Source organism: Amycolatopsis sp. lyj-90 (assembly GCF_046549035.1).
In the GTDB taxonomy this organism is placed as follows: domain Bacteria; phylum Actinomycetota; class Actinomycetes; order Mycobacteriales; family Pseudonocardiaceae; genus Amycolatopsis.
Window position 1 is genome coordinate 1 of the sequence record NZ_JAJPWP010000007.1, and the last position, 110,373, is coordinate 110,373.

Annotated in this window: 111 protein-coding genes and 1 riboswitch; of the genes, 32 read left to right on the plus strand and 79 right to left on the minus strand. The window is 69.3% G+C overall.

Annotated features, from left to right (window positions below; all coding sequences use genetic code 11):
* The coding region (locus ACLJPX_RS26290; RefSeq protein ID WP_410602603.1) for an asparagine synthase-related protein at nucleotides 1-862 on the plus strand (862 nt) is incomplete at its 5' end.
* A gap of 20 nt (nucleotides 863-882) precedes the next feature.
* Here ACLJPX_RS26290 and ACLJPX_RS26295 read toward each other — a convergent pair.
* From ACLJPX_RS26295 to ACLJPX_RS26310, 4 genes are read right to left on the minus strand one after another with little or no spacing between them, the layout of a single operon-like run.
* Complete coding sequence (locus ACLJPX_RS26295) at nucleotides 883-1,803, minus strand: ABC transporter permease (RefSeq protein WP_410602605.1); 921 nt, start codon at nucleotides 1,801-1,803, stop codon at nucleotides 883-885.
* 13 nt (nucleotides 1,804-1,816) lie between these two features.
* On the minus strand, nucleotides 1,817-2,605 hold the full coding sequence (locus ACLJPX_RS26300; RefSeq protein ID WP_410602607.1) for an ABC transporter permease: 789 nt from the start codon (nucleotides 2,603-2,605) through the stop codon (nucleotides 1,817-1,819).
* 9 nt (nucleotides 2,606-2,614) lie between these two features.
* Nucleotides 2,615-3,478, minus strand: a complete 864-nt coding sequence (locus ACLJPX_RS26305; protein ID WP_410602609.1) for an ABC transporter ATP-binding protein — start codon at nucleotides 3,476-3,478, stop codon at nucleotides 2,615-2,617.
* The gene (locus tag ACLJPX_RS26310; RefSeq protein WP_184893873.1) at nucleotides 3,475-3,870 is read right to left on the minus strand and encodes a GntR family transcriptional regulator; all 396 of its coding nucleotides are present in this window, start codon (nucleotides 3,868-3,870) and stop codon (nucleotides 3,475-3,477) included. Before ACLJPX_RS26310 ends, ACLJPX_RS26305 begins: the two co-directional genes overlap by 4 nt.
* A gap of 94 nt (nucleotides 3,871-3,964) precedes the next feature.
* Here ACLJPX_RS26310 and ACLJPX_RS26315 point away from each other — a divergent pair, with 94 nt between their 5' ends.
* Nucleotides 3,965-4,429, plus strand: coding sequence for an NUDIX hydrolase (locus ACLJPX_RS26315; RefSeq protein ID WP_410602611.1), 465 nt, complete (start codon nucleotides 3,965-3,967; stop codon nucleotides 4,427-4,429).
* A 354-nt stretch (nucleotides 4,430-4,783) separates the two neighbouring features.
* Nucleotides 4,784-7,786 carry a BTAD domain-containing putative transcriptional regulator gene (locus ACLJPX_RS26320; RefSeq protein WP_410602613.1) on the plus strand — a complete coding sequence of 1,001 codons (3,003 nt, stop codon included), beginning with the start codon at nucleotides 4,784-4,786 and terminating at the stop codon, nucleotides 7,784-7,786.
* Here ACLJPX_RS26320 and ACLJPX_RS26325 read toward each other — a convergent pair.
* The 3 genes from ACLJPX_RS26325 to ACLJPX_RS26335 all read right to left on the minus strand — a co-directional run bounded on the left by ACLJPX_RS26325 (nucleotide 7,783) and on the right by ACLJPX_RS26335 (nucleotide 10,456).
* Complete coding sequence (locus ACLJPX_RS26325) at nucleotides 7,783-8,250, minus strand: hypothetical protein (RefSeq protein ID WP_101609709.1); 468 nt, start codon at nucleotides 8,248-8,250, stop codon at nucleotides 7,783-7,785. The two genes, ACLJPX_RS26320 and ACLJPX_RS26325, sit on opposite strands and share 4 nt — an antisense overlap.
* 192 nt (nucleotides 8,251-8,442) lie before the next feature.
* Entirely contained in the window at nucleotides 8,443-9,444 is a 1,002-nt protein-coding gene (locus tag ACLJPX_RS26330) for a Gfo/Idh/MocA family oxidoreductase (protein ID WP_410602615.1), read from the minus strand.
* A gap of 13 nt (nucleotides 9,445-9,457) precedes the next feature.
* Nucleotides 9,458-10,456, minus strand: coding sequence for a LacI family DNA-binding transcriptional regulator (locus ACLJPX_RS26335; RefSeq protein ID WP_410602617.1), 999 nt, complete (start codon nucleotides 10,454-10,456; stop codon nucleotides 9,458-9,460).
* 111 nt (nucleotides 10,457-10,567) lie between these two features.
* On the opposite strand from ACLJPX_RS26335, the gene ACLJPX_RS26340 reads away from it, so the two are divergent.
* The 7 genes from ACLJPX_RS26340 to iolD are packed head-to-tail and all read left to right on the plus strand — an operon-like array spanning nucleotide 10,568 to nucleotide 17,975.
* Nucleotides 10,568-11,458, plus strand: a complete 891-nt coding sequence (locus tag ACLJPX_RS26340; RefSeq protein WP_410602619.1) for a sugar phosphate isomerase/epimerase family protein — start codon at nucleotides 10,568-10,570, stop codon at nucleotides 11,456-11,458.
* Between the two features lie 24 nt (nucleotides 11,459-11,482).
* The gene (locus tag ACLJPX_RS26345; protein WP_410602621.1) at nucleotides 11,483-12,469 is read left to right on the plus strand and encodes a substrate-binding domain-containing protein; all 987 of its coding nucleotides are present in this window, start codon (nucleotides 11,483-11,485) and stop codon (nucleotides 12,467-12,469) included.
* On the plus strand, nucleotides 12,466-13,500 hold the full coding sequence (locus tag ACLJPX_RS26350; protein WP_410602623.1) for an ABC transporter permease: 1,035 nt from the start codon (nucleotides 12,466-12,468) through the stop codon (nucleotides 13,498-13,500). Before ACLJPX_RS26345 ends, ACLJPX_RS26350 begins: the two co-directional genes overlap by 4 nt.
* On the plus strand, nucleotides 13,497-14,282 hold the full coding sequence (locus ACLJPX_RS26355) for an ATP-binding cassette domain-containing protein (protein ID WP_410602625.1): 786 nt from the start codon (nucleotides 13,497-13,499) through the stop codon (nucleotides 14,280-14,282). The genes ACLJPX_RS26350 and ACLJPX_RS26355 overlap by 4 nt, the downstream gene beginning before the upstream one ends.
* Nucleotides 14,279-15,211: a 5-dehydro-2-deoxygluconokinase gene (iolC, locus tag ACLJPX_RS26360; protein WP_410602627.1), complete on the plus strand. Its 933-nt coding sequence runs from the start codon at nucleotides 14,279-14,281 to the stop codon at nucleotides 15,209-15,211. Before ACLJPX_RS26355 ends, iolC begins: the two co-directional genes overlap by 4 nt.
* A complete protein-coding gene (iolB, locus tag ACLJPX_RS26365) occupies nucleotides 15,208-16,098 on the plus strand; it encodes a 5-deoxy-glucuronate isomerase (RefSeq protein ID WP_410602629.1) in 891 nt (296 codons plus the stop codon). Before iolC ends, iolB begins: the two co-directional genes overlap by 4 nt.
* Nucleotides 16,095-17,975: a 3D-(3,5/4)-trihydroxycyclohexane-1,2-dione acylhydrolase (decyclizing) gene (iolD, locus tag ACLJPX_RS26370; RefSeq protein WP_410602631.1), complete on the plus strand. Its 1,881-nt coding sequence runs from the start codon at nucleotides 16,095-16,097 to the stop codon at nucleotides 17,973-17,975. Before iolB ends, iolD begins: the two co-directional genes overlap by 4 nt.
* A gap of 79 nt (nucleotides 17,976-18,054) precedes the next feature.
* On the opposite strand, the gene ACLJPX_RS26375 is transcribed toward iolD, so the two are convergent.
* The 4 genes from ACLJPX_RS26375 to ACLJPX_RS26390 all read right to left on the minus strand — a co-directional run bounded on the left by ACLJPX_RS26375 (nucleotide 18,055) and on the right by ACLJPX_RS26390 (nucleotide 24,206).
* Nucleotides 18,055-18,915: an NAD(P)-dependent oxidoreductase gene (locus ACLJPX_RS26375; protein ID WP_410602633.1), complete on the minus strand. Its 861-nt coding sequence runs from the start codon at nucleotides 18,913-18,915 to the stop codon at nucleotides 18,055-18,057.
* Nucleotides 18,916-19,018: 103 nt separating this feature from the next.
* Complete coding sequence (locus ACLJPX_RS26380) at nucleotides 19,019-19,597, minus strand: TetR/AcrR family transcriptional regulator (protein ID WP_410602635.1); 579 nt, start codon at nucleotides 19,595-19,597, stop codon at nucleotides 19,019-19,021.
* A 48-nt stretch (nucleotides 19,598-19,645) separates the two neighbouring features.
* Nucleotides 19,646-20,392 carry an arylmalonate decarboxylase gene (locus ACLJPX_RS26385; protein WP_410602637.1) on the minus strand — a complete coding sequence of 249 codons (747 nt, stop codon included), beginning with the start codon at nucleotides 20,390-20,392 and terminating at the stop codon, nucleotides 19,646-19,648.
* 22 nt (nucleotides 20,393-20,414) lie between these two features.
* Entirely contained in the window at nucleotides 20,415-24,206 is a 3,792-nt protein-coding gene (locus ACLJPX_RS26390) for an amino acid adenylation domain-containing protein (RefSeq protein ID WP_410602639.1), read from the minus strand.
* 176 nt (nucleotides 24,207-24,382) lie between these two features.
* Between ACLJPX_RS26390 and ACLJPX_RS26395 the strand changes: the two genes are divergently transcribed.
* A complete protein-coding gene (locus ACLJPX_RS26395) occupies nucleotides 24,383-25,249 on the plus strand; it encodes an alpha/beta fold hydrolase (RefSeq protein WP_410602641.1) in 867 nt (288 codons plus the stop codon).
* Here the strand turns inward: ACLJPX_RS26395 and ACLJPX_RS26400 are convergent.
* The 7 genes from ACLJPX_RS26400 to ACLJPX_RS26430 form a co-directional block, all read right to left on the minus strand.
* Nucleotides 25,218-26,276 (minus strand): NAD(P)-binding domain-containing protein, encoded by a 1,059-nt coding sequence (locus ACLJPX_RS26400; protein ID WP_101609723.1) that lies wholly within the window; start codon nucleotides 26,274-26,276, stop codon nucleotides 25,218-25,220. The genes ACLJPX_RS26395 and ACLJPX_RS26400 overlap by 32 nt on opposite strands.
* Before the next feature lie 50 nt (nucleotides 26,277-26,326).
* Nucleotides 26,327-26,965 (minus strand): SRPBCC family protein, encoded by a 639-nt coding sequence (locus ACLJPX_RS26405; protein WP_410602643.1) that lies wholly within the window; start codon nucleotides 26,963-26,965, stop codon nucleotides 26,327-26,329.
* A gap of 19 nt (nucleotides 26,966-26,984) precedes the next feature.
* On the minus strand, nucleotides 26,985-27,839 hold the full coding sequence (locus ACLJPX_RS26410) for an FAD binding domain-containing protein (RefSeq protein ID WP_410602645.1): 855 nt from the start codon (nucleotides 27,837-27,839) through the stop codon (nucleotides 26,985-26,987).
* Nucleotides 27,836-30,274, minus strand: a complete 2,439-nt coding sequence (locus ACLJPX_RS26415; RefSeq protein ID WP_410602647.1) for a xanthine dehydrogenase family protein molybdopterin-binding subunit — start codon at nucleotides 30,272-30,274, stop codon at nucleotides 27,836-27,838. Before ACLJPX_RS26415 ends, ACLJPX_RS26410 begins: the two co-directional genes overlap by 4 nt.
* Complete coding sequence (locus ACLJPX_RS26420) at nucleotides 30,274-30,804, minus strand: (2Fe-2S)-binding protein (RefSeq protein ID WP_101609727.1); 531 nt, start codon at nucleotides 30,802-30,804, stop codon at nucleotides 30,274-30,276. The genes ACLJPX_RS26415 and ACLJPX_RS26420 overlap by 1 nt, the downstream gene beginning before the upstream one ends.
* A gap of 226 nt (nucleotides 30,805-31,030) precedes the next feature.
* Nucleotides 31,031-31,699, minus strand: coding sequence for a TNT domain-containing protein (locus ACLJPX_RS26425; RefSeq protein WP_410602649.1), 669 nt, complete (start codon nucleotides 31,697-31,699; stop codon nucleotides 31,031-31,033).
* Between the two features lie 491 nt (nucleotides 31,700-32,190).
* Nucleotides 32,191-33,126 carry a threonine/serine dehydratase gene (locus ACLJPX_RS26430; RefSeq protein WP_410602651.1) on the minus strand — a complete coding sequence of 312 codons (936 nt, stop codon included), beginning with the start codon at nucleotides 33,124-33,126 and terminating at the stop codon, nucleotides 32,191-32,193.
* Nucleotides 33,127-33,196: 70 nt separating this feature from the next.
* Here ACLJPX_RS26430 and ACLJPX_RS26435 point away from each other — a divergent pair, with 70 nt between their 5' ends.
* Nucleotides 33,197-33,676 carry an Lrp/AsnC family transcriptional regulator gene (locus ACLJPX_RS26435; RefSeq protein WP_410602653.1) on the plus strand — a complete coding sequence of 160 codons (480 nt, stop codon included), beginning with the start codon at nucleotides 33,197-33,199 and terminating at the stop codon, nucleotides 33,674-33,676.
* Here the strand turns inward: ACLJPX_RS26435 and ACLJPX_RS26440 are convergent.
* The 3 genes from ACLJPX_RS26440 to ACLJPX_RS26450 form a co-directional block, all read right to left on the minus strand.
* Nucleotides 33,654-34,766: an XdhC family protein gene (locus tag ACLJPX_RS26440; protein ID WP_410602655.1), complete on the minus strand. Its 1,113-nt coding sequence runs from the start codon at nucleotides 34,764-34,766 to the stop codon at nucleotides 33,654-33,656. The genes ACLJPX_RS26435 and ACLJPX_RS26440 overlap by 23 nt on opposite strands.
* Entirely contained in the window at nucleotides 34,759-35,862 is a 1,104-nt protein-coding gene (locus ACLJPX_RS26445; protein ID WP_410602657.1) for a vWA domain-containing protein, read from the minus strand. Before ACLJPX_RS26445 ends, ACLJPX_RS26440 begins: the two co-directional genes overlap by 8 nt.
* Before the next feature lie 81 nt (nucleotides 35,863-35,943).
* On the minus strand, nucleotides 35,944-37,155 hold the full coding sequence (locus tag ACLJPX_RS26450) for an FAD-dependent oxidoreductase (RefSeq protein ID WP_410602659.1): 1,212 nt from the start codon (nucleotides 37,153-37,155) through the stop codon (nucleotides 35,944-35,946).
* Between the two features lie 93 nt (nucleotides 37,156-37,248).
* Here ACLJPX_RS26450 and ACLJPX_RS26455 point away from each other — a divergent pair, with 93 nt between their 5' ends.
* Entirely contained in the window at nucleotides 37,249-38,283 is a 1,035-nt protein-coding gene (locus ACLJPX_RS26455) for a nucleoside hydrolase (protein WP_410602661.1), read from the plus strand.
* On the opposite strand, the gene ACLJPX_RS26460 is transcribed toward ACLJPX_RS26455, so the two are convergent.
* Nucleotides 38,280-38,846 (minus strand): TetR/AcrR family transcriptional regulator, encoded by a 567-nt coding sequence (locus ACLJPX_RS26460; RefSeq protein ID WP_410602663.1) that lies wholly within the window; start codon nucleotides 38,844-38,846, stop codon nucleotides 38,280-38,282. The genes ACLJPX_RS26455 and ACLJPX_RS26460 overlap by 4 nt on opposite strands.
* A gap of 93 nt (nucleotides 38,847-38,939) precedes the next feature.
* Here ACLJPX_RS26460 and ACLJPX_RS26465 point away from each other — a divergent pair, with 93 nt between their 5' ends.
* Entirely contained in the window at nucleotides 38,940-39,959 is a 1,020-nt protein-coding gene (locus tag ACLJPX_RS26465; RefSeq protein WP_410603472.1) for an aldo/keto reductase, read from the plus strand.
* 6 nt (nucleotides 39,960-39,965) lie between these two features.
* On the opposite strand, the gene ACLJPX_RS26470 is transcribed toward ACLJPX_RS26465, so the two are convergent.
* The 11 genes from ACLJPX_RS26470 to ACLJPX_RS26520 form a co-directional block, all read right to left on the minus strand.
* Nucleotides 39,966-40,838 (minus strand): AAA family ATPase, encoded by an 873-nt coding sequence (locus tag ACLJPX_RS26470; protein ID WP_410602665.1) that lies wholly within the window; start codon nucleotides 40,836-40,838, stop codon nucleotides 39,966-39,968.
* Between the two features lie 31 nt (nucleotides 40,839-40,869).
* Complete coding sequence (locus tag ACLJPX_RS26475) at nucleotides 40,870-41,439, minus strand: NTP transferase domain-containing protein (protein WP_410602667.1); 570 nt, start codon at nucleotides 41,437-41,439, stop codon at nucleotides 40,870-40,872.
* Nucleotides 41,432-42,253 carry an IclR family transcriptional regulator C-terminal domain-containing protein gene (locus ACLJPX_RS26480; protein WP_410602669.1) on the minus strand — a complete coding sequence of 274 codons (822 nt, stop codon included), beginning with the start codon at nucleotides 42,251-42,253 and terminating at the stop codon, nucleotides 41,432-41,434. Before ACLJPX_RS26480 ends, ACLJPX_RS26475 begins: the two co-directional genes overlap by 8 nt.
* Nucleotides 42,254-42,262: 9 nt before the next feature.
* Nucleotides 42,263-42,667: a 4-carboxymuconolactone decarboxylase gene (gene pcaC / locus ACLJPX_RS26485; RefSeq protein ID WP_101609738.1), complete on the minus strand. Its 405-nt coding sequence runs from the start codon at nucleotides 42,665-42,667 to the stop codon at nucleotides 42,263-42,265.
* The gene (gene pcaD / locus ACLJPX_RS26490; protein ID WP_410603474.1) at nucleotides 42,664-43,443 is read right to left on the minus strand and encodes a 3-oxoadipate enol-lactonase; all 780 of its coding nucleotides are present in this window, start codon (nucleotides 43,441-43,443) and stop codon (nucleotides 42,664-42,666) included. Before pcaD ends, pcaC begins: the two co-directional genes overlap by 4 nt.
* 22 nt (nucleotides 43,444-43,465) lie before the next feature.
* Entirely contained in the window at nucleotides 43,466-44,014 is a 549-nt protein-coding gene (gene pcaG / locus ACLJPX_RS26495; protein WP_410602672.1) for a protocatechuate 3,4-dioxygenase subunit alpha, read from the minus strand.
* Nucleotides 44,014-44,748 carry a protocatechuate 3,4-dioxygenase subunit beta gene (gene pcaH / locus ACLJPX_RS26500; protein ID WP_410602674.1) on the minus strand — a complete coding sequence of 245 codons (735 nt, stop codon included), beginning with the start codon at nucleotides 44,746-44,748 and terminating at the stop codon, nucleotides 44,014-44,016. The genes pcaG and pcaH overlap by 1 nt, the downstream gene beginning before the upstream one ends.
* Nucleotides 44,749-44,785: 37 nt before the next feature.
* Nucleotides 44,786-45,964 (minus strand): thiolase family protein, encoded by a 1,179-nt coding sequence (locus tag ACLJPX_RS26505; protein WP_410602676.1) that lies wholly within the window; start codon nucleotides 45,962-45,964, stop codon nucleotides 44,786-44,788.
* Nucleotides 45,961-46,755, minus strand: a complete 795-nt coding sequence (locus tag ACLJPX_RS26510) for a CoA-transferase subunit beta (protein WP_410602678.1) — start codon at nucleotides 46,753-46,755, stop codon at nucleotides 45,961-45,963. The genes ACLJPX_RS26505 and ACLJPX_RS26510 overlap by 4 nt, the downstream gene beginning before the upstream one ends.
* Nucleotides 46,752-47,561, minus strand: coding sequence for a CoA transferase subunit A (locus ACLJPX_RS26515; RefSeq protein ID WP_410602680.1), 810 nt, complete (start codon nucleotides 47,559-47,561; stop codon nucleotides 46,752-46,754). The genes ACLJPX_RS26510 and ACLJPX_RS26515 overlap by 4 nt, the downstream gene beginning before the upstream one ends.
* A 255-nt stretch (nucleotides 47,562-47,816) precedes the next feature.
* Nucleotides 47,817-47,951: a hypothetical protein gene (locus tag ACLJPX_RS26520; RefSeq protein WP_410602682.1), complete on the minus strand. Its 135-nt coding sequence runs from the start codon at nucleotides 47,949-47,951 to the stop codon at nucleotides 47,817-47,819.
* 157 nt (nucleotides 47,952-48,108) lie between these two features.
* On the opposite strand from ACLJPX_RS26520, the gene ACLJPX_RS26525 reads away from it, so the two are divergent.
* Both ACLJPX_RS26525 and ACLJPX_RS26530 read left to right on the plus strand, forming a co-directional pair.
* On the plus strand, nucleotides 48,109-49,074 hold the full coding sequence (locus ACLJPX_RS26525; RefSeq protein ID WP_410602684.1) for a 2-hydroxyacid dehydrogenase: 966 nt from the start codon (nucleotides 48,109-48,111) through the stop codon (nucleotides 49,072-49,074).
* Nucleotides 49,071-50,195: a glycerate kinase gene (locus tag ACLJPX_RS26530; protein WP_410602686.1), complete on the plus strand. Its 1,125-nt coding sequence runs from the start codon at nucleotides 49,071-49,073 to the stop codon at nucleotides 50,193-50,195. The genes ACLJPX_RS26525 and ACLJPX_RS26530 overlap by 4 nt, the downstream gene beginning before the upstream one ends.
* An 18-nt stretch (nucleotides 50,196-50,213) precedes the next feature.
* Here ACLJPX_RS26530 and ACLJPX_RS26535 read toward each other — a convergent pair whose 3' ends face one another.
* Both ACLJPX_RS26535 and ACLJPX_RS26540 read right to left on the minus strand, forming a co-directional pair.
* Nucleotides 50,214-50,525: a hypothetical protein gene (locus ACLJPX_RS26535; protein WP_005153325.1), complete on the minus strand. Its 312-nt coding sequence runs from the start codon at nucleotides 50,523-50,525 to the stop codon at nucleotides 50,214-50,216.
* Between the two features lie 87 nt (nucleotides 50,526-50,612).
* On the minus strand, nucleotides 50,613-50,822 hold the full coding sequence (locus tag ACLJPX_RS26540) for a hypothetical protein (RefSeq protein ID WP_410602688.1): 210 nt from the start codon (nucleotides 50,820-50,822) through the stop codon (nucleotides 50,613-50,615).
* 175 nt (nucleotides 50,823-50,997) lie between these two features.
* On the opposite strand from ACLJPX_RS26540, the gene ACLJPX_RS26545 reads away from it, so the two are divergent.
* The 4 genes from ACLJPX_RS26545 to shbA all read left to right on the plus strand — a co-directional run bounded on the left by ACLJPX_RS26545 (nucleotide 50,998) and on the right by shbA (nucleotide 53,031).
* Nucleotides 50,998-51,453: a GtrA family protein gene (locus ACLJPX_RS26545; RefSeq protein ID WP_101609747.1), complete on the plus strand. Its 456-nt coding sequence runs from the start codon at nucleotides 50,998-51,000 to the stop codon at nucleotides 51,451-51,453.
* Between the two features lie 10 nt (nucleotides 51,454-51,463).
* Entirely contained in the window at nucleotides 51,464-51,814 is a 351-nt protein-coding gene (locus tag ACLJPX_RS26550) for a YidH family protein (RefSeq protein ID WP_410602690.1), read from the plus strand.
* Nucleotides 51,815-51,827: 13 nt separating this feature from the next.
* Entirely contained in the window at nucleotides 51,828-52,124 is a 297-nt protein-coding gene (locus ACLJPX_RS26555) for a DUF202 domain-containing protein (RefSeq protein WP_410602692.1), read from the plus strand.
* 250 nt (nucleotides 52,125-52,374) lie between these two features.
* Entirely contained in the window at nucleotides 52,375-53,031 is a 657-nt protein-coding gene (gene shbA / locus ACLJPX_RS26560; RefSeq protein ID WP_410602694.1) for an RNA polymerase sigma factor ShbA, read from the plus strand.
* A 108-nt stretch (nucleotides 53,032-53,139) separates the two neighbouring features.
* On the opposite strand, the gene ACLJPX_RS26565 is transcribed toward shbA, so the two are convergent.
* Genes ACLJPX_RS26565 through ACLJPX_RS26575 form a run of 3 tightly spaced genes read right to left on the minus strand, consistent with a single transcriptional unit; the run spans nucleotide 53,140 to nucleotide 55,231 of the window.
* Nucleotides 53,140-53,964: an amidohydrolase family protein gene (locus ACLJPX_RS26565; protein WP_410602696.1), complete on the minus strand. Its 825-nt coding sequence runs from the start codon at nucleotides 53,962-53,964 to the stop codon at nucleotides 53,140-53,142.
* Nucleotides 53,961-54,932 (minus strand): aldo/keto reductase, encoded by a 972-nt coding sequence (locus ACLJPX_RS26570; protein ID WP_410602698.1) that lies wholly within the window; start codon nucleotides 54,930-54,932, stop codon nucleotides 53,961-53,963. Before ACLJPX_RS26570 ends, ACLJPX_RS26565 begins: the two co-directional genes overlap by 4 nt.
* Entirely contained in the window at nucleotides 54,929-55,231 is a 303-nt protein-coding gene (locus tag ACLJPX_RS26575; RefSeq protein WP_101609752.1) for an L-rhamnose mutarotase, read from the minus strand. The genes ACLJPX_RS26570 and ACLJPX_RS26575 overlap by 4 nt, the downstream gene beginning before the upstream one ends.
* Before the next feature lie 106 nt (nucleotides 55,232-55,337).
* Between ACLJPX_RS26575 and ACLJPX_RS26580 the strand changes: the two genes are divergently transcribed.
* Nucleotides 55,338-56,033: a FadR/GntR family transcriptional regulator gene (locus ACLJPX_RS26580; RefSeq protein ID WP_410602700.1), complete on the plus strand. Its 696-nt coding sequence runs from the start codon at nucleotides 55,338-55,340 to the stop codon at nucleotides 56,031-56,033.
* A gap of 72 nt (nucleotides 56,034-56,105) precedes the next feature.
* Here the strand turns inward: ACLJPX_RS26580 and ACLJPX_RS26585 are convergent, their stop codons facing one another.
* From ACLJPX_RS26585 to ACLJPX_RS26610, 6 genes are read right to left on the minus strand one after another with little or no spacing between them, the layout of a single operon-like run.
* Nucleotides 56,106-57,122 carry an ABC transporter permease gene (locus ACLJPX_RS26585; protein ID WP_101609754.1) on the minus strand — a complete coding sequence of 339 codons (1,017 nt, stop codon included), beginning with the start codon at nucleotides 57,120-57,122 and terminating at the stop codon, nucleotides 56,106-56,108.
* Nucleotides 57,119-58,642, minus strand: coding sequence for a sugar ABC transporter ATP-binding protein (locus ACLJPX_RS26590; RefSeq protein WP_410602702.1), 1,524 nt, complete (start codon nucleotides 58,640-58,642; stop codon nucleotides 57,119-57,121). Before ACLJPX_RS26590 ends, ACLJPX_RS26585 begins: the two co-directional genes overlap by 4 nt.
* Entirely contained in the window at nucleotides 58,639-59,682 is a 1,044-nt protein-coding gene (locus ACLJPX_RS26595) for a sugar ABC transporter substrate-binding protein (RefSeq protein WP_410602704.1), read from the minus strand. Before ACLJPX_RS26595 ends, ACLJPX_RS26590 begins: the two co-directional genes overlap by 4 nt.
* A 30-nt stretch (nucleotides 59,683-59,712) precedes the next feature.
* The gene (locus tag ACLJPX_RS26600) at nucleotides 59,713-60,471 is read right to left on the minus strand and encodes an SDR family NAD(P)-dependent oxidoreductase (protein ID WP_410602706.1); all 759 of its coding nucleotides are present in this window, start codon (nucleotides 60,469-60,471) and stop codon (nucleotides 59,713-59,715) included.
* Nucleotides 60,464-61,768, minus strand: coding sequence for an enolase C-terminal domain-like protein (locus ACLJPX_RS26605; RefSeq protein WP_101609758.1), 1,305 nt, complete (start codon nucleotides 61,766-61,768; stop codon nucleotides 60,464-60,466). The genes ACLJPX_RS26600 and ACLJPX_RS26605 overlap by 8 nt, the downstream gene beginning before the upstream one ends.
* Nucleotides 61,768-62,628: a fumarylacetoacetate hydrolase family protein gene (locus ACLJPX_RS26610; RefSeq protein WP_410602709.1), complete on the minus strand. Its 861-nt coding sequence runs from the start codon at nucleotides 62,626-62,628 to the stop codon at nucleotides 61,768-61,770. The genes ACLJPX_RS26605 and ACLJPX_RS26610 overlap by 1 nt, the downstream gene beginning before the upstream one ends.
* Before the next feature lie 209 nt (nucleotides 62,629-62,837).
* Here ACLJPX_RS26610 and ACLJPX_RS26615 point away from each other — a divergent pair, with 209 nt between their 5' ends.
* Nucleotides 62,838-64,082, plus strand: a complete 1,245-nt coding sequence (locus ACLJPX_RS26615) for a Bcr/CflA family multidrug efflux MFS transporter (RefSeq protein WP_410602711.1) — start codon at nucleotides 62,838-62,840, stop codon at nucleotides 64,080-64,082.
* 78 nt (nucleotides 64,083-64,160) lie between these two features.
* Here the strand turns inward: ACLJPX_RS26615 and ACLJPX_RS26620 are convergent, their stop codons facing one another.
* On the minus strand, nucleotides 64,161-65,384 hold the full coding sequence (locus tag ACLJPX_RS26620) for an NAD(P)/FAD-dependent oxidoreductase (protein ID WP_410602713.1): 1,224 nt from the start codon (nucleotides 65,382-65,384) through the stop codon (nucleotides 64,161-64,163).
* 195 nt (nucleotides 65,385-65,579) lie between these two features.
* Between ACLJPX_RS26620 and ACLJPX_RS26625 the strand changes: the two genes are divergently transcribed.
* From ACLJPX_RS26625 to ACLJPX_RS26635, 3 genes are all read left to right on the plus strand, one after another.
* A complete protein-coding gene (locus ACLJPX_RS26625; RefSeq protein WP_039922712.1) occupies nucleotides 65,580-65,798 on the plus strand; it encodes a hypothetical protein in 219 nt (72 codons plus the stop codon).
* 58 nt (nucleotides 65,799-65,856) lie between these two features.
* Complete coding sequence (locus tag ACLJPX_RS26630) at nucleotides 65,857-67,830, plus strand: SDR family oxidoreductase (protein WP_410602715.1); 1,974 nt, start codon at nucleotides 65,857-65,859, stop codon at nucleotides 67,828-67,830.
* Between the two features lie 112 nt (nucleotides 67,831-67,942).
* On the plus strand, nucleotides 67,943-69,751 hold the full coding sequence (locus tag ACLJPX_RS26635; protein WP_410602717.1) for a hypothetical protein: 1,809 nt from the start codon (nucleotides 67,943-67,945) through the stop codon (nucleotides 69,749-69,751).
* Nucleotides 69,752-69,824: 73 nt separating this feature from the next.
* Here the strand turns inward: ACLJPX_RS26635 and ACLJPX_RS26640 are convergent, their stop codons facing one another.
* Nucleotides 69,825-71,153 (minus strand): PLP-dependent aminotransferase family protein, encoded by a 1,329-nt coding sequence (locus tag ACLJPX_RS26640; RefSeq protein WP_410602719.1) that lies wholly within the window; start codon nucleotides 71,151-71,153, stop codon nucleotides 69,825-69,827.
* Between the two features lie 141 nt (nucleotides 71,154-71,294).
* Here ACLJPX_RS26640 and ACLJPX_RS26645 point away from each other — a divergent pair, with 141 nt between their 5' ends.
* Complete coding sequence (locus ACLJPX_RS26645) at nucleotides 71,295-72,122, plus strand: ABC transporter ATP-binding protein (protein ID WP_410602721.1); 828 nt, start codon at nucleotides 71,295-71,297, stop codon at nucleotides 72,120-72,122.
* Between the two features lie 75 nt (nucleotides 72,123-72,197).
* A complete protein-coding gene (locus ACLJPX_RS26650) occupies nucleotides 72,198-72,854 on the plus strand; it encodes an O-methyltransferase (protein WP_410602723.1) in 657 nt (218 codons plus the stop codon).
* Between the two features lie 351 nt (nucleotides 72,855-73,205).
* On the opposite strand, the gene ACLJPX_RS26655 is transcribed toward ACLJPX_RS26650, so the two are convergent.
* The 13 genes from ACLJPX_RS26655 to ACLJPX_RS26715 all read right to left on the minus strand — a co-directional run bounded on the left by ACLJPX_RS26655 (nucleotide 73,206) and on the right by ACLJPX_RS26715 (nucleotide 89,199).
* The gene (locus tag ACLJPX_RS26655; protein ID WP_410602725.1) at nucleotides 73,206-75,134 is read right to left on the minus strand and encodes a transglycosylase domain-containing protein; all 1,929 of its coding nucleotides are present in this window, start codon (nucleotides 75,132-75,134) and stop codon (nucleotides 73,206-73,208) included.
* Between the two features lie 78 nt (nucleotides 75,135-75,212).
* Nucleotides 75,213-75,935 carry a FadR/GntR family transcriptional regulator gene (locus ACLJPX_RS26660; RefSeq protein WP_410602727.1) on the minus strand — a complete coding sequence of 241 codons (723 nt, stop codon included), beginning with the start codon at nucleotides 75,933-75,935 and terminating at the stop codon, nucleotides 75,213-75,215.
* An 89-nt stretch (nucleotides 75,936-76,024) separates the two neighbouring features.
* The gene (locus tag ACLJPX_RS26665; protein ID WP_410602729.1) at nucleotides 76,025-77,398 is read right to left on the minus strand and encodes an L-serine ammonia-lyase; all 1,374 of its coding nucleotides are present in this window, start codon (nucleotides 77,396-77,398) and stop codon (nucleotides 76,025-76,027) included.
* Nucleotides 77,399-77,414: 16 nt separating this feature from the next.
* The gene (lipA, locus tag ACLJPX_RS26670) at nucleotides 77,415-78,416 is read right to left on the minus strand and encodes a lipoyl synthase (RefSeq protein ID WP_101609770.1); all 1,002 of its coding nucleotides are present in this window, start codon (nucleotides 78,414-78,416) and stop codon (nucleotides 77,415-77,417) included.
* Nucleotides 78,413-79,696, minus strand: a complete 1,284-nt coding sequence (gene glyA / locus ACLJPX_RS26675) for a serine hydroxymethyltransferase (protein WP_101609771.1) — start codon at nucleotides 79,694-79,696, stop codon at nucleotides 78,413-78,415. The genes lipA and glyA overlap by 4 nt, the downstream gene beginning before the upstream one ends.
* Nucleotides 79,697-79,699: 3 nt before the next feature.
* Nucleotides 79,700-80,077 (minus strand): glycine cleavage system protein GcvH, encoded by a 378-nt coding sequence (gene gcvH / locus ACLJPX_RS26680; protein ID WP_101609772.1) that lies wholly within the window; start codon nucleotides 80,075-80,077, stop codon nucleotides 79,700-79,702.
* A 17-nt stretch (nucleotides 80,078-80,094) separates the two neighbouring features.
* A complete protein-coding gene (gene gcvT / locus ACLJPX_RS26685) occupies nucleotides 80,095-81,186 on the minus strand; it encodes a glycine cleavage system aminomethyltransferase GcvT (RefSeq protein ID WP_410602732.1) in 1,092 nt (363 codons plus the stop codon).
* A gap of 8 nt (nucleotides 81,187-81,194) precedes the next feature.
* Nucleotides 81,195-84,026, minus strand: a complete 2,832-nt coding sequence (gcvP, locus tag ACLJPX_RS26690; protein ID WP_410602734.1) for an aminomethyl-transferring glycine dehydrogenase — start codon at nucleotides 84,024-84,026, stop codon at nucleotides 81,195-81,197.
* 43 nt (nucleotides 84,027-84,069) lie between these two features.
* A riboswitch (glycine riboswitch) is annotated at nucleotides 84,070-84,174 on the minus strand.
* Between the two features lie 214 nt (nucleotides 84,175-84,388).
* The gene (locus tag ACLJPX_RS26695) at nucleotides 84,389-84,763 is read right to left on the minus strand and encodes a hypothetical protein (protein WP_410602736.1); all 375 of its coding nucleotides are present in this window, start codon (nucleotides 84,761-84,763) and stop codon (nucleotides 84,389-84,391) included.
* Nucleotides 84,764-85,012: 249 nt separating this feature from the next.
* The gene (locus ACLJPX_RS26700) at nucleotides 85,013-85,780 is read right to left on the minus strand and encodes a 3-oxoacyl-ACP reductase (RefSeq protein WP_410602738.1); all 768 of its coding nucleotides are present in this window, start codon (nucleotides 85,778-85,780) and stop codon (nucleotides 85,013-85,015) included.
* Complete coding sequence (locus ACLJPX_RS26705; protein ID WP_410602740.1) at nucleotides 85,780-87,144, minus strand: aldehyde dehydrogenase family protein; 1,365 nt, start codon at nucleotides 87,142-87,144, stop codon at nucleotides 85,780-85,782. The genes ACLJPX_RS26700 and ACLJPX_RS26705 overlap by 1 nt, the downstream gene beginning before the upstream one ends.
* On the minus strand, nucleotides 87,141-87,854 hold the full coding sequence (locus ACLJPX_RS26710; RefSeq protein WP_410602742.1) for a gamma-glutamyl-gamma-aminobutyrate hydrolase family protein: 714 nt from the start codon (nucleotides 87,852-87,854) through the stop codon (nucleotides 87,141-87,143). The genes ACLJPX_RS26705 and ACLJPX_RS26710 overlap by 4 nt, the downstream gene beginning before the upstream one ends.
* The gene (locus ACLJPX_RS26715) at nucleotides 87,835-89,199 is read right to left on the minus strand and encodes a glutamine synthetase family protein (RefSeq protein ID WP_410602744.1); all 1,365 of its coding nucleotides are present in this window, start codon (nucleotides 89,197-89,199) and stop codon (nucleotides 87,835-87,837) included. The genes ACLJPX_RS26710 and ACLJPX_RS26715 overlap by 20 nt, the downstream gene beginning before the upstream one ends.
* 227 nt (nucleotides 89,200-89,426) lie before the next feature.
* On the opposite strand from ACLJPX_RS26715, the gene ACLJPX_RS26720 reads away from it, so the two are divergent.
* Nucleotides 89,427-89,951: a general stress protein gene (locus tag ACLJPX_RS26720; RefSeq protein WP_101609779.1), complete on the plus strand. Its 525-nt coding sequence runs from the start codon at nucleotides 89,427-89,429 to the stop codon at nucleotides 89,949-89,951.
* 67 nt (nucleotides 89,952-90,018) lie between these two features.
* Here the strand turns inward: ACLJPX_RS26720 and aspS are convergent, their stop codons facing one another.
* The 7 genes from aspS to ACLJPX_RS26755 all read right to left on the minus strand — a co-directional run bounded on the left by aspS (nucleotide 90,019) and on the right by ACLJPX_RS26755 (nucleotide 98,835).
* The gene (gene aspS / locus ACLJPX_RS26725) at nucleotides 90,019-91,272 is read right to left on the minus strand and encodes an aspartate--tRNA(Asn) ligase (RefSeq protein WP_410602746.1); all 1,254 of its coding nucleotides are present in this window, start codon (nucleotides 91,270-91,272) and stop codon (nucleotides 90,019-90,021) included.
* A 316-nt stretch (nucleotides 91,273-91,588) separates the two neighbouring features.
* Nucleotides 91,589-92,509 (minus strand): hypothetical protein, encoded by a 921-nt coding sequence (locus ACLJPX_RS26730; protein ID WP_158255738.1) that lies wholly within the window; start codon nucleotides 92,507-92,509, stop codon nucleotides 91,589-91,591.
* A gap of 112 nt (nucleotides 92,510-92,621) precedes the next feature.
* A complete protein-coding gene (locus tag ACLJPX_RS26735) occupies nucleotides 92,622-95,429 on the minus strand; it encodes a helix-turn-helix transcriptional regulator (protein ID WP_410602749.1) in 2,808 nt (935 codons plus the stop codon).
* Nucleotides 95,426-96,055, minus strand: a complete 630-nt coding sequence (locus ACLJPX_RS26740) for an MBL fold metallo-hydrolase (protein WP_410602751.1) — start codon at nucleotides 96,053-96,055, stop codon at nucleotides 95,426-95,428. The genes ACLJPX_RS26735 and ACLJPX_RS26740 overlap by 4 nt, the downstream gene beginning before the upstream one ends.
* A 47-nt stretch (nucleotides 96,056-96,102) precedes the next feature.
* Nucleotides 96,103-96,999 carry an alpha/beta fold hydrolase gene (locus ACLJPX_RS26745; RefSeq protein WP_410603476.1) on the minus strand — a complete coding sequence of 299 codons (897 nt, stop codon included), beginning with the start codon at nucleotides 96,997-96,999 and terminating at the stop codon, nucleotides 96,103-96,105.
* 271 nt (nucleotides 97,000-97,270) lie between these two features.
* The gene (locus ACLJPX_RS26750; protein ID WP_410602753.1) at nucleotides 97,271-98,515 is read right to left on the minus strand and encodes a DUF1700 domain-containing protein; all 1,245 of its coding nucleotides are present in this window, start codon (nucleotides 98,513-98,515) and stop codon (nucleotides 97,271-97,273) included.
* Complete coding sequence (locus ACLJPX_RS26755) at nucleotides 98,512-98,835, minus strand: PadR family transcriptional regulator (RefSeq protein ID WP_101609787.1); 324 nt, start codon at nucleotides 98,833-98,835, stop codon at nucleotides 98,512-98,514. The genes ACLJPX_RS26750 and ACLJPX_RS26755 overlap by 4 nt, the downstream gene beginning before the upstream one ends.
* Nucleotides 98,836-98,975: 140 nt before the next feature.
* On the opposite strand from ACLJPX_RS26755, the gene ACLJPX_RS26760 reads away from it, so the two are divergent.
* The 4 genes from ACLJPX_RS26760 to ACLJPX_RS26775 are packed head-to-tail and all read left to right on the plus strand — an operon-like array spanning nucleotide 98,976 to nucleotide 101,338.
* Nucleotides 98,976-99,377: a GntR family transcriptional regulator gene (locus ACLJPX_RS26760; RefSeq protein WP_199192913.1), complete on the plus strand. Its 402-nt coding sequence runs from the start codon at nucleotides 98,976-98,978 to the stop codon at nucleotides 99,375-99,377.
* A complete protein-coding gene (locus ACLJPX_RS26765; protein WP_410602755.1) occupies nucleotides 99,374-100,264 on the plus strand; it encodes an ABC transporter ATP-binding protein in 891 nt (296 codons plus the stop codon). Before ACLJPX_RS26760 ends, ACLJPX_RS26765 begins: the two co-directional genes overlap by 4 nt.
* A complete protein-coding gene (locus tag ACLJPX_RS26770) occupies nucleotides 100,261-100,950 on the plus strand; it encodes an ABC transporter permease (RefSeq protein WP_410602757.1) in 690 nt (229 codons plus the stop codon). The genes ACLJPX_RS26765 and ACLJPX_RS26770 overlap by 4 nt, the downstream gene beginning before the upstream one ends.
* A gap of 34 nt (nucleotides 100,951-100,984) precedes the next feature.
* The gene (locus ACLJPX_RS26775; RefSeq protein ID WP_410602759.1) at nucleotides 100,985-101,338 is read left to right on the plus strand and encodes a DoxX family protein; all 354 of its coding nucleotides are present in this window, start codon (nucleotides 100,985-100,987) and stop codon (nucleotides 101,336-101,338) included.
* Here the strand turns inward: ACLJPX_RS26775 and ACLJPX_RS26780 are convergent.
* The 13 genes from ACLJPX_RS26780 to rsmD form a co-directional block, all read right to left on the minus strand.
* Entirely contained in the window at nucleotides 101,335-102,519 is a 1,185-nt protein-coding gene (locus tag ACLJPX_RS26780; RefSeq protein WP_410602761.1) for an MAB_1171c family putative transporter, read from the minus strand. The two genes, ACLJPX_RS26775 and ACLJPX_RS26780, sit on opposite strands and share 4 nt — an antisense overlap.
* Nucleotides 102,516-103,079, minus strand: a complete 564-nt coding sequence (locus ACLJPX_RS26785; RefSeq protein ID WP_410602763.1) for a hypothetical protein — start codon at nucleotides 103,077-103,079, stop codon at nucleotides 102,516-102,518. The genes ACLJPX_RS26780 and ACLJPX_RS26785 overlap by 4 nt, the downstream gene beginning before the upstream one ends.
* Before the next feature lies 1 nt (nucleotide 103,080).
* Nucleotides 103,081-103,521 (minus strand): helix-turn-helix domain-containing protein, encoded by a 441-nt coding sequence (locus ACLJPX_RS26790; protein WP_037311474.1) that lies wholly within the window; start codon nucleotides 103,519-103,521, stop codon nucleotides 103,081-103,083.
* 68 nt (nucleotides 103,522-103,589) lie between these two features.
* A complete protein-coding gene (gene mutM, locus ACLJPX_RS26795; RefSeq protein ID WP_410602765.1) occupies nucleotides 103,590-104,450 on the minus strand; it encodes a bifunctional DNA-formamidopyrimidine glycosylase/DNA-(apurinic or apyrimidinic site) lyase in 861 nt (286 codons plus the stop codon).
* A gap of 26 nt (nucleotides 104,451-104,476) precedes the next feature.
* Nucleotides 104,477-105,223 (minus strand): ribonuclease III, encoded by a 747-nt coding sequence (gene rnc / locus ACLJPX_RS26800; protein ID WP_020630746.1) that lies wholly within the window; start codon nucleotides 105,221-105,223, stop codon nucleotides 104,477-104,479.
* 16 nt (nucleotides 105,224-105,239) lie between these two features.
* The gene (rpmF, locus tag ACLJPX_RS26805) at nucleotides 105,240-105,422 is read right to left on the minus strand and encodes a 50S ribosomal protein L32 (protein ID WP_005160412.1); all 183 of its coding nucleotides are present in this window, start codon (nucleotides 105,420-105,422) and stop codon (nucleotides 105,240-105,242) included.
* A 72-nt stretch (nucleotides 105,423-105,494) separates the two neighbouring features.
* Nucleotides 105,495-106,112 (minus strand): YceD family protein, encoded by a 618-nt coding sequence (locus tag ACLJPX_RS26810; RefSeq protein ID WP_101609794.1) that lies wholly within the window; start codon nucleotides 106,110-106,112, stop codon nucleotides 105,495-105,497.
* Nucleotides 106,113-106,248: 136 nt separating this feature from the next.
* Nucleotides 106,249-106,974 (minus strand): DivIVA domain-containing protein, encoded by a 726-nt coding sequence (locus ACLJPX_RS26815; protein ID WP_410602768.1) that lies wholly within the window; start codon nucleotides 106,972-106,974, stop codon nucleotides 106,249-106,251.
* A gap of 118 nt (nucleotides 106,975-107,092) precedes the next feature.
* The gene (locus tag ACLJPX_RS26820; protein ID WP_410602770.1) at nucleotides 107,093-107,881 is read right to left on the minus strand and encodes a hypothetical protein; all 789 of its coding nucleotides are present in this window, start codon (nucleotides 107,879-107,881) and stop codon (nucleotides 107,093-107,095) included.
* Complete coding sequence (locus tag ACLJPX_RS26825; RefSeq protein WP_410602772.1) at nucleotides 107,881-108,396, minus strand: RNA polymerase sigma factor; 516 nt, start codon at nucleotides 108,394-108,396, stop codon at nucleotides 107,881-107,883. The genes ACLJPX_RS26820 and ACLJPX_RS26825 overlap by 1 nt, the downstream gene beginning before the upstream one ends.
* A gap of 67 nt (nucleotides 108,397-108,463) precedes the next feature.
* Entirely contained in the window at nucleotides 108,464-109,168 is a 705-nt protein-coding gene (locus ACLJPX_RS26830) for a ribonuclease domain-containing protein (RefSeq protein ID WP_410602774.1), read from the minus strand.
* 99 nt (nucleotides 109,169-109,267) lie between these two features.
* A complete protein-coding gene (gene coaD / locus ACLJPX_RS26835; RefSeq protein ID WP_101609798.1) occupies nucleotides 109,268-109,750 on the minus strand; it encodes a pantetheine-phosphate adenylyltransferase in 483 nt (160 codons plus the stop codon).
* 54 nt (nucleotides 109,751-109,804) lie between these two features.
* On the minus strand, nucleotides 109,805-110,359 hold the full coding sequence (rsmD, locus tag ACLJPX_RS26840; protein ID WP_410602776.1) for a 16S rRNA (guanine(966)-N(2))-methyltransferase RsmD: 555 nt from the start codon (nucleotides 110,357-110,359) through the stop codon (nucleotides 109,805-109,807).
* Nucleotides 110,360-110,373: the final 14 nt, after the last annotated feature.

Genomic DNA, 110,373 nt, shown 5'->3' on the forward strand with positions numbered 1-110,373 from the left:
CGTCGTGCTCAACCCGGCCGAGCTCAGCGACCCGGAGGTGCGCCGCAAGGTGCTGACCGCGCGGGACATCCCGGCCGGGCTCGGCGACTTCGACACCTCGCTGTACCTGCTGTTCAAGGCGATCCGCGCGGAGTCGACGGTGGCGCTGTCCGGCGAGTCCGCCGACGAGGTCTTCGGCGGCTACCGCTGGTTCCACGACGAGGCCGCGGTGAACTCGGGAACGTTCCCCTGGCTCGCCTTCCGGATGGGGCTCACCAGCGAGCGGGGTGCGTTGCTGCGCGAGGACGTCCGGACCAAGCTGGACCTGCCCGGTTACGTCGCCGACCAGTACAGCACCGCCGTCGCCCAGGTCGAACACCTCGACGGGGAGAGCGAGCAGGACCGGAAGATGCGGACGGTCTGCAACCTCCACCTCTCCCGGTTCGTGCGGATGCTGCTGGACCGCAAGGACCGGGCGTCGATGGCCGTCGGGCTCGAGGTGCGGGTGCCGTTCTGCGACCACCGCCTCGTCGAGTACGTCTACAACACGCCGTGGTCGCTGAAGACGTTCGACGGCAGGGAAAAGAGCCTGCTGCGGCACGCCACGAAGCACGTCCTGCCCGCTTCGGTGCGTGACCGGGTCAAGAGCCCGTATCCGTCCACTCAGGACCCGGGCTACGCGGCGGCGTTGCAGCAGCAGGCCAAAGAGGCCCTGACCGAACGGGACAACCCGGTGTTCTCCCTGGTGGACCGGGACTGGCTGCACCGGGTGTCCGAAGTGGACCCGGCGACGATGTCCTCGGCCCAGCGCTCCGGCATCGACCGGGCGCTGGACCTCTACCACTGGTTTGATCTGTACCAGCCCGAGCTTCAGCTCGACTGAGGTTTCGGTCCGCCGCCGTCTCAGCGGCGGCGGCGGACCGTTCCCCCTACCGCGACACCCCCGAGCACCGCGGTCGCGGCGAGCAGGATGCCCGCCTCGGTCCACTGGAACCGCCAGAACCGGCTGGTGGGCTGGTAGACGGTGAAGTCCTGATAGCCCGCCGCCAGAGCGCACTCGCTCTTGCCCAGCCCCAGCGGGCAGCCGGGCACGTCGTCCAGCGAACTCATCTCGCGGCCGTCCGGCGCGACCCTGCCCACCTCGATGATCAGAGCCCCCGTCGCGGCCGGATCCGGACCGAGCGTGCGCACCGGCTCGGCGTAATTCGGCCTCAGGACGAGCAGGGCGATCGCGGCCGCGAGGAACACCGCGACCGTGATCGCGATGGCGGGCAAGGTCTTGCGCACCAGCACCCCGGCCGCCGTACCGAGGGTGAAGGCGAACAGCCACCAGGCGGCGGGCGCGATCCCGACCGCACCGAAGTAGGACGTCTCGACGAAGGTCTGCGCCTTGCCGGGGAACAGTTCCAGCCACCGGCCGAACATCTGCCCCGACGCGAGCCCGGCCAGCGTCGCGCATCCGGCGAGGACGCCGAACTTGACGGCCAGCCAGTGCCCGCGGCCGATCGACTGCGTCCACGCGAGCTGATGGGTGTTGCGCTCGTACTCCCTGGCGAGCAGCGGCGCGCCCCAGAAGACACCCGCCAGCAACGGAACGAACGGCAGCATCGCGATCAGCGGGTAGATCTTCTGATAGAGATCCTCCAGCCCCGCGTCGTACTCACGGCAGGGGGTGCCGCCTCCGTGACAATACAAGGAGATCTCGCCGTTCGAGGCGTCCATGGCGATCTGCGCGGACATGAGCAGGACGCCACCGAGCACGGCGAGGAACCCCAAGGTGACGAGCAGCTGAGTGCGGTGCTGCCGCCAGGTGAGCCAGAGCAAGGAATATCCCTTTCTAGGAGCGGCGTCGGATGGCGAAGGTCGCGGCGACGACGAGCAGGAGCGAGACGCCCGTCAGGATCGCGGCCTCGGTCCATTGGAAACGCCAGTACCAGTCCTGCGGCAGGACCTTGAGCGCGGTGATCTCGCCGGCGGCGTCCCGGACCATCTCCACCACCCGGCCGGTGGGTTCCGAACTCAGGGGGACGAGCTCGGGTTCCGCGTAGGAGTCCCGGAAGTTGCTCACGCCGATCATCAGGCCGACGATCACCGCGATGGTGACGGCGATGGCGGGCAGGGTCTTGCGGAGGAGCGCGCCCGCGGCGGTGCCGAGCACGAAACCGAAGAGCCACCACGCGCCGGGAGCGACACCGGTCATCGCGAACAGGACGGGATTGTCGAAGCGACTGGTGAAGGCCGTGTCGCCGCGATCGGTCGGGAAGACCTCCACCCAGCGCTGCATCATCGTGCCGAACGCGAGACCGCCCAGGGTGGCGAGCACGGCGAGGAATCCCAGTTTGACGCCGAGCCAGCGGAACCGCGAGATCGACTGGGTCCAGGCGAGTTTCGTGGTGCCGCGTTCGAATTCGGCCGCGACCAGCGGCGCGCCCCAGAAGACGCCGATCGCCACCGGCACGACCTGCAGCCAGGAAAGGTAGGTGTACAGGTCTTTGAAGAGCTTCGCCGGATCAAGACTGTCCGCCGCGGCGTTCCCGTTGATCAGCAACAGGATCCCGACGACGACCAGCAGGCCCGCCGTGATCAGGAGTTGCATGCGGTGCTGGCGGTAGGTGAGCCAAAGCATCGTCGCCCCTTACGCCGAAGCCAGTGTCGGGCGAGGCAGGCTCGCGGATTCGGGTCGCCGGAGGTAGGCGAGGACGAGCTCCTCCAGGTTCGCGGGCCTTTCGGTCCACTGTGGACCGAGCGGGACCGGTTCGGTGCGGGCGAAGACGGTCGCCTGCCGTCCGGCTCGCGCCTCGTCCACGACCGCGACGCGGTTGGCCAGCGCGTCGGCCTCCTCCGCGGGCCCGGAAAGGATCCGGTGCCCGGCGACGAGTTCGTCGATGTCGCCGCTGACCTGGACGCGGCCGCCGTTGAGGACGATCAGCCAGTCGCAGGTGTTCTCCAGATCGGAGACGACGTGCGAGGAGAGCAGGACGGTCATGCCGGTTTCGGCGACCGCCTCCATCAGCCCGCGCATGACCTCGTGGCGGGCCAGCGGGTCGAGGTTCGCGAGCGGCTCGTCGAGTACCAGCAGGTCCGGGCGTTTCGCGAGCGCAAGGGTGAGCGCGACCTGCGCGCGCTGCCCGCCGGACAGCTTGCCGACCTTGTGTTTCAAGGGAAGCCGCAGCGAATCGATGCGTTTGAGCGCGAACTCGTCGTCCCAGCCGGGGTTGAGGCGCCTGCCGAACTTGAGCATCTCGGCGATGCTGAAGCCGGGGTACAACGGCTTGTCCTGGGCGAGGAACGCGGAGGTTCCTTGGATCGAGACCGAACCGAGGGTCGGGTCGAGCAGCCCGACGGCCAGATGCAGGAAGGTCGTCTTGCCGGCGCCGTTGGGCCCGACGAGGGCGACGACACGTCCTTTCGGGACGGATAGGGAGCAGTCGCGCAGCGCCCACTTGCGACGGTAACGCTTGCCGAGGCCGGTGGCCTCGATCACGGGTTTATCGGTCATGCGGTTCGCTCTCCTCGAAAGCCATCGACCATCACCGAGGTGAACAGCGCCTCGACGTCTTCCTGATCCAGCCCGGATTCCCTCGCGTCGCGGACCCAGACCCCCAGGCTCTTCCGCAACCGCGTGTGCTCCGCGAACGAAGCGCCTCCCAGCGTTTTCTGGACGAAGGTGCCGAGGCCCGGCTTCCCTTCGACGAGCCCTTCGCGCTCCAGTTCGCGATAGGCCTTGAGGACGGTGTTGGGGTTGATCGCCAGCTCGGCGACCACCTCCTTCGCCGTCGGCAGCCGGTCTCCCGGCTCCAGTAATCCCAGCCGGAGGGCGTTTTTGACCTGCTGGACGAGCTGGACGTACGTCGCGACGCCCGAGCCCTTGTCCAGGTGGAAGGTGACCACTGGCAACACCCTTTCACTAATTAAGTAGTGAAAGGGTGGAGGACGGCGGGCATGCTTGTCAAGCCGGAACCTGGCGAGAAGACAGGAGAATCCTGTGAGCACCTCCCCGCCGAGGATTCGCGTCGCGGCCTACGTCATCCGACCGCTACCACGGCCCGAGCTCCTGATCTTCGAGCACGTCGACGCTCCCGAAGCCGGGCGACAAGTCCCAGCCGGAGGAGTCAAGGCCGACGAAGGTCTTCCGAAGGCGGTGCTGCGAGAAGTCGCCGAGGAAACCGGACTGACCGGTGTCACGATCGTCCGGGCGTTGACGACCGAGGACAAACCCCACCCCGAGACCGGACGATCACGCCGTACCACCTACTTCCACCTGGTGGCGCCCACCGGCACGGCCGATGACTGGATACATCGTGTCGAGGGGACAGGCGGCGACACCGGTATGACGTTCGCCTGCCGGTTCCACGTGCTTCCGTTGCGGTATCCGCTGGCCGACGACCAGGACGCCTGGCTCGGCCTGATCGATCCCGCGTTGGCCACCGACCCCGCGCTGCGCGAGTAGTCCTCTACTCGCGGAAAGTCCTGGCATGGGCGGGCCGGTCGCGGCCCGCCCACCCATCCCCCAGGACGTCGCCGGAAGACGGCGACGAGAAAACCCCAGCCCCAGTCAAGAAGAAGCGCCAGTCCGACGACACGGGGGAAGACGTCGAGCTGGCACTACCCCCAACCCCCACCGCCGTCAGAAGGCGGTGCCTGTGCAAGTTGAAGGTGTCCACCGTCGTACCGGAACCGAATGGGGGGTCCTGCCCGTCTTGTTGGTTGGGCACGGTTCCGGCGACGGGTCCTCGGTGGACACCCGGCAACTATCGCGGCGGCCGGATGCAGGGCGCTTGCACTACGCTTGCAGGCTCTGACGATGGTGGGCGGAGGTGGCCGGGTGGAGTTCCGCGTCCTCGGCGCCGTCGAGGCGTGGGCCGGTGACGGTCAGGTCGATCTCGGCTCGCCCAAACAACGGCTCGTACTGGCGGTTCTGCTGCTGGAGGCGGGCAAACCGGTACCGCGTGACCGGATCATCGACCTGCTGTGGCCCGAAGAACCGCCGGCGAGCGCCCGGAACACCGTTCAAGCGCTGGTGTCCCGGCTGCGGGCGGTGTTCCGCGGCGCGGGCGGGCCGGAGATCGTCTCCGAGGGGACCCGTTACCTGCTCAGGGTCGAGCCGCGCCAGGTGGACCTGCACCGCTTCACCGAGCTGACGGCGCAAGCCCGCAAGGCCGACGACGAAACCGCCGTCGACCTCTTCGACGAGGCGCTCGGGCTATGGCGCGGCGAGGCGTTGTCCGACGTCGTGAGCGGCGAGGTCGCCCAGCGGCTCCGCGGCGGCATGAACGAAGCACGCTGGACGGCGCTGGAAGATCGCGCCGAAGCACAGTTGCGGCTCGGCCGCGGCCGTCAGGTCCTCGCGGAACTGATCGAACTGGTCGCCGCGCATCCGTTGCGGCAGCGGTTCGTCGGGCAGCTCATGCTCGCGCTGCACCGGGAAGGCCGCACCGACGACGCGCTCGAGGCTTTCCGCTCCCTGCGCGACAGGCTGGGCGCCGAACTCGGCCTCGATCCCTCGCCGGAGCTGCGGAAACTCGAAACCGCCATCCTCGCCGCCGATCCCGCTCTGGAACCGGCCGCGGCCTCGGTCAAACCCGAGCCGGTCCGCCCGGCGCAGCTGCCGCACGACGTCCGGGGGTTCGCCGGGCGCGCGGCCGAGCTGGAGCGGCTCGACGAGGCGACCCGTCACGCGGGCGAGGGCACCGACATCTGGGTGATCAGCGGGACCGCGGGCGTCGGCAAAACCGCGCTCGCGGTCCGCTGGGCCCATCGCGTCCGCGACGCGTTCCCCGACGGGCAGCTCTACCTCGACCTGCGCGGCTTCGACCCCGACCACGAACCGCTCACCCCGGCCGTCGCGCTCACCCAGCTCTTGCAAGCGCTCGGCACCGCGCCCAAGGCCATCCCGCCAGACACCGACACGCGGGCCGCGCTCCTGCGTTCCCTCCTCGCAGACAACAAGGTCCTGCTGGTCCTCGACAACGTGCGCGACACCGGTCAGGTGCTTCCGTTGCTGCCGCCGTCGGGCACCGTCCTGGTCACCAGCCGCCAGCGGCTCGGCGACCTCATCGCCCGCACCGGCGCCCGGGCGCTTCCGCTGTCCGTCCTGCCCGCCGAAGACGCGCGGCATCTGCTGGAAGCCGTGCTCGGCAGCGAAACCGTCGCCGCCGAGGCGGGCGCGGCGGCGGAGCTGGCCCGGCTGTGCGGGCATCTCCCGCTCGCCCTCCGGATCGCGGCGGCCAACCTCGGCGCGAGCGGTGAACCCGAGATCGCCGAATTCGCCCGCGAGCTGGCCGGTGGCGACCCGCTGGCGGAGCTGACCGTCGACGGTGCCGAGGAAAGCGCCGTGACCACGGCGTTCGGTGTCTCCTACCGGGCGCTTCCCGATGAGCACCGCCTGCTGTTCCGACGGCTCGCGCTGGTCCCGGGCCAGACATTCACCGCCTCCGCCGCTCAGGCACTCACCGGTGCGACGCGGGGCAACCAGCTGCTCAAGGCACTCGCCGCGGCTCATCTGATCGAGCGCTACACCCCGGGGCGCTACCGGTTCCACGACCTCCTCCGCAGTTTCGCGGCAGGCCGCACGCTGTCGGAGGACACGAAGTCCGATCGCGACGCCGCGGAGAGGCGGCTCTTCGAGAGCTACCTGACCACCGCCGACGCCGCGGGCCGCGTCCTCATCCCCCATTTCCTTCGCTTGCCGCGCGAAGAACCGGAGGCCAAACCCTTCGCCGACACCGAAGAGGCGCTGACCTGGCTCGACGCCGAGTGGCCGAACCTCGCCGCCGCCGTCGAGCACGGCGCCGAACACGGGCCGCCCGAGTTCTCCTGGCACCTCGCCGACGCGCTCCGCGCCTTCTTCCACCAGCGCGGCCATCACGCGGAATGGATCGACACGGCCTCGACGGCGCTCAAGGCCGCCCGCCGCAGCGACGCCGGACAAGCCCAAGCGGCGATGCATCTGAGCATCGCGCTCGCCTGCGTCAACAGCGGCCGCTACGACGAGGCACGAGAACACCTCACCAGCGCCTTGCGCGGCGACCTCCTCGAAGGCTGGGACGCCGGTCGCGCGGCCGTGCTCAACAACTTGAGCGCCGTGCACCAGCGCCTCGGCGACCCGCAGGAGGCGATCCGCTGCGGGCTGGAATCCCTGCGGCTGTGCGAAGAGCTGTCCATGCCGGGTATCTCGATGGCGCTGGCGAACCTCGGTTTCCCGTACTGGCAGACAGGTCAGCTCGACGAGGCGCTCGCCAACTTCACCCGCGCGCTCGCGGTCGCCGAACGGGACGGCGCCCGGTTCAGCGTCGCGGTGCTGCTGGTCGACCTCGGCACCGTGCACCGCGATCTCGGCCTGCCCGACGACGCCTACGACTTCTACACCCGCGCGCTCGCGGCCAACCGCGAACTCGGCTACACCTACGGCGAGGCGACTGCCCTGTCCGGCCGGGCCGTCCTCGAAAGCATGCGCGACCCGAGCGAGCAGAACCGCGCGGACGCGCTCGAAGCCGTCGAACTCACCCGCAAGATCGGCGACCGGGGCACCGAGGCGTGGACACTCGTCGGACTCGGCGAAGTCTGCCTGCGGCTCGGCCTGCCCGAGGAGGCCGCCGAGCATCAGCGGCTCGCGTTGTCGATCGCGCGGACGACCAGCTTCTTCTGGTGTGAGGCCGCCGCGCGGACCGGGCTCGCGGAAACGCTGCTGGAACTGGGAAAGCTCGAAGAAGCCAGGACGCACTGCGAGCTGGCACTGGAACTCGCCGCGCGCTCCGGCTACCGGCCTGTCGAGGAACGCGCGAAGCTGATCCTGGACAAGCTCTAGCCGCGCGGCTTCTCGTACGACCTGACGCTGCCGGCGATCGCCGCCATGCTCGCCGTCAGGATGCTGAAGATGACCGCCAGCGCGATGGCGACGCCGTTGCTCTTGTCGAAGCCGAAGATCCACTTGAGCTGAGCGTCGAGGGGCGTGCCCCACAGCAGCGGTGCCGCGATGAGCATCGCCACCGCGAAGAGCGCGCACAGTCCGAACAGTGTCCACGCGCCGGAAATCCTGCGGGCGAACGTGAATCCCGCCGTGACCACCAGCGCGCCGGTGCTGATGACGCCGAAGGCCACGTTCTGCATCTCCACGCCGGACCACTGACCGGTCGCCCCGTTGGCGTGGACGACGTTGTAGAGCACGAACCAGACGAGCATCCCGGCGGTGAGCAGCGCCAGGCTCCCGGCGATCATCGCCGCCGCGGCGTTCGCCCTCGGCTTGGACGGCGGCTGACCATACGGCTGCATCGCACTCCTCACGCTTCCGGCGACCCGAACCCGCCGCCCCTCGAGATCCGCGATCACTGTAGCCAAACGGTGTCGATGGTGGCCGGTCGTGGCAGCAAGCTGCCTTCCGGGCGACCACGGCGCCGAATCGTGATGGGTCTCGTGAGTGGTAAGGGCGGTTAGAACCGCCTTTACCACTCACGAGGCGGTGAGTCAGACGCGTACTTCGTCCACGCGTACAGGGCGGCGTTCCCGGCGGGAGACCTCGCACGCCTCGGCGATGTAGAACGCCTCCAGCGCGTCCGCCGCTCCGCACGGGCTCGGCGCGCGACCGGCCGCGACGTCGAGGAAAGCCTTCAGCTCACTGATGTACGCGGGCCGGAAGCGTTCCATGAAACCGGGGTAGGCCGGGCCGGGCAACGGCTGGACGCCGGGTTCCACCGAGGTCAGCGGCGCGCGATCGTCCAGGCCCACCACGGCGTTCCCCGCCGAGCCGAGTACTTCCAGCCGGACGTCGTAGCCCGCGCCGTTGTAGCGCGTCAACGAGACGACGGCCAGCGTTCCGTCGTCCAGGGTCAGGGTCGCGGCCGCGGTGTCGACGTCACCGGCGTCGACGAAGAACTGCTCGCCCTTGTTCGCCCCGACGGCGTAGACCTCGACGACCTCACGGCCGCTGACGTACCGGACGACGTCGAAGTCGTGCACTCCGCAGTCCCGGAACAGGCCACCGGAATGCGCGACGTACCCCGCGGGCGGCGGCGCCGGGTCCAGGGTGGTCGCGCGCAAGGTGTGCAGCCAGCCGAGCTCTCCCGACGCCACCGCCGCCTGGGCGGCCGCGTAGCCGGCGTCGAACCGGCGCTGGAAGCCGATCTGCACCGGTACGTCCGAACCGGAGATCTTGTCGATCACCGCGAGCGTGCCCGGGATGTCGGCGGCGACCGGCTTTTCGCAGAACACCGGGATCCCCGCGTCGACCGCCGTGAGGATCAGTTCCGGATGCGCGTCCGTCGCCGCGGCGATCACCAGTCCGTCCAAAGAGGACGCGAAAAGCGCGGGGATGTCCGCCGCCGCTTCGACACCGAGTTTCGCCGCGGCCGCCTGGGCGCGGCCCGCGTCGACGTCGGCGACGACCACGGAGGAAACCTCGTCGAAGCTCTTCAAGGTCTCTGCGTGCGAAGTGCCGATCCGGCCGGTGCCGGCGAGTCCCAACCTCATTCTCGCAACCTTCCTAGAGTGCGGTGGTGGTCGATCGGACCACCAGCGACGGGTGCAGCAGATGCCGGACCGGTTCGGTACGTTCGCCCCGGACCCGTTCGAGCAGTGCTTCGACGGCCAGCCGCCCCATTTCCGTTCGCGGCTGGTCCACAGTGGTCAGTGAGAGGTGGCGCAGGGCGGCCAGTGAGGTGTTGTCGTAGCCGACCACGGAGACGTCCTCGGGGACCCGCAGGCCCGCCTCTTCCAGCGCGGAGATCGCGCCGACGGCGTTGAAGTCGTTGCCCGCCAGCAAAGCCGTCGGCAGTTTCTCGCGCGGGTGGTCGCCGAGCAGCTCGTGCACGGCCTTCTCCCCGGCGGTGTCGGTGTGTTCGCTGCGCACGATGAGCGGATGCAGCCGATGGCGCCGCATGGCCTGCTGGTAACCCCGTCGCCGGGCGGCCGCGCCGGCGGCGACCCCACCGTCCAGATGGGCGATCCGGCGGTGCCCCAGCGAAACCAGATGCTCGACGGCGAGCGCGGCACCCGCCTCGCCGTCGTCGTTCACCGTGTCCACCCCCGGAACACGCGAGGTGCGCGACACCAGGACGACCGGGCACTGGGCGGCCGCTTCCTCGATCGCCATGGCCTGGAGCACCGGCGACAGCAGGATCACCCCGGCGGGCCGGAAGGACAGCAGGCTCTTCAACGCGGACCGCTCGCGCGCGGGACTACGGCCACCGGTGTTGAGGATCAAGTGGAATCCGGCTGCTTCGGCCGCCGCGTCGAGCCCCTCGACGACGTCGGCGAAGAACGCGTTGCGGAGATCGGAGACCATCACGCCGAGGACGGTCGAAGTCCGGCTGGCCAGCGACCTGGCCATCGCGTGCGGCTCGTAGCCCAGTTCGTGCGCCGCGCACAGCACCCTCGTCCGCCGTTCGTCGGAGACGTTCGGCGCGTTCCGCATCACCAGCGACACGAGCGCGCGGGACACCCCCGCTTTCGCGGCGACGTCCTCCATCGTCGGTCGTGCCATTTCCAGCCTCCCCCTGCCCTTGACTTTACTGTGACGGACGCTACAAGATTAGAGCGCTCTAATCAATAGAGCGCTCTAACCCGCTCCCGTTCCCCGCTCTGGAGGCCGCCGATGACATCCCGGATCCGAATCGCCGCCGCCCCGATCTCCTGGGGCGTATGCGAAGTCCCCGGCTGGGGCCGCGTACTCGACGCGGGGACCGTGCTGGGCGAAATGGCGGAGCTGGGGGTCCGCGCGACCGAACTCGGCCCTCCCGGTTACCTGCCGCGAGACCCGGCCGCGCTGCGTGAGCTGCTCGGCGGGTACGGGCTCGACCTGGTCGGCGGCTTCCTCGCCGTCGCCCTGCACGAGAACCCCGGCGCCGCGCTGGCGGCGGCCGAGGAGTCCGCCGCGCTGTTCGCCGCGTGCGGTGGCGACATGCTCGTCCTCGCCGCCGCGACCGGTCTCGACGGCTACGACGACCGGCCCGAGCTGAGCGACACCGAATGGGTGACGCTGATCGAAACCTCCGATGAGATCAAGGAAATCGCCGCGCGCCACGGGCTGCGCACCGTGCTGCACCCGCACGTCGGGACCCATGCGGAAACCGAGGAGGAGGTCGAGCGCTTCCTCGCCGACTCCGAGCTCCCGCTGTGCCTGGACACCGGGCATCTCCTGATCGGCGGGACCGATCCGGTCGCGCTGGCCAAGCGTTACCCCGAACGGATCGGTCACCTGCATCTCAAGGACGTGCGCGGCGAACTCGCCGAAGACGTCCGCGCCGGAAGGCTTCCCTACACCGAGGCGGTGGGCAAGGGTCTGTACGTCCCGCTCGGTGACGGGGACGTCGACATCGAAGCGATGGTCGGGTTCGTCCACGAGGCGGGCTATGACGGGTGGTACGTGCTCGAACAGGACACCGCGCTGAGCGAGGGGAGCCCGGAGGATCTGCCGAAGCGGGACGTGGCCAGGAGCCTGGCGCATCTCGACGGAATCGTCAGCCGGCTCCCGGCTGCCAGGTAACGGAAGAAGCGAGGAGAGACGACGATGTCCCATCGCTTTAAGGCGGCATTGGTGGTCGCGGCGGGGCTGATGCTCCTGTCCGCGTGCACCGGGCCGAAAGCCGAGGAGAAACCCGCGGCGGCCACGGGTCCGGTGACGAGCCGGCCCAGTGGGCCGCTGCGGGTCGCGGTCATCTCGCACGGTACGGCGGGCGACGCGTTCTGGAACGTGGTCAAGAACGGTGCCGAGGAGGCGGGCAGGCAGCTCGGCGTGCAGGTCGAGTACAACTCCGACGGGGATCCCGGCAACCAGGCCAAGCTGGTCGACAACGCGGTCGCGCAGCAGGTCGGCGGGCTGGTGGTGTCCATGGCGAATCCGGAGGCGCTCAAGACCTCGATCGAGAACGCCGTCCGCGCGGGGATCCCGGTCATCACCATCAACTCCGGTGAGGACAAGAGCGCGGGCTACGGCGCGCTCACCCACGTCGGGCAGAACGAGACCATCGCGGGCGAGGAAGCCGGGAAGAAGTTCAAGGAGCTCGGCAAGAAGAAGCTGCTCTGCGTGGTCCACGAGGCGGGCAACGTCGGGCAGGCACAGCGCTGTGACGGCGCCAAGGCCGGCTTCGCGGGCGACGTGCAGACCCTTCAGGTCGACATCAGCAACCCGGCCGACGCCGAATCCCGGATCCGGGGCGCGGTGCAGACGGACACCTCCCTCGACGCCGTCCTGACGCTGAACTCGCAGGTCGCCGCGCGGGCGGTGAGCGCAATCAAGGCGGTCGGCTCGCAGGCCCAGGTCGGCACCTTCGACCTGAACACCGACGTGGTCGGCGCGATCAAGGCGGGTGACGTGGTCTTCGCGGTCGACCAGCAACAGTACGAGCAGGGCTATCTCCCCGTGCAGTTCCTCAAGCTCTACCGGGACAACGCGAACGTCGTCGGCGGCGGGAAGCCGGTGCTCACCGGGCCCGACCTGGTCGATAAATCCACTGTGGACACCGTCGGCCAGTACGTGCAAAGGGGCACGCGATGACAACCACCACCCTCGACGAACGGATCGCGAAACCGCGCCTGCTCGACAGGCTGGTCGTCCGGCCCGAGATCGGCGCGCTCCTCGGCGCCGTCGTCGTCTTCCTGTTCTTCACCCTCGTCACCGACCAGTTCTTCAGCGGCAGCGGCGTGGCGACCTGGCTGGACGACGCCTCGACGCTCGGCATCATGGCGGTCGCCGTGTCCCTGCTGATGATCGGCGGCGAGTTCGACCTCTCGGCGGGCGTGATGACGGCGTCCACCGCGCTCGTCACCGCGACACTGGCGACGCAGGCGGGCTGGAACGTGTGGCTCGCGCTGGTCGCGTCCCTGGTCTTCGCCCTCGCGGTCGGCGCCTTCAACGGCTGGCTGGTGATGCGCACCGGGCTGCCCAGCTTCATCGTCACCCTGGGCACGTTCCTGGCGCTGCAAGGGCTCAACCTCGGCATCACGCGGCTGGTCACCGGCACCGTCCAGGTCTCCGGGATGCGGTCGACCGACGGCTACGAGTCCGCCGGTTTCGTCTTCGCGTCCACAGTGGACGTCGGCGGGACGGCGTTCCAGATCTCCATCGTCTGGTGGATCGGGTTCGCCGTGCTGGCGGCCTGGCTGCTGGTCCGGACCCGGTTCGGCAACTGGATCTTCGCCGTCGGCGGCAACGCGCAGAGCTCCCGCGCGGTCGGGGTCCCGGTGGTGCGCACGAAGATCATGCTGTTCATGACCACCGCGCTCGCCGCGTGGCTGGTCGGCTCGATCAACATCCTGCGGTTCGCCAGTGTCCAGGCGAACCAGGGCATCGGGCTGGAGTTCCAGTACATCATCGCGGCCGTGATCGGCGGCTGTCTGCTGACCGGTGGCTTCGGTTCGGCGATCGGCGCCGCGATCGGCGCGCTGATCTTCGGCATGGCGCGGCAAGGCATCGTGTTCGCCCGCTGGGACAGCGACTGGTTCATGCTGTTCCTCGGGGTGATGCTGCTGTCCGCGGTCCTGGTCAACAACGCCTTCCGGCGGCGCGCGGAAAGGGTCCGGCGATGAGTCATCTCCTCGAAGTACAGGACGTCGGCAAGACCTACGGCAGCGTGATCGCGCTGCGCGACGTGTCCACCGTCGTCAACGCGGGCGAGGTGACCTGCGTGCTCGGCGACAACGGCGCCGGCAAGTCCACCCTGATCAAGATCCTCGCCGGGGTCCACCAGCACGACAAGGGCGAGTTCCTGGTCGAGGGCGCACCGGTCAAGTTCGCCTCGCCGCGTGAGGCGCTCGATCGCGGTATCGCGACGGTGTACCAGGATCTCGCGGTCGTACCGCTGATGAGCGTCTGGCGGAACTTCTTCCTCGGCTCCGAGCCGACGGTCGGCTTCGGCCCGTTCCGGGCGCTGGACCGGAAGAAGGGCCGCGAGACGACCAAGAAGGCGTTGTCCGACATGGGCATCGACCTGCGTGACGTCGAGCAGCCGGTCGGCACGCTGTCCGGCGGCGAGCGGCAATGCGTCGCCATCGCGCGGGCGGTGCACTTCGGGGCGAAGGTGCTGATCCTCGACGAACCGACGGCCGCGCTGGGCGTGAAACAGGCCGGTGTCGTGCTCAAGTACGTCGCGCAGGCCCGTGACCGCGGGCTCGGCGTCGTGCTGATCACGCACAATCCGCATCACGCGTACCCGGTGGCCGATCGCTTCCTGCTGCTCAAACGGGGCGCGCCCCTCGGCACCTACGAGAAGTCCGAGATAGACCTGTCCGAACTGACCCGGCAGATGGCGGGCGGTGCGGAACTGGAAGCCCTCGAACACGAGTTGCGACAGGTGGAGTCCCCTTCATGACCGCTCTCGAAGCACTGACCGTCGGCCGGGTCGGGGTGGACCTCTACCCCGAGCAGAGCGGCGTGCCACTGGCCGGGGTCAGCACCTTCGCCAAATCGCTCGGCGGCACCGCGACCAACGTCGCGGTCGCCGCCGCGCGGCTCGGCCGCTCGACGTCGGTGCTGACGAAGGTCGGCCCGGACGGCTTCGGTGACTACGTACGGCAGGCGCTGCGGGAGTTCGGCGTGTCGCCCGATCACGTCGGGACGTCGGCGGGGCTGCAGACGCCGGTGGTGTTCTGCGCGCTGAACCCGCCCGCGGATCCCCCGCTGTTGTTCTACCGGTCCCCCATCGCCCCGGACCTGACCCTCACCGAAACCGACGTGCCCTGGGACGTCGTGGAAACGGTGCCGCTGCTGTGGGTCACCGGGACCGGGGTGTCCGTCGAACCGGCACGCGGCACCCAGCGCAAGATGCTGGAGCGGCGCGGACGCCGGTCGCATACCGTGCTGGACCTCGACTTCCGGCCGATGTTCTGGCCGGACACCGAGACCGCGCGGGAAGAGATCGGCTGGATGCTCGACCACGTCACGGTCGCCGTCGGCAACCGCACCGAGGCGGAGGTCGCGGTGGGGACGGCGGACCCCGACGAGGCCGCGGCGCGGATGCTGGCCAGAGGTGTCGAGCTGGCGATGATCAAGAAGGGCGCCGAGGGGGTGCTGGTGGCCACCGCCGAGGGCAGCTGGACCGTGCCTCCCCAGCGGGTCGAGGTCGTCTGCGGGCTCGGCGCCGGAGACGGGTTCGGCGGCGCGCTGATCCACGGGCTGCTGTCCGGCTGGGATCCGGTCCGCATCGCCGCCTACGCCAACGCGGCGGGCGCGCTCGTCGCGTCCCGGCTGGCCTGCGCCGACGCCATGCCCACCGCCGACGAGATCGAGGAGTTGCTGTGAGCAAGCTGCACCGTCCACTCGGGACGCTTTCCGACGAGCGGGACCCGGTCCGGCTGACCCCGGACTCGGCGGGCTGGACCTACAGCGGACTGCGGGTGCTTTCGCTGGCCGCCGGGGAGACCAGGGTCGTGCGCACCGGCGAGTACGAGGCCTTCGTACTGCCCCTGGCGGGGGCGTGCACGGTCAGGGTCGACGGACTGGTCTTCGAACTGGCGGGGCGGGACTCGGTGTTCACGCGGGTCACGGACTTCGCGTACGTACCGCGCGACGCCGAAGTCGAGTTGTCGACAGCAGGCGGGATCGAGGTCGCGCTGCCGATGGCGCGGTGCACCCGTCGTCTCGAACCACGTTACGGACCGGCCGAGAACGTGCCGGTCGAGGTCCGCGGAGCGGGGCAGGCGACGAGGCAGGTCACCAACTTCGGGGTGCCCGGCGTCTGGGACCACGCCGACAGGCTGAACGCCTGCGAGCTGATCACCCCCGGCGGCAACTGGTCGTCCTATCCGCCGCACAAGCACGACGAGGCGTCCGAATGCGAGGTCGTCAACGAGGAGATCTACTACTTCCGCGTCGCCGGGCGCGACGGTGTGACGCCCTCGCGCGAAGGTTTCGGTCTCCACCGGACGTACACCTCGGACGGCGAGCTGGACGAGGACGTCGCGGTCCGGGACGGTGACGTCTTCCTGATCCCGCGTGGTTATCACGGTCCTTGCGTCGCGGCGCCGGGCTACCCGATGTACTACTTGAACGTCCTGGCCGGACCCGCCGCGGAGCGGTCGATGGCCTTTTGCGACGACCCCGCGCACAGCTGGATCCGCGAGACCTGGGACGACCAGGAACTCGATCCGCGCTGCCCGGTCACGAGTCACGAAGGGCGAGTGTCATGAAGCTGACCACGGCACAGGCCTTGGTTCGCTGGTTGCTCGCACAGCGGTCGGAAACCCTGGACGGACGGGAAGTCCCGTTGTTCCCCGGCGTGTTCGCGATCTTCGGGCACGGCAACGTCCTCGGTCTCGGTACCGCGCTGGAGGAGCACCGCGACGCTCTGTGGAATGACCCCTCCACGGGAAAGAGTGTGTCGGCGTTGCCTTTGTGGCGCGGGCAGACCGAACAGGGCATGGCGCTCGCGGCGGTCGGCTACGCCAAGGCGACGCATCGGCGCCAGGTCGGCGTGGTGACGTCGTCGATCGGGCCCGGCGCGCTGAACATGGTCACCGCGGCCGGGGTCGCGCACGCCAACCGGCTGCCGGTGCTGCTGCTCCCCGGCGACACCTTCACCAGCCGCGCGCCGGATCCGGTGCTGCAGCAGGTGGAGCACTTCGGCGATCCGACGGCCACGGTCAACGACGCCTTCCGCCCGGTGAGCCGGTACTTCGACCGGATCACCCGGCCGGAACAACTGCTGTCGACGCTGCCGCAGGCCGCCAGGGTGCTGACCGATCCGGCGGACGCGGGCCCGGTGACGCTGGCGCTGCCCCAGGACGTCCAGGTCGAGACGTACGACTTTCCGGACGCACTGTTCGCGCCCGTGACGCATCGCCTGCTGCGCCCACGGCCCGACCGCCGGGCCCTCACCGAGGCAGCGGGCGCGCTGCGGGCGGCACGGAAACCGTTGCTGGTACTCGGAGGCGGCGTCCGGTACTCCGGCGCCGGCGCGCGTGCGCTGGCCTTCGCCGAACGGCACGGCATCCCGGTCACCGAAACCACGGCCGGGCGCACGCTGGTCCCCCACGGCCATCCGCTGCACGCCGGCCCGCTGGGGGTCACCGGCTCGGCCTCCGCGAACGTCCTGGCCGCCGAGGCCGACGTCGTGCTGGCGATCGGCACCCGCTTGCAGGACTTCACCACGGCGTCCTGGACGGTGTTCTCGTCCGATGTCCGGCTGATCACCCTGAACGCCGCCCGGTTCGACGCGGTCAAGCACGGCGCGCTGGCCGTGGTGGGCGACGCCGACGCGGGTCTCTCGGACCTCGCCGCCCAGCTGGAAAGCTGGCAGGTCGATCCTTTGTGGACGGACCGGGCGGCGGCGGAACGAGGCCGGTGGGACGCGCACATCGACTCGCTGCGCGGCGTTTCCGGCGAGGTGCCGACCTACGCCCAGGTCGTCGGTGCGGTCAACGAGCTCTCCGAGCCGGACGACTACGTGATGACCGCGTCCGGCGGGATGCCGGGAGAACTCATCGGCGGCTGGCGCGGATCGGGTTCGGTCAGCATGGACGTCGAGTACGGGTTCTCGTGCATGGGTTACGAACTCGCGGGGGCTTGGGGCGCCGCGATGGCGCACACCGGTGGTCTGGTCACCACGATGCTCGGCGACGGCTCGTACCTGATGCTGAATTCGGAGCTGTTCTCGGCCGCCTTCGCCGGGCATCCGTTCGTGGCGGTGGTCTGCGACAACGACGGCTACGCGGTCATCGCCCGCCTGCAGGAAGGCCAAGGCGGCAAGCCGTTCAACAACTTCCTCGCCGACTGCCGGAGCGCGCACGCGTCGCCGCCCCGGGTCGACTTCGCGCGACACGCGGAATCGCTGGGCTGCGCGGTCTTCACCGCGTCCTCCTCGGGCGAGGTGCGGGCTGCCTACGCGAAGGCGCGGGAGGCAGCGGTGGCGGAGAAGCGGCCGGCGGTGGTCGTGGTCCGGACCCAGCCGGACTCGTGGACCGAAGCCGGTGCCTGGTGGGAGGTCGGCGTCCCTGAACACCTTTCCGGGCGGGAAGGCATCGAAGACGGGAAGTCCGGGCAGGTGCGATACCTGAAAAGTCATTGAGGGGAAGGGCGACCAACCCGACCGTAGACGGGGCACGACCGCGTTCAGCGAACTGAACGCGGTCGCGCCCGACCCCCGCCTATTTGTCGAAGCTGGCGAAGTACCCGGCCGCCATGTCCTCGTCGCCGTGCCCTGCTTCGGAAGCGCGGGCGAAGCGGGCCCGCCCGGCCTCGACGACGTCCATCCGGACCCCCGCGCGACCCGCGGCTTCGAGTACCAGCCGGGCGTCCTTCGCGGCGTTGTCGACGGAGAACGCGGTGGTGTAGTCGTTGTTGAGGATCGCGGTGGACTTGCCCTGGAAGTAACCGTTGTCCATCGGGCCGCCGGTGACGACGTCGACGAAGTGCCGCGGGTCGACACCGAGCCCCTCGGCCAGCGCCAGCGCCTCGCCAACACCGTGGGTCAGCGCGATCACCCAGGTGTTCAGCACCAGCTTGAGCCTGCTCGCCGCGCCGGAACGGCCGTCTTCGCCGACCCACACCGTGCGCTTGCCGATCGCGTCGAACAGCGGCTGGACGGTCTCGCGCGCCTCTGTCGCGCCCGCCGCCAGCACGATCAGCTGGCCCTGTTCGGCGGGCTGACGGGTGCCCTGGACCGGCGAGTCGACGAAGACGAGGCCCTGCTCGTCGGCGTAGGCGATCAAGTCGTCGACGGCGTCGCCGACGGTGCTGAGCTGCACCCAGATCGTGCCGGCGGCGGGGGCGGCCGCGCGGATCGCCTCGAGCACCGCCGGGCCGTCGGTGAGGACCGTGATCACGACAGGCGCGCCTTCGACCGCTTCCGCGGCGCTCGCCGCGACCTGGACACCGTCCCCGGCCAGGGCTTCGGCCTTGGCCGCGGTGCGGTTCCAGGCCCGGACGGTGAATCCGGCCTTGCTCAGGTTGCGGGCCACCGGGGCGCCGATGATTCCGGTGCCGAGCACCGCGACGGTCTCCGTCATGACTTGCCTTCACTCCTAGCGCTCGATAGTGGAACCCTCGTTAAAGAACGAGGGCGAAGGAAATCCGCGCGGGCGCGGGGGTCTGGTTACGAAACCTGGAACATCAGAAGGCCTGGATGGTGGTTTCGATTACTTGGGTGAGCGCTTGCCGGTCCGCGGTCTTGCCCAGCACCCGCAGGCCGTACATCGCGGCGAGGGTGAACCGCGCCAGCGCCCGCGGATCCTGGTTCGCGCCGATCTCGCCCTCCTGCCGCGCGGCGGCGAACTCGACGTGGAACGCGTTCTCCACCCGCTCGAAGTTGTGGCGGACGCGGGCGGTGATCTCGTCGTCGATCCCGCCGAGTTCCAGGGCGGCGTTGACGGCGAAACAACCGCGGTGCCCGGCCGAGGAGTCCAGCTCGTCGTCGACGACGTCGGTCAGGACCCGCCTGACCCGTTCACGGATGGTGCCCGGCGCCGCGAGCATCTCCTCCACCCGTGTGGCGGAGGTTTCCTCGTAGCGGCGCAGCGACTCCTTGAAAAGCTGCTGCTTGCTCGAAAACGTGTGATACAGGCTGCCGCGTCCGAGACCGGTGCCGTCGACCAGGTCCTGGGCCGACGTGGCCGCGTAGCCCTTGCGCCAGAACGTGCCGACGGCCGCGTCGAGCACTTCGGTGGGATCGAATCCCTTCGGACGGGGCATGGCGCCCAGCATCGCACGTTCTGTAACGACCAGTCAAATACCTCAGGGTCAGTGCTCCGACAGCAGGGAGCCGAAGCCGCGCACCCGGTCGGCGATGCCGTTCTGGCGCAGGGCGTACCAGTACAGGACGGTGTTGTTCGAGATGACCGGTTTGCCGAGCCAGAACTCGGCGGCCGCGGCGAGGCGCGCCATGGCGACGTTGGTGCCGACCTGGACGATGGCTTCGACGTCGGCGCTGTCGATCGTCTTGACCGCGTCCCGGAGTTCGGCCTCGGAGACGTGGGAGATCCTGGCCGGGCTCGACCTGCCGAGGCCATGGAGCCTCAGCAGGTCGTAGCCGCTGCCGGAGAAGAACCGGCTCACCGGATCGTCGCCCACCGGCAGGTACGGCGTGATGACCGCGATCCGGCGGGCGTCGTACGCCGACAGCGCGGCGTTGATCGCGTCCGGGCTCATCGTCACCGGCCGCCCGCCCGCGGCCGCCCTCATCGTGTCGAGGACGCGGCCGTGCGAACCCGGTCCCTTCCAGTAACTTTCCGGCGAGACCCCGATGATCACGCAATCGGGGTCGCAGCCGGTGACACTCTCGATCGCCGGGTGGGTCGACGTGCGGATACCGCGCATCACCCGGTCGAAGCCGGGCGCGTCGACCATCGGATCGTCGGCGATGACCATCCGCCCGGTGTGGTTGGTGACGCCGTCGGGTCGCATCGCGTCCAGTTCCGGCTGGGCCGAGGTGTTGGTGGACGGGACGACGACGCCGACCTTGAGGCGGGGACCGAGAGAGTCAGTCACGGGCTGGTTTCTCCTTCGTCGGTCAGCGCCCCTTCCGGGCACGGATCGCCGACACCAGTTCGCCGACCCCGCTTTCCTTGAGGACGCTGTAATGGTCGCCTTCGAGCGTGACCACCTCCGGCGGCGTGGCCGAATACCCGGAACTGTTCTCGACGAACGAGTAGTCGTCGCCGTCGGCCTTGAAGAGGGTCACCGGAGCCATGATCCGCCGCCGCGCGAGTTCGCGGAAGCTGTAGTCGAACTCGTAGGTCTCCTCGACGATGCGAACGATCCGCCGGATCAGCTGTTCGCCGAGGCCGGGCAGCAGCTTTGCCACGAAGGTCACGAATCCGTCCTCGTCACGGACGGTTTCCCGGCAGGCCAGCGGTTCCGGTCCGGAGATCGACCCGATGAAGACCGACAGCAGGATCGTCAGGTAAGCCGGGTTCGTGTAGCTGGCCACCTTTTCCCCGCCGCCTTCGACCTCGGGGTTCCCCGGGCAGATCAACAGCAGTTCGGTCACCTGCTGTCCCTGCCGCTCCAGCTGCCACGCCGTTTCGAAGGCGACCCGCGCGCCGAACGAGTAGCCCCACAGCGTGTACGGCCCCTCCGGCTGGACGCGCCGGATCTCGGCGACGTCGGCCTTCGCCATCTCCTCGACGGTGGCGTAAGGCGTCTCGTCCGCGTTGACGCCGTGCGCTTGCACCCCGTAGAACGACCGCCCCAGGCTGATTTCCGTGGCCAGCGACCGGAGATTCATCGGATAGCCGCCGAGTCCCGGCCAGCAGAACACCGGGCTGCCACCACCGGTCGCCAAGGGGACCAGCCGCGACGACGGCCGGGCGGAGTCCTCACCGATGCGGGCGGCCAGGTCGGCCAGCTTCGGGCACTCGAAGACGACCTGCAGCGGCAGCCGCGTGCCGTATTCGCGATTGATCCGGTTCACCAGGGAGACGGCGGTCAGCGAGTTGCCGCCGGCGGCGAAGAAGTCGTCCCGGACCGAGACGTCGTCGTACTTGAGCGCCTTGCCCCACGCCTCGGCCAGCCACCGTTCGTGACTCGTCGAGGGGGCGACGTACGGCGTGTCACCACTCGAGGACCGGACGGCGTCGGTCTCCGCCAGCGCCCTGGCATCGACCTTTCCGTTGGCGGTCAACGGCAACTCGTCCAGCACCAGCACCCGGTTGGGGATCATGTAGTCGGGCAGGATGTTCGCGAGCTCGTCCCGGATCATCTCCGCCGGCCCCTTCATGTGCACGGCGTCTTCGCGCATCCCTTCGCTGCTCGTCTGCTCCGGGCTCACCTTGCCGCCGACGAAGAAGTACGACGGACCGGGGGCGATCCCCTGCCCGGCGAGGATGTCGTCGATCCGCCGGGCGGCCGGCAGCGGATTACCGCTCTTCGAGCTGTAGCCCGAGGACATGAGACCGAGCGCCGAACCGTTGCGCTGCAGGTGATGCAGCTTCGTGCCGAGGCCGAGGTACTCGAGCCAGCCGTCGGCGGTGCGGCTGACCGCGGTGATGCCGAAGCCCGCGCGTTCGTACACCTGCTGGTTGATCGCGATCACGTGCTTGGCTTCGATCAGTTTGCCGGAGATCCGCTCGAAGTCCCCGTCCCGCCAGCGATAGGTACCGGCGGGCAGGCCTTCGACCCGGTCCGGATGGGCTTGCACGAACAGTTCGGTGTCGTTCCGCCGCGGTTCTCCGTCGTTGGCGTGCAAGGAGAACGTGCCGAGGTAGTGGTCGTCGGCGGCGGCACCGAGGCGGAGGGCCACCTCGGGGTCGAACGCCGACGGGCTGATCGTGAGGCCGTACCCGGGCAGGATTTCCTCGAACACCCCGACCATGTGGCCTGCTTCGAATTCGAGGACCTCGCGGATGTTGTTCTTGTAGACCGGTTCGATCGCCCCGGTGCGGCCGAGGAAGTGCACCGAGTGCCCGGTTCCCGCGCCCTCGCCGATCCTGACCAGCGTGTGGTCGATCGGGTGGTAGTAGTAGATACCGGAGCCGAGCCCGTCGAGACCGCTGGTCTCCAGATACAACTGCGTCGCGTACAGCGCGCCCGGAGAGGCGTAGGAGTACTTCGGCAGCAGCCGTTCGTCGCTCTGGAACCGGCCGAACCACCGCAGCAGCTCACCCAGTTCGGCGAACGCGAGCTCACCGGGTTCGCGGGAAAGCGTGCTGACCTGGCCCGGCGTCAGGAGCGCGGCGAGATCGTCGCGAGTGACGGCGCCACCCTCGTAGTAGCGATAGGTCTTGCGGGCGAAGACTTCCCGCCGCTGTGAGGTGGTCTCCTGCTTGCCTGGCAGCGCGACGGCCGGAAGGCCCGCGACGTCACGGACGCCGGGATTCGACAGCTGCGCCTTGACCTGCAGCTTGCTGGTCTTGGACTGGTGGTGCCCGCCGTGGTTGCCCTGGTCCATCACCGCGGCTTCGCGCGGATTCAGTTCCACACACGCGACGAGCGCCTGGGAACCGGTCCGCGCGTCGTCGGTCACCACCGCCGCGGCCCGGCGCACCCACGTGTGCTCCTCGATCGCCACTGCGATCTCGTCCAGCTCGACGCGGTAGCCGCGCAGTTTGACCTGGTTGTCGGCGCGGCCGACGAACTGGATCGTGCCGTCGGGGTTCCAGTAGGCGAGGTCACCGGTGCGGTACAGCCGTTCGGTCGGCACGAACGGGTTCGGCACGAACCGCTCGCGCGTCTGTTCCGGCCGGTTCAGGTAACCGCGGGCCAGCTGGACACCGCCGATGTACAGCTCGCCCGTCTCCCCGATGTCGACCGGGGCGAGGTCGGTGTCGAGCACGTAGCACTGGGTGTTGTCGACGGGCACGCCGATCGAGATCATCCCGGCGCTCTCGTCGATCGTGTCCGGGTCGACGAGGTGGGCGGTCGCGTTGATCGTGCATTCGGTCGGCCCGTAGAGGTTGACCAGCCGTGCCGACGGCAGTTCACGGCTGAGTTCCTTGGCCAGCTGCCGCGAAAGCGCCTCACCGCCGGAGAACAGCTTCCGCAGCGTGGTGCAGGTCGCGAAGCGTTCCGTGTCGAGCAACGCCTGCAGCAGCGTCGGAACGCACTGCAGGGTGGTGACGTCGTGCTTCACCACCGTGTCGATCAGCGCTTCGGGATCGCGGAAACCGCCCGGCTCGCTCATCACCACCCTGGCTCCCGCGGCGGGCGCCAGGATCTCCCACTGCGCGGCGTCGAAGCTCATCGGCGTCTTCTGCAGCACCGTGACGTCCGTGCCCAGGTGGCCGCAAGCCTGCAGCCAGCGCATCTGTGACACGACGCTGTGGTGTTCGATCATCACGCCCTTCGGCCTGCCCGTGCTGCCGGAGGTGTAGATGACGTAGGCGAGCGAGTCCGGCCGGGGCCCTGGCGGGAGCTCGCCGGTCTCGCCGCGGACGTCGGCCACGGACACGATCCGCGTCCCGGCGGGCACCAGCCCGGCGAGCCGTCCGGCGAGGTGCGGCTGCGTGACGACGACGCCGGTCCGGCTGTCTTCGAGCATGTACCGCAGCCGGTCTTCCGGGTATTCCGGGGACAACGGCAGATAAGCGGCACCCGCCGCGAGGATGCCCCACGCGCCGGTCATCAGGTCCGCGGAAGGCTCGACGTAGAGGCCGACGGGATCGTTCGCGCCGATCCCCAGCCCCGTGAGGTGCCCGGCGAGTTCCCTGCTCGCTTCTTCGAGCCCGCGAAAGGTCAGTTCCCGATCTCCGTCGACGACGGCGATCGCGTCCGGCTGTGTCCTCGACCAGTGCCCGAGCAGATCAGGAAGGCAGGTACCGGAACGGACGCGATGAAGCGGCGTGACGTTGTCGGTCGACGGCATGGTCATCCCCCAGTGCGAATTTCGTGTTTTCTGGTACTCGGGTCAAAGGAGTGGTGCGGACATCCCGAGATACCGTCCGATAAACGACAATCCGAAAAGCGCCCGGCAGACCATTCTTTGCCTCCCTTTCGGGCGACGGTCCTCACCGGCCGCCGGAGTACGCCACAATCGGAGGCATGATTCCGACTTTCGTCTTCGTGCACGGTTCCGGAAGCGCGGCGCACGCCTGGTCGGCGACCCAGCGGGAAATGGCCTCGCACGGCCATCGGACCCTCGCGGTCGATCTCCCCGGCCGGGGAGCGGGGATCACCCAGGCCTACCACGAACAGGACCTCGAAGCCTTCGCGGCGGAACCGTCGGTGATGAGCGACCTGACCCTGGACGACTTCACCGGGGTGGTCGTCGACGCCGTCCAGCGGGTGCGCCATCACGGCCCGGTCGTCCTGGTGGCGCACAGCTTCGGCGGGCTCCCGGTCACCGCCGCCGCCAACGCGATCCCGGAACTGATCGACCGGATCGTCTACGTCGCCGCCCAGTGCCCGGTCGACCGCGCCCCCGGGGAGTACGCGGCGCTGCCCGAATGGGCGTCCGCCGGGTTCTTCACCGCCATCGCCCCACTGCTCCTCGGAAATCCGCAGGAGCAGGGCTTCGTCCGGGTCAACTGGCGGGGCGCCGACCGCGGGCGCCGCGCCGCACTTCGCGACGCCGTCGCCGCCGAACTCACCGAGGACGAATTCCTCCAGGTGATCGTCACGAGCCAGCCGGACGAGGTGTTCTGGCTGACCGGCCCCGAGTGGGACGTCCGCGCCGACAGGGATTCCTGGGGCCGGATCCCGCGTACGTTCGTCAAACTGACCAGGGACCATTCGTTACCGCTCGCCGTCCAGGACCTTTACATCGCCGAGGGCGACGCGCTCACCCCGGACAACCCGTTCGACGTCCGCGAACTCGCGAGCAGTCACGCCGGTTTCTTCCGGAAGCCCGCCGGGCTGGCCGGGATCCTCGACGACCTCAGCCTCCGAGCAGGCGCCGGATCTCGGTGACGGCCGTGCGGCCCGCCCGGTTCGCGCCGACGGTGCTGGCGGAGGGGCCGTAGCCGACCAGGTGCAGGCGCGGTTCGGCGACGACCCTGGTGCCGTCCATCCGGATCCCGCCGCCGGGCCCGCGCAGGCGCAGCGGCGCGAGATGGTCGATGGCGGCCCGGAAACCGGTGGCCCACAGGATGACGTCGGCGGGCTCGGCGGTGCCGTCCGCCCACACCACGCCGTCCGGGGTGATCCGCTCGAACATCGGGTGCGGGTCGAGGATCCCCGCTTCCCGTCCCGCCCGTACCTCGGGCGTCACCGCCAGATCGGTCACGCTGACGACGCTTTCCGGCGGCAGGCCTTCCCGGACCCGCCTGTCGACCTTGGCGACGGCCTCGCGGCCCCAGTCCTCGCTGAACGGCTCGTCGCGCCAGACCGGCGGACGCCGGGTCACCCAGCGCGTCGACCGCGCGAACGGCGCGATCTCCAGCAGCAGCTGGACGGCCGACGCTCCACCGCCGACCACGACGACGCGCTTGCCGCGGAAGTCGCCGACGCCGGTGTAGTCGGCGGTGTGCACCTGACGGCCGAGGAAGGTCTCCTGCCCCGGGTAGTACGGCCAGAACGGCCGGTCCCAGGTGCCGGTCGCACTGATCACCGCGCGGGCGGCCCAGGTTTCCGTCGCGCTCGCGACGACGAGCCGGTCTTCCTCACTGCTCACCGACAGGACATCGACAGGGCGATGGACCGGAAGGTCGTAGGTGCGCTCGAAGCGGCCGAAGTACTCGGAGACGACGTCGGCGGCGGGCAGTTTCGGGTCCGGGGTGCCGAAGGCCATCCCGGGGAGGTCGTAGATGCCGTGGACCTTCTCCACGAGCAGCGAAGGCCAGCGGTACTGCCACGCGCCGCCAGGCCGTTTGCCGTGGTCGAGCACGACGAAACCCGCCTCGTTGGCGAATCCCGCGCGGCGCAGGTGATACGCCGCCGACAGCCCGGCCTGGCCCGCCCCGATCACCGCCACGTCGACTTCGTGATCCGCCTTCATACCGGGTTCAACGGCTCACGACGGCCGCTATTTCGCGCCCTAGGTCACAGTCAGCGCTTCAAGGCGCGGACGATCGCGACGATCAGGAGCACCCCGGCGAGCGCGACCAGCACCGGCGCCACCCGTTTGACCACGGACTCGCCCGCGTACTCCATCAGGTCGATGGCCTCGCCCTCCGCCACCGGTTTCACCGCCTTCAACGGTGGACGCTCCGGGGTTTCGGGCTTTTCGGGCTCGGGTGCGGCCGTCGTACCGAGCTTGCCGGACAGGCAGTCCGCGAACGAGTCGAGGATCTTGCCGCCGACCTCGGAGATCATCCCGCGCCCGAACTGCGCCGGCTTGCCGGTGACCGCCAGCTCCGTGGAGACGGCGCCATGAGTGACGCCGTCCTTCTCGGACAGGGTGAGCGTCACCATCGCCGACGCCGTACCCGCCCCCCGGGCATCCTTGCCGGACGCCTTGATCACCACTTTCCTCGCGTCGGCGTCCTTCTCGACGAAATGGCCGGCTCCCTTGTAGAGCAGGGAGATCGGCCCGAGCTTGACCTTCACCGTGCCTTTGAAGGCGTCCCCGTCGACTTCGGTGACGGTGGCGCCGGGCATGCACGGCGCCACCCGTTCCGGGTCGACGACGGCCTTCCAGACCTCGTCGACCGGGGCGGGAACGGTGAATGCGTGGTCGAGCCGCACGGGCCGACCTCCCTTTCTCTCAAGAACCTGCCGCGGCGAGGATCGCCCGGCCGGTCAGCACCCTGGCGAGATGCTGTCGGTATTCGACGTCGGAATTGCCGTCCGCCGTCGGGTTCGTGCCTTCGGCCGCGTGTTCGGCCGCGCCGCGGATCGCCTCGGCGGTGGCCGCACAGCCGACCAGCGCCGCTTCGACCCCGGCCGCCCGCACCGGTGTCGAGCCCATGTTGGTGAGCGCGACCCGCGCCTCCTCGATGGTGCCCGCCTCGATGCGGACGCAGGCCGCGACCGCGACCATCGACCACGCCTGCGCGACCCGGTTGAACTTCTCGTAGTGGGCGTGCCAGCCGGTGTGCTTCGGCACGCGGACCTCGACCAGGATCTCGTCCGCGGCGAGCGCGGTGGTGAACATGTCCTGGAAGAAGTCCGCCGCGGCGATCGTCCGCCGCCCGCCCGGCCCGGCGACGACGAGTTCGCAGCCGAGCGCGAGGACGGGGGCCAGCAGGTCGCCCGCCGGATCGGCGTGCGCGATGGCGCCGCCGAACGTGCCGCGATGGCGGATCTGCGGATCGGCCACCGTGTCGGTGGCGGCCTTGAGCAACGCGGCGTGCTCGGCGATCAGCGTGTCCCGCTGGACGTCGTAGTGCGTGGTCATCGAACCGATGACCAGCGCGTCGCCGTCCTCGCGGACACCGCGCAGTTCGCCGATCTTCCCGAGGTCGATCAGCGTGGTCGGCGTGGCCAGCCGCATCCGCAGGACCGGCAGCAGGCTTTGCCCGCCTGCCAGCACTTTGGCGTCCTCGCCCGCTTCGGCGAGGGCGCTGATCGCTTCGTCCACTGTGGACGGAGAGACGTAGTCGAACGGAGCCGGGATCACTGGGCACCTCCGGAAGCGTCGATCGAACCGAGGCCGCCACCGGCTTCGGAACCCAAGCCGCCCTCGGCGGTCGTCTGGTGCTGGATGGCGTGCCAGACCCGCATCGGGGTCAACGGCATTTCGATGTCGTTCACCCCGAAGTGCCGGACGGCGTCGATCACGGCGTTGACCACCGCCGGGGTCGAGGCGATCGTGCCCGCCTCGCCGACTCCCTTGGCGCCCAACGGGTTCGTCGTCGACGGCGTCTCGGTGCGGTCGGTGGTGAAGTTGGGCAGATCCGCCGCCGACGGCAGGAGGTAGTCGGCGAACGTGCCCGTCGTCAGCGTCCCGCCTTCGTCGTGGACGGCCTCTTCGAACAACGCCTGCGCGATGCCCTGCGCGAGTCCGCCGTGCACCTGGCCCTCCACGATCAGCGGGTTGACCGCCACGCCGACGTCGTCGACACAGACATAGGAGCGCAGCTTCACGCGCCCTGTCTCGGTGTCGACCTCGGCCGCGCACAGATGCGTTCCGTGCGGGAAGGAGAAGTTCTCCGGATCGAACGTGTCCGACGAGTCCAGCGAGGGTTCGACCCCGTCCGGCAGGTCGTGCGCCGAGAACACGGCCCACGCGATGTCCTGGATGGACGTCGAGGAATCCGTGCCCTTGACGGAGAACTTGCCCGCTTCGAATTCGAGGTCGTCCTCGGCGCATTCCATCATGTGCGCCGCGATCGGCTTGGCCTTGGCGAGCACCTTGTCCGCCGCCTTGACCACCGCGACCCCGCCGACCACCAGCGACCGGGACCCGTAGGTGTCCATGCCCTTGTGCGAAGACTGGGTGTCACCGTGGATGACCTCGATGTCCTCGAACGGGACCCCGAGTTTGTCGGCGACGATCTGGCTCCAGGCCGTCTCGTGCCCCTGGCCGTGCGCGGAGGCGCCGGTGATGACCTCGATCTTGCCGGTCGGCAGCACCCGGATGTCCGCGTGTTCCCAGCCGCCCGCCGCGTAGTCGAGCGAACCGAGCACCCGCGACGGCGCGAGGCCGCACATTTCGGTGAACGTCGAGATGCCGATGCCGAGCTGGACCGAGTCGCCGGATTCCCGCCGCTCCTTCTGTTCCCGGCGGAGACCGTCGTAGTCGAAGAGTTCCTTGGCCTTTTCGGTGGCGGCCTCGTAGTTGCCCGAGTCGTAGGTCAGCCCGGCCACCGTGGTGAACGGGAACTCCTCGTGCTTGATCCAGTTCTTCTCGCGCAGCTCCATCGGGTCCATGCCGAGTTCGACGGCGAGTTCGTCCATGATCCGCTCGATCCCGAACGTGGCCTCCGGCCGCCCGGCGCCGCGGTACGCGTCGGTGAGCGTGGTGTTGGTGAACACGTTGGTACAGGCGAAGTGGTACGCCGGGAACTTGTAGATGGCGTTGAACATGAACGCGCCGAGGATCGGCACGCCGGGGCCGACGAGGCCGAGGTACGCGCCCATGTCGGCGAGCAGTTCGACCTTCAGGCCGGTCACCGTGCCGTCGCGGTTCGCGGTGATCGTGAGGTCCTGGATCTGGTCGCGGCCGTGGTGCGCGGCGACCATCGTCTCCGAACGGGTCTCGTTCCACTTGACCGGTTTTCCGAGCCGCCGCGCGATCAGCGTCGCCATCATCTCTTCGGGCAGCACGGCGATCTTGCCGCCGAATCCGCCGCCGACGTCCGGCGCGATCACCCGCACCTTGTGCTCGGGGAGGCCGAGCGTGGCCGCGGTCATCGTCTTGAGGATGTGCGGGACCTGGGTGGCCGACCACATGACCAGCTGGCTGCCGGTCGGGTCGACGACGCACGCGCGCGGTTCCATGAACGCAGGCACGAGGCGCTGCTGGCGGAACCGCCGCTTGAGGACGACTTCGGACTTCGCGATCGCGTCCTCGACGTCGGATCCCGTTCCCGCGGCGGCGGAATCGAAGACCCAGACGGCGTTCTGGTTGGTGCCGAGATCTTCGTGCACCAGCGGCGCGCCCTCGGCGAGCGCGTTCTCGAGCCCGAGGACGACCGGCAGTTCGTCGTAGTCGACGTCGATCGCTTCGAGCGCGTCATGCGCTTCGGCCGACGTGCGGGCGACGACCACCGCGATACCTTCACCGGCGAAGTTCACCGTGTCCGAGGCGAGGATGGGCCGCCTCGGCGATTTCATGTCCGGCGTGATCGGCCACGCGCACGGCATGCCGATGGCGCTTTCGGGGTCGAGGTCCATGCCGGTGAACACCGCGACGACCCCCGGCGCCGACTTCGCCTCGGAGACGTCGATCGAGACGATCTTGGCGTGCGCGAACGGGCTGCGGAGCACCGCGAGGTGCAGCATGCCGGGGAGGGTCAGGTTGTCGGTCCAGCGCGTCCGGCCGGTGATGAGGCGCTCGTCCTCCTTGCGGCGGCGCGACTTGCCGACCTCCGGTTCGATCGTGGAGGTCATCACTCACCACCCGCGCCGACGCGGGAGGCGGTGTCCGAGGCGAGCCGCTCGGCTTCGGGACCCGCACCGGGCCGCATCTGGTGGGCGGCGTCGCGCACCGCGCGGACGATGTTCTGGTAGCCCGTGCAGCGGCACAGGTTGCCTTCGAGTCCTTCTCGGACGGCCTTTTCGTCCGGATCGGGATTGTCGGCGAGCAGGTCGATCGACTGCATGATCATGCCGGGAGTGCAGAAACCGCACTGGAGCGCGTGATTCTCGTGGAAGGCCTTCTGCACCGGATGCAGTTCGCCGTCTCGGGCCAGTCCCTCGATCGTGGTGATCTCGCAGCCGTCGGCCTGGACCGCGAGTACCGAACAGGATTTCACGCTGTGCCCGTCGAGGTGGACGGTGCAGGCGCCGCAGTTGCTGGTGTCGCAACCGACCACGGTGCCTACCTTCCCGACCCGTTCGCGCAGATGGTGCACGAGCAGGGTGCGGGGCTCGACGTCGTCTGTGTAGCTGGTGCCGTCGACGGTGACGGTGATGCGCATCAGGCCTCCAAAAGCAAGAGAAACCCCGCGCTGGTCCGGGGTAGTTCGGGAGCGGCCGGTCATTCGGTTGTCACGGACCGACCCCGGGATGACCGTGATCGGACTCACAGTCGAGCGTGCTACTTCTGCCCGGCCGGGACAACCCCCACCAGGGGGTGGTTCCCGACCGGGCCCGCAAACGCGTTGCCACTCGGTGGTTTTCTCCGCAGATGCGGTTCTGTTAGGACTACTTCAAGCGCTCGAGAAAGCCGTTGGTGATCAACCACCCGACGTTGACCGGACCCGGTGCGCCGGGCAGCAACGCACCGTCCACTTGATACTGGAATCCCCCACCCGGCTGGGCGAACCAGGCCGCGATCGGACCGGAGTGCACGGCGAACGACTTCTTGACCTGATAGGCGTGATAGTTGCAGCTCGCGCCCGGCGTCGAATCGAGGCTTTGCGGCGGAATCGCCCTCGAAGCGTATGGGGAGCCCTTCGGCGCGAGGAAGCTGCCGTACTCGCTGCCGTACCGGTCGATTCGCTTGCCCGGCGTCAACGTGACGACGAACTGGATGGGCGTTCCGTCGGGCCGCAGGACATAACCGTTCTTGGGCGGGTAGCGCCAGGACGCGGCCGCCGAGTCGTAATAGGTGTCGAGGAAGCTCTTGTGCGGCAGGGTCCCGGTGCGGCGATAGCCGATGAGCTGGAACCCGACGTCACCCAGTATCGGCAGCTTCTCCGGGCCGAGCCGTTTGTCCCCGCGGTGATCGGCGTCCGAACATTCGGTGAGCCGACCGGCTTGTTGTGCGGCGGTTTGTTCGGTACCGACTTGTGCGGCGGCGGCCTGCGCGGTGACCGGGGCGAGGAGCAGTCCGATGGCGGCGAACACCGTCAAGGTGCGTCTCAGCAACATGTTCCGAGCACACCAGCCGCCGCCGGGGGCGGGCAGCGGCTGATCGACTGACGTCACTGAGCCGACCGGGTTGGTCGTGAGTGGCGTTCGGGTTCTAGCCAAGGGTGCCCTAGGTACCTACTGGATTTGCGTGCAGTGTTCGCAAGTTCGTGATGCCCAGGGGCCGTGTCGCGAAAGCCACTTTCGGGACACCAGGCGTCGCGAAAGTGGCTTTCGCGACACCCGGGCTGGCTGGCGCATCCCTCACGACAGCCCACCACGCCACTGCCGCTCTGGCTCGCCCCCGCAGTACATGAAGGCCCCCTTCCTTGCGCCTAGGTACAGGAAGGGGGCCTTCATGTACTCGGGTGAAGGGGTCCTTCACTACCTTCAGAGTAGGCAAGGAGGCATTCACGGACCTGCAACCAACTCCAGCCACAAACAGCAGGTACCTAAGACCCCTTCGGCTCCAACCCGAATCCCCACTCACGACCCCCTGGACCGAAGCCCGCTCAGCCCGTCATGCCCAGCACCGAGAGATCCGCGTTCGCCCCGGTGACCACGGTGGCGGCTAACTCGCCCGGCAGGTCGTGCACGGTCAGCGCCGCCAGACCGGCGGCACCGGCGGGTTCCGGGACGACGCCGAGGGTTTCCGCGCCCAGCCGCATGGCCGCGCGCAGATCGTCGTCGGTGACCAGGACGAAATCGTCGACCAGCGACCGCAGCCGCCGGACGGATTCCGGTTCCGGGGTCCGGATCGAGATCCCGCCGGCGAACCAGTTCGCCCGGTCGACGGTGACCGGCTCCCCCGCTTTCCAGCTCCTCGCCATGGCCGGCGCCGACATGGTGCCGACGCCGACGATCCGGACGTCCGGCGAGTGCGCCTTGAGCCAGAGCGCGACCCCGGCGATCAGCGCGCCGTCGCCGACCGGGAGCACGACCGTGTCGATCCCGCTTTCCCGCGCCAGCTCCAGGCCGATCGTGCCCGCCCCCTCGGAGATCGCGGGCTCACGGCCGTCGACCACGAAGACGCGATCCGGGGCTTCGGCGGCGAAGGCGGCGGCGACGGCTTTTGCCTCGCCATCGACACGGCGCACCCGGGCACCCAAGGCCTTCATCCGCCGGAGTTTGACCGGAGAAATGTCGATGGGGACGAAGACTTCGGCCCGCAGGCCGCGTTTCCGGGCGGCGAACGCGACGGCCTGCCCGAAGTTGCCGCTGGTCCCGCACACCATCGTGGTGCCCGGCTCCAGCCCGGCGGCGAAGTAGTCCGCACCGCGGCCTTTGAAACTGCGCAACGGATTCAGCGTCTCGATCTTCACCAGCACGCGACGGCCGAGGCGCTCGTTCAGCTGTTCGTCGCTGTACTGCGGGGAGTTCAGGAAAACGGGATCGATCACCTTCGCCGCCTCGGCGACGTGGTCCAGCTGCAGGTCGATGTCGGTCATGACGCCCAAGCTAGGCGGGAAGCCGATCATGCCGATTGTAAATTTTCGCGTCCGCGTGCAAAAATCTTGCGTGACTCTGGACGAGATCGACCACCTGCTGCTCGACCTCGTCCAGGTCGACGCGGCCCGCCCGCTGCACGAACTGGGGGATGCCGTCGGCCTTTCCCCGAGCGCGGTCCAGCGGCGGCTGACCAGGCTGCGCGCCGCGGGCGTGATCCGCGCGCAGGTCGCCGTGCTCGATCCGGAGGCGCTGAGCGCCGGGATGGCGTCGGTCATCCTGGTCGCGCTGACCGACGACGACGTGGAGCATCACGACGCGTTCCGTGCGCGCATGCTGGCCGAACCGCGCGTCCAGCACTGCTACAGCATCGTCGGGCAGTGGGACTACGTCGTCGTCCTGCTCACCCCGGATCTCAAGGCGAGCCGCCACCTGGCCAGGGACCTGTTCACCGAGCACGTCAACCGGTTCGAGACCCTGCCGGCCTTCGACGTGGTCAAGTCGAGTCAGGCGGTCCCGGTGCCCGGCGTCAGCCGTGGATCCGGCCGCTGAGTTCGGCGAGCCGCGAACCCGAACCGCTCCACCGCAGCGCGATGATCTCCGCCGCGATCGACACCGCGGTCTCCTCGGGCGTCCGCGCGCCGAGGTCGAGGCCGATCGGCGAAGACAGCCGTTCGAGTTCCGCTTCGGTGACCCCGGCCTCGCGCAGCCGCGAGAACCGGTCGTCGTGGGTCTTGCGCGAGCCCATCGCGCCGACGTAGCCGACGTCGAGGCGCAACGCGACCTCCAGCAGCGGCACGTCGAACTTCGGATCGTGGGTGAGCACGGCGATCGCGGTCCGGCCGTCGACCCGGCCCGCGTCGGCTTCGGCACGGAGATAGCGATGCGGCCAGTCGACGACGACCTCGTCCGCGTCGGGGAAGCGGCTCTTCGTCGCGAACACGGGCCGCGCGTCGCAGACGGTGACCTGGTAACCGAGGTACGCGCCCATCTTCGCCATCGCGGCGGCGAAGTCGATGGCGCCGAAGACCAGCAGGCGCGCGGGCGGCTCGAAGGAGTTGACGAAGACCGTCATCCCCTCGCCGCGTCGCTGCCCGTCCGGCCCGTAGTGCAGCGTGCCGGTGCGGCCCGCCACGAGCATTCCGCGCGCGTCGTCGACGACGGCGTCGTCCATCCGCGAGGAGCCGAGCGAACCGGCGACGCGGTCCGGCCAGACGATCAGATGCTCCCCGACCAGGCCTTCCCGTTCGTGCTCGATCACCGTCACGACGGCGACCGGCTGTCCACTGTGGACCGATTCGACGACGTCGCCGAGTTCCGGCATCGACTCGCGGTCGACCTGCTGGACGTAGATGTCGATGATCCCGCCGCAGGTCAGCCCGACCGCGAAGGCGTCGTCGTCGCTGACGCCGTAGCGCTGCAGTACGGGGGCGCGTTCGGCGACCACCTGCTGCGCGAGTTCGTAGACGGCGCCCTCGACGCAGCCGCCGGAGACACTGCCGGTGACCGTGCCGTCAGGCGCGACGAGCATCGCCGCACCCGGGCTCCGGGGCGCCGACGAGAACGTCGCCACCACCGTGCCGACCCCCACGGTTTCACCGGCCGACCAGCGGCGGTGCAGTTCGTCCAGTACGTCACGCATCGGCGATCTCCACCAGCAGTCGTTCCAAAGTGGCCAAGCTGTGCCCGGCGAGCAGCCGATCGAGGTACGGGAGCGCGGCCACGATGCCGGACTGCACGGGAGCGTAACCTGCCCGCCCCGCGTGCGGATTCACCCAGAATACGACGTGCGCGAGCCGCCGCAGCCTGGCGAGCTGCTCGCCGAGCAGGCCGGGGTCGCCCCGTTCCCAGCCGTCGGAGAACACGGTGACCACGGAACGCCTGGCCACGCCGCGTTGTCCCCAGCGATCGAGGAAGGCTCGCAGGGTCTCACCGAGCCTGGTCCCGCCCGCGAAATCGGGGACGGCGGCGGCCGCGGCGAGCATCGCGTACTCGGGATCGCGCAGGCGCAGCTGGCGAGAGACCCTGGTGAGCCGGGTGCCCAGCGTGAACACCTCGACCCGGCCGGGGGCACGCCTGGCCACCACGTGCGCGAACCGCAGCAGGGCGTCGGCGTAGGGCCCCATCGAGCCGGAGACGTCGATCAGGAAGACGAGACGGCGTGGTTTGGTCCCTCTCCGCCGGTACGCCAGGCGCACGGGCTCGCCGCCGCCGGCCAGCATCGCCCGGAGCGTGCGCGACGGGTCGAGGGTGCCCCGCCGGGCGGCGCGGCGTCGCGGCGATGACCGCGGCGGGAGGGCCGGGCGTAGTTTCGCGAGGAGTTCCCGCAGGTGGGCACGTTCGGCGACGGTCAGTTCGGCGAGGTCACGGTGTCGCAGGACCTCGTCCTCACTCGCGGCCACGCGGAGCTGATCGGGCTCCGCGCCGGACTCGCCCTGGCCCGGTGACTGCGCGAGCGTGGCGATCCTGGCGCGCTTCGGGGCCGCTTCCCGGCCGCGCCGCCGTGGTCCGGTTTCCGCCTCGGTGAACCAGCTGTCGAACGCGGCGTCGTAGCGGGGGAGGTCGTCGGGATCGGCGCACAGCGTCAGCCGCCCGGCCCAGTACAGCTGCTCGGGATCGGCCAGGTCGACCTCGCCCACGGCCGCGAGGTACGCCTGCACTCGGTGCGCGTCGCACGGCAAACCGGCTTCGCGCAAAGCCTCCGCGAAGCCGACGAAACCGGCGAGTGGATCGCTCACCCCTCCATTGTGCCCGCGTTTCGTCCTCTGGTTGCGGTAGTTGCACGCGCAAGGACCGCGACTAGAGGACGAAACGCGGCGTCAGCGGCGGGCGAAGGCCGGGGTTTTCTCGCGAAGGGGGCCGATACCACCCATGAACGCACTCAGGCCTGTGAGCAGCGGGAACCGGTCCGAGATCCGGAGAGGCAGGGGGATCGTCCGCTCGGTGAGCGTCCCGTCGAGGGCGGGCTCGACGAGCATCTTGTGCTCCCCCAGTTGCATCTTCTGGGTGAGAGTGACGACGAAGTTCCGGCGGCGCTGCACCCTGCCCAGGTCCCGCGCGGTCAGCGTGCCGCGCCGCAGCGGGGCGGCGAGGATCCTCGCGGCCGCCACGGCGTCCTGCACGGCGATGTTGACGCCCATCCCACCGGCAGGCGACATCGCGTGCGCGGCGTCGCCGATGCAGAGCACCCTCTCGGAATACCAGTGCGGGAGCTTGGACATCCGGACCTTCAGCAGTTTGACGTCGTCCCAATCGCGGATGGCGGCGAGTTCGCCCTCACCCCAGCCGAACAGGCCGCCGATCCGTTCTCGGAACTTCTCGATGCCCTCGGCACGCAACGCCTCGTCTTGCCCCTTCCGGATCAGGTACGACGTCTGGTAGTACTCGCCGCGGTCCATCGTCATCCCGGCGAGGCCGTTCGCGAAACAGCCGAACACCTGGGCTTCCTTGCCCGTGTCTTCGAGTTTGGGCACGCGGACCCACCACACGTCCATCGGCACGTCGTACTCGTGCGGCACGAGTCCCGCTTCCGCGCGCACCAGGGAATCCCGGCCGTCGCAGCCGACCACGAGCGACGCGGCCAGTTCCCGTTCCACGCCGTCGGAATCGCGGTAACGCACCCCGCCGCCCGCGCGCAGCCCGGTGACCTCGGCGCCCATCCGCAGGGTGAACGTCGGCTCCCCGGCCGCCGCTTCGGCGAGCAGGTTCAGGAAGTCCCACTGCGGGACCATCGAGATGTACTTGTACGGCCCGGGAATCCGGCTGAAATCGGCGGCGACGATCGTCGCGTCGCCGATCACCATCCGCAGCTTCTCCAGCCGTTTCGACGGGAGTTCCGCGAACCGTTCGCCGAGCCCGAGTTCGTCGAGCAGCATCAACGTCGGCGGATGGACCGTGTCACCGCGGAAATCGCGGAAGAAGTCCTTGTGCTTCTCGAGAACGGTGACCTCGACCCCGGCTCGCGCCAGCAGGAGCCCGAGCACCATCCCCGCCGGACCGCCCCCCACCACACAGCACTGTGTACGTTCCATAACCGAGTTGTAGCGCGCCCGCTGAGCCGTCGCCATGGATTCGGCGCGGAAGAGGACCTAGGTCCTGCCGGAAATCCTCGCTACGGTGACGCCATGTTCTCGTCCCGTGCCGCGCTCGCCGCCTTCCTCGCCTGCGCCCTCGGCGTGGCCGTCGCCCCGGCCGCCTCGGCGACCCCGCCGTCCTCGCCGGTCCCGGTCGTGTTCGACGGCGACTCCGACTTCGCGGACATCGCGACGCTCGCGTATCTGTGCCAAGCGCACAAACAGCGCCGCATCGACCTGCGCGCGGTCACCGTCACCAACAACGGCGCCGGGACCCCCGGGCGCGCGCTGACCCACGTGCGGACGGCGCTCGGGAAATGCGGTCTCTCCGGCATTCCGGTCGCCGACGGTTCCGACCACGGCGTGAACCCGATGCCCGCCGATGGCCGCGCCTGGACCGAAAGCATCCTCAACGGCGCGCTCGGTGACGCGGGGGTTCCGGACCGTCCGTCCAAGATCCGCGCGTCGGCACTGCTCGCCGCGACGGTGCTCAAGTCGGCCAAACCGGTCGTCGTGATCGCGACCGGGCCGCTCACGAACGTGGCGAAAGCCATGGACGTTCCCGGTGTGGCGCAGCGGATTTCGCGGCTTTCCGTGATGGGCGGCGCCTTCGACGTCCCCGGCAACGTGTTCGGCCCGGACGCGGAGAAGTTCGACGGCACCCAGGAAGTCAACATGTGGCTCGACCCCGCTTCGGCGGACAAGGTCTTCGCCGGGCTCCGCCGGGTCGACATCGTTCCGCTGGACGCCACGAACGACGTCCCCATCACACCGTCCTATGTGGAGCGTCTGGGCCGGGAAGGCCGGACAGCGGAAGCGAAACTGGTGCACGCGATCGTCACGCAGCCCGATCTCGCGCCGTACGTCCAGGACGGGTCGGCGTTCTGGTGGGACACCCTCGCCTCGTCCGAGGTGCTCGACGACGTGAGCCCGGTCAAGCTGCGGACGGCGAAGGTCGACGTGCGACAGGACGGCGCCGCGGCGGGCCGTACTTACGTGACACCGAAGGGAACTTCGCAGCATGTCGGCTACGACGCCGATCCCTTGCTCTACGAGAACGGCTTCCTGAAGATGCTGAACGGCTAAGCCCTCAACCCTGCGATGAGGACCCCGACCATCCGGCGCGCGTCGTAGCGAGGGTCGCTGTCGGCGCCGATGCAGAGGTTCCCGACGCCGCGCATGACCTCGATCGCCTGCAGATCGGCGCGGATCTCACCGGCCTTCGCCGAGGCGTCGAGCAACTGACCGCACACGGGCAGGAGACGGTCGAGGAAGTAGGCGTGCAACGTCTCGAACCCGGTGTTGTCCGCCTGGAACGCCCCGGCGAGGCCGTGTTTGGTGACCAGGAAGTCGACGAAGAGGTCGATCCAGCGGCGCAACGCCTCATACGGCGAAGCGCTCGACGCCAGCAGTTCCGGCCCGGCTTCGGCGCAGGCGTCGACCTGATGCCGGTAGACGGCGATGATGAGGTCGGCCCTGGTCGGGAAATGCCGGTAGATCGTGCCCATCCCGACGCCCGCCTTGGCCGCGATGTCGCGGACCGGCGCCTCGACGCCCGAAGAGACGAAGACCGCGGCGGCCGCGTCGAGCAGGGTCTTCTCGTTGCGCCGGGCGTCCGCGCGTTTGGTCTTGGTGCCCTCTTCACTCATCACGCCACTCCTTCGGTTGCCAAACGGAACAGTGCTCCGTATTGTTAGCGGAGCAACGTTCCGCTTGCTCATTTTGCCATGGAGGACACCGTCATGCAGTACCGCACCTTGGGCAGGACCGGTGTGCAGGTCAGCACCCTCGCGCTCGGCGCGATGAACTTCGGCGCGATCGGGCGCACGACCCAGGACGAGGCCACCGCCATCGTCGACGCCGCGCTGGCGGGCGGGGTCAACTTCGTCGACACCGCCGACATGTACAGCGCCGGGGAGTCGGAGAAGATGGTCGGCAAGGCCATCGCCGGCCGCCGCGAGGATCTCGTGCTGGCCACGAAGGCGACCATGCCGATGGGCGACGATCGCAACCATCAGGGCGCTTCACGCCGCTGGCTGGTCACCGCGCTGGACAACAGCCTGCGCCGCCTCGGCGTCGATCACGTCGACCTCTACCAGATCCACCGCTGGGACCCGAAGACCAGCGACGAGGAGACCCTTTCGGCGCTGACCGATCTGCAGCGCGCGGGGAAGATCCGCTACTTCGGTTCGTCGACCTTCCCCGCGTACCGCGTCGTGCAGGCGCAGTGGGCAGCACGCGAAGCCCGGCTGAGCCGGTACGTCACCGAGCAGCCCAGCTATTCGATCCTGCAGCGCGGCATCGAAACGCACGTTCTTCCGGTGACCGAGGAGTACGGGCTCGGCGTGCTGGCGTGGAGCCCGCTCGCTTCGGGCTGGCTTTCGGGCGCCGTCCGCGAGGGCCGGGAGATCACCACCAACCGCGCGAAGAGCCGGCCGCAACGCTTCGACCTCGCCATCCCGGCCAACCGGGCCCGGATGGAGGCCGTCGAACGCCTGGCCAAGGTCGCCGACGAGGCCGGGCTGACGCTGATCCAGCTCGCGCTCGGGTTCGTGACCGCCCATCCGGCCGTGACCAGCGCGATCATCGGACCGCGCACGCCGGTGCACCTCGAGTCGCAACTCGCCGCCGCGGACACGGTGCTGCCCGCCGACGTCCTCGACGCGATCGACGAGATCGTCGCTCCCGGCGCCGACCTCGCGCCGGACGAGAAGATGGACACCCCGCCGTCGCTGCTCGACGCGTCGCTGCGGCGGCGTTGAAGCGGCTCAGGCGAGGAGTTTGTCCAGTTTGGCGCGGACCCTGTCGAGGTCTTCGCTGTACTTGAGGACCGAACCCAGGGTCCTCGCGCCGTTCGCGGCGTCCAGTTCGGACATCCCGAGGGCGAGTAGCGCCTGGGCCCAGTCCAGCGATTCCGCCACTCCGGGCGGCTTCAGCAACTCCATCGCCCGGAGGCGCTGCACCGCCGTCGCGACCTGCGCCGCGAGCCCTTCGCCCAGACCCGGGATCTTGCGGCGCAGGATCTCGATCTCGCGGGCGAGGTCCGGGTGTTCGAGCCAGTGATAGAGACAGCGGCGTTTCAGCGCGTCGTGCACCTCCCGCGTCCGGTTGGAGGTGAGCACCACGAGCGGCGGATGCTCGGCACGCACCTCGCCGAATTCGGGGATCGTCACCGCGTTCTCGTCGAGGAGTTGCAGCAGGAAGGCTTCGAACTCGTCGTCGGCCCGGTCGATCTCGTCGACCAGCAGGACACACGGCGCGGTCTGCAACGCCTTCAGCAGCGGCCGGGAGAGCAGGAAACGTTCGGTGTAAAGGGACTGCTCGGCGGCCTCGACGTCGAGGCCGCCGTCACCCGCGGCTTCGAGCGCCCGCAAGTGCAGCAACTGGCGGGGGAAGTCCCATTCGTACAGTGCCTGCGCCGCGTCGATCCCCTCGTGACACTGGAGCCGGATGAGCGGCAGGCTCAGCGCTTCGGACAGCCCCAAGGCGAGCGAGGTCTTGCCGGTGCCCGGTTCGCCCTCACAGAACAGGGGGCGGCCGAGCCGCAGCGCGAGGAACCCGGCCGTGGCGATGCCGTCGTCGGCGAGGTAGCCGACCGATTCGAGGGCTTCGGCCAGTTTCTCCGGCGATTCGACGGTCACTTCCCGATCGTATGCCCCGGGGAGCGCGAGATCAGCCTGGAAGATCCTCGCGGCGGTCCACGTCGTGCCCGGTGCCGAGGTCACCGCATTCGACGAGCCGCAGGTCCGGACGGCTCTTCAGCCAGTCTCGCGCGCCCTTGTCCCCGGACGCGCCCGCCACGATCTCCGGCCACCAGCGGCGGCCGAGCACGACGGGATGACCGGAAACACCTCCGTAGGCCGCCCGCGCGACGGTTTCCTCGTCGGCCCCGTCCGTGACTCGGCGCACCACTTCGGCACCGACGCCGGGCAGATCCACGAGGTGCACGACGGCGGCTTCGGCGCCGGTCTTTTCCAGTGCGTTCAGGCCCGCGCGGAGTGACGCTCCCATGCCGGACTCCCAGTCTTCGGCCAGGACGGCGACCTCAGGACTCGGCAACAGCCTGCGGACTTCCTCGGCCGAGGCACCCAGGACCACCCGGACCGGTGCGCAACCGGCGTCGGCCAGCACCCGCAAGGCTCGGATGACGAACGGCTCACCGTCGAGGACGGCGAGCGCCTTCGGCCCGCCGAACCGGCGCCCGGCACCGGCCGCGAGCAGCAACCCGGCGACCTCAGCCATGCCCTGCCTTCGTGTGTCCTGCCTTGGCCGGCGGCGCCGACGCCAGATCGGCCTCGATGGCCTGTGCCGCCACGAGCAGCGACGGCAGCAGTTCGCGCTCGACCGACTCCGGCGTCGTGCGGCTGGCGTGGGTGGAGAGGTTGACCGCGGCCACGACCCGGCCCCGCCGGTCCCGGATCGGCGCGGCGATCGAGCGGAGACCTTCTTCGAGCTCCTGGTCGACCATCGCGTAACCCTGCCGGTAGACCCGCTTCAGCTCGGCGATCAGGTCCTGCTGCCTGGTCAGCGTGTGCGCGGTCAGCTTCTCGAGCTTGGCCGCGTCGAGGTAGCCGTGCAGGTCTTCGCCTTCGAGGCCGGCCAGCAGAACGTGCCCCATCGAGGTCGCGTGGGCCGGGAAGCGGGTGCCGACGTTGATGCTGACGGTCATGATCCGTGAAACGGCCACGCGCGCGACGTAGACGATGTCCAGGCCTTCGAGCACCGAGACCGAACTCGACTCGTGCACCTCGGCCGACAGCCGTTCCAGATGCGGCTGGGCGACCTCGGGCAGCGACAGACTCGACAAGTACGAGTAACCGAGTTCGAGGACCCGTGCGGTGAGCGAGAAGTACTTGCCGTCCGTGCGCACGTATCCCAGGTCGACGAGGGTCAGCAGGAACCGGCGGGCGGCCGCCCTGGTCAGCCCGGTGGAGCGGGCGACGTCGCTCAGCGTGAGTTCCGCCGCGTCCGCGTTGAACGCCTTGATCACCGCCAGCCCGCGTTCCAGCGACTGGACATGGTGCGCTCCGCGCTCGGTCACCTCGCCTTCGTCCATACCGGAACCCTAACCGCCACCCTCTTCCTGAGCCGCAGGCTCACCGAGTTCGGCCAGCACCCGCTGGGCGACGGCGAACGCCGCGTTGGCGGCCGGGGCACCCGCGTAGACGGCGGTGTGCAGCAGGACCTCGGAGATCTCCTGCGCGGTGAGTCCATTGTGGACGGCGGCCCGGACGTGCATGGCGAGTTCGTCGTGGGCGTGCAGCGCGGTGAGCGCGGCCAGGGTGACGCAGCTGCGGGTCTTGCGGTCGAGTCCGTCGCGCGACCAGACCGAACCCCAAGCGCCCCGGGTGATGTAGTCCTGGAACGGGCGGCTGAACTCGGTGGTGCGGGCGACCGCGCGGTCGACGTGCGCGTCGCCGAGGACTTCGCGGCGCACCCGCATGCCTGTCTCGTAGGGGTCTTCGCTCATCGGGCCGCTTCCAGTTGTTCGAGGATCAGCGCGGTGAACCGCTCCGGCTGTTCGAAGCTCCCCAGATGCGCGGCGCCTTCGACGACCTCGAGCCGCGCGTCCGGAATGCCGTCCGCGATCACCTCGGCGTGCTGGACCGGGGTCGCCGGATCCTCGGCCCCGGCGATGACCAGGGTCCGCGCCGCGATCTTGGGCAGGTCCCCGACGAGGTCCATCCGTTCGATGGCCTCGCAGGACGCCGCGTATCCCTCGGCGGGGACGTTCGCGATCATCTCGCGCAGGAACCCGACCTGCTCGGGATAGGCGGCGGCGTAACCGGCTGTCATCCAGCGGCCGGCCCCGGCTTCGGCGACCGAGCCGGTGCCGTTCTCCCGGACCGTCCGCGCCCTGTCCGCCCACATCCGCGGCGGCCCGAGTTTCGCGGACGTGCAGCACAGCGTGAGGCTCTCGAGCCGGTCCGGCGCGTTCACGCCCAGCCACATCCCGGTCATCCCGCCGAGCGAGAGCCCGACGAAGTGAGCGCGTCCGACGCCGTGCTCGTCGAGCAGTGCGAGCAGATCACCGCCGAGATCCTCCAGCGTGTATGGCCCGGGCGGCACCGGGGACGCGCCGTGCCCGCGGGTGTCGTACCGGATCACCCGGAATCCTTTGGCCACCAAGGGTTCGACCTGCGGCTCCCACATGCGGTGGTCACTGCCGAGCGACCCGCTGAACACCACGACCGGACCGTCCTCGGGCCCTTCCGCGACACTGTGCACCTTCACCGGCTCGGACATCGAGAACCCGGACATCGAAAAGCTAGACATCGAAGAACACCGTTTCCCCTTGGCCCTGGAGCCGGATGTCGAACCGGTAGCCGTCGCCGGTCGCGGTGGCGATCAGCGTGCCCCGGCGGGCCTCCGGGACCGAGGCCAGCACCGGGTCGTGGGCGGTGTCGTCGTCCTCGAAGTAGATCCGGGTGACGACGCGGTGCAGCAGCCCGCGGGCGAGCACCGAGACGTCGATGTGCGGCGCCTGGGAGCTGCCCGCCGGACCGGGCACCACGCCGGGCTTGATCGTCCGGATCTCGTAGTTGCCACCGGGATCGGTCGGGCAGCGCCCGAAGCCCCGGAACCCGCTCGCGACCGCTCCGCGCGGATCGTCGGGGTGGTCGAACCGGCCGTCGGCGTCGGCCTGCCAGGTCTCGATCATCGCGTCCGGGACCGGTTCGCCCGCGCCGTCGAGGACCCGGCCGTGGATGCGGATCGCGGCCGGTTCGCCCGCGGGAACGACGTCCGGCCCGTCCGGCCAGGGCAGGCCGATGGACAGGTACGGGCCGACGGTCTGGGAAGGCGTCGTCTCCGGCATCAGTGCTCGTCCTCCTCGTCTTCGAAGACCGACGCCTCGCGGCCGCGCACGACGATGTCGAACTGGAAGGCCAGCGCCCACTCGGCTTCGGTGCGGTCGAGGTCGAACCGCGCGATCATCCGCTGACGGGCCTTCTCGTCCGGAATGGAGTTGAAGATCGGGTCCTGCGAGAACAGCGGGTCTTCCGGGAAGTACATCTGGGTGACCAGCCGCTGGGTGAACGCGCTGCCGAAGACGGAGAAGTGGATGTGCGCCGGCCGCCAGGCGTTGTCGTGGTTCTTCCACGGGTACGCGCCCGGTTTGATGGTGGTGAAGGTGTAGCGGCCCTCGCCGTCGGTCAGCGTCCGGCCCGCGCCGTCGAAGTTGGGGTCGATCGGAGACGGCCAGCGGTCACCGGTGTGCCGGTACCGCCCGCCCGCGTTCGCCTGCCAGACCTCCACGAGCGAATCCCGGATCGGGTGCCCGTCGCCGTCGAGCAGCCGCCCGGTGACGATGATCCGCTGTCCCTGAGGCTCGCCCTCGTGCCCCTGGGTGAGGTCGTTGTCGAACTCGCCGATCCGCCCGGGCCCCAGCGCGGGCCCGGTGACCTCGGTCAGCAGATGCGGGAGCACGATCAGCGGCTCCTGGGGGTGCCGCAGCGCGGTCGACCGGTAACCGGCGTAGTCGAGCGGCGGATGCGTCCCCTCCGGATCGCGCCGGTAGCGCGGGAGCCTCAGTTCTGCGGGTGCGGACATGCTGCCTCCTCCAGGCGCGGGTCAGTGGCTCGGTGGCTCAGCGGGCTTCGAGGACGACGGCCAGCCCCTGGCCGACGCCGATGCAGATGGCCGCCAGCCCCCATCGGCCGCCGGTGCGGCGCAGGTGATGGGCCAGCGTGCCGAGGATCCGGCCGCCGGAGGCGCCCAGCGGGTGCCCGATCGCGATCGCTCCGCCGTTGACGTTGACGATCTCCGGGTCGAGCTTCGACCAGTCCCGCAGACAGGCCAGCGACTGCGCGGCGAACGCCTCGTTCAGTTCCACCGCCGCCAGGTCTTCCCAGCCGATCCCGGCCCGTTCCAAGGCGATCTCGGCCGCGCGGACCGGGCCGATGCCGAAGACGTCGGGGTCGACGCCCGCCGCGCCCCGTCCGGCGATCCTGGCCAGCGGCGCCTTGCCGAGCCGCTTGCCCGCGGCCTCGTCGCCGAGCAGCAGCGCGGAAGCGCCGTCGTTGAGCGGCGACGCGTTCGCGGCCGTGACCGTCCCTTGTGGACGGAAGACGGGCTTGAGCTTCGCGAGCTTCTCCGGGCTGGAGTCCGGCCGGATGCCTTCGTCACGAGTGAGCTCGACGCCCTCGACGGGGACGACGTGATCGTCGTAGAACCCCTCGTCCCAGGCGCGGGCGGCGTTGACGTGGCTGCGGACGGCGAACGCGTCCTGCTCGTCGCGGCCGATGCCGTACCGCTCGGCGAGCTGTTCGGTGGACTCGCCGAGCGAGACCGTCCACTGCTCCGGCATCTTCGGGTTGACCATGCGCCAGCCCAGCGCTGTCGAGTACAGCGTCTGGTTTCCGGCGGGGAAGGCCTTCTCCGGCTTCTGCATGACCAGCGGTGAGCGGCTCATCGACTCGACCCCGCCCGCGACGGCGAGCGAAGCGTCGCCGACCTGGACCGACCGGCTCGCCTGCATGACCGCGTCGAGACCGGAGCCGCACAGCCGGTTGACGGTCGCACCCGGGACCGTCGTCGGCCAGCCCGCCAGCAGCGCCGCCATCCGCGCGACGTTGCGGTTGTCCTCGCCCGCGCCGTTGGCGTCGCCGAGCACGACCTCGTCCACGGTGGCCGGGTCCAGGTCGTTGCGCTCGGCCAGCGCCCGCAGCACGGTGGCGGCGAGGTCGTCCGGGCGGACGCCGGACAGGGCGCCGCCGTACTTGCCGAACGGGGTACGGATGGCGTCGAACAGGAAGACGTCGGTCATGCGCTCGCCCTTTTGAGGTCTCGGAGGATGCGGAGTTCTGCCTCGGTCGGCGCCGGGGTGGTTCCCAGGTCGCCGGACACCTTCAGTTTCCACCCGGTCGCCTCGACGACCTGATCGACCTCGATCCCGGGATGCAGTTCGGTGAGCGTGAGCTCGGCGGTCTCCGGGTCGGGCCGCATCAGGCCGAGGTCGGTGACCACCAGCGTCGGCCCGGCGCCGGGGAGACCGAGGCGTTCGCGATCGCCCTTGCCGGTGCCGTGACCGAACGACGTCACGAAGTCGACCTTCTCGACGAACGTGCGGGTGCTCTGCCGGAGCACCACGAACACCTCGCGGCAGGAAGCGGCGATCTCCGGCGCCCCGCCCGCCCCGGGCAGGCGCACCTTGGGGTTGGCGTAGTTCGAGGTACTCGTTCCCGCCGAGAACTCATCAGCGGAGTCCGGGCCGATGACGGTGGTGTTGATGTTGCCGAACTTGTCCAGCTGGGCGGCGCCGAGGAAACCGACGTCGATCCGGCCGGGCTGGAGCCAGTAGTTGAAGACCTCGGGCACGCTGACCACGGCGTCGGCGGTGTCGGCGAGTTCGCCGTCGCCGATGGACAACGGGAGCCGGCTCGGTTTGGCGCCGAGGCAGCCGGATTCGTAGATCAGCGTGAGGTTCGGCGCGTGCCCGCGGCGGGCCAGGTTCGCGGCCGTGCTCGGCAGGCCGATGCCCACGAAACAGGACATCCCGTCGCCGAGCGCGCGAGCGGCGGCGACGCTCATCATCTCGTCGGAGGTGTACTCGGTCATGCCTTCACTCCCGTCAGCTCGTCGAGCCAGCGGGTGAAGCTCTCCCTGTCCCGGCCGATCGCGTCCCATGCCTGGTAGGCGTCGTTGTCCCGCTCGTAGTACCCCGCCGCGTACGACGGCTTCGCGCCGCCGGGAACCTCGGCGACGGCCGTGACCGCCCACGACGGCAGCACGATCGCGCCCGGGCGGGGTTCCAGCTCGTCCACGACCTCCTCGACGGTGACCAACGACCGCTTCGCCGCCAGCACCGCTTCCTTCTGCACGCCGGTGATGCCCCAGATCTGGACGTTGCCTGCCCGGTCTGCGCGCTGGGCGTGCACGATCGTCACGTCCGGGTTGAGCGCGGGGACGGCGGCGAGTTGCTCCCCGGTGAACGGGCAGGTGATGGGCTTGATCGTGTCGGTCTGCGCGGAAAGATCGGTGCCCGTGTAGCCGCGCAGCACGGCGAACGGCAGGCCCGACGCACCGGCGACGTAGCGATTCGCCATGCCCGCGTGACTGTGTTCCTCTATCTCCAGGGGTACCGGCCACGAGTGCTGGACCGCGTCGCGGAAGCGGTGCAGCGAGCCGACTCCGGGGTTGCCGCCCCACGAGAAGATCAGCTTGCTCGCGCAGCCCGCGCCGATGAGCTGGTCGTAGACGATGTCCGGGGTCATGCGGACCAGCGTCAGGCCGGTGCGGCGCTGACGGATGATCTCGTGGCCCGCGGCGACCGGAATGAGGTGCGTGAAGCCCTCGAGCGCGACGGTGTCACCATCGCGCACCAGCCGCGCCACGGCCTCCTTCAACGACTGCAGCTCCGCCATCCCCACTCCCGGGTTGTTCGTATCGCGCACACTTGTTCTGCATATGAACATAGCACAGCCGGGCAGGCCGGGGCACTCCTTCTTTGGTGGGCCGAAGGGGCCTTTCACCGCATGACACGTGGCGAAAGGGCCCTTCGCCGCGCGAGACGCGGGGAAGGGCCCCTTCAGCTCTCGGTGGACCTGGCGCAGGCGCGACCACACACGGGAGCGATCCGGCACCGTCCGAAAAGGACTACGCGAGTGCACCGATCCCGCTCAGTTGACCCCACTGCCCGGCGGAAACCATTCGACGGCCTTGACCTTCCGCCCCGACGCCGGACCGGCCGCGACGAGCGTCGCGGCGAGGACCATCGCGGCACCGACGGCCGCCAGTTCTCGTGATCGTTTCATCTTCCACCCCTCGAATCCCCTGCTCGCGGAGGTTTTCCGCCCTTACGACCATCCGGGGTCCCCGACGGTGACGACTCCCCCGCGCAGGGGAAGCGCCTCCCTCATAACGGGGATTCGAGCATTTGGGATACCAACTGCCGCGCACTAGGCTGAGGGAGTGACCTCGACGATCGCGGTGACCCGGTGGATTCCCGACGAAGCGCTGAAAGTGCTCGCCGAAGCCGGGGAGGTGAAACTGTCGCGCGCCGATCGGCCGTTGACGCCGGACGAACTGCGTGAGTTCGTCCGGGGCGCGTCCGCGATCGTCGGCATGCTGCACGACCGGATCGACGGAGCGGTCGCCGACGCGGCGGGCCCCGGCCTGAAGGTCGTGGCGAACGTGGCCGTCGGCTACGACAACATCGACGTCCCGGCACTGGCCGAACGCGGCGTCACCGTCACCAACACCCCCGGCGTGCTCACCGACGCGACCGCGGATCTGGCGTTCGGGCTGCTCCTCGCGGTCACGCGACGGCTCGGCGAGGGCGAACGGCTGATCCGGTCTCGCACCCCGTGGTCGTTCCACCTGGGTTTCCTGCTCGGCTCCGGCCTGCAGGACAAGACGCTCGGCATCGTCGGGCTCGGCCAGATCGGGCAGGCGGTCGCGCGGCGGGCGCTCGGTTTCGGCATGCGGATCGTCTACTCAGGACGATCGCGGGCCGCCGAGGACGTCGAGAAGACCTTGGGCGCGAAGTACGTGTCCGTCGGCGAACTGCTGGAAAGCTCCGACGTCGTGTCACTGCACTGCCCCCTGACACCGGAGACCCGCCACCTCGTCGACGCGGACGCGCTGAAGTCGATGAAACCGGGCGCGTACCTGATCAACACCACCCGCGGCCCCGTCGTCCACGAGGCGGCGCTGGCCGACGCGCTCGAAGCCGGGGAGATCGCCGGAGCGGGCCTCGACGTGTTCGAAGCCGAACCCGAGGTCGAGCCGCGCCTGCTGGATCGCGAAAACGTCGTCTTGACGCCGCACCTCGGATCGGCGACGGTCGAGACCCGTACTGCCATGGCCGTGCTCGCGGCCGAGAACGTCGCGTCGGTGCTCACCGGCGGAAACCCCCTGACGGAGGTTCGTCCATGACTCGTGTCGTCATCGCGCCCGACAAGTTCAAGGGAAGCCTGACCGCGGTCGAGGCCGCGGAGGCGATCGCCCACGGCGTCCGCGACGCGCTGCCCGAGGCCGAAGTCTCCTCTTGCCCGGTCGCCGACGGCGGCGAAGGAACGCTCGACGTCCTCGTCGCGGCGGGCGGCCGTCTCGTGGAGCTTCCGGTCCGCGGGCCGCTCGACGACACCGTCGACGCGCGCTACGTGATGCTCGACGGAACGGCCTACATCGAGTCCGCCCGCGCGTGCGGGATCGAGTTCGTGGAGCCGAGCCCGGAAGTATCGCTGGCCGCGCACACCTGGGGCGTCGGTGAACTCCTCGCGCACGCGCTCGACCACGGCGCGCGGCGGCTGGTGCTGACGGTCGGCGGAACCGCGAGCACCGACGGCGGCGCCGGGATGCTGGCGGCGCTGGGCGCCGGGGTGTTCGACGCGTTCGGCGCACCGGTCGGACTCGGCGGCGGCACACTGGGCCGCGTCGCGTCGGCCGAACTCGGCCCGGTGCGCCACCGGCTCGGCTCCGTCGAGGTCGCCGTGGCCACCGACGTGACGAACCCGTTGCTCGGACCGCGTGGGGCGGCCGCGATCTTCGGGCCGCAGAAGGGCGCGGGCCCGCGCGAGGTCGAGCAACTGGACGAATCGTTGGGCCGCTGGGCGCAGGCGTTGCGGAACGCCGGGACCACCGACGTCTCCGACCTTCCCGGAGCGGGCGCGGGAGGCGGGGTCGCGGCAGGCGCGATCGCGGGGCTCGGGGCGTCGGTCGAGTCCGGTTTCCAGCTCATCGCCGGGCTCACCGGGGTCGCCGGAGCCATCGAAAGCGCCGACCTCGTCATCACCGGCGAGGGCTCACTCGACGAGCAAAGTCTCGACGGCAAGGCCCCGGCGGGCATCGCGGCCCGCGCGCAGGAGCATTCGGTACCGCTGATGGTGCTGGCCGGGCGGATCCAGCTGGACGAGAGCCAGCTCGCCGGCCTCGGTGTCGTGGGCAGCGCCGCCCTGATCGACCACGCGCCTTCGCTCGACCACGCGCGTGCGCACGCGGCGGAACTCCTGCGCGAGCGGGCCGGCGAGCTGGTCCGTGCCTGGGCCCGGACTTAAAGCCTGAACCCGCCGGGCTCAGCTGCCAGGCTGGGGCTGAGCCTGCGGGAGTACAGCGAAGGCGACTTCGCCGGTCTCGTCCTGCTGGACGTCGAGCACCTTGTCGTCGAGCAACGCGGCCGCCTCGGGCTCCAAGAACACCTTCGGACCGCCGTCCGCGCCGAGCACCTTGTCGCCGCTTTCCGGTTCGGGGGCGACGGAAACCGCGAGCTGGGGACTGTCCCCCTGCTGGGAATGCATCGCGAAACGCAAGCCGCCTCCGTCTTGTCCGTTCTCCTGCCCGGTCAGTGCGGTGATCGCCTCGGCGGCGGCTTCGGTGACTGTAAGCATCTCTGCCCTTCCTTCGTCGCGGTCTTGCACTTGACGGACCACGCTAGGGGGTCTCGGCATGGCCTGCCGTCTGAGTGAAGATCATTTTCAGCCGATGTCCGGCTCCTCTTCGGCCAGCCGCATGGCGTGTGATTCGCCCTCGCGGATCTCCGCGGGCGTGGTCCCGAACCGGTCTGCGCCGCTCCAGTGTTCGGGCGGCTCGACACCTTCTTCGAGCGGATCGACGCGGAGTTCGTCTTCGTCGAGTGCCTCGCTGGGACTCAGCGTTTCCGGTTCCGCCGTATCGCGGTCGCTCATCGGCCGCTCCCTCCTCATCGGGCGTCGGCCGGGACGTGCTGTACTCGACCCGGCCCTTGTGGCCTACCCGATGGCGCCGACGACCAAACGGCGACAGTCGCTGTCGCGGGGATCACAGCCCTCAGCGGGTTTACTGGCTTCACAAGTTTGTGAAACAAGGAGTAGCGTCGTCGGTATGACCACCACCAGGTGGGCGCCAGGGCACCGGATCATCCGGCGCGCGCCGGAACGGCACCACGAGCTCGGCCACCATGCCGCGTGGTACGTCGTCGCCGGTGTCGTCGCCACCGGCCTGCAGGCGGTGCTGTTCCTTGTCCTGCAGCCGATCCTCGGCCCCCAGGTGGCCAATCTGGTCGCGCTCGCGGTCACGACCGTCGGGAACACCGAGTTCCACCGCCGGGTCACCTTCGCCACCCGGAAGAGTCACCCGGGCAAACGGCACTTCCAGGACCTGATGACGTTCGCTTTTTACGCCGTCTATGGCTCGATCGTGCTCGCGTCACTCGACGCGGTGATCACCGAGCCGACCGCGCTGGAGCAGACAGGCGCCCTGCTCGCGGCCAGCGTTGTGGGCGGCATCGCGCGCTTCGCGGTCCTTCGCTGGTGGGTTTTCGCGCGACGCAGCGCCTAGTGTTCGTCGGGTGACAGAGATCAACGGACCGCACGAAGGTGGTTCGGAACCCGATTACCGCTTCACCCTCGCCAACGAACGGACCTTCCTCGCCTGGCTCCGGACTGCGCTGGGCCTGCTGGCCGGCGGCGTCGCCGTCCACCAGCTGGTTCCCGACCCGAGCACGCTGAGCACCGTCCTCGCGGGACTGTGCGTCGTGCTGGCCGCCGTCCTCGCGGCGTCCGCGTATCCGCGCTGGCGGCAGGTCCAGAGCGCGATGCGCGCGGGGCGGCCGCTGCCGAAGAGCGGGCTGCTGATCTTGCTGACGGCCGGAATCCTCGTGATCACCCTGACCGCCGCGGCCCTGGTGCTCTTCTCGTGAACGTGAAGAGCACGTGAGCGATCACGGAGCGCAAGCGGAACGGACCGGGCTGGCCTGGCGCCGGACGGCGCTCGCGGCTACTGCCTGCACACTCCTGCTCTTGCACACGGCCGCCCGGCAAGGCTGGGGGACGGCGGTCATCCCGGTCGCCGTCGCGGGCGCCATGGTGGTCGTCCTGGTCGTGATCGGCTCGATTCGTGAACGGGCACTGCGCGGCCCGGACACCCCGAAACCTCTTAACCCAGCCTTCGCTGTCACCGCGTCGGCACTCGTCGTAGCGACCGCGGTCGCTTTGATCGCGGTGCGCTAAGGGCCGCGCACATCCTGCGATCGCGGCCGCCTTCTTCGCGACGCAGAGTCTCGGTTGTATTAAGCCGACTCCGTCGAATGGGCTATCTCTAGTTGAAATCTTTACTGCCGTCCGATCGGCGCCTACGATTACGCTGCGTCGCATCGGCGGCAGGTGAATCTGATCTTACGGAGCATCTGCCGCCTTGAATCGTTACGGAGTGTTGACCCCTCGACAGCGACGGTCGCAGGGTCGGCCGGGGAGGACGACCATGCAAACCATCTCCAGCGCGCCCAGATCCGTCACCCCCGATGCGGTTCCCGGATACACGACACCGGAGAACCTGCCTCGACCGGGCGGACGGCTGACCAAAGAGGACCTCGACCCCCTCGTCAAAGACGCGGGCGACGGGAATCCCGCCGCGATCCAGGCACTGCTGCGGATGATCGGCCCCGTCGTGGTCCGGTACTGCCGCGCCAGGATGGGCGGCCGCGATCTGTCCTACCTGTCGGCGGACGACGTCGCGCAGGAAGTGTGCATGGCCGTGCTGAAGGCACTGCCGGGCTACCAGGACCGCGGCGGTTCTTTCCTCTATCTCGTGCACGCGATCGCCGCCAACAAGGTCGCCGACGCCTACCGCGCGGTCTCCCGCGACCGGTCGGAGCCGGTACCGGAACTCCCGGAACGGCCCATCGGCGACAACGAGCCCGAAACCCACGCTCTGCACCTGGACCTGGGCGCCCGGCTCAGCCGTCTGCTCTCCACCCTTCCCCGGGTGCAGCAGGAGATCCTCGCCCTCCGCATCGCCGTCGGCCTTTCCGCCGCCGAAACCGCCGAGGCTCTCGGAATCTCCGCCGGCAACGTGCGCGTGACGCAGCACCGCGCACTGGCCCGCCTGCGGACGATGGTCAAGCAGGACGAGTTCTGATCTTTTCTCCCCCTGCCGCAGGTCGTCGATCGGCGGTTCGCAGGCGCCCGGACCCCGCGCCGTACTTACCTCGTGAGTGGTAAGGACGGTTAGAACCGTCCTTACCACTCACGAGAGGCGGTACGCCCGCCGCGCGGTGCCGTCGAAGAACTCCAACCGCTCCGCGTCGCTCAACGAGCCCGTCAGCGAAAAGGCCGTGTCCACAACGACTTCGTACGCGGCGGCGAGTTCGCAGACCGGCCAGTCGGAGCCGAACATCAGCCGCGAAGCCCCGAAGGACTCCAGCACGTGCTCGGCCCAGCGCGCCAGATGTCCGACCTTCCACTGTGCCCAGTCCGCCTCGGTCACCAGCCCCGAGAGCTTGCAGTACACATTGTCCAGCTCCCCCAACGCCGCGACGCCGTCCGCCCACGGCTGCCATTCCCCCGAAGAGATCGGCGGCTTCGCGGCATGGTCGAGCACGAAGACCTGGTCCGGTAGCGCGGAAGCCGCCGCGAGGGCCGCCGGGAGCTGGGGCGGCTTCACCAGCAGGTCGTACGCCAGCCCGGCCTCGCCGAGCGCGGCGAGACCCCGCGAAACATCGGGCCGCGTCAGCCAGGAAGGGTCCGGTTCGTCCTCCACCTGATGCCGGATTCCCACCAGGGGGCCGGAAAACGCGGCGACGCGCTCCGCGACGTCGGGGGCGGTGAGGTCGGTCCAGCCGACGACACCCGCGATCAGCGGTTCCGCACGAGCGGTGGCGAGGAACTCGTACGTCTCCTCCTCCGACGAGACCGTCTGCACCAGCACGGTCCCCTTCACCCCCGCCGCCTTGGTCACCGTCCGGAGATCGTCCACTGTGTACGGACGGCGGATCGGATCCAGCGCCGTACCCGTCATCCACGGGTAGTGCCGCCGCGAAGGATCCCAAAGGTGGTGGTGCGCGTCGATCACGACTGTCCTTCCGGCCGCAGCGGGGTGTCCTCTCGCAACAGTCCCGCACGGATCAGGTCCGTCCACAACTCGCGCGGCACCGGTCGCCGGAACCGTTCCGCGTTGAGCCGGACCTGACCGGGATCGTGCGCGCCGACGACGACGGACACCACCGCCGGATGCGCGGCGGGCAATCCCAGCGCGGCCTGAGGGAGTTCGACGCCGTGCCGCTCGCAGACTTCGGCGATCCGCTGGGCCCGCTCGACCAGTTCGGCCGGGGCCTCGGCGTAGTCGTACATCGTGCCCGGCGACGCGGTGGCGAGGATCCCGGCGTTGAAGGCTCCCCCGACCACCACGTCCACACCGCGTTCCACGCACAGCGGCAGGAGATCGTCCAGTGCGGGCTGGTCGAGCAGCGTGTACCGCCCGGCCAGCAGGATCACGTCGAGGTCGAACCGGCGGACGAACTCCGCGAGCATCGGCGCCTGGTTCATCCCTGCCCCGATGGCGTCGATGACGCCCTGCTCCCGCAGTTCGAGCAGCGCGGGGAACGCGCCGTTGACGGTGTCTTCGAAGTGTTGGTCCGGATCGTGCACGTAGACGACGTCCACGCGGTCGAGCCCGAGGCGCGTCAGACTGTCCTCAAGCGACCGGAGGATCCCGTCGCGGCTGAAGTCCCAGCGTCGTTTGTAGGCCGCGGGGACGACGAAACCCTGCGAGTCGGTGCGCGAAGCACCGGCGGGATTCGGCTCCAGCACCCGGCCGACCTTGGTCGACACCACGAAGTCCGCGCGGGAGTAGGCCGAAAGCGCCTCGCCCAGCCGCCGTTCCGACAGGCCGAGACCGTAGTGCGGAGCGGTGTCGAAGTACCGGATGCCTTCGTCCCACGCCTGCCGGACGGTCGCTTCGGCCGTCTCGTCGGTGATGGCGTGGTACAGGTTGCCCAGCTGCGCGCAGCCGAGCCCCAGTGGGGACAGGGAGATCTTCACGGAAGCTCCCAAACCAGGCCGAGGCCCGAATCGTCGCCCGAGTAGTCGTCTTCGACGTCGAGCAGCTCCGACATCCGTGCCTGCCAGGGAATGTTGGCCGGATGCTCGCGCAGGGCCGCGCGCATCTTCGCGTAGTCCTCGACCTCCACCACGTGGAACAGGTCGAGACCGTCGCGCCAGATCCGCCACGAACGCACACCCGCACCGCGCAGCGCTTCGTCGAGGTCAGGCGGGATGACGGCGTGGACCGACTCGTATTCGGCCTCCTTGCCCGGCTTCAACCGGGTGTGGAGTGCCACTCTTTGTAGTGCGACACCGTGGGTCACCGCGCCTCCTCAGCTCGAAACATGGCACTCTGTCAACTAACACTCAAACATCCGAGGTCTTCGGGGAGGGCGGTGGAACATGCCGGTCACCGATGTCGCGATCGACAAGATCAAGGACATGATCATCTCCGGCGAGCTTGCTCCGGGCGACAGGCTGCCGAAAGAGGCGGAACTGGCCCAGCGGCTCGGCTTGTCCCGCAGCTCGCTGCGCGAAGCGGTGAAGGCCCTGTGCCTGATCCGCGTGCTCGACGTCCGCCAGGGCGACGGAACGTACGTCACCAGCCTCGAACCGAATCTCCTCCTCGACGCGATGACGTTCGTGGTGGACTTCCACCGCGACGACACCGTGCTGGACTTCCTCGCCGTCCGCCGGATCCTCGAGCCGGCGGCGACGGCGTTGGCCGCGTTGCACATGAGCGACGAGGACATCGCGGAGCTAGGCCGCCTGCTCGACGAACTGGCCGATTCGCCGACGGTGGAGGCGCTGGTCGCGAACGACCTGCAGTTCCACCGCAAGATCGCCGACGGCTCCGGTAATCCGGTGTTGTGCTCGCTCCTGGACAGCCTGTCCGGCCCCACCGCGCGCGCCCGCATCTGGCGCGGGCTCACGCAGGAGGGCGCGGTCGCGAAGACCCGTGAGCAGCACTCCGCGATCTACGAGGCCATCGCCGCGCGCGAACCCGAACTGGCGCGTTCGTGGGCCACCGTGCACGTCGCGGGTGTGGAGCAGTGGCTCCGCAACGCCCTCGGCACCGTGCCTCCTGACGCGCGCTGAGGAAAATCCGCCGAACGGGCGCCTTTCCGTTGGGGAGACCGAGCGGTTCCGTCTGCAACGTCGACTCCGCATTCACGTCTGGGCCTTACCACTGGCATAGCGGGAAATGATCAACGCGACCAGGATGATCACGCCGTAGATCGCCTTCAGCCACTCGGGCGGCACCTGCGCCACCTGCAGCAGGTTGGTGACCGTCTGCAGGAGCAGGACGCCGGTGAGGGCTCCCACCAGAGTGCCCTTCCCACCGTCCAGTGAGACACCGCCGATCACCGCAGCGGCGAACACCTGAAGGATCAATCCGTCCCCCTGATCGGCACCGAGCGCGCCGACGTACCCCGTATAGGCGAGCCCGCCGAGCGCGGCCAGCACCCCGGCCACGACGAACACGCCCCACGAGATCCGGTCGACGCGGATACCCGCCGCCCGCGCGGCTTCACGGTTCCCGCCGATGGCGTAGAGCGACCGGCCGATCCGGTGATACCGCAGCCCCAGCCCGAACGCGGTGAACAGCGCCGCGGCCAGCCACACCGACATCGGCAGCCCGATGAACGTCGTCGTCGCCAGCGCGGTGAACACGTCCAGCTGGTCGAACAGCGTCTTTCCCTGTGTGGAGCCGATCTGCGTGCCACGCAGCACCGTCAGCATCGCGAGCGTGACGATGAAGGCGTTCAGCTTCAGCTTGACGATCAGGAAGCCATTAACGAAACCGATCGCGGCACCGGCCACCAGCACGGCGAGGATGCCCGCGAAACCGGGGATCTCGGTGCCGAAGCCCGAGGACGCCACCGGGATCACCAGCATCGCGCCCAGCGCGGGCGCCATCCCCATGGTGGATTCCAGTGACAGGTCGAACTTCCCGGTGAGCAGGACGAGCGATTCGCCCAGCACCACCATCGACAACGCCGCCGAGGCGGACAGGATCCCGACGATGCTGCCGAAGGTCAAGAACGTGTCACTGATCAGTCCTCCGATGATCAGCACCACGACGAGCGCCGGCACCAAGGCGAGTTCGCGCAGCCAGCGGAACTTCCGGCGTTTCGGCGGAGCCGCGAACGAAGAGGTCTTCGGATCGGTCATCAATTCGGTCACCCGCGCTCGACTCCTTCGATGTCGGCCACCAGATCGCCGTCGGACCACCCGGCCCGGTGTTCGGCGACCACGGCACCGGCGCGCAGCACCAGCACCCGGTCGCTCAGGCGGAGATCGTCCAGCTCGTCGCTGACGATCAGCACCGCCTTGCCCTCGGCCCGCACCCGGTCGACGACCGCGAGCAGGGCCTCCTTCGACTTCACGTCCACCCCCGCGGTCGGGTTGATCAGCACGACCAGACGCGGATCACCGGCCAGCGCGCGGGCGAGGACGACCTTCTGCTGGTTGCCACCGGAAAGGTCGGACACCGGCTGGTCGGCGTCGGCCGCGACGATGTCGTAGTCCTTCAGCGCTCTCGACGCCCGCTCGTACCGGGCGCCCGGCGCGGCGATTCCCGCCTTGCCCATCCGATCCAAAATGGACAGTGTGGCGTTGTCCATGATGGAGTGTTCGAGCACCAGGCCTTCGTGGTGCCGGTCCCTCGGCACACAGCCGATTCCGGCGCGGATCGCGGCCGGGATGTCGCCCGGCTTCAACGGCTTTCCCGCGACCCGGACCGTGCCGGACGTCGCCGAACGGAGTCCGTACACGGTCTCGGCGACCTGATGCTTGCCGCTGGCGTTGCTGCCCGCGAGCCCGATCACCTCGCCGCGGTGGATCCGGAAGTTCACGTCTTCGAAGCCGTCACCGGAAAGCCCGTCGACGGTCAGCACCTCACCGGCGTCCGAAGCCAGGGCCTCGCGCGTCGAAGCGTCGCGGACGGCGAGCCCGCCCTGTTCGCCGGTCATCGCGTCGATCAGCTCGGCGCGGCCGACTTCCGAGACCGGCGCGGTGAGGATGTGCTTGGCGTCGCGCAGCACGGTGACCGCCTGGCACACCTCGTACACCTCGTGGAGGTGATGCGAGATGAACAGGAACGTCACCCCGTTCGCCTGCATCTGGCGCATCCGCCCGAAAAGCCGTTCGATCGCCTGACTGTCCAGTTGTGCCGTCGGCTCGTCGAGCACGATGAACCTGGCGCCATAGGAAAGCGCCCTCGCGATCTCGACGAACTGCCGGTCCTCGACCGAAAGCTCACCGGCCGGGGTGTCGACGTCGACACCCACGTCCCAGGAGTCGAGCAGTTCCCTGGCCTGACGGCGCAACCGCTGCCAGCCGATCGCGAACCCTTTCCCGGACTGGCGATTGAGAAACAGGTTCTCCGCGACGGTCAGCTGCGGGACGACCATCGCGTGCTGGTAGACGCAGGCGACAGCACGCTTCCATTCGTCCTGTTTGGACAAGGGCGGCGCGGGGACCCCGCCGAACTCGACCTTGCCGGTGTCCGTTTTGGACAGTCCGGTGAGGATGGAGACGAGCGTCGACTTCCCCGCACCGTTGCGGCCGACGAGCGCGTGCGACTCGCCCGGATGCACGGTGATGCTGACGTCGGACAGCGCCACGGTCGGGCCGTAGCGTTTACCGACGCCCTGTGCGCTGACCACCGGCACGGCGGCGGACCCGGCGGGCAGCGCGCTCACAGGTTGTTCCCCCAGAGGGCCTTGTCGTCCACGTTGGCCTTGGTGATCACGGGCGCGGGCAGCTGGTCTTCGAGAATTCCGGGCCGGATCTCGACGACGGTGCTGCCGTGGTCGGTCGGCCCGGCCTTGAAGGTCTCCCCCGCCATCGCCTTCTTCACCCAGTACATGCCGTACTTGGCGTAGTCGTCGGCGGGCTGGGAGACGGTCGCGTCGAGTTCGCCCGCGCGGATCGCGGCCAGCTCCTGCGGAATGCCGTCGTTGCTGACCAGCACGACATGTTTCGGGTCACCGATCGGGAAGTAGAGGTTCTTGCGCTTGAGCGCCTGCTGCGTCGGCGCCAGGTAGACCCCGCCCGCCTGCATGTACACGGCCTTGATGTCCGGGTTGGCGGTCAGGAGACTGTCCAAACCGGACGAAGCCTTGTCCGCCTTCCATTCGGCGGCGACCTCCAGCACCTGGACGTCCGGGAACTTCGCCTTCATGCACTGCCGGAACGCTTCGGACCGGTCGCGGCCGTTGACCGAGGCGAGGTCGCCCATGACCTGCACGACCTTGCCCGAGGTGACCTTCGCGCCGATCGCCTCACAAGCCTTGGTGCCGTACGCCTTGTTGTCCGCGCGCACCACCATCGCGACCTTGCCGCTCTCCGGCGCGACGTCGACGGCCACCACCGGGACGCCCTTGTTCTCCGCGGCCTTGAGGCCCGCCACGACGGCGGCCGAGTCGAGCGGCGTCACGACCAGGCCCTTGACGCCCTGGTTGAGCAGGGTGTTGATGTCGGTGATCTGCTTCGCCGAGTCGCTGTCCGCGTTGACCGTCGGCAGAACCTCGACGCCCTGGTCCTTCGCCTTCAGCGGTACGTAGTTGTTGTAGGCCTGCCAGAACGGCGAGGTCAGCAACGGGATCGTCGCGCCGACCTTGCCACCCTGCGCCCCACCGCCACCCGGTGACGGCGCGTTGTCCTTCGTGGACCCACAGGCCGACAGGGCCAGCCCGAGCGCGGTGGCCGCGGCGGCCACCTTGATCACCCTCGTACGCACCGCATCCTCCTTGATGACAGCGGGGAAAACCTACTGCTGGACCGGGCCGCGCGGACGCAGCCCGTACATACCGCCGTCGACGGCGAGTGCCGTGCCGGTGGTCGAAGCCGACAGCGGACTGGCGAGGTACACGATCGCGTTCGCGACCTCGTCCGCGGTCACCAGCCTGCCCATCGGCTGGCGGGCGGCCAGCGCGGCCCGTTCGGCCTCCGGGTCGCCGGCGGAATCGAGCAGCCTGCCGACCCACGGGGTGTCCGCGGTGCCGGGGCAGACGCAGTTGACCCGGATCCGGTCGGCCAGGTGATCGGTCGCCATCGCCAGGGTCAGCGAGAGCACCGCGCCCTTGCTGGCCGAGTACAGCGCGCGGTTGGGCAGGCCCGCCCACGCGGCGATCGAACAGGTGCTGACGATCGCGGCCGACGGCGAATTCTTCAGATGCGGCAACGCCGCCCGGGCCAGCCGCACCATGCCGACGACGTTGACGTCGAGCACGCGGTGCCATTCGTCGTCGTCGTTGGCGGCGACGTCGCCCTGCGCGCCGATCCCGGCGTTGTTGACCAGGACGTCGAGCCTGCCGAAGCGTTCGGCGACCGCGTCGATCGCCGACCGGACCTCGGCGTCGGAACCGACGTCACACCGGAATCCGGTGAGACCTTCGGGCAGGTCGTCCGGTTTCAGGTCGAGCACCGCGACCGTCGCTCCGCGGGAGGCGAGCAGACCCGCGACGGCCAGGCCGATTCCCGACGCGCCACCGGTCACGGCGGCGACGAGGCCCTCGAACTCACTCACTGGCGATCTCCGTCCATTCCGGACCCTCGGGGAAGGTGAACCGGCGCAAGGTCGCGTCGTGCATCCGGGCGGAGAAGCCCGGCGCGGACGGCGCGAGGTACCGGCCATCGGTCACGACGGCCGGATCGGTGAAATGTTCGTGGAGGTGGTCGACCCACTCGATGGACCGGTCGGCGTCGGAACCGGACACCGCCACGAAGTCGAACATCGACAGGTGCCGCACGAGTTCGCACAGCCCCACCCCGCCGGCGTGCGGGCACACGGGGACGTCGAATTTGGCCGCCAGCAACAGGATCGCCAGGTTCTCGTTGAACCCGCCGACCCTGGCGGCGTCCAGTTGCAGCACCGAGATCGCGCCCGCCTGCAGCAACTGCTTGAACACCACGCGGTTCTGGACGTGCTCGCCGGTGGCCACGCGGATCGGGGCGAGCGCCTTGGCGATCGCGGCGTGCCCGAGCACGTCGTCCGGCGACGTGGGCTCCTCGATCCAGTACGGGTCGTACGGCGCCAGCTCGGTCATCCAGGTGATCGCGGCCGAGACGTCCCAGCGCTGGTTCGCGTCCACGGCGACATGGATGTCCGGGCCGACGGTCTCGCGGGCGAGCTTCATCCGGCGGACGTCGTCCTCGAGGTTTCCGCCCACCTTCAGCTTGATCATCTCGAACCCGTCGGCGACCGCTTGTTCGGCGAGCCGGACGAGTTTCGCGTCCGAGTAGCCGAGCCAGCCGGGAGACGTGCTGTACGCGCGGTATCCGTCGCGCTCGATCCGGGCGATCCGTTCCGCGCGGCCGGGTTCGGCGGCGCGGAGGATGTCGAGCGCTTCCTGCTCGGTCAGCGCGTCGGACAGGTAGCGGAAGTCGACGAGGGAGACCAGGTCTTCGGGCGACATCTCGGCGGCGAACCGCCAGACCGGGAGCCCGGCGACGCGCGCGGCGAGATCCCAGGCGGCGTTGACCACCGCGCCGATCGCCATGTGCGCGACACCCTTTTCCGGGCCGAGCCAGCGCAGCTGCGAGTCGCCGACCAGCGCCCGCGAGAGGTCGCCGAGCGCGGCCGCGCCGGTGGGGACGTCCCGGCCGACGACATGCGGTTCGAGCGCGCGGATCGCCGCGGCCTGGACGTCGTTGCCGCGGCCGATGGTGAAGGCGAGCCCGTAGCCGTCCGGGCCGCCGTCGGTGTGCAGCACGACATACGCGGCCGAGTAGTCCGGGTCCGGGTTCATGGCGTCCGAACCGTCCAGCTCCCGCGAAGTGGGGAAGCGGACGTCGAGCACCTCCATGCCCACGATCTTGGCCATCACGCCTGCCTCGCGGTCTGGCGCTGGCGGCCGAGGCCGTCGATCTCGAGCTCGATGACGTCACCTTCCCGCAGGTAGGGCTTGGGATCGGGCTGACCGAGCGCCACGCCCTGCGGGGTTCCGGTGTTGATGAGGTCGCCCGGACGCAGCACCATGAACTGGCTCAAATAATGCACGATCTCGGCGACCGTGAAAATCATGTCCTTGGTGGAGGAGTCTTGTTTCTTCTCGCCGTTGACCCACAGCCGCAGGCCGAGGTCCTGGGGGTCGGGCACCTCGTCGGCGGTGACCAGCCACGGGCCGAGCGGGTTGAAGTTCTCACACGACTTGCCCTTGTCCCACTGGCCGCCGCGTTCGAGCTGGAACTCGCGCTCGGACACGTCGTTCGAGACGGCGTACCCGGCGACGTACTCCAGGGCTTCTTCGACGCTGTCGAGATAGCGAGCGGTCTTGCCGATGACGACGGCGAGCTCGACCTCCCAGTCGGTCTTCGTCGAGTTCCGCGGCACGAGCACGTCGTCCTCCGGGCCGACGACGACGTCGGAGGCCTTCATGAAGACGACCGGCTCGGTCGGCACGGCGGCACCGGACTCCTCGGCGTGCTGCCGGTAGTTGAGCCCGATGCAGACGACCTTGCCGGGCCGGGCGATCGGCGCGCCGACCCTGGCCCCCGCGGCTTCGGCACCGGCTTCGGGCAGCTCACCGGCGGCCAGCGCGGCCGCGACCCTGGCAACACCGTCGCTCGCGAAGAAGCTGCCATCGATGTCGGAGGTCAGCCCCGAGAGGTCGCGCACCGTGCCATCCCCGGCACGTACGAACGGACGCTCACTTCCCGGCTCCCCGAGACGCAACAGCTGCACGGATTTTCCTTCCGACCGAACCATCAGCAACGAACAGACATCCGATGTATACCCGACGAGGTCCGGCAAGATCTAGAGCCATCCGGATTTGTTCGACAATTGATCGGATCAGTTGTCGAAAGTTGGCGTGCGCTGGCTCACAGCGGGAATAGTTACCTACTCTAAGCAAGTTGTTCCCTCGCGGGACCATCACTGGGGAAGGGAAGAGCATGACCATCGCGCCCGAGCGAGTGGAAGAAACCATCGCGCGACCGAGCACGACCGGACGCTTGAGGTTCGTCCTGATCCTCGGCGGCCTGTCCGCCTTCGGGCCCCTGTCCATCGACATGTACCTGCCCGCGCTGCCCCAGATGGCGGGCGAACTGCGCGCGGCGGACGCGACCGTCCAGCTGACGCTGAGCGCGTTCATCATCGGGCTCGCCATCGGCCAGCTGATCCTCGGACCGCTGTCCGACGCGATCGGCCGCCGCAAACCGCTCGTGGCCGGGCTTGTCCTCTACATGGTGGGCTCGCTCCTGTGCGCCTTCGCCCCGAGCGCCGAACTGCTCATCGCCGCCCGTGGTGTGCAGGCATTCGGTGCCGCGGCGGGCATCGTGATCGCCAGGGCGACCGTGCGCGACTTCTACTCCGGCACCGCGATGACGAAGTTCTTCTCGCTGCTCATGCTGGTCAACGGGCTCGCCCCGATCCTGGCGCCGATCATCGGCGGCCAGATCCTGAACTGGACCTCGTGGCGCGGCGTGTTCGTCTGCCTGACCGTGTTCGGCGCGATCCTGCTCGCCGTCGTCTTCTTCCTGCTGCCGGAGCCCCTGCCCGAGGAACGCCGCACGCCGGCGCGCTTCGGCTCGGTGATGCGGAAGTACGCGAGCCTGTTCCGCGACCGCAGCTTCCTGGGTTACGCCCTGGCTTCCGGGCTCATGTTCGGCAGCCTGTTCGCCTACATCTCCGGATCGTCCTTCGCGCTGCAGGGCGTCTACGGGCTCAGCCCGCAGGCGTACAGCCTGGTCTTCGGGCTCAACGGCATCGGCATCGTGGCCGTCGGCCAGCTGAACGGGCGCATCGTCGGACGCTTCCCCGAGCGGACGCTGCTGACCGTCGGCCTCGTCATCGCGGCGGTGGCCGGGTTCGGCGTGCTGGCCGCGGCGGTGCTGGACCTGGGCCTGATCGGGCTGCTGATCCCGCTGTTCGTCCTGGTGTCGAGCATCGGCATGGTGGCGCCGAACGCGAGTTCGCTGGCCCTGGCCGACCAGGCGCGGTCCGCCGGTTCGGCGTCGGCGCTGCTGGGCGTGCTGCAGTTCGTCGTCGGCGGGCTGGCGACGCCGCTGGTCGGGCTGGGCGGTGCCGGTACCGCGGTGCCGATGGGGATCACCATGGCGGCCTTCGGTGTCCTCGCCCTGCTGGCCTTCGGGACCATGACGCGGCCTTCGCGGGCGTTGGTCGTTCAGCCTGCTTAGTCCCTCGCGAGACGCTATGAAAGGCCCGTTACTTGCAAATTTTGCAAGTAACGGGCCTTTCATAGCGTTGGTGACCCCTTACGCGAGCGACTTGAGGTCAGCCGTCTTCAGCTGCTCCGCGGTCACGGTCGCGCGTCCGTCGACCAAAGCCTTCAACGCGTCCCCGTCGTCCCACTGGTTGACGTTCATCGCGGCGGTCACCTGACCGTCCCGCACCCAGAACGCCGTGAAGTCCCGCGCCGCGAGATCGCCGCGCACCACCAGCTGATCGGTGTCGGGATCGGCGAGGCCGCGGTACTCGCAGCCCAGGTCGTACTGGTCCGAGAAGAAGTACGGGCTCTTCAGGTACGGCTCGTTCTCGCCGAGCAGGTTCCCCGCGACGTGCTCGCCCTGCCACTTCGCGTTCGACCAGTGCTCGACGCGGACGCGTTTCCCGTAGCGAGGGTGGAAGTGCGCGGCGATGTCGCCGATCGCGTAGACGTCGGGCGCGGCGGTCCGCAGGCCGGCGTCGGCGCAGACGCCGCCGTCGTCGGACAGTTCCAGCCCGGCGGCGTGCGCGAGGTCGACCCGCGGCGCGGCGCCGACGGCCACCAGCACGACGTCCGCGGGGAGTTCGTCACCGTTCCGCAGGCGGACGCCGGTCACCCCGGCCGGACCGCCGGTGAACCCGGCGACCCCTTCACCCAGCCGCCAGTTCACGCCGTGCTCGGTGTGGAGGTCCTTGAAGACGCCGGACACCTGTTCACCCAGCACCGCGAGCAGCGGCGAGCCGACCTGGTCGACCACGGTCACCTCGGCGCCGTGTTCCCTGGCGGCCGCCGCGGCCTCGGTCCCGATCCAGCCCGCCCCGACGATCACCACCCGTTCGGCGTCCTTGAACGCCGAACGCAACGCCAGCGCGTCGTCGAGGGTGCGCAGGGTCCGCAGGCCGGGGAGATCGCCCCCGGGAACCGGGAGCGGGCGCGGCTGGGACCCGGTAGCGAGGACCAGCCTGTCGAACCGGTGCTCACCGCCGACGTCGTCGAGCACGAGCCGCGCGCCGAGTTCGATTTTGGTCGCGGTCGCCCCGCCCCGGTGGGCGATGTCCTTCTCTTCGTAGAAACCCTCGTCGTGCACCCAATCGGGTTCATCGGTGTTGCCCAGCAAAAGGCCTTTGGACAACGGCGGTAATTCGTACGGGCGATGCGTGTCGCTCCCGAGCAGCAGGATTTCGCCCGCGTAGCCACGTTCTCGCAGCGCCCCGGCGGCCGTCGCTCCGGCCAGGCCGGCCCCGACGATGACGATCTTCCTGGGTTCGGACACAAAGACCTCCCAAGCAGGCTTTCCCTCGGACGCTACTCCGGTCCGCCCTCGTCCGGCCTAGCGAAACCGGAAGTCGATCACAGGACGCACGCCCGGTTAACCCATCAGTAGGAATGTCGGGTAACCCGCGTCACGGCCCCGAAATCACCTCGTCCCAGCCACGGACGAGAAAGGGAGATCATGGGATACGGGAGGATGAGGACGTTGGCACCCCGGGACGAATGGTCGGTCGGCTGCCGGGATCTGGCCGGCAGGCGCAGGGACGTGACGGTGTTCGTGAGCAGCGACAAGATCGTGCTCGTGGCCCCGCCCGGAGAAGCCGCCGTACTCGGGCCGCTGGACGTGGGGCGCCTGCGCGCCGCGCTCCGCGACGCCGTGGTCGCGGTGGCCGAACATCCGGATCACAGTGAATGACAACTACCGTTCCTACTTCTGAGTAGGTAGAGTCGGCTCCGTTCGGAAGGAGCCGGCCATGACCACCTACTTCGTGACGGGCGCGACGGGTTTTCTGGGCAAACGCCTGGTCGCGCGCCTACTACGGCGACCTGAGACCGTAGCCGTCCATGTTCTCGTGAGGGAGACCTCACGCGGGAAGCTCCCGAGCCACGAGAAGCTCGTTCCCGTCACCGGCGATCTGACCGACCCCTCGCTGGGTATCGATCCCGCCCGTCTGGGTCACCTCGACCACGTCGTGCACCTCGGCGCGATCTACGACCTCACCGCGGACGAAGCGGCCAACCGGGCGGCCAACGTCGACGGCACCCGCAACGTCCTGGAGTTCGCCGCCGCCGCGAAGGCCGGGCTCTTCCATCACGTCTCGTCGATCGCGGTCGCCGGGCAGTACGCCGGGCGCTTCACCGAGGCCGACTTCGATCTCGGCCAGTCCTTCGCGTCGCCGTATCACGCGACGAAGTTCGAGGCCGAGAAACTCGTGCGACGGCACGGGAAAACGCCGTACCGCGTGTACCGGCCGTCCGCCGTGGCCGGCGATTCGCGCACCGGCGAGATGGACAAGATCGACGGCCCGTACTACTTCCTCCCGGCGATCTCGCGGCTCGCCACGCTGCCGCGCCGCCTCCCGCTGGCCGCCCCGGATCTCGGCGCCACGAACATCGTGCCGGTCGATTATGTCGTCGAAGCGATCGAGCACCTCATGCACGTCGACGCGCCCAGCGGCAGCACATACCACCTCGCGTCGCCGCGACCGCAGCCGCTGCACGAGGTCTACAACGCCTTCGCACGAGCCGCGGGCGGCCCGAAGATCTCCGCCGTCCTCCCCGCCCGGCCGTCCGGAGCGCTGAAACGCGCCGGAATCCGGCTGGCGAAGTCCGCGGCCGCCGGATTCGACCGCGTCCCTGGCGGTCGCTCGGCCCGCGCCGCGGTGCTGGCGGAACTCGGCATCCCGCTCGAGGTCCTGCCGCACCTGAGCCTGGAGGTCGACTTCGACACGAGCGCGACCACGGCGGCGCTCGAAGGCAGCGGGATCTCCTTGCCGCCGTTGAAGGAGTACGCCGGTCCGCTCTACCGGTACTGGCTCGGGCACCTGGATCCCGATCGCGGCCGCCGCCGGCCGGGGCCGGAACCGCTCGACGGCCGCAAGGTGCTGATCACCGGCGCCTCTTCGGGAATCGGGCGCGCGTCCGCGCTGGCAGTCGCCGCGAAGGGCGCCGAAGTGATCCTCGTGGCCAGGCGGGCCGACGAACTCGAAGAGGTCCGCGAGCAGATCGTCGCGGCGGGCGGCAAGGCGTCCGCGTACCCGTGCGACCTCACCGACGGCGGCGCTGTCGACGCTCTGGTCAAGGACGTACTCGCCGCGCACGGCGCCGTCGACATGCTGGTCAACAACGCGGGCCGCTCGATCCGGCGCTCGCTTTCGCTGTCCACCGAACGGATCCACGACTTCGAGCGCACGATGGCGATCAACTACTTCGGTCCCGTGCGGCTGACGCTCGGCCTGCTGCCGTCGATGACCGCCCGCGGGTTCGGCCACGTCGTCAACGTGACCACCCAAGGACTGCAGACCGACACCCCGCGGTTTTCCGCTTACCTGGCCTCGAAGGCCGCGCTGGAGGAGTTCGGGCTGACCGCCGGCCGGGAGACCCTTTCCGACGGCGTCACCTTCACCTCGGTCCGGATGCCGCTGGTGCGCACCGACATGATCACCCCCACCGGGTCCTACCGCGGCATGCCGTCGAGTTCTCCCGAACGCGCCGCCGCTCTCGTAGTGAAGGCGCTGGAAAAGCGACCGGAGATCCTGAATCTGCCCGAAGGCACGGCGGCCGAGTTGGTGACGCTCGTCGCACCCAAGACGACGAGGTTCTTCGCCCATCTCGTCTACCGCGCGATGCCGGAGTCCGCGCCGGAATCCCGTGGCCTGCCCCGGAAGGCCCCGCTCGCCTCGGTGGCGGGCGCGGTCACGAGGCTGGTCTGGCGCCGTCGTCCCTGACGTCCTCGCCGCCGGGCTCGATCGGGGGACGCCCCCGGCCGCTACCATCGGTTTCCGATACGCCGGGGTCGGCGGGCACGGGCCGAGGTAGGGACGAGCGGGAAGGGGCAGTGTGGACGTCGCCAGTCCCCCGCTGTCGACCGGACCGGACACCGCGGTGGTACGTCCGTCCAGGACGGTGCTGCGGATTTCCCTGCACGTGACGTGGGTCCTCGTGCTCGCCGTCGTCACCGAACTCCGGGTGGGGCGCTTCGGTTTCCACCCGTCGGACCAGGGTTTCATCCTTGCCCAGGCGTGGCGGGTGCTGCACGGCGAGGTCCCGCACTCCGACATCATCTCCGCGCGCCCGCTGGGTTCGGCGTACCTGCACATCGTCGATTTCGTCCTGCCGGGCCCGCTGTTCTTCGTCTCGAGCGTGCTCAGCATGCTCGAGATCATCCTGGCGACCATCGCGTTCGCCGTCCTGGTGACCCGTCGCCGCGTCCGCGACTGGGGACCGGGGCTCACCGGGCTGACGGCGGCCGCGTCGCTGCTGAACCTCAACGCGTTCCCGCTGATGGCGTGGCACACGATCGACGGGATCTTCCTGACCGCCTGCGGCGCGTGGGCACTGGATTCCGGGTTGCGCAACGGGAAGGCGTGGCCGCGGCGGCTCGGCCTGGTCCTGCTGGGCACCGCGGTGTTCGTCAAGCAGAGTTTCGCGCCGGTGCCGCTGATCGCGCTGCTCTGGTTGCTGTTGCACCCCTCGCTGCGCGAGGGCGCGTTCCGCACCGGCCGCTGGTGGGCGCGCCTGGCCTGGGATCTCCTGGCGCTCGGCGCCTTTTTGGTCTCGTACATCGGAATCGTCACCCTCGACGGCGGGCTCGGGGCGATGGCCGAGCAGCTCACCGGCGGCGTCCCGGCGTACGGCGAACGGCTTCTCGGACTGTGGCTGGGAAATCCCGAGACCCTCCTGCGGCCACCGGTACGGGGCTTGACCTTCTTCGCGATCGCGGGCGTTCTTCTCGCCCTGCTCGGGATCTTTCGCGACCGCGCCGGATTCACCGGCGCGATCGTCGCGCGGCTGCTGGTACTGGCCGGGGTGGCGGTGGTGGTCGGCACCGTCGTCGATGGACACTTCACCGGCGCCTCGCGCTGGGCGGACGTCCTCTGGTGGATCCTCGGTGTCGCACTGCTGGTGAACTGGGCGGCGACGCGCCGGTTCCCGCGTATGGGCGCGCTGGTCTTCGCGACCGGCTTCATGACCAGCCTGTCCTGGGGGAACGACACCCCGACGCTGTTCACCGGAACACTGGCGCTGACGGCGATCTTGCTGCTGTCGGACGCGCTGCCGCCGCTGCCCGCGCCGTCCCGGCGGCTCGCGCTGGCGGGTGCCACGGCGATGGGCCTGGTCGCGGTGCTGGCGTCGGGCTGGGCCGTGATCGCGCACCACGACGAGGCCGCCTACCTCGACATGGCGCACGAGAAGCTGACCGGCGACCTCGGCACGGTGACGCCGTCGATGCGCGGGATCCGGACGAACCCGGGCACCTTCACCTACGTGTCCCAGATCCAGGACTGCGTCACGCGGTTCCCGGCGGGGCGCACGGCGGTGCTGCCCGACAACCCGTTCGCCTATCCCGCCTTCGGCCTGCGCAACCCGTTCCCGCTGGAATGGCCGCTGCCGCTGGAGATCGTCGCCGACGCTCCACAACGGATGCTCGCGACCGCCGACGAACTCAACCGCGACGGCGACTACCTGGTGCTGTTCCAGACCGTGGACATGCCGACGCTGACCCGGGGCGGGCCGGTGCCCGCCGAGGTCGCGGCGGACGCGCCGATCTTCGACTACCTGGGGATGGAGAACGCGCTGCGGTCGCGGCTCACCGGGCAGACCGTCACCTGTGGCAGCTTCATCGGCAAGTGGGCACCCCGCCCCTGATCTCCCGCGTTTCGTCCTCTAGTTGCGGTCCTTGCGTGTGCAACTACAGCAACTAGAGGACGAAACGCGGGGGTCAGTCGACGCCGGCGTCCTCCGGGCGGCCGGCGGCGAGTCCGGCGAGGACGTCCAAAGCGGCCGCGAGTGTCTCCAGCGGAGGCGAGGACACCGCGAGCCGGACCGCGTTCGGGGCGTGCCCGGGGACGATGGCGAACGCGGCGGCCGGGGTGACCGCGATCCCGCGTCGCGCCGCCGCGGCGACGAAGGTCTCGGCACGCCAGTGCTCGGGGAGCTCCCACCAGCAGTGATACGCCCGCGGATCCGCGCGCAGGGTGAACCCGGCCAGCCGGTCCGCCGTCAGCCGCTGGCGTTCCGCGGCGTCCAGGCGTTTGGCCCGTTCGACGGTTTCCAGCGTGCCGCCGGTGATCCACCGGGTGGCGGCTTCGAGCGCGAACCGGGGCGCGACCCAGCCGCCCGAGCGCACCGCCGCGGCCAGCCGCTCCGTCCATTCCGGTGGCACGGCGAGGAAACCGGTGGTCAGCCCGGGGGCGAGCCGTTTGGACATGCTGTCGGCGAACACCGTGCGTTCCGGCGCGTAGGTCCCGAACGGACGGACCTCGGGCCGGAGGAAGGTGTAGATCCCGTCCTCGATCACCGGGATGTCCAGCCGGCGCACGGTTTCCGCCAGCTCGGCGCGCCGCTGTTCGTCCATTGTGGACCCGAGCGGGTTGTGCAAGGTCGGCTGGACGTAGAGCGCGCGGACGGGCGCGGCGGCGTGCGCGGCCGTGAGCGCTTCGGGTACGAGACCCAGGTCGTCGGTCTCGACGGGCACCAGCTGGACACCGAGCCGTCCGGCGAGCGCCTTGACCACGGGATAGGTGATGGCCTCGACGGCGAGCCGTTCCCCCATCGGCACGAAGGAGGCGATGGCGGCAGCGATGGCCTCACGGCCACTTCCGGCGAAGAGGACTTCCGGCGTCCAGCCGTCTCTCGCGAGCAGCCCGGTGACGGCGTCACGCGCCTGCTTCGAGCCGGTGACGCTGCCCGGTCTCAGCGCCGCTGTCAGGACGTCGTCCCGCAGGAGCGGTTCCAGCGCCTTCCCGACCAGCGCGGATTGCTCCGGGAGGACGGCGAAGTTGAGTTCGAGGTCAACCGTCGCGCCGCCCGGTTCGGCGAGCGCGGTCTCCAGCGGCGGCCTCCCGGCGCGGACGAACGTGCCGCGGCCGACCTCGCCGACCACGACGCCCCTCCGCACGAGTTCGCCGTAGACCCTGGCGGCGGTCGAGTTGGCGATTCCCCGCTCACGGGCGAACCTCCGCTGCGGCGGAAGCCTGTCGCCAGGGCGGAGCCTGCCCGCTTCGACGTCGGCGGAGATCTCGTCCGCGACTATCCGGTAGTCCTCCATGCCTCACCCTCGATCGCACCGAGTCCGCTCGTGGGATTGCACTGCGGAATGCACTGCGGATGATGCCATCGAAGAGGGATGTGAGCCGACTGCGACCTACGGAACACCACAACGGCGGACTCCTAGGTTAGCCTAACCTGCGTGGAGACCGTGGAAACCCTCACCGAGCAGAGCACGACGTCCCGCCTGCACGCGGACGCGCTGACGCTCGCCTATGACGGCAGGACCGTGGCCGAAGACCTCGGGGTGGTCATCCCCGACCGGTCGTTCACCGTCATCGTCGGCCCGAACGCCTGTGGCAAGACGACCCTGCTGCGCGCGCTCGCGCGCATGCTCAAACCCCGCCAGGGGTCGGTGTTCCTCGACGGCCAGGTGATCAGCTCCTTCCCCGCCAAGGAAGTGGCGCGGCGGCTCGGCCTGCTGCCGCAGAGTTCGATCGCGCCCGACGGCATCACCGTCGCCGACCTCGTCGCGCGCGGCCGGTACCCGCACCAGCGTCTGCTGCGCCAGTGGTCCCGTGAGGACGCCACCGTGGTCGCGGAGTCCATGCGCGCCACCGGGGTCGACGACCTCGCCGAGCGGCTGGTCGACGAACTGTCCGGCGGACAGCGCCAGCGCGTGTGGATGGCGATGGCGCTCGCGCAGGAGACCGATCTCCTGCTGCTCGACGAGCCGACGACCTATCTCGACATCGCGCACCAGATGGACATTCTCGACCTGTGCGCGCAGTTGCACCAGGAACAGGGCCGGACGCTGGTCGCCGTGCTGCACGACCTCAACCACGCGGCCCGCTACGCGACGCACATGATCGCGATGCGGGACGGCGAGGTCCTGGCGACCGGAGCACCCGAGGACGTCGTGACCGCCGAGAACGTCGAGAAGATCTTCGAGTTGCCGTGCCGGGTCATGCCCTGCCCCGAAACCGGGACCCCGCTGGTGATCCCGAAGGCGGGCCGCCGCGCCGCCTGAGATGCGTCCCGATGGCTGCCCCGATGGACGCATCGCGGTCCGGATCACGACACTAGGTTGGCCTGGGGAGGTTCCATGACTCAGGAAATCTGGTCCAAAGTAGACGAGTACCTCATCGAGGCGCTCGTCCCGTCCGATCCGGCCCTCGAAGCGGCCCTTGCCGCCTCTGACGAGGCCGGGATGCCGGCCATCGCGGTGGCCCCGAACCAGGGCAAGCTGCTCCACCTGCTGGCCAGGATGATCGGTGCCCGCTCGATCCTCGAGATCGGCACACTCGGCGGCTACAGCACCATCTGGCTCGCCCGCGCCTTGCCGTCGGACGGACGTCTCGTGACGCTCGAGTTCTACCCGAAATTCGCCGACGTCGCGCGCAAGAACCTCGACGCCGCCGGCGTGGGCGAACTCGTCGACATCCGGCTCGGGGAGGCGCTGGATCTGCTGCCCGGTGTCGAGGGCCCGATCGACCTGACGTTCATCGACGCGGACCGGGTCAACAACCCGGCCTACTTCGAGGCGGCGCTGCGGCTGACCAGGCCGGGCGGGGTGATCGTGGTCGACAACGTCGTCCGCGCCGGGGCGGTGGCCGAAGCGTCGAGCACCGCCGACGAGATCGTGGGGCTCCGGCGGATGCACGAACTGATCGCCGCCGAACCGCGGGTCGACGCGACAGCGCTGCAGACGGTCGGCAAGAAGGGGTACGACGGGCTGACCGTCATCCTGGTGACTTCTTGAGCCTGCGGCCCTGGTCGTGAGTGGCGATTCGTGTTCTAACCCGAAACGCCACTTACGACCAACCCGACCCACTCGGTACCGGCGCCCTGGTCGCTTGAAGTACGTGATGGCCCCCTTCACTGCGCTAGACACAAGGAAGGGGGCCATCACGTACTTGGGAAGGAGTGAAGGTCGAGTTTCCTCGGCTGAGCCCAGAAAGGGAGCCTTCACGCGCGGCCACTGTGGCTGCTGGTGCGTGTGGAGCGAAAGCGGCGATCACGAAAGTAGTGAAGGCCCCCACCACTACCTTCAAGGTAGGCAAGGGGCCCTTCACGGCCCCTAACCCGAAACGCCACTCACGACCACCCCTCACTAACGCGGGCGGGCCGTCGCGGCGGGTACGGGCCACCGCACCGGCACGCCCTGGTGGACGCCGGTCATGAAGCGCTGCCAGATGTCGCCGGGGATCGTCTTGCCGGTCAGCTTCTCCCCGGCCGCGTCGCGCATCCGGCGCGGCTCGTCGGAGCCGACCCAGACCGCCGTCGCGAGCTGCGGTGTGTACCCGACCGCCCAGCCGGCGGCGTTGTCGTCGGTCTCGTTGTACTGGAGGTCCCCGGTCTTCAACGCCGCCGGACGGTCCTTCAGCCCGGTGGCGAGCACCTGGCTGACCGTGCCGGCGATCCGGCGGCTTAAGGCCTCGTCGTCCTTAAACGCGGGCGCCTTGTCGGAAGGCCGTTCCCAGACGATCTCGCCGTTCTCGTCCCGGATCTTCGACACCAGATGCGGGGTGGCGCGCATGCCGTCGGCGGCGAAGGTCGCGTAGGCCCCGGCCATGTCGCTCGGCCGCAACGGGTACCGGCCGACCGCGATCCCCGGTCCGATCAGGAACCCGTCCTTCTCGCGCAGGGTCACCTCGCCGTCGACGGCTTCGGGGATCCCTGCCGCACGGGCACCGTCGCGGACCGCTTCCGCGCCGAGTTTCTTCGCCAGCTCGACGAACGGTCCCCGAGCGCCCCGCGCGATCGCCTCGCGCAGCGTGCACTTCCCGCCCTCACCGCATGGGTCCTGGAATTTGAAGGTCTCGCCGAGGAAGTCGACCTGCCCTGGCGACTTCGTCGGGGCGTCGACGTCGATGCCCCGCTCGATGCCGGCGGCGAGCGTGAACGGCTGGAAGGCCGAGCCGGTGCCGTACGGGGTACTGGCGTAGTCGTGCACGCTCCAGCCGCCGCCGTTGTAGGCGCGGATGGCGCCGGTCCCGGGTTCGACGGCGACCAGCGAGGCCCGGAAGTGCTCAGGCTGGCCCTGTAGCCGCTCCTTGAGCACCTTCTCGGCTTCGGCCTGGGCGCGCGGGTCGATGGTCGTCTCGACCTTCATCGCACCGCCGCGGAGCCGGTCCAGTGGGTAGCCGATCTGCTCCAGCTCGGCGAGAACCCGCTGCTTGAGGTGGTACTTCTCGAAGGTGACGCGACCGGCGCGGGTCTCCGACGGCGCCTGGATCGCATCCTCCGGATAGGTCATCGCGACCGCTTCGGCCTGCCCGAGATAGCCCCGCGTGACCAGCTTGTTCACCACGTAGGACCAGCGCTTCATGGCGTGCTCGTGGGTGGAGGCGTACGGGTCGTGCACCGACGGCGACTGGATCATCCCGGCGAGGAAGGCCGCCTCGCTCCAGGTGATCGAGTCGTCGAGCTTGCGGCCGAAGTAGGCGTTCATCGCCGAGGCCGGGCCGTAGGTGCCCCGGCCGAAGGAGATGATGTTGATGTAGCTCTCGAAGATCTCTTTCTTGGTCTGCTGCTGGGTGATCTTCGTGGCGAGCACCAGTTCGGAGAACTTGCGGGTGAGGGTGGCGTCCTCGTTGCCGGTGGACTTCTTGATGTACTGCTGGGTGATCCCCGAGCCGCCGCCGACGCCGGTCACCAGCGCGCGGCCCAGACCGGTGAGGTCGAAGCCCTCGTTGTCCCAGAAGGTCGGGTCCTCGGTCGCGACGATCGCGTCGCGCAGCTTCGCGGGGATGGCGGCGTAGGGCACGAACAGGCGGTCGCCGCCGGGCGGGATCACCTTGAGCAGTTCGGAACCGTCCGTGTTCTGCAGGACGACGGTCTTGTCGAGGTCGGCGAGCACCTCCTCCGGGCTGCGGACGTCGAGCAGGACGTACGCGATCCCGAACGCGGCCACCGGGATGCCGATCAGGAGGCCGAGCGACCAGGCGGCGATCCGGCGCCACCTGCGTTTCTTCCCTTTCGGCTCGGGAGAGGCCGTGGTTTCCGACTCGGGTGCGGTTTCGTCATCCGGGTTTTCCACGCCAGGTAAGACGCCCGAACGAGTGAAAAGGTTGTGGGAAAATCACCTATTCGTGTCCTGAGCCCGCTCCGCGTTTCGTCAGGCGAGGAAGGCGCGAAGCAGCGAAGCGGTGCCTTCGACGTGCTCGGTCATCGCCCGGCGGGCGGCCTCGGAGTCGCCCGCGAGGATCGCGTCGACGATGGCCTCGTGCTGGGCGTTGGAGTGCTCCAGGTTCGGTTCGAGCAGCGGGATCATGTCGAGCAGCTGGTTGACCCGCATCCGCGCGTCGGCCATCGCCGTGGTCAGCGAGCCGGACGCGGTGACCTCGGCGATCGCCAGGTGCAACCGCGAATCTTTGCGCCGGTAGTCGCCGACGTCGGCCGCTGCGGCCTCGGCGAGCGTGCTGGTCAGGTGCTGCCGGTCGGCCGGGCTGAGCGAGCGCGCCGCCGCCATCTCGGCCGCGCCGGTCTCCAGGACGTGCCGGAGGCCGAGCGCGTCCTCCAGGGTGGCGTTGTCGACCTTCCGCCCGTCGGCGGCGGGCGGATCGGGCAGGACGTCGTTGACGAACGTGCCGCCGTAGCGACCGCGCCGCGATTCGACGTAGCCGGCGTCGGCCAGCGCGCGGATCGCTTCCCGCAGGGTCACCCGGCTGACGCCGAGCCGCTCGGCGAGCTCCCGCTCCGAAGGCAGCCGTTCTCCCGCGCCCACCACGCCCAGCCGGATCGCCTGGAGCAGCCTTTCGACGGTCTCCTCGAAGGCGTTGCCCGCGCGCACCGGGCGGAACAGCGCGTCACCCGCGTTCGCGACCGTGCTCGACTCCACCCTTCGAGTTTAGGCCGCCCGCAAGTCGTCCTCTTGCTGCGGTACTTGCGTGTGCAAGTACCGCACCAAGAGGACGAAACGCGGGAGTGTCAGCACTCGATGACGTTGACCGCGAGACCGCCGCGCGAGGTCTCCTTGTACTTCACGCTCATGTCGGCGCCGGTCTCGCGCATGGTCTTGATCGCCTTGTCCAGCGTCACGATGTGCGAGCCGTCGCCACGCATCGCCATCCGCGCGGCGTGGATCGCCTTCGACGCGCCGACGGCGTTGCGCTCGATGCACGGGATCTGCACCAGCCCGCCGACCGGGTCGCAGGTCAGCCCCAGGTGGTGTTCGACGCCGATCTCGGCGGCGTTCTCCACCTGCGCGGGCGAACCGCCGAGGACCTCGGTGAGCCCGGCCGCGGCCATCGCGCTGGCCGAACCGACCTCGCCCTGGCAACCGACCTCGGCACCCGAGATCGAGCCCGTCTGCTTGAGGATCGAGCCGATCGCGCCCGCGGTGAGCATGAACGTCACGATGCCGTCGTCCGACGAACCCCGGATGAACCGCTGGTAGTAGTGCAGCACCGCCGGGATGATCCCCGCCGCGCCGTTGGTCGGCGCGGTGACGACGCGGCCGCCCGCGGCGTTCTCCTCGTTGACCGCCAGCGCGTAGAGGCTCACCCAGTCCATGGCGTACAGCGGATCGCCGACACCGTCTTCGGCGAGCAGCTTCTCGTGCAACGCCCTCGCGCGGCGCGGGACCTTGAGCCCGCCGGGCAAGACGCCCTCGTGCTCACAGCCGTTGTGCACGCACTCCACCATGACCTGCCAGATCTCCAGCAGGCCCTCGCGGACCTCCTCGCGCGTACGCCACGAAAGTTCGTTGCGCAGCATGATCTCGCTGACCGGCAGCCCGGTGTCCTCGCAGTGCTTCAGCAGGTCCGCACCGGTACGGAACGGGAACTCCAGCTTCGTCGAGTCCTCGACGACGACGGTGTCGGTTTCGTAGGACTCGTCGCGGACGAACCCGCCGCCGACGGAGTAGTAGGTGCGCTCGCGCAGCACCTTCCCGTCGGCGTCGAACGCGCGGAAGATCATGCCGTTCGGGTGCGCCGGCAACGACTTCCGCCGGTGCATCGTCAGGTCGGTGTCCTCGGTGAACACGATCTCGTGCTCACCGCGCAACTTCAGCAGGCACGCTTCCCGGATCTCGGCGATCTTGCCGGACACCGTTTCGGTGTCGATCTCCTCCGGACGCTCCCCGGACAGCCCGAGCAGCACGGCCTTGTCGCTGCCGTGCCCGAACCCGGTCGCGCCCAGTGACCCGAACAGTTCGGACTGGATCCGCGTCGTGGCAGGCAGATCGCCGTCTTCGGCGAGACCGTCCACAAAGGTCAGTGCGGCCCTCATCGGGCCCACCGTGTGGGAGCTGGAGGGGCCGATCCCGATCGAAAACAGGTCGAAGACGCTGATCGCCATTGATCTGCCCTCCTTCCTATCTGGCCAGCAGTGAGCTGGCTTCTTGGGCCGCGGGCCCTTCGGCGGCAAGGTGGGCCAAGTTCTCCGACAGCGCTTCGCCGCGGTGGGCCTTCGTCTGCGCGAAAAGACGTCCTGCCCGATAAGACGAGCGTACGAGCGGCCCGGCCATCACGCCGGCGAAGCCCATCGCTTCGGCCGCCTTCGAATGCTCGACGAACTCCTCCGGCTTGACCCAGCGGTCCACCGGATGGTGCCGAGGCGAAGGACGCAGGTACTGGGTGATCGTCAGGATTTCGCAGCCCGCGTCGACCAGGTCCTTCATCGCCGGAGCCACCTCCTCCGGCGTCTCGCCCATGCCCAGGATCAGGTTCGACTTCGTCACCAGACCGGCCTCACGGGCCCGCGTGATGACTTCCAGCGACCGCGCGTACCGGAACCCGGGGCGGATCCGCTTGAAGATCCGCGGCACCGTCTCGACGTTGTGCGCCAAAACCTCCGGCCGCGAACCGAACACCTCGGCCAGCTGATCCGGATCCGCGTTGAAGTCCGGGATCAGCAGCTCGACACCGGTGCCCGGGTTCAGCGCGTGGATCTGGCGCACGGTCTCGGCGTACAACCACGCGCCGCCGTCTTCGAGATCGTCCCGCGCCACACCGGTCACCGTCGAGTAGCGCAGCCCCATGGCCTGCACCGACTCCGCCACCTTGCGCGGCTCGGTCGTGTCGAGCGCCTCGGGCTTCCCGGTGTCGATCTGGCAGAAGTCACAACGCCGCGTGCACTGGTCGCCACCGATCAGGAAGGTGGCCTCGCGGTCTTCCCAGCACTCGTAGATGTTGGGACAACCGGCCTCCTCGCACACGGTGTGGAGGCCTTCACGCTTGACCAGGCCCTTGAGCTCGGTGAACTCGGGGCCCATCCGCGCGCGGGTCTTGATCCACGGCGGCTTCTTCTCGATCGGCGTCTGCGCGTTGCGGACCTCGAGCCGGAGGAGCTTGCGACCTTCGGGTACAGCGCTCATCGGTTGAGGTCCGCGTACAGCGGGTGCTTCTTCGCCAGCAGTTCGACCCGGGCGGACAGCGACTGGCGCAGGGCCTCGTCGAAGTCCGGGCGCAGCGCCTCGGCGATGATGTCGCCGACCTCGGCGAAGTCCTCGGCGCCGAAGCCGCGGGTCGCCAGGGCGGGCGTGCCGATCCGCAGGCCCGAGGTGATCATCGGCGGGCGCGGGTCGAACGGGACGGCGTTGCGGTTGACCGTGATACCGACCGAGTGCAGCCGGTCTTCGGCCTGCTGACCGTCCAAAGTGGAGTTGACCAGATCGACGAGCACCAGGTGCACGTCGGTGCCGCCGGTCAGCACGCGGACGCCCGCTTCGGCGCAGTCCGTGCGCGAAAGGCGGTCGGCCAGGATCTTCGCGCCTTCGAGCACGCGCTGCTGGCGCTCGCGGAACTCCTCGCTCGCGGCGACCTTCAGCGCGACGGCCTTGGCGGCGATGACGTGCTCCAGCGGACCGCCCTGCTGGCCGGGGAACACCGCGGAGTTGATCTTCTTGGCGAGATCCTGGCGGCACAGGATGATGCCGCCGCGCGGGCCGCCGAGGGTCTTGTGCGTGGTCGTGGTGACGATGTCGGCGTAGGGCACCGGGCTCGGGTGCAGCCCGGCCGCGACGAGACCGGCGAAGTGCGCCATGTCGACCATGACCTTCGCGCCGACCTCGTCGGCGATGCGGCGGAACTCGGCGAAGTCGAGCTGACGCGGGTACGCCGACCAGCCGGCGATGATCAGCTTCGGCTTGTGCTCCTTGGCGAGGCGCTCGATCTCCTCGACGTCGACGATCCCGGTCTCTTTGTCGACGTGGTAGGCGACGACGTTGTAGAGCTTGCCGGAAAAGTTGATCTTCATCCCGTGGGTCAGGTGACCGCCGTGGGCGAGGTCGAGACCGAGGATGGTGTCGCCGGGGTTGAGCACGGCGACCATGGCGGCGGCGTTGGCCTGCGCGCCCGAGTGCGGCTGGACGTTGGCGTGCTCGGCGCCGAAGAGCGCCTTCGCGCGGTCGATCGCCAGCTGCTCGATGACGTCGACGTGCTCACAACCGCCGTAGTAGCGGCGGCCGGGGTAGCCCTCGGCGTACTTGTTGGTCAGCACCGAACCCTGCGCCTCGAGCACGCCCACCGGGGCGAAGTTCTCCGACGCGATCATTTCCAGGGTCGACTGCTGCCGGTCGAGTTCGGCGGCGACGGCCACGGCGACCTCGGGGTCCACCTCGGACAGGCTCGCGTTGAACACGGAAGCGTTGGTCATGGATCAGCTCTCCTGGGTGAGCACGGCGTAGGCCTGGGCGTCGAGCAGGGCGGGCACGTCGCCGGACAGACGCACCTTCAGGAGCCATCCTTCGGCGTACGGGTCCGAGTTGATCAGCTCGGGGGTGTCCGTTGTGGCCTCGTTCACCTCGACGACCTCGCCGTCCACGGGCGCGTACAGCTCGCTGACCGACTTGGTCGACTCGACCTCGCCGAACACCTCGCCCGCGGTGACGGTGTCGCCGACCGAGGGAAGCTGGACGAACACGATGTCACCGAGCGACTCGGCGGCGAAGGCGGTGATGCCCACGGTGGCGACGCCGTCGACGACGTTCAGCCACTCGTGTTCCTTCGTGTACTTCAGGTCCTGGGGGATGCTCATGGTCGTTCAAGGGCCTTTCAGGCGCGGGAGTAGAAGGGCAGGGCGACGACCTCGACGGGCTCGATGCGGCCCCGGATGTCGACGGAAAGCTCGGTGCCGGGCTCGGAGTGCTCCCGGTCCACGTAGGCCATGGCGATCGGGTAGCCCAGGGTCGGCGACAGGGCGCCGCTGGTGACCTCGCCGATCTCGGTCTCGCCCGCCAGGACGGAGTAGCCGTGACGCGGCGCGCGGCGGCCGGAACCCTTGAGGCCGACGCGAACCCGGGGAACGTCCTTCTTGGACAGCTCCTCCAGCGCGGCCTTGCCGACGAAGTCGCCCGGCTTCTCGAACTTGACGACGCGGCCGAGGCCGGCCTCGAACGGGCTCAGCTGGAGGCTGAGTTCGTTGCCGTACAACGGCATTCCGGCTTCGAGACGCAGCGTGTCGCGGCAGGCGAGACCGGCCGGGAGCAGACCGTGCGGCTCGCCCGCCTCGGTGAGGATGCGCCAGACGGCGGGAGCCTCACCGGCCGGGACGTACAGCTCGAAGCCGTCTTCGCCGGTGTACCCGGTGCGGGCGAGCAGGACGTCGTGACCCTTCACGACGGCCGGGACGCTCGCGTAGTACTTGAGCGCGCCGAGGTCGGCGTCGGTGACCGCGCCGAGGATCTCGACGGCCTTCGGGCCCTGGACTGCGATCAGCGCGACGTCTTCGGACTTGTCGTCGACGACGGCGTCGAAGCCGGAGACCCGGGCGGCCAGCGCCTCCGCGACCACGGCGGCGTTGCCCGCGTTGGCCACGACCAGGAACTTCTCGTCTTCGAGGCGGTAGACGACCAGGTCGTCGAGCACGCCGCCGGTCTCGTCGCAGATCATCGTGTAGCGCGCCCGGCCCGGCTTGACGCCGGACAGGTTGCCGACCAGCGCGAAGTCGAGGACGTCGGCGGCCTGCGGGCCGGTCACCTCGATCTCGGCCATGTGGGACAGGTCGAACAGGCCCGCGGTCTCGCGGACCGCCTTGTGCTCAGCCAGTTCGCTGCTGTAGCGGATCGGCATCGACCAGCCCGCGAAGTCGGTGAACAGCGCACCCAGTCCTTTGTGGACTCCGTGCAGGGACGTCTCTTTCGACATCAAGTGCCTCAGTTCTCGTAGGCGTTGAGCGGCGGGCAGGAGCAGACGAGGTTACGGTCCCCGCGCGCACCGTCGATGCGGCGCACCGGGGGCCAGTACTTGGCCTTGCGGTTCACTCCGGCGGGGTACACCGCCAGTTCGCGGTCGTAGGGCAGGTCCCAGTCGCCGACCAGGGTCTCGGCGGTGTGCGGGGCGTTGCGCAGCGGGCTGTTGTCCGCGGCCCACCGGCCCTGGGCGACGGCGTCGATCTCGCCGCGGATGGCGATCATCGCCTCGATGAAGCGATCGATCTCGCCGAGGTCCTCGGATTCGGTCGGCTCGACCATCAGCGTGCCCGCGACCGGGAACGACATGGTCGGGGCGTGGAAGCCGTAGTCGATCAGGCGCTTCGCGACGTCGTCGACGCTGACGCCGGTCTCCTTGGTGAGGCCGCGCAGGTCGAGGATGCACTCGTGGGCGACCAGGTCGTCCTGGCCGGTGTAGAGCACCGGGTAGTGCTGGTTGAGGCGCTTGGCCACGTAGTTCGCGGCGAGGACGGCGACCTGCGTCGCGGCGGTGAGCCCGCCCGCGCCCATCATGCGGACGTACGCCCACGAGATCGGCAGGATCGACGCGGAACCATAAGGAGCGGCGCTGATCGGGCCGACGCCGGTCGAGGGACCGGCCTTCTCCAGCAGCGGGTGGTTCGGCAGGTACGGCGCGAGGTGCGCGCGCACCGCGACCGGGCCGACGCCGGGGCCGCCGCCACCGTGCGGGATGCAGAAGGTCTTGTGCAGGTTCAGGTGCGAGACGTCGCCGCCGAACTCGCCCGGCTTCGCCAGGCCCAGCAGGGCGTTGAGGTTCGCGCCGTCGACGTAGACCTGGCCGCCCGCGTCGTGGACGATCTTGGCCAGCTCGTCGATGCCGTTCTCGTACACACCGTGCGTGGACGGGTACGTGACCATGATCGCGGACAGCGTGTCGCGGTTGGCCTCGACCTTGGCGCGCAGGTCTTCGAGGTCGACGTTGCCCTCGTCGGTGCACTTGACCACGACGACGCGCATCCCGGCCATGACGGCGGAAGCGGCGTTCGTGCCGTGCGCGGACGACGGGATCAGGCAGACCTCGCGCTCGGCCTGGCCGTTCGCGTGGTGGTACGCGCGGATCGCGAGCAGACCGGCGAGCTCGCCCTGGCTGCCAGCGTTCGGCTGCAGCGACACCTTGTCGTAGCCGGTGACCTCGGCGAGCCAGGTCGACAGCTGCTCGACCAGCACGTGGTAGCCCTCGGCCTGGTCGGCGGGGGCGAACGGGTGGATGCCCGCGAACTCGCGCCAGCTGATCGGCTCCATCTCGGTGGTGGCGTTGAGCTTCATCGTGCAGGAGCCGAGCGGGATCATGCCGCGGTCGAGCGCGTAGTCCAGGTCGGACAGGCTGCGCAGGTAGCGCAGCATCGCGGTCTCGGAGCGGTGCGAGTGGAAGACCTCGTGGGTGAGGTACTCGCTTTCGCGGCCGAGTCCGGTGGGCAGCGCGCGGGCGTCGTCTGCGGCGGTGTCGACACCGAAGGCGTTGAGCACCTTGGCGATGATCGCGGGCGTGGTGACCTCGTCGACGGCGATGCGGACGTGGTCGGCGTCGACCGGGCCGAGGTTGATCCCGTTCTCGCGCGCGACGGCGACGACCGCTTCGGCCTGGCCGGGCATGCGGGCGAGGACGGTGTCGAAGAAGCCCTCGTGGACGACCTCGACGCCACCGGCGCGCAGTGCTCCGGCCAGCCCTGCGGCGAGCTCGTGGACGCGGGTCGCGATGCGCTTGAGGCCGTCGGGGCCGTGGTAGACCGCGTACATCGCGGCGAGCACGGCGGGCAGGACCTGCGCGGTACAGATGTTGGAGGTGGCCTTCTCGCGGCGGATGTGCTGCTCACGGGTCTGCAGCGCGAGGCGGTACGCGGGGTTGCCGTCGGCGTCGACCGAGACACCGACCAGGCGGCCCGGCAGCGAGCGCTCGAGCCCGGTGCGGACGGCCATGTACCCGGCGTGCGGGCCGCCGTAGCCGAGCGGGACACCGAAACGCTGGGTGGATCCGGCGGCGATGTCGGCGCCGAACTCACCCGGCGCGGTGATCAGCGTGAGGGCGAGGAGGTCGGCGGCGACGGTGTACAGCGCGCCGGCGGCCTTCGCGGTCTCGGAGATGGCGGAGTAGAAGCCCGCGCCGCGCAGCACGCCGGAGGCGCCCGGGTACTGCACGACGACGCCGAAGAACTCCTCCGGCAGGCCGGTGAGCAGGTCGCGGACCTCGACCTCGACGCCCATGGCCTCGGCGCGGGTGCGGACGACGGCGATGGTCTGCGGCAGGCACTCGGCGTCGAGGACGACCTTGTTCGACTTCGCCTTCGACGCGCGGCGCATCAGCATGACGGCCTCGGCGACGGCGGTGGACTCGTCGAGCAGGGAGGCGTTCGCGGTGGCGAGACCGGCCAGCTCGGAGACCATGGTCTGGAAGTTGAGGAGGGCTTCGAGACGGCCCTGCGAGATCTCCGGCTGGTAGGGCGTGTACGCCGTGTACCAGGCCGGGTTCTCCAGCACGTTGCGGCGGATGACCGCCGGGGTGACCGTGTCGTGGAAGCCGAGGCCGATCATCTGCGTCATCGGCTTGTTGAGCGCGGCGAGCGCGCGAAGTTCGGCGATGGCGTCCTCTTCGGACGCGGCGGGGGGAAGCTCGAGGTCACGGGTGACCCGGATCGCGGACGGCACCGCGGCCTGTACCAGGGCATCGAGGCTGCCGTAGCCGACCTCGGCGAGCATCTTGGCCTGCTCGGACTCCGAGGGGCCGATGTGCCGGTCGTCGAAGGACGTACTGGTCAAGGGAGCTCCTTCAATCAGGCGCCGGATAGACCGGTGCGCTGGGAACTCCCCCTCTGTCATGGCACCTGAGAGTTTCACCGTCCGTGAAGAGGACGGCTTTCACCTTGGGTGAGGCGCACTTGCGCGCCTGCTTTCCAGAGTGGCCTCGCGGAAGCGGTAGTGGGTACCTGAGAGATTCCGGGGAGTTTGCTCCTTCGGTGCCCCACCACGTTCGTGGGGGCTCTCCCGCTCCAGCTCAACGGCCCGATCTGCAGTTGTGCGCACACCGTACCTGGCGTGTTCGGCGCGCGTCTACTTCTGGCCGGGCACGTCACTTCTCCCGTTCGCCCGGACACCCGACGTGCCCGGGCCGTCGGGCCTGGCTAGGCGTTCTCCATCATCATTTCGGCGGTGATGGTGCCGCAGAGCTCGGCGCAGCGCGTCATCATGTCCGCGGCCTCGGCGAGTTCGGCGTCGCCGGTCTTGGCGCACTCCTCGGCGCACATGCGCATCATCTGGGAGGCGAGGCCGCACATCTTCGCGCACATGCGCATCATCTCGAGGTCGGCGATCATGGCCGAACAGCGCATCATCATGTCGGCACTCATGCGGGACATGTCCGCGCAGGTCACCATCATCATCCCGAGCTTGGCGCCGCCGATCTCCATGCAGCGCGTCATCATCTCCTCGCACCTGACGTGGCACTCGTTGCACAGGTCGATGCAGTCGCGCATGGCGGTGCTCATCTGCCGGGTCATCCTGGGGGCCTCCGCGCTTCTCGGATCGCGGAACCGGGTGGCTCCGCGTCCCAGAACTACCGCGCAGGCCAGAGGGCCGCCATCCCAGCCACCGGGACGAGTGACGCCGGGTCGGGCGGGCGGTGAAGGGGCCCTTCACCGCATGGCACGTGGGGAAAGCGCCCTTCACCGCGTGCCATGCGGGGAAAGCGTCCTTCAGCTCCCGGGACCGGGGCCAGGCATGCCGCAAGTAGTCGACTACTTGCGCCCTTACAGCGGGGTGACGTAGGCCCCCGAGATCCCGCCGTCCACCAGGAACTGCGACGCCGTGATGAACGAGGCGTCGTCGCTCGCCAGGAAGGCGACCGCGCCCGCGATCTCCTCCGGTTCCGCGAACCGCCCGACCGGCACGTGCACCAGCCGCCGCGCGGCCCGCTCGGGGTCCTTCGCGAACAGTTCCTTCAGCAGCGGCGTGTTCACCGGACCCGGGCACAGCGCGTTGACCCGGATGTTCTCCCGCGCGAACTGCACGCCCAGTTCCCGGCTCATCGCCAGCACCCCGCCCTTGGACGCGGTGTAGGAGATCTGCGACGTCGCCGCGCCCATCACCGCGACGAACGACGCGGTGTTGATGATCGAGCCCTTCCCCTGCCGCCGCATGTGGGGCAGCACCGCCTTGCAGCACAGGTACACCGAGGTCAGGTTGACCTTCTGCACCTTCTCCCACGCGTCGATGCCCGTGGTGAGGATCGAGTCGTCCTCGGGCGGGGAGATGCCGGCGTTGTTGAACGCGACGTCGACCGAGCCGAAGGTGTCCACAGTGGTCTGGAACAGGGCCTCGACCTGCTCGGCGTCGGTGACGTCGGCCTGCACGAACAGGCCGCCGACCTCGTCTGCCGCGGCCTTGCCCGCCTCGGCGGAGATGTCGCCGATGACGACCTTCGCGCCCTCGCTCGCCAGCCGCCGCGCGGTGGCGAGGCCGATGCCGCTGCTGCCGCCGGTGATGACCGCGACGCGGCCTTCGAAACGCTGAACCATCATTCCTCCGTGCTGATGAATACGTTTTTGGTCTCGGTGAAGGCATCGACAGCGTCCGGGCCGAGCTCGCGGCCGAGCCCGGACTGCTTGAACCCGCCGAACGGCGTCCAGTACCGGACGGACGAGTGCGAGTTCACCGAAAGGTTCCCGGCTTCGACGCCGCGCGCGACGCGGAAGGCGCGGCCGACGTCGCGGGTCCAGATCGAGCCGGACAGGCCGTACTCCGTGTCGTTGGCCATGGTCACCGCGTCCGCCTCCCCGTCGAACGGGACGACCGCGACGACCGGGCCGAAGATCTCGTCCGAGGCCAGCGGATGCCGCAGGTCCGGCGGGGTGACGACGGTCGGCGGGAACCAGTTGCCCGGCCCCAGCGGCGCGCTTCCCCGGAACGCCACCGGCGCGGCGTCGTCCACATAGGACGACACCTTCGCGTGGTGCCCAGCCGAGATCAGCGGGCCCATCTCGGTCACCTCCAGGCGGGGATCGCCGACGACGACACCCTTCACCGCGGGTTCCAGCAGCTCCATGAACCGGTCGTACACGCTCGCCTGCACCAGGATCAGCGACCGCGCGCAGCAGTCCTGCCCGGCGTTGTCGAACACCCCGTACGGCGCGGTGGCCGCGGCCTTCTCCAGATCCGAGTCGGCGAAGACGACGTTCGCGTTCTTGCCGCCGAGTTCCAGCGTCACCCGCTTCACCCGCGCGGCGCAGCCCGCCATGATCTGCTTGCCGACCTCGGTCGAGCCGGTGAAGACGATCTTGCGCACCGCCGGATGGTCCACGAACCGCTGGCCCACCACGGATCCCTTGCCGGGAAGCACCTGGAAGACGTCCGCGGGGATCCCGGCCTCCCTGGCCAGCTCACCGAGGCGGATCGCGGTCAGCGGGGTGAGTTCGGCCGGCTTGAGCACGACGGTGTTCCCGGCGGCGAGCGCGGGCGCGAAGCCCCAGCCCGCGATGGGCATCGGGAAGTTCCACGGCACGATCACCCCGACCACGCCGAGCGGCTCGTGGAACGTCATGTTCACCCCGCCGGGCACCGGGATCTGCTTGCCGATCAACCGTTCGGGCGACGCCGAGTAGTACGTCAGCACGTCGCGGACGTTGCCCGCCTCCCAGCGCGCGTTGCCGATGGTGTGACCCGCGTTGGCGACTTCCAGCTGGGCGAGGTTCTCGATGTCGGCGTCGACGGCGTCGGCGAACCGGCGCAGCAGCCGCGCCCGGTCGCCGGGGGCCACCGCGCGCCAGGCGGGGAACGCCGCCTGCGCGCGGGCGATCGCCGCGTCGGTCTCCTCGGCCGAGGTCAGCGCGACCGACCGCACCACCTCTTCCGTGGCGGGGTTGATCACCTCGAACGTGGTCATGCGCGCTCCTTCGCAGCTGTCACGAGTGCCTCGAAAAGCCTTGTGTCGTCGAGATTCTGTTCTGGATGCCATTGGACACCGAGTACGAAACCGTCGCCGGGCAGTTCCGCCGCCTCGATGGTCCCGTCGGCGGCCCAGCCGACCGGGACCAGCCCGTCGCCGAGCTTGTCGATGGCCTGGTGGTGATAACACGGCACCTTGGTCTCGATGCCGAGGATCGACGCGGCCCGGCTGCCCTCGGCCAGGGTCACGGTAGTGGTGCCGAAGGTCGCCGGCGCGGGCTGGTGATCCTTGGTGTCCAAAGTGTCCGGAAGGTGCTGGGCGAGTGTCCCGCCCAGCGCGACGCTGAGCACCTGCAACCCGCGGCACACGCCCAGCACCGGTTTTCCACTGTCCAAAGCGGACCTCAGCAGCCCGAACTCGAACGCGTCCCGGTTCGGCCTCGTGTACGTCGTCGCGTGCTGCTCCTGGCCGTAGCGCGCCGGTTCGATGTCGGCGCCGCCGACCAGCACGAGACCGTCCACGGCGGACACCAGCCTCTCGTGCGCCTCGCTCACCGGCGGCAGGAGGACCGGGATCCCGCCCGCCGCGACGATGCCGTCCACGTACACGCGGTGCAGCAAAGCCGCTTCGGTCTCCCACACCAGGAACTTCGCGGGCTCCAGATAGCAGGTGAGCCCGATCAAGGGTTCAGAGACGTTCGAAGCCACGGATCCTCTCCCAGTCGGTGACAGCGGCGTCGTACGCGGTGAGTTCGACCTTCGCCGCGTTCAGGTAGTGGTCGACGACCTCGTCCCCGAACGCGGTCCTGGCGAGCTCACTCTGCTCGAGCAGCGCGGCGGCCTCCCGCAACGTCGTGGGCACGGTCGGCTTGTCGGAACCGTAGGCGTTGCCCTGGAACTCGGGCTCCAGCTCGAGTTCGTTCTCGATGCCGTGCAACCCGGCCGCGATCAGCGCGGACACCGCGAGATACGGGTTCACGTCGCCGCCGGGCACCCGGTTCTCGGTGCGGAGCGACTCCCCGTGCCCGACGACGCGGAGCGCGCACGTGCGGTTGTCGGTGCCCCACGCGACCGCGGTCGGCGCGAAGCTGCCGGGGACGAACCGCTTGTAGGAGTTGATGTTCGGCGCGAGGAAGTAGGTCAGCTCACGCAGTCCGGCGAGCTGCCCGGCGAGGAAGTGCTCCATCAGCGGCGAGAACCCGCCGGGCCCGTCGCCCGCCAGGACGGCCTCGCCCGCGGTGGAGCGCAGGCTGATGTGGATGTGGCAGGAGTTGCCCTCTCGTTCGTTGTACTTCGCCATGAACGTGAGGCTCTTGCCCTCCTGCGCGGCGATCTCCTTGGACCCGGTCTTGTAGATGCTGTGGTTGTCGCAGGTGGCCAGCGCCTCGGCGTAGCGGAACGCGATCTCGTGCTGGCCGGGGTTGCACTCGCCCTTGGCCGACTCGACGTACAGCCCCGCGCCGCCCATGTCGTTGCGGATCCGGCGCAGCAGCGGTTCGATCCGCGAGGTGCCGAGCATCGAGTAGTCGACGTTGTACTGGTTGGCCGGGCGGAGGTCCTGGTACCGCTTGTCCCAGGCCGACTCGAAGGTGTCGTCGAAGACGATGAACTCCAGCTCGGTGCCGACGTGGGCACTGAGACCGAGCGCGGCCAGCCGGTCGAGTTGCTTGCGCAGGACTTGCCGCGGCGACGGGGCCACGGCGCCGCCTTGCACCCGTTCGAGGTCGGCGAGGACGAGCGCGGTGCCCTCCTGCCACGGGAGCAGGCGGAGCGTGTCGAAGTCCGGTCGCATGACGAAGTCGCCGTAGCCGGTCTCCCAGGAAGACATCGCGTAGCCGTCGACGGTGTTCATGTCGACGTCGACGGCGAGCAGGTAGTTGCACGCCTCGGTGGCGTGCTCGACGACCTCGTTGAGGAAGTATTCGGCGGCGCAGCGTTTGCCCTGCAGCCTGCCCTGCATGTCGGTGATGGCCACCAGCACCGTGTCGACGGTGCCGTCCTCGACGAGTTCCCGGAGCCGATCCAGTGTGAGCATGCCGCGCCTGTTCGCCATCAGCCTCACCTAAAGGTTCGAAGCGGTACCTTTGCGGCTTCTTCCTACCGGGTCAGCCGGACCCGGTCAACTCGACCAATGGTCTGATCGGTTACCCATTGCGGACTGTAGTTGATCCCTGGGCGGATTGTCTGTGATGCCCGGCTGAGAAGATGCTGTGAATCCCGCCGGACGGGAGGAGATCCGTACCTCCGGAACGTTGTACGGATCAAGAGAGGTGAGAAGGAATGACACAGGCATTCACGCAGCAGACCACGTTCACCGAGCCCCAGGGGCGGGCTCAGCTTCCGACGCTGCCCAGCGGGTGGCCGATCGGCTCCTACGAGTCGTACTCCGATGCGCAGCGTGCGGTCGACCACCTCGCGGGAACGGACTTCCCGATCACGGACGTGACCATCGTCGGTGTCGAACCAATCCTGGTCGAGCGGATCGCCGGGCGGATGGGCTGGAGCAAGGTGCTGACCAGCTCGGCGCTGTCCGGCGCGATGTTCGGTGTGTTCCTCGGCCTCGTGCTGAGCCTGCTGAACCCGGGCGCCGGACTGGTGCCGATCCTCGTCGGCCTCGTCGGCGGTATCGGGTTCAACCTGCTGTTCGGCGCGCTGGGGTACGCGGCTTCGAAGAACAAGCGCGGTTTCATCTCGCAGAGCCAGCTGGTCGCCCGGCGCTATGACGTCCTGGCCCAGCCGCGCAACGCCGAGAAGGGCCGCGCCCTGCTGGCCGACCTGGCCGCCAGGAGCGCGTTCATCCACTGAGCCTGATGTGTCATGAAAGGGGCTTTCAGGACGGATTTCGTCCTGAAAGCCCCTTTCATGACCTCCACTACGGGGTCAGGCGGTGCAAGTCCCGCGGGAACAGCGTCGCCTGACGCACGTTGGGCAGCCCGAGCACCCGGGCCGTCCAGCGTTCGAGACCGAGCGCGAACCCTCCGTGCGGCGGCATCCCGTGCGCGAAGACGGACAGGTAGTCGCGATACGGCTCGGCGGACTCACCCCGCGCCGCCAGCGCGGCGAGGTAGTCGGCGTGCCGGTGCAGCCGCTGGCCACCGGTCACCAGTTCCAGCCCGCGGAAGAGCAGGTCGAAACTGTTCGAGTACTCCGGCCGTTCCGGGTCCGGATGCGTGTAGAACGGCCGCTTCGCCATCGGATATCCCGTGACGAACAGGAATTCCGACCCGTGTTGGCGCAGCGCCCAGTCCGAAAGCAGCCGTTCGTGCGCGGGCGCGAGGTCCGGCTCGCCCCGCGGGTCTTCACCGGACAGCCGCGCGATCAGCGCTTGAGCGTCCGCGAAATGGATCTCCGGGATCTCCCCGGGCACCACGACACCGGTCTCCGGGACGGCGGCGGCCATCCCCGCGACCACCTCCCGCAGCACGGCCATCACGTCGTGGTGGCCGTCGATGAAACCGAGTTCGGCGTCCAGGCTGGTGTACTGCGCGAGATGCCGCGCGGTGTCGTGCGGTTCGGCGCGGAAGACCGGCCCGACCTCGTAGACCCGCTCGAACACCCCGACCAGCGCTTGTTTGTAGAACTGCGGCGATTGCGCGAGGAACGCCCGCTGACCGAAGTAGTCGATGCCGAAGACGCATCCGCCGGATTCGGTCGCCGACGAGACGATCTTGGGCGTCTGGGTTTCGGTGAACCCGAGACCGTCGAGCGCGGACCGGAAGCCGGCGACGCTCGCCGCCGCGATCGTGAACGCCTCCTTCAGCCGCGGATGCCGCAACGCGACGGCGGCGTTGTCCAGCATCGTGGGCAACGTGGCCCGCGGCGACGGCCGGTAGAGGTCGAACGGGGGCGGCTCGGCCGGTTCGGACAGCAGCCCGATCGCCGGCTCGGTCAGTTCCAGGCCGCCGGGAGCCTGGGGATTGGCCGTGACGAGGCCTTCGACCTCGACCACGGTCTCCTCCGGCGGGCCGCCGGGTTCGGCGAGGACCACCTGGGCGAGTCCGGAGCGGTCCCGGATCACCAGGAAGGTGACGGATTTCAGGCGGCGCCGGCGGTGCACCCAGCCGGCGATGCGGACACGGCCGCCGACGTGCCGGGGCAGGTCGGCGACGAGGACACGCGAGATCATCACAACTCCTGTACGGATTGCGCGACCCCTTGGGAGTGCGGGCGAGAAGGGAACTCGCGGTACCACCGCACTTTCGCCGCCGCCCTGGACGAGCGGCGGCCTCGAAGGCCCGATGACGGGGGCCGGACGGCGGGGCATGGGGCGCGGACGCCGTTCCTCCCCGCACTCGGGAGGGTCTTCACCGAAGGGCGCGAGGCCGCCTTCCCAGCTACCGGCGGCTCTCTGGGTCTCGCGTGCTCCCCTGGCTACTCGTCTCCGTCAGCGTGTTGCCCCGGAGGTTACGACCTCCGGGGCACCGCTCGCATCCGTGTTTCGGTCAGGGGGCGACCATGTCGAACCAGTTGAAGTTCTCGATCATCTGCCGCGTGCTGCCGATGTACTGCGGCCCGGTGAGCTCCCACCGCTCGACGAACCGGAAGGTGCCCGGCTCCAGGCTCTCGTCGACGCCGGTGTCGGGGTCGTCGGTGACCGGCCGGTACTCCCAGATCGTCTTCTTCTCCAGCGTGACGTCCAGCAGCTGGTACTCCGACTGCGTGCCCAGGTAGCCCGGCGCCTTGTGGTCACCGGCGCGCCCCGGGTCGGACAGTTTCAGCTGGACGGTGTCGCCGTTGAACGAACCCTTCGCCGCGACCACGGTGACGATGTGCCCGCCGGAGCGCTGCAAGCTCCCCCATGGTCCGGCCTTGTAGCGGCCGTACGCGATCTGGAGCGGCCCTTCGTTGAGCTTCTTCGCCAGTTCGCCGGAGAAGTCGGCCGTGCCCGCGGTGCTCACGTTCCCGGTCGAGGACGTCCAGCCCGCGTCCCGCGCCGGTTTCGTGGCGATGGTCCACGCCTTCTGCAGATTGCCGAGCGTCGTTTTCCCGTCGTACTTGGCATCGACGCCGATTCGCCCGATCGAGTTGGTGATGACGTTGTAGTCGGCCGGGTCCTTCGGATCGAGCTGGCCGACCCGGGTGGTCACCCAGCCGACCGGCGCGTTCTTCACATGACCCCAGTAGTGCAGGACGTTATACAGCGAAGCCGGTCCGCAGTACGCGTTGCCGTCGTTCTCCAGTCCGGCGCGGAACTGGTCGACGTCGCTGACCCCGCACTGTTTGACGTCGAAGTCGGCGCCGGTGACGTCGGTGGCCTTGACGCAGGGGGCGGGGGTGCCGATCTTGTCCGCCGCGGCGGTACCGGGGAGGGTGGCGACGGCGGTGAGGGTCGCTGCGGCGGTGAGGATCAGGCTGCGGATCATGGCTCCTACCTTCGGGTTCGTCCGGCTCGGTAGGTAAAGACTGATCTTCGCGACCCCCCAGACGCATGAGGGGAGATCCCTCAACTCTGTCGGGCTCCGGTCTGGGGGTCCCTCACGAAAGGACTCGCGCCAGTTCTCGCCGTCCGGCGATGCCGAGCTTCGTGTAGATCCGCCCGAGGTGGTTCTCGACCGTCTTCGGGGTGACGAAAAGTTCCTGCGCGATCTCGCGGTTCGCGCGTCCGGACGCCGCCAGATCCGCGACCCGGCGTTCGCTGGCGGTCAGTGAGGACGGGCCCGCGAAGACCATCCGCCGCGGCCGGTCCCCCAGGGCCTCCAGTGCTTCGACGGCGCGGGTGCGCAGCACGACCGAGCCGCATTCGGTGGCCAGTTCGATCCCGCGGTTGAGCGGGGTCCGCGCGTCCGTGCGGCGCCGGGCGACCCGCATCGCCTCGCCGAGGTCGATCAGCGAACGGGCGAGGTGCAGCCGGGCCGGGGACCGCTCCAGCACCCCGACCGATTCGGCCAGCAGGTCCAGCCGCCGGTCGCCGTCGGCGTGCGCGAGCAACCGCAACGCGGCGCCGATCTCCGTCGTGGTCCCCCACTTGCGCGCGATGCTCACCTGTTCCTCGGCCAGTTCCAGGGCGTGGTCCGACTCGCCGAGCAGCATCGCGGCGCGCACCGCGGGGACCCGCCACGGGATGGTCGGCGGGTCGACCCCCGCCGCGAGCATCTCGTCGCGCTGCAGGAACGCCTGCGTCCTGGCGAGGACGGGATTGCCGATGGCGAGCGCGATCAGCGCGCGGGGCTCGTGCAGCCACATCGTCGGCATCATGCTCGGACCGTCGCCGTGGTCGCTGTCGAACCGCGCGAGCACCTCGGCCGCGGCTTCGAGGTCACCGCGTTCCATCGCGGCGTAGGCCAGGAAATGGGTCGACGTCGCCCGGAGCGCGACCACCTGGGGCAGCGGCTCTTCGGCGCCGATGGCAGCGAGCGCGCCCTCGGCTTCGGCCTCCATGACACTCACGTTGCCCAGCCGCCAGTCGAGGAACAGCGCGGCGTTGGCGACCATCGCGAACTCGACGGGCGAACCGTGCGCCCGCACCCGGCGGCGCGCGCTCTCGATCTCCCGCCGGGCCTCGTCGACGCCGTCGGCCGAGATCAGCGCGAGCATCGCGACCACCCAGCCGACCATCACGTCGATGCTCCCGGTGGCGTCCTCGAAGTAGGCGCCGTGGGACAGGGCCCGGCAGGCTGTCGCGGCGACCTCGTCCGCGGGCCGGACCTCGTACCGGCCCATCTGCGCGAGCAGGCCGAGCAGGGTGCGCTCGTCGGGGGTGCCGCCGCTCAAACTCGCGTACGCGCGCAGATGATCCGACGCCACGCCGCGGTGGTGCGGCAGGAACGAGCGGATCACCGCGAGCCGCGCTTCGAGATGCATCCGGCCGGGGTCACGCGGACCGCCGGGGCGGGCGGCGATCGCCTCGACAAGTTCGGCGACGGCGGCTTCGGGTCCGTCGACGACCGCCGTGGCCGACGCGGCGGCGGCGACGAGTTCGGCGTCGGGAACGCCGTCCGCGGCCACGAGGAGTTGTTGCCGCGCTTCGGCCGCCTCGCCCGTGCGGAGCAGCGCGCGGCCGAGTTCGGCCCGCAGCGCCGCGTCGTCCGGGGTCTCGTCGACGGCCCGGCGCAGATGGGCGGCGGCCGTCCTCGGGTCACCCGCCGCGAGCAGCGCGGCCGCGGCCTTGCGCAGGATTTCGGCCGCGTCCGGCAGGGTGCCTCTCGGTGCCTGCGCGAGATGAGCGGCGACACGGTCCGCCGGGGCCTTCGCCGCGCGCAACGCCTTCGCGGCGGCGCCGTGCAGTCCCGCGCGAGCGATCGGGCCCAGGTCGGCGAGGACCGCCTCACGGACGACGGGATGGACGAAGACGAGATGGTCACCGTCGCCGGTGAGCACGTTGGCCGAGGTCAACGCCTCCACGGCGACCGAGAGCCCTGCGGCGTCGAGCTTCGCCAGCGCTCCGGCCTGCCACGGATCGCCGCCGGTGCCCAGGATCGCGACGGCACCGGCCAGCCCGACCGCCTCGGCGGGCATCCTGCCCAGCGCCGCGCGGAAAACGGTGCTGGGGCCCAGTTTCCCGACCTGGCCCGCGGACGTGTCGGTGTCGAGGGGCAGCCCGAGGGCGTCGAGTTCGTCGACGAGAACCCTGGCCAGGAAAGGGTTTCCGCCACTGGCCGCGTGCAACGAGGTGACCACGGCCCAGGCGGGGACCACCCCTCGGGCGGCCACGAGCTCGGCGAGCGCTTCGAGCGAAAGCGGCTTCGGCAGGACGCGTTCCGCCTGCCGCGAGACGCTCAGGTGCGCCAGCGGTCCGGCGTTCTCCGCGGGCGGGCGGGTCGCCACCACGAGCACGATCGGCAGGTCGGCGATCCGGCGGGAAAGGTAGACGAGGAACTGCAGCGACGAATGGTCCGCCCACTGCGCGTCGTCGACCGTGATCAGCAGCGGCCGGGTCGACGAGAGATCGACCGCGACCCACCACAGCGCGTGCAGTGTCCTGCCCAGTTCGGCCTCGCTCGGATCGGCGGCCGCGGCGTCGAGCGCCCGGAGCGCGTCGCCGGACGGACCGGCGAGGATCTTCTCGCGGATCTCCCCGCTGTAGCGCGACACCGAACGCTCGACCATCTGACGGACGACGCCCCAGGCCATCGCCCCTTCGAGCGCGTCGCCGACCGCCTGCAGCCGTCCGAAGCCACGGCCTTTCGCCAGCGCGCGGGTCTCCTGGACCAGCCGGGTCTTGCCGATCCCCGCCCGGCCTTCGATGACCACCACCCGGCCCTCGCCCGCCAGGGCCGAGTCGAGCGCCGCTTCGATCCTCCCGAGTTCGCGGCCGCGTTCGAGGGTCGGCTCGTCGCGGTTCATCCGGTCAGGCGCTCGAGCCGGTCGGGATCGCGCAGCGGTTTCCCGTGCCCGAACAGGACCAGCCGCGGCCGGAGCCCGGCGAGGCGCCGCATCGACTCGCGGTTCAGGTCCGCGTCCCAGGTGAGGAAGTCCGGCGGGGCGGTCAGCCGCCCGATGTGGAAGAAGACGTCGCCGCACAGCAGGACGCCGTCGCTCTCCCGCCAGAGCGCGATATGCCCCGGCGAGTGTCCGGGGACGTCGAGCACCGTGAACCCGGCGACGTCGTCCCCCTCTTTCAGGGCACGGGCGACGGGGTGGGGCTCGGGCATCTTCATCCGGGAAAGCAGTTTCGGGATCCGGCCGGGCGCCGTCGCCGGTGTCGCCGTCTCGATCGCCTGGACGTCCTTTTCCCCGGCCCACAACGGGATTCCGAACTCCTCGCACAGGGCGTGGCTCGACCCGAAATGATCCGGATGGGCGTGGGTGACGACGTGCGCGGTCAGTGCTTCCCCGGCGAGTTGCCGGGAGACCCGCCGCCGCGCCCCGGGCGTGCCGGAGTCCACCAGGACGTCCTCCACCAGATAAACGTTCATCAGGTGCGGCGGACGGCCGAGGAGTTGCCGTACTCCAGGGGCCAGTTGGCGCATCCGAGAATCGTAGCGGTCACGGGGCGGGACGAAAGGGCTCCATTGGGTCACGTTCCGCTCGGAATCGCGGCTTGTCGCGGTTCCGGGTCGTCCGGCCGGGCGCTTCCGGTGCGCAAGAGGGTTCGCCATTGGTCCGTGTCATGGCTGGCGACGTCGGTTCCGGTGAGGAATTCACGCAATACGGCGAGAAAGCGTGCGGGATCGCTCAAATACGGGAAATGTCCCGCGCCTTCGAAAACGACCAGCCTGCTGCCCGGCATGGCCGCGTGCGCGACGGCGGCGTGCGCGCTGGGCACGACGTGGTCTTCGGTGCCCCAGACGAGCATCGTCGGGATTCCCGCGGTGAGATAGCACCGGTCGAGCAGGTTGACCACCTGGCCGCGCCAGTCGACGACCGAGCGGAGGGTGCGCAGGAACGCCTGCCGCGTGGGCGCTTCCACCAGCCGGACGTACTTGCCGAGCACGTAGTCCAGATCCTCCCCGAGCCCGAACCCGCCCGCCTGGCGCAGCAGCCCGCGAAAGGCGCGGAGGCCGAGCCGGACCGGCGCCGAACCGACGACCGGGAGCAGGAACCCCGCGCCCGGCGCGGCGGCCAGCCGCAACAAGGGATGCACGCCGGGCCCGATTCCACCGGAACCGACCAGCACCAGCCGTTCGCACCGATCCGGGAATTGGTAGGCGAATTGCATCGCGACCCCGCCGCCGAGCGAATGCCCGACGACACTGACCTTGTCGACGCCGAGCACGGAAAGCAGGTCGCGCATTCCGCACGCGTACGCGGCGACCGAATAGTCCGCGCGGGGTTTCGCCGATTCCCCGTGGCCGAGCAGATCCGGGGCGATGACGGTGAATTCCCCGGACAACGCGGCGAGGACGTCGAGCCAGGTCGACGAATCGTCGCCGATCCCGTGGACGAACAGCACGGCCGGACCGCGCCCGGCCATCCGGTAGGCGCGTTCGTAGCCGTGGACGACCTTTTTGCGCGGGGCGAGATCTTCCACACCGGTCAGCACCCGATCAGTGCAGCAGCGGGATATTCGGGGCACGTTTCGGGCCGGTTCGATTCTCGTTACGCGCGGAGCTGAAGGGAGCCTTCCCCGCATCCCACGCGACGAAAGCTCCCTTCACCTCATCCCACGCGGGGAAAGTCCCCTTCGGCCCCCGCGCGGGAAACGGGTGGAGGCGGCCCCCGACGTCCGCCTCCACCCGGGCCACCTAGCGCGTCGGCTGGGCGGAGTTCGACGGCGGAGCCGCGGAGGACGACGGCGCCGGCGGGGCGGACGAAGAAGGCGGCACCGGCGCGCCCTTCGGGATCGCCGCGCTGAACGGGACGTCGGTCCGCTCCTGGCAATAGGAGCGGTTTCCGTTGTAGCCGTTGAGGTTCCCGTCGTTGTCCTGGACGCCTCGCTCGAGCCGCGGCCGCGGGTAGCGGTTGTCGTCGCCGACCTTCCGCTTCTCGCCCGAGCTCCGCTCGCAGGCGTACCGGGTCGTGCTGAGCGGGCGGCCTTCCTCGTCGTAGAGGAAGATCTCGGTCAGCGGCTTGCCCTCGGCGTCGAACGCGTAGATGTTGTCCACGCTTCGGCTTCCGTACATCAGCTGCGAATTGCCGTAGGTGTCGCTGTAGCTCGTCGGGTAGCCGTTGTACGAGTCGCCACCGTAGGACCGTTTCGCGATCAGATCGACCGCCGCGCCCGCCCCGCCGACCATGCTGCCGATGACGAACGCCGAGACCGGCACGGCCAGCCACAGCAGCCGCCTGTCCCCCTTCAGCTTCGGCCCCGCCCAGACCACCGCGACGGCCGCCAGCAGCATCAGCGGCAGCAACAGCACCGCCTCGGTGTCGCGGAGCACGAGCAGCAGCCCGAACACGACCAGCACCGCCGCGCACAGGATCCACCACGCAGGCTTGAGCGAGCGGAAGTAGGTCATTCCGTTGCCGTTCCGGTTGGCCTGGAACGAAGTCACGGTCTCGCGGAGCTTGACCACCTCGGGCAGTTCCGCGATCGGGCCGACTCCCCTCCGCACCACGTAGACGACGCTGATCGCGAGCACGGGTGCGACGAAAAGCAAGCCCAGCAACGGTTCCACTCGCAACCAGACCGCGGCCGCGAAGCCGAACAACGCGAACCCGCCCATGGAGAACACCAGGCCCCAGAACGCGAACCGCGCACCGCCGATCCCGGTTTTCGCCTTCAGCAAGGTGGTCTTGTCGCCCGCGTCGGCCGGACGCGGCGGATAGCCGCCGGACGCCCGCAGCTCGGCGGCGTAGCTTTCGGGGCTGCCCAGCCGCTCGATCAAGGCGTCGACCTTGGGGCTGTCCCCCAGTTCCGCCTCCATTTCGGCGAGATGGGGCCGGACGTCTTCGAGGATTTCCTCGACTTCGCTCTCGGGCAGGTCGGCGAGCGCGCTCCTGACCCTCGCCAAGTACACCCGCACGGCGGTCGGATTCTGCGTGCTCATGCTGCCTCTCCCAACAGGCTGTTCATCGTCGTGGCGAAACTCCGCCAGGTCTGCGCCGATTCGTCCAGGCGCTGACGACCCGGCTCGTTGAGGCTGTAGTACTTCCGGTGCGGGCCTTCTTCGCTCGGCACCACGTACGACGTCAGCAGGCCTGCCTTGTACAGCCGCCGGAGCGTCCCGTACACCGAAGCGTCGCCCACTTCCTGCAACCCCGCGACCCGGAGTCTTCGGAGTACGTCGTAGCCGTAGCCGTCCTCCCCGCGAAGCACCGCGAGAACGGCTAGGTCCAGCACGCCCTTGAGTAGCTGACTGATCTCCACAGTCGCGTCCCTCCCAGCTCTTACGCAACAGAAGGTACCACGCATTGCACAGTAGTGCGCAAGGCGGAGGCGACTTGCGTCCGGGCGAGGTTCATGGGTTACTTAGTCCAGTAATGAACCACCGCACCCGGGGAGGGTGCATGACGACTGGGAACGGAGGTGTCGTGCTCGACGACGGAACACCACTGTTCGCGCAGATCGCCGAACAGATCGCCGACGACATCGCCGAGGGAAGCCTGGCCGAGGGGGAACGCGTGCCGTCAACCAACGAACTCGCCGCCTTCTACCGGATCAATCCGGCGACGGCGGCCAAGGGGATCAACGTGCTGGCCGACGACGGCCTGCTCGAAAAGCGACGCGGGATCGGCATGTTCGTGGCCGGCGGAGCGCGGCAGAAGCTGCTCACCGACCGGCGGCGGCGCTTCGCCGAGCAGTACCTCGATCCCATGCTGATCGAAGCAAGGCGCCTCGGCATCGACGACGAAAGCCTGATCTCGCTCATCCGCGGGAACGGACACCAGAACGGAGGACCGGCCGCATGACGCCGACCATTTCGACCACCGGCCTGACCCGGCGCTACGGCGACCACCTCGCCCTCAGCGACGTCTCGGTCGGCATCGAAGAAGGCAAGATCACCGGCCTGCTGGGCCGCAACGGCGCGGGCAAGAGCACCTTCCTGCGCATCATCACCGCACAGGAGTTCGCCAGCGCGGGCACGGTCCGCGTGTTCGGGGAGAACCCGGTGGAGAACGAGCGGGTGCTCCGGCGCCTGGTGCTCGTCCGCGAGGACCAGCAGTTCCCGGACTTCAAGGTGCGGCACGCCCTTTCGGCGGCGTCGTGGTTCTACCCGAACTGGGACGCCGAACTGGCCGACACGCTGCTCCGCGACTTCGACCTGCCGCTGAAGCGCACGATCAAGAAGCTCTCGCGAGGGATGCGCTCGGCGCTGTCGATCACGATCGGGCTGGCGGCACGCGCGGAACTCACACTGCTCGACGAGCCGTACGCGGGTCTCGACGCCGTCGCCAGGCACCTGTTCTACGACCGGTTGCTCGACGACTATTCGGCTCATCCCCGCACGGTCCTGCTTTCCACGCACCTGATCGACGAGGTCGCCGATCTGCTGGAGCACGTCGTGATGATCGACAAGGGCCGCGTCGTCCTCGACGCGCCCGCCGACGAACTGCGCGGCTCGGCCGCCACCGTCAGCGGACCCGCCACGGCGGTGGAGTCCTTCGTCGCCGGCCGCCGGGTGCTGCACCGCCGCAAGATCGGTTCGCGCGCTTCGGTCACCGTCGCCGACGCGCTCGACGCGGCCGCGAAGGCACGGGCACAGTCCCTGCACCTGAAACTCGAACCGCTTTCCTTGCAGCAGTTGATGGTGCACACCTCCAACGGACAGACGACGGCAGAGGAGGCGTCCGCATGAACATCCTGGTCAAAGTCGCGCGTTACCACCTGGTGGACCGGCTCCAGTTCCTGGTGCTCCCGGTCGGCGTCACGCTCTTCGCCTTCGGGGTGAACCTCGCGATCTTCGCGCTGATCCCCGAAAAACCCGAGGACAACTTCTCCGGCGGCCTGTTCACGCTGTTCGTGTTCATGCTCGTCTGCGGCGCCTTGAGCATGACGAAGTCACTGCCGTTCGGGCTCGCGCTCGGTGTGTCGAGGCGGTCGTACTACCTGGGCACGGTCCTGCTGGTCGCCGGATTGTCCGCGCTGTACGCGGTGGGCATCGCGGTGTTGCAGGTGATCGAGGACGCGACCCGAGGCTGGGGGCTCGGCCTCCACTACTTCCGGGTGCCCTGGGTGCTCGACGGCCCCTGGTACCTGACCCTGCTCACGGCGTTCGTGTTGCTGACGCTGATGTTCGTCTACGGCATGTGGTACGGCCTGATCTACCGGCGCGCTTCGGTGGTGGGTGTCGTCCTGTTCGCCGCCGCGCAGGTCCTGGTGCTGCTGGGCGGGGTGCTGCTGCTCAGCTGGACCGACAGCTGGTCGAAGCTCGGCACGTTCTTCGGCACGCTGACCGTCGGCGGGCTGACCGGAGTGCTCGCGGTCCTGGTCGGCGTCGCCGCCGCCGGCGGGTTCGCCACGATGCGCCGGGTCACGGTCTGACCTCGGGAACACTTCCACACCAAGGAGTTCTGTCATGGCCGTGGTTTCCGTAGTGCTGTCCGTGATGCTGGCCGCGATCTTCGCCGTACTGGGGGTGGCGAAGGTCCTGCGTCAGCCGTCGTTGGTCTCCCGGACCGAGAAGCTCGGCTTCTCGGTCCGGGAGATCCAGGGGATCGGCGCGCTCGAGGTCGCCGGCGCGGCCGGGCTGGTGGGCGGATTCTTCTGGCCGCCCCTCGGGATCGCCGCGGCGATCGGCCTGACGGCGTTGCTGATCGGGGCCGCGGTCTCCCACGCGCGAGCGGGAGACGGGGTCAAGGACGTCGCCCCGCCGGTCTGGCTCGCGCTGATCTCGGTGGCGGCCGCGGTCACCGCGATCGTTTCGGCTTAAGCCACCAGGGTTTCGCGCGCCCGGTCGCGGATGCGTCCGACCACAGTGGACCTTCGCCAGGCGTGCGTGACCTCGACCAGCCAGGCCGCTTCGGTGGCGATGTCGGGTTCATCGAGATAGGTCGCCGGAACGTCGTCGGGGGCGTACCGGCGGCCTGCCTCGGAGGCCACGAGCGCGGCGGCCAGGGCCGCGGCCTCGATCGTCGCGGGGACACGGGCTTCGGGGATCTTCGCCTTGCGTGCCTCGGCTTCCGCGACCGGCGGGACGTCCGGGTCGAAGTACGGGCGCAGCGCGAGATGGCCGTCCCGGATCTCGATGACCCTGCGGTACAAGGCGAATTCCACGCCTCCCGGCATACCGGGGCCCGGGTCCAGCGCGATTCCCGGGACGGCTTCGCGCATCGCGGTCCACAACGGTTCGATCCGGCGGTAGGTCCGGTACGTGCCGATCAGGCGGAACGGGGTGGCCAGCGCCGGACCCCAGACGCTGAGCGTCGCGCCCGCCCCGGCGAGGCCGACGCTCAGCGCCGCCAGGATCGACGAGAGCGTGTCCTCCCCGGCGTCGACTTCGCCGGTGGTGGCGAGGATGTAGATGTCGTCGACGTCCCAGAAGGTCCAGCCCAGCGCGGCGACCCCGCCGCCGACGAGCAGCCAGAGCCCGGTGCGAAGCGGACCGGGAGCGGCATGCCGTGCGAAGCGGGCGAAGACGATCGAGAAGGTCAGCAGACTGATCAGCCCGTACGCGAGGAAGACGACGTTGTACGCGACGAACCAGCCGAGCCTGCCGGGACCGGCGGCGGTGTGTTCACCGACGCGATAGCTGTCGGAGAGCAGGAAGAGCGCGATCTCGGCCGCCACCACGGTCCAGGAAAGCACCACGTGCCAGCCGATCCGCTTGCCCTCCCCCAGTTTCAGCGAATGCGAGAACGCGACCGCGAAGGCCATCGCGCCGATCTTGAGCAGGTCGGCCGCGAGGTTCAAGAGGCTGCCGATGGGCTCTTCGACACCGACGGCGTTCTCCATCGCCGGGGTGAGCAGCATGATGCCGCCCGCGATGCACATCCCGAAGGCGCTCAGGAGCCACATCCGCCGCAATGGCTGGGTGTGGCGAGCTTGGATCAGCTTGTAACCGAAGCCCGCGAAGGCCACCACGCAGCAGAAGTACGCGATGGTCTCGGTCACGGCAGGCGCCGCTTCCGGTTTCCGAAGAGGTTGTCGACCCTGGCCATCCCGCCGGCGAGGTCGCTCCCGCTCTCGTCGGTGTGCGCCGCGCCGCGCACTCCAGTCCTGGCGACGCGTTGCGCGAGGATGCTGGCGAGCAGTTCGGCTTCCTGCTCCTCGACAGCGCTGTAGCTCGTGCGGCCGAGGACGCGGCGGACGAGTTCGGGCGACAGGTTCGGCATGAGGGCCTTGCTGGCGGCGGCGTCGAGGGCGATGCCGTCGGCGCCCGCGTCCGAACCGACATGGCCGCACAGCAGATGCCCGACCTCGTGCAGGAGGATGTGCCGCCGGTGCAGGGCGGTGGTGTTGGTCGGGTAGAGGATGTAGTCCGCGCGCTCGGTGCTCATCAGAAGTCCGCACGGGCCGCTGGAGGGAACGTTGACCTGCATCAACTCGATCGGGCGGCCGCGTTCGCCCGCCAGTTCCGCGATGAAGGCCTCGGCGTCGAAGGGTTCGGGAAGGCTCACGCCGTCGGCGAGACTCCGGCAGCGGCGCCACAACTCCTTACGGCGGCGGTCCACTTCACGCCTCCCTCTTCGTGCCGCCCCGTCCGGATTCCCTGCGGGCGATCGCGTCGATCATGTCGCTGATGGTGTCGAGTCCATCGGGTGAAAGCGTTACGGCCCGCAACGCGACGTCCCGGACACCGGCATCGCGGAGGGCTCCCAGAAGGGCGAGTTCCTCGGCGATCTTGGCGCTCTGCTCGTCGTCGAAGAAGTACGCCGGTGAGACACCGAAGAACTGGGCCAGCGCCTCGAGGTGCCGTTTCGTGGGGTTGTCGCGACGACCGGTGCGCAACTGCCACAGGTACGTCGTCGAGAAACTCTCGCCGGTGGCCTCTCGGCAGGCCTTGGCGACCTCCTCATGACTGTACGGCTCACGATCGGGTCTCAGCACGATCTGGAACAGCTTGTCGATCTTTTCGGCGAGCGTCGTCTTGCCGGGCTCGGTCGCGGCCACCATCCCACTCCCTACATGTCGTGCCCGTTCATGCTAGTTGACGCGGTGCCCGCATTCATACACGACAGTTTTCACCTCACGCGAGGGCGTGGCTGACATCGCGGGCACGAGAAGGACGAACGGTTCATGAAGGGGTCCCGCCGGATCGGCGTCCCGCATCGGCCGCACGGCAGACCCTCCTGACCATAGGCGTCGAGGGAACGGTCGAAATACCCGGATTCGCCGTTGATGTTGACGTAGAGCGCGTCGAACGACGTCCCGCCCGCGACGAGCGCGGCGGCCATCACCTCGGTGGCGGCGGTGAGCACGGTGCGGCCGTGGGCCGCGGTGAGTTTGTCGGTCGGGCGGGCCCAGTGGAGTTTGGACCGCCAGAGGGCCTCGTCGGCGTAGATGTTGCCGATGCCGGAGACGAGGGTCTGGTCGAGCAGGGCGCGTTTGATCTCGGTCCGCCTCGACCTCAGCGCGCGGACGGCCTGGTCGAGGTCGAAACGCGGGTCCATCGGATCGCGGGCGATATGCGCGATGGTGCTCGGCAACGCCGTCCCGTCGACCTCGGTGAGTTCCGCGAGCGCGAGACCGCCGAAGGTCCGCTGGTCGACGAAGCGCAACTCCGGCCCGTTGTCGGCGAAGCGGAATCGCACGCGAAGGTGCTTCTCGTCAGGGGCCTCTTCGGGCTGGACGAGCATCTGGCCGCTCATGCCGAGGTGGGCGAGCATGGCCTGCCCGTCGGACAGATCCAGCCACAGATACTTGCCGCGACGGCGCGCGGCGGTGATCTTGATACCGGAGAGCCGTCCGCTGAAGTCCTCCGCGCCGAGTTCGTGGCGACGGATCGCGCGGGCGTGGAGGACTTCGACCTCGGTGATCGTCCGGCCGGAGGCATGCGCCTCCAGCCCGGCACGGACCACCTCGACCTCGGGGAGTTCGGGCATGAGGCCGATTCTCCCACTGTCGTCGGTCAGGTCGTTTTCGGCGGCTGTTCGATGTCGAGTTCGGCCGAAAGCTGGCGCCAGGCCGTCTCGGCGGCCTTCTGCTCGGCTTCCTTCTTGGTCGTCCCCGAGCCGTAGCCGAGTTCACGCCCGCCGACGAGCACGGTGGCGCTGAACTCCTTGCGGTGGTCGGGACCGGTGTCCTCGACCTTGTACTCGGGTACGCCGAGGCCTGCCGACGCCGTCAGCTCCTGGAGACTGGTCTTCCAGTCCAGGCCGGCACCGCGCAGCGGCGCCTCGGCGAGCAGGCCGTCGAACAGGTGGTGCACGAGCTGGCGCGCGATCTCGATGCCGTGCTGCTGGTACGCGGCGCCGATGACGGCTTCGAGACCGTCGGCGAGGATGCTCGCCTTGTCCCGGCCGCCGGTGAGCTCTTCGCCCTTGCCCAGCAACAGGTGCGTACCCAGCCCGCCTTCGCCGAGGCCGCGCGCGACCCGGGCCAGTGCGTGCATGTTGACCACGCTGGCACGGAGTTTCGCGAGCTGACCTTCGGCCAGGTCGGGATGCGTGTTGTAGAGGTGATCGGTGACGACCAGACCCAGCACCGCGTCCCCGAGGAACTCCAGACGCTCGTTCGGCGGCAACCCACCGTTCTCATAGGCATAAGAACGGTGGGTCAGCGACAGCGTCAGCAGCTCGGGCTCGATCGTGATCCCGAGTGCTTCGAGCAGTGGTGCGGGGTCAGCGGGTGGTCCACCGGCCGATTTGCCCCCCATGTCGGTCAGCTGCCGATCAGGCGGGCTCGACGACCTGGCGACCGTTGTGCTGGCCGCAGGCCGGGCACGCGATGTGCTGGAGCTTCGGCTGCTTGCAGGCGCGGTTGGAGCAGGGCACCAGCTGCACCGGAGCCGCCTTCCACTGGCTGCGGCGCGCGCGGGTGTTGGATCGCGACATCTTCCGCTTCGGGACGGCCACGAGTAGATCTCCTTCAGACGGTCTGCCCGCGGTCGCGAGCGAACTTGCTTCTCCGGAACGAGCTGGTGCTCGTCAGGCTTGCTTTCCGGGGCCATCAGCCTGGTCATCGGCCGTTTCGTCACCGAAACGATCGACCAGCGAGGCCCACCGAGGGTCTATCTTCTCATGCCCGTGCCCAGGCTCGAGATCGGCCCACTTGACACCGCATTCGATGCACAGGCCCTGGCAGTCCTCGGTGCACAGCGGGGCCAGCGGGAGCGCGAGCACCACCGCGTCGCGGACCGTCGGCTCGAGATCGATCCGGTCGTCCACCAGGCGAGGGATCTCGTCCTCGTCGGTGGTCTCCTCGGTCGCGGAGCCGGGGTACGCGAAGAGCTCGGTCAGGTCGACCTCGACGTCCTCGGTGATCGGGTCGAGGCACCGCGAGCAGTGCCCCGTCGCGACGGCGGACGCCGTACCGCTGACGAGCACACCCTCGACGACGGACTCGAGGATCAGGTCGAGATCGAGGCTGGAGCCTGCGTCGATGGTGATGACGTCGGGCACACCGAGCGCGGTCTCGACGGGAATGGCGCGTTGGACGGCCTTGCTCAGGCCGGCGTGACGGCCGAGCTCGCGGGTGTCGAGCACCCACGGGTTCCGGTCGTCCAGTTGCGCAGGCCTGGCCTGCGGCGACTTGTTCTCAGACATCGGTGACCAGGGTACGCACGTGCCGCCACCGGTTTACCGGCACGCCCCGCGAAGCCTTCACGAACGCTATGAAAGGCCCGTTACTTGCAAATTTTGCAAGTAACGGGCCTTTCATAGCGCGCTTGGGGGCCCTCGATCAGGACTGGTAGTCGTACAGCGAGGTCCGGCTGTTGCCCGGCAGGTTGACCGGGGACCGCAGGTGGTTGCGCCCGGAGTCGACCGTCCGCAGCGTGGTCGCCAGCAGTTCGGAGAACTCGGCCAGCTTGCCGTCGACGTAGGCGTCGCAGTCGCCACGCTGCTTGTCGGCCTCGGCGTGCGCCTCGTCGACGATGCGGGCCGCCTCGCCGTGCGCGGCCTGGACGACCTCGGTCTGCGAGACGAGCCGGGCCTGTTCGGCGCGGCCGTCCTCGATGGCGCGCTCGTAGGCGTCGCGGCCCGCCTGGATCATCCGCTCCGACTCGGCCCGCGAACGGTCGGTGAGGTTCTGGAACTCGGCCTGCCCGGCGGCGACCATGCGCTCGGCCTCGCCGTGCGCGTCGCTCATCATCTGCTCGGCGCGGGCACGGGCGTCGGCGAGGATGCGCTCCGCCTCGGCCTGCGCGTCGGCGACCGTGCGGTCCGCTTCGGTGTTGGCCGTCGTGACGGTCTCCGCCGCCTCGGTGCGGGCGGTCTGGATCAGTTGATCACGCTTGTCGAGGACGTCCTGCGCGTCGTCCACTTCGCCCGGCAGGGCGTCGCGGATGTCGTCGAGCAGCTCGAGAGCCTCCCCGCGCGGTACGACGCAACTGGAGGTCATCGGCACGCCGCGGGCTTCCTCCACGATGGTGACGAGCTCGTCGAGAGCCTCGAAAACCCGGTACACGGCCACTCCCTACCTACAGCGATCCCCACTATTCCCTGTGCTCAGTTTGCCCTCATGACCGCCGTTAGGGGTGAAAGCGCGCGGTACCGGGCGTGTCCCCGCCGGTACCGCGCGCCGGTCACCGGAGGTCGAGCTCCGGATCCATGACCAGCCTGATCAGCTGGTCGTCGGCCGGACGCGAGCCCCCGTCGCCCGCGCCGGTGGACACGGCGACCGACGTGCCGTCGGCCCGGTACGCGATCGCGTCACGGCCCGGTTCCACGTCGCCGGGTGGCAGCGACGGGACGGTGCCGGTGACGACGACGGTGCTCCCGTCCGCTTGGGGCAGCTTCACGCAGCCCACCGGTTCCCCGCTGGTCACCCCGGGGATGTCCGCGTCGAGCCCGTCGACGGCCCGCCGGCCCGGTTCGCAACTGTCTTCGAGGGAGAAGCCCAGTTTGGCGGCCTCGGTTCCGCTGATCGTGACGACCAGGGAACGAACGGCGCCGGAAGCGTCCCGGTAGCCGATCGTGGCGACGAGGATGTCCCAGGTCCGCACCTGGGACACAGAGCGGACTTCGATGTCCTTGGCCCCGGTCAGCACGTTCGGCAGCGCGGCGGCCAGGTGCCCGGCGATCTTCGCCTTCTGTGCCGTCAGGTCTGTCTTCGGCGGCGTCGGCGGCTTCACCGGACCCGGCGACGGCACGGGCGCGACGGTTGACGGAGACGCGGCGGGCGCGACCGCCGGGCCGCCGGGTGTCGCGAACGCCACCACGGCGGCGATCACGGCCAGCGTCGTGGCGCCCGTAAGCGCGACCGCGCGCCGGTTCCGCCGTTTCCTCGCCGTCGTGGCGATCTCGTCCGGATCGAAGCCGAGCGGGGGCTCGGCCAGTTTGATCCCGCGCAACCTGTTTTCGAGTTCGTCCATCACGCGCTCCTCCCGGAGACAGCCTCGTCGTGCTGTCTCTGCAGGGCCGCGCGGAGGACGTCGAGTCCCCGCGCGGCCTGGCTCCTGACCGTCCCTTCCGAACAGCGCAGCGCGACGGCGACCTCCGCGACCGGGAGATCGGCGCAGTAGCGCAGCACGACGGCGGCGCGCTGTTTCGGTGGAACCTCGGAGAGGGCGCGAAGCAACGAATCCGAGATACCGGCTTCAGCCGGGGCTGAAGGCTCTTCGGGGACGACGCCGTCGCGGTTCTCTCTGCTCCGCCACGGTCGTCGCCGCTCGTCGAGCCAGCAGCGCAACAGGATCTGCCTCGTGTAGTTGTCTACGGGCCCTTTCCGGCTGACCTTCGGCCAGACCCGGTACAGGCGGATGAGCGCGGTTTGGACCAGATCCTCCGCGAGATGCCAGTCGCCGCAGAGCAGGTACGCCGTCCGCCTGAGCGGCAGCGCCTTGCCTCTGGCGAACTCCCTGAAGCTCGCATCGTCCCCAGACCGCATCGTGCCTCCTCTTCCGTGTTCCGGTGTATCTCACGGACGAGGAGGCACGTGGCGTTGCATGGCGGGATCAAGCGCCGGGGTTCACCAGCTTGAAGGTCGCGTAGCGGTCCGGCGTGTAGACGATCTCGCCGCCCTTGCCGGAGATCACGCGGTCGCTCGTGCTCACCGGGAACAGCTGGTAGTAGCCGGCGGCACACGAGGGCAGCACGCCTTCGCGGTTCTCGTAGACCGTGCCGGTCGCGCCGCCGCGGGCCTTGTCGACCACGGACTTCGCCGCCGAGGACAGCGTCGAGTAGCCGACCTTCGTCAGCTTCGAGGTGTCACCGCACTTCGGAGCGGGCGCGCCGTTGACGTCGATCACGGAGAAGGTCTTGTAGTGGTCGCCGGTGTAGAAGTACTCCCCGCCGGTCCCGGTGACGATGCGGCGCGTGCCGCGGTTCGACGAGCCGGGGGTCGGGACGGTGTACTCGTGGTAGTAGCCCGAAGCGCACTTCGGGAGGATGTTCTCCCGGTTCGAGAAGACCGTCCCGTCGTTGTCCGGGTACGGATACGGCCCACCCTTCTGGATGAGGTTGTACGTCGTCGTCGCCTCGGCGGGCAGCGACGAGAGCGACGAGTGCTTGAACCCGGTGAGATCCCCGCAGGGGTTCTGCTGGATCGAGACGGGGGCGGCCGTGGCCTGGGAAGCACTGATCCCGCCACTGAGTCCGCCGAAAAAAGTGACTACCAGAACGAGCAGCGCGGCGGCTATCCGCGATCGTTTGTTGGTCATTTTCGGACCGTAACCCGATCGTGTATTCACCAGAAGGCGCCGAGATGAACTCTTCATCGCCGGTCACCGCTGCCCGACCAACGGCTTCGGCCGTTCGGGTCAACCTCGTTCGGCGTACTTCTCCCCGAGGCGTTTGAACACTATCGGCGGCACCAGGTGCTCGATGTCGCCACCGAGCGCGGTGATCTCCTTGACCAGCGAACTGGACACGAACCCGTACTCCGGGTTGTTCGCCATCAGCAGCGTTTCGAGCCCGGTCAGTTCGCGGTTCATCTGCGCCATCTGGAGTTCGTAGTCGAAGTCGCTGACCGAACGCAGCCCCTTCGCGACCGCGATGATGTCGTTCTCGCGGCAGTAGTCGACCAGGAGGCCCTGCCAGGAGTCGACGCGCACGTTCGGCAGCTTCGCGGTGATCTCGCGGAGCATGTCCAGCCGTTCCTCGGTGGTGAACAGGCCCTTCTTGCTCTTGTTCACCCCCACCGCGACGACCACCTCGTCGAACAGCCTCGCCGCCCGCTCGATGATGTCGAGATGTCCATTGGTGGCCGGGTCGTAGGACCCGGGACAGACCGCACGCCGCATGGCGCGGACGCTACCAAGGAGCAGGGTCCCCTGCGCGTTCATCCGTGCGCCGTCTCACACCTGATATTCGGCCCAGTACAGCGCCGTGTCGCCGTAGCGCTTCGTGCGCATCGGCTCGAAGCCCGGCGGCCAGTCGGGCTCGCCGTCCCGGGCCGCCCGTTCGATCACCAGCAGCGCTCCGTCCGCGATCCACCGGCCCGCGGCGAGCGCGGCCATGACCTCACCCAGGCGGGTGGAATCCACGGCGTACGGCGGATCGGCGAGGACGATGTCGAAGGTTTCCGGCGCCGGAACGGCGACGACGGACTCGACGGTCCCCGCCCGGACCGTGCCGCCGAGCCCGAGCGCGGCGACGTTCCCCTTGAGGATTTCGACCGCGCGCCGGTCGTGTTCGACGAACAGCGCGCCGGCCGCGCCCCGGGACAGCGCCTCCAGCCCGAGGGCGCCCGAACCGGCGTAAAGGTCGAGGACCTGGGTCCCCTGCAGCTCGCCCGCGACCTCCAGCGCGTTGAACAGCGCTTCGCGCACGCGTTCCGACGTGGGCCTCGTGCCCTTCGGAGGGACCTTCAACCGCCTGCCGCCCGCGGTCCCCGCCACGATCCTGGTCATTGGAGCATCGTGCC

What these genes read in the sequence shown, in the direction of transcription:
- ACLJPX_RS26300 (WP_410602607.1), bottom strand. Translation starts at nt 2,605, where the DNA reads ATGCTTTGGCTCACCTACCGCCAGCACCGCATGCAACTCCTGATCACG.
- ACLJPX_RS26305 (WP_410602609.1), bottom strand. Translation starts at nt 3,478, where the DNA reads ATGACCGATAAACCCGTGATCGAGGCCACCGGCCTCGGCAAGCGTTAC.
- ACLJPX_RS26320 (WP_410602613.1), top strand. Translation starts at nt 4,784, where the DNA reads ATGGTGGGCGGAGGTGGCCGGGTGGAGTTCCGCGTCCTCGGCGCCGTC.
- ACLJPX_RS26325 (WP_101609709.1), bottom strand. Translation starts at nt 8,250, where the DNA reads ATGCAGCCGTATGGTCAGCCGCCGTCCAAGCCGAGGGCGAACGCCGCG.
- ACLJPX_RS26330 (WP_410602615.1), bottom strand. Translation starts at nt 9,444, where the DNA reads ATGAGGTTGGGACTCGCCGGCACCGGCCGGATCGGCACTTCGCACGCA.
- ACLJPX_RS26335 (WP_410602617.1), bottom strand. Translation starts at nt 10,456, where the DNA reads ATGGCACGACCGACGATGGAGGACGTCGCCGCGAAAGCGGGGGTGTCC.
- ACLJPX_RS26340 (WP_410602619.1), top strand. Translation starts at nt 10,568, where the DNA reads ATGACATCCCGGATCCGAATCGCCGCCGCCCCGATCTCCTGGGGCGTA.
- ACLJPX_RS26345 (WP_410602621.1), top strand. Translation starts at nt 11,483, where the DNA reads ATGTCCCATCGCTTTAAGGCGGCATTGGTGGTCGCGGCGGGGCTGATG.
- ACLJPX_RS26350 (WP_410602623.1), top strand. Translation starts at nt 12,466, where the DNA reads ATGACAACCACCACCCTCGACGAACGGATCGCGAAACCGCGCCTGCTC.
- ACLJPX_RS26355 (WP_410602625.1), top strand. Translation starts at nt 13,497, where the DNA reads ATGAGTCATCTCCTCGAAGTACAGGACGTCGGCAAGACCTACGGCAGC.
- iolC (WP_410602627.1), top strand. Translation starts at nt 14,279, where the DNA reads ATGACCGCTCTCGAAGCACTGACCGTCGGCCGGGTCGGGGTGGACCTC.
- iolD (WP_410602631.1), top strand. Translation starts at nt 16,095, where the DNA reads ATGAAGCTGACCACGGCACAGGCCTTGGTTCGCTGGTTGCTCGCACAG.
- ACLJPX_RS26375 (WP_410602633.1), bottom strand. Translation starts at nt 18,915, where the DNA reads ATGACGGAGACCGTCGCGGTGCTCGGCACCGGAATCATCGGCGCCCCG.
- ACLJPX_RS26380 (WP_410602635.1), bottom strand. Translation starts at nt 19,597, where the DNA reads ATGCCCCGTCCGAAGGGATTCGATCCCACCGAAGTGCTCGACGCGGCC.
- ACLJPX_RS26390 (WP_410602639.1), bottom strand. Translation starts at nt 24,206, where the DNA reads ATGCCGTCGACCGACAACGTCACGCCGCTTCATCGCGTCCGTTCCGGT.
- ACLJPX_RS26395 (WP_410602641.1), top strand. Translation starts at nt 24,383, where the DNA reads ATGATTCCGACTTTCGTCTTCGTGCACGGTTCCGGAAGCGCGGCGCAC.
- ACLJPX_RS26400 (WP_101609723.1), bottom strand. Translation starts at nt 26,276, where the DNA reads ATGAAGGCGGATCACGAAGTCGACGTGGCGGTGATCGGGGCGGGCCAG.
- ACLJPX_RS26415 (WP_410602647.1), bottom strand. Translation starts at nt 30,274, where the DNA reads ATGACCTCCACGATCGAACCGGAGGTCGGCAAGTCGCGCCGCCGCAAG.
- ACLJPX_RS26420 (WP_101609727.1), bottom strand. Translation starts at nt 30,804, where the DNA reads ATGCGCATCACCGTCACCGTCGACGGCACCAGCTACACAGACGACGTC.
- ACLJPX_RS26425 (WP_410602649.1), bottom strand. Translation starts at nt 31,699, where the DNA reads ATGTTGCTGAGACGCACCTTGACGGTGTTCGCCGCCATCGGACTGCTC.
- ACLJPX_RS26430 (WP_410602651.1), bottom strand. Translation starts at nt 33,126, where the DNA reads ATGACCGACATCGACCTGCAGCTGGACCACGTCGCCGAGGCGGCGAAG.
- ACLJPX_RS26440 (WP_410602655.1), bottom strand. Translation starts at nt 34,766, where the DNA reads ATGCGTGACGTACTGGACGAACTGCACCGCCGCTGGTCGGCCGGTGAA.
- ACLJPX_RS26450 (WP_410602659.1), bottom strand. Translation starts at nt 37,155, where the DNA reads ATGGAACGTACACAGTGCTGTGTGGTGGGGGGCGGTCCGGCGGGGATG.
- ACLJPX_RS26455 (WP_410602661.1), top strand. Translation starts at nt 37,249, where the DNA reads ATGTTCTCGTCCCGTGCCGCGCTCGCCGCCTTCCTCGCCTGCGCCCTC.
- ACLJPX_RS26460 (WP_410602663.1), bottom strand. Translation starts at nt 38,846, where the DNA reads ATGAGTGAAGAGGGCACCAAGACCAAACGCGCGGACGCCCGGCGCAAC.
- ACLJPX_RS26465 (WP_410603472.1), top strand. Translation starts at nt 38,940, where the DNA reads ATGCAGTACCGCACCTTGGGCAGGACCGGTGTGCAGGTCAGCACCCTC.
- ACLJPX_RS26475 (WP_410602667.1), bottom strand. Translation starts at nt 41,439, where the DNA reads ATGGCTGAGGTCGCCGGGTTGCTGCTCGCGGCCGGTGCCGGGCGCCGG.
- ACLJPX_RS26480 (WP_410602669.1), bottom strand. Translation starts at nt 42,253, where the DNA reads ATGGACGAAGGCGAGGTGACCGAGCGCGGAGCGCACCATGTCCAGTCG.
- pcaC (WP_101609738.1), bottom strand. Translation starts at nt 42,667, where the DNA reads ATGAGCGAAGACCCCTACGAGACAGGCATGCGGGTGCGCCGCGAAGTC.
- pcaD (WP_410603474.1), bottom strand. Translation starts at nt 43,443, where the DNA reads ATGTCCGAGCCGGTGAAGGTGCACAGTGTCGCGGAAGGGCCCGAGGAC.
- pcaG (WP_410602672.1), bottom strand. Translation starts at nt 44,014, where the DNA reads ATGCCGGAGACGACGCCTTCCCAGACCGTCGGCCCGTACCTGTCCATC.
- pcaH (WP_410602674.1), bottom strand. Translation starts at nt 44,748, where the DNA reads ATGTCCGCACCCGCAGAACTGAGGCTCCCGCGCTACCGGCGCGATCCG.
- ACLJPX_RS26505 (WP_410602676.1), bottom strand. Translation starts at nt 45,964, where the DNA reads ATGACCGACGTCTTCCTGTTCGACGCCATCCGTACCCCGTTCGGCAAG.
- ACLJPX_RS26510 (WP_410602678.1), bottom strand. Translation starts at nt 46,755, where the DNA reads ATGACCGAGTACACCTCCGACGAGATGATGAGCGTCGCCGCCGCTCGC.
- ACLJPX_RS26515 (WP_410602680.1), bottom strand. Translation starts at nt 47,561, where the DNA reads ATGGCGGAGCTGCAGTCGTTGAAGGAGGCCGTGGCGCGGCTGGTGCGC.
- ACLJPX_RS26520 (WP_410602682.1), bottom strand. Translation starts at nt 47,951, where the DNA reads ATGAAACGATCACGAGAACTGGCGGCCGTCGGTGCCGCGATGGTCCTC.
- ACLJPX_RS26530 (WP_410602686.1), top strand. Translation starts at nt 49,071, where the DNA reads ATGACTCGTGTCGTCATCGCGCCCGACAAGTTCAAGGGAAGCCTGACC.
- ACLJPX_RS26535 (WP_005153325.1), bottom strand. Translation starts at nt 50,525, where the DNA reads ATGCTTACAGTCACCGAAGCCGCCGCCGAGGCGATCACCGCACTGACC.
- ACLJPX_RS26540 (WP_410602688.1), bottom strand. Translation starts at nt 50,822, where the DNA reads ATGAGCGACCGCGATACGGCGGAACCGGAAACGCTGAGTCCCAGCGAG.
- ACLJPX_RS26545 (WP_101609747.1), top strand. Translation starts at nt 50,998, where the DNA reads ATGACCACCACCAGGTGGGCGCCAGGGCACCGGATCATCCGGCGCGCG.
- shbA (WP_410602694.1), top strand. Translation starts at nt 52,375, where the DNA reads ATGCAAACCATCTCCAGCGCGCCCAGATCCGTCACCCCCGATGCGGTT.
- ACLJPX_RS26580 (WP_410602700.1), top strand. Translation starts at nt 55,338, where the DNA reads ATGCCGGTCACCGATGTCGCGATCGACAAGATCAAGGACATGATCATC.
- ACLJPX_RS26605 (WP_101609758.1), bottom strand. Translation starts at nt 61,768, where the DNA reads ATGGCCAAGATCGTGGGCATGGAGGTGCTCGACGTCCGCTTCCCCACT.
- ACLJPX_RS26615 (WP_410602711.1), top strand. Translation starts at nt 62,838, where the DNA reads ATGACCATCGCGCCCGAGCGAGTGGAAGAAACCATCGCGCGACCGAGC.
- ACLJPX_RS26625 (WP_039922712.1), top strand. Translation starts at nt 65,580, where the DNA reads ATGAGGACGTTGGCACCCCGGGACGAATGGTCGGTCGGCTGCCGGGAT.
- ACLJPX_RS26630 (WP_410602715.1), top strand. Translation starts at nt 65,857, where the DNA reads ATGACCACCTACTTCGTGACGGGCGCGACGGGTTTTCTGGGCAAACGC.
- ACLJPX_RS26640 (WP_410602719.1), bottom strand. Translation starts at nt 71,153, where the DNA reads ATGGAGGACTACCGGATAGTCGCGGACGAGATCTCCGCCGACGTCGAA.
- ACLJPX_RS26650 (WP_410602723.1), top strand. Translation starts at nt 72,198, where the DNA reads ATGACTCAGGAAATCTGGTCCAAAGTAGACGAGTACCTCATCGAGGCG.
- ACLJPX_RS26665 (WP_410602729.1), bottom strand. Translation starts at nt 77,398, where the DNA reads ATGGCGATCAGCGTCTTCGACCTGTTTTCGATCGGGATCGGCCCCTCC.
- lipA (WP_101609770.1), bottom strand. Translation starts at nt 78,416, where the DNA reads ATGAGCGCTGTACCCGAAGGTCGCAAGCTCCTCCGGCTCGAGGTCCGC.
- glyA (WP_101609771.1), bottom strand. Translation starts at nt 79,696, where the DNA reads ATGACCAACGCTTCCGTGTTCAACGCGAGCCTGTCCGAGGTGGACCCC.
- gcvH (WP_101609772.1), bottom strand. Translation starts at nt 80,077, where the DNA reads ATGAGCATCCCCCAGGACCTGAAGTACACGAAGGAACACGAGTGGCTG.
- gcvT (WP_410602732.1), bottom strand. Translation starts at nt 81,186, where the DNA reads ATGTCGAAAGAGACGTCCCTGCACGGAGTCCACAAAGGACTGGGTGCG.
- ACLJPX_RS26695 (WP_410602736.1), bottom strand. Translation starts at nt 84,763, where the DNA reads ATGACCCGGCAGATGAGCACCGCCATGCGCGACTGCATCGACCTGTGC.
- ACLJPX_RS26700 (WP_410602738.1), bottom strand. Translation starts at nt 85,780, where the DNA reads ATGGTTCAGCGTTTCGAAGGCCGCGTCGCGGTCATCACCGGCGGCAGC.
- ACLJPX_RS26705 (WP_410602740.1), bottom strand. Translation starts at nt 87,144, where the DNA reads ATGACCACGTTCGAGGTGATCAACCCCGCCACGGAAGAGGTGGTGCGG.
- ACLJPX_RS26715 (WP_410602744.1), bottom strand. Translation starts at nt 89,199, where the DNA reads ATGGCGAACAGGCGCGGCATGCTCACACTGGATCGGCTCCGGGAACTC.
- ACLJPX_RS26720 (WP_101609779.1), top strand. Translation starts at nt 89,427, where the DNA reads ATGACACAGGCATTCACGCAGCAGACCACGTTCACCGAGCCCCAGGGG.
- aspS (WP_410602746.1), bottom strand. Translation starts at nt 91,272, where the DNA reads ATGATCTCGCGTGTCCTCGTCGCCGACCTGCCCCGGCACGTCGGCGGC.
- ACLJPX_RS26730 (WP_158255738.1), bottom strand. Translation starts at nt 92,509, where the DNA reads ATGATCCGCAGCCTGATCCTCACCGCCGCAGCGACCCTCACCGCCGTC.
- ACLJPX_RS26735 (WP_410602749.1), bottom strand. Translation starts at nt 95,429, where the DNA reads ATGAACCGCGACGAGCCGACCCTCGAACGCGGCCGCGAACTCGGGAGG.
- ACLJPX_RS26740 (WP_410602751.1), bottom strand. Translation starts at nt 96,055, where the DNA reads ATGCGCCAACTGGCCCCTGGAGTACGGCAACTCCTCGGCCGTCCGCCG.
- ACLJPX_RS26745 (WP_410603476.1), bottom strand. Translation starts at nt 96,999, where the DNA reads ATGGCCGGGCGCGGTCCGGCCGTGCTGTTCGTCCACGGGATCGGCGAC.
- ACLJPX_RS26750 (WP_410602753.1), bottom strand. Translation starts at nt 98,515, where the DNA reads ATGAGCACGCAGAATCCGACCGCCGTGCGGGTGTACTTGGCGAGGGTC.
- ACLJPX_RS26760 (WP_199192913.1), top strand. Translation starts at nt 98,976, where the DNA reads ATGACGACTGGGAACGGAGGTGTCGTGCTCGACGACGGAACACCACTG.
- ACLJPX_RS26765 (WP_410602755.1), top strand. Translation starts at nt 99,374, where the DNA reads ATGACGCCGACCATTTCGACCACCGGCCTGACCCGGCGCTACGGCGAC.
- ACLJPX_RS26770 (WP_410602757.1), top strand. Translation starts at nt 100,261, where the DNA reads ATGAACATCCTGGTCAAAGTCGCGCGTTACCACCTGGTGGACCGGCTC.
- ACLJPX_RS26775 (WP_410602759.1), top strand. Translation starts at nt 100,985, where the DNA reads ATGGCCGTGGTTTCCGTAGTGCTGTCCGTGATGCTGGCCGCGATCTTC.
- ACLJPX_RS26790 (WP_037311474.1), bottom strand. Translation starts at nt 103,521, where the DNA reads ATGGTGGCCGCGACCGAGCCCGGCAAGACGACGCTCGCCGAAAAGATC.
- mutM (WP_410602765.1), bottom strand. Translation starts at nt 104,450, where the DNA reads ATGCCCGAACTCCCCGAGGTCGAGGTGGTCCGTGCCGGGCTGGAGGCG.
- rnc (WP_020630746.1), bottom strand. Translation starts at nt 105,223, where the DNA reads ATGGGGGGCAAATCGGCCGGTGGACCACCCGCTGACCCCGCACCACTG.
- ACLJPX_RS26810 (WP_101609794.1), bottom strand. Translation starts at nt 106,112, where the DNA reads ATGTCTGAGAACAAGTCGCCGCAGGCCAGGCCTGCGCAACTGGACGAC.
- ACLJPX_RS26820 (WP_410602770.1), bottom strand. Translation starts at nt 107,881, where the DNA reads ATGGACGAACTCGAAAACAGGTTGCGCGGGATCAAACTGGCCGAGCCC.
- ACLJPX_RS26825 (WP_410602772.1), bottom strand. Translation starts at nt 108,396, where the DNA reads ATGCGGTCTGGGGACGATGCGAGCTTCAGGGAGTTCGCCAGAGGCAAG.
- ACLJPX_RS26830 (WP_410602774.1), bottom strand. Translation starts at nt 109,168, where the DNA reads ATGACCAACAAACGATCGCGGATAGCCGCCGCGCTGCTCGTTCTGGTA.
- coaD (WP_101609798.1), bottom strand. Translation starts at nt 109,750, where the DNA reads ATGCGGCGTGCGGTCTGTCCCGGGTCCTACGACCCGGCCACCAATGGA.
- rsmD (WP_410602776.1), bottom strand. Translation starts at nt 110,359, where the DNA reads ATGACCAGGATCGTGGCGGGGACCGCGGGCGGCAGGCGGTTGAAGGTC.